The organism is Pseudomonas sp. 05N432 (assembly GCF_056396945.1).
Window position 1 is genome coordinate 395,736 of sequence record NZ_JBFTMM010000001.1, and the last position, 113,008, is coordinate 508,743.

Here is a 113,008-nt window from a genome sequence, read left to right on the forward strand (position 1 = left end):
CCGCTGGGCTGCGCAGCAGCCCCAATGCCATCTATAGCATTCCGCCAGTGAGACCGAATCCGTAGATTTACGACTGCTACGCAGCCGACGGGAGCAAGCTCCCTCGCCACAAAGGAGTCACCGCACTATGAGCCGCGCCCCAGACACATGGATTTTGACTGCCCATTGCCCAAGCGTCCTGGGTACGGTGGATGCGGTGACCCGCTTTCTGTTCGAACAGGGTTGCTACGTCACCGAGCACCACTCTTTCGATGATCGGCTTTCCGGCCGCTTCTTCATTCGCGTGGAGTTCCGTCAGCCCGACGCCTTCGACGAACAGACGTTCCGCACAGGCCTGGCCGAACGGACCGATGCCTTCAGCATGGTGTTCGAACTGACCCCGCCGCACCATCGGCCGAAAGTGGTGATCATGGTCTCCAAGGCTGATCACTGCCTCAACGATTTGCTCTATCGCCAGCGCATCGGCCAACTGGCGATGGATGTGGTCGCGGTGGTGTCCAACCACCCGGACCTCAAGCCGCTGGCCGACTGGCATGGAATTCCCTATTACCACTTCCCGCTCGACCCCAACGACAAGCCCTCGCAAGAGCGGCAGGTCTGGCAGGTGATCGAAGAGTCCGGTGCAGAGCTGGTGGTGCTTGCGCGCTACATGCAAGTGCTGTCGCCAGAGCTGTGCCGCAAGCTCGACGGTAAGGCGATCAACATTCACCACTCGTTGCTGCCCGGTTTCAAAGGCGCCAAGCCGTATCACCAGGCGTACAACAAGGGTGTGAAACTGGTGGGCGCCACGGCGCACTACATCAACAACGACCTCGACGAAGGCCCGATCATTGCCCAAGGCGTGGAAGCGGTGGATCACAGCCATTACCCCGAAGACCTGATTGCCAAGGGTCGGGATATCGAAGGGCTGACGTTGGCCCGGGCGGTGGGTTATCACATTGAACGGCGGGTGTTTTTGAACGCCAATCGCACCGTCGTTCTTTAAATCGTCATCGCGAGCAGGCTCGCTCCCACAGGAGTTTGTTTCAACACTCGGATCTTAGTCACACCAAAGATCCACTGTGGGAGCGAGCCTGCTCGCGATGGCGTCATAACAGGCAATACGAAACACACAGGCAATAAACCCGAGCAATTAACGCGCCGCCGGTTTTTGGCGACGCGACCGCTACATAAAAACAACAGCGAGGTGAAAGCATGTCTGGTAATCGTGGTGTGGTGTATCTCGGCGCTGGCAAGGTCGAAGTACAGAAAATCGACTATCCAAAAATGCAGGACCCGCGCGGCAGGAAGATCGAGCACGGCGTCATCCTGCGCGTGGTATCCACCAATATCTGTGGTTCCGACCAGCACATGGTGCGTGGTCGCACCACGGCCCAAACCGGTCTGGTACTGGGTCACGAGATCACGGGTGAAGTGATCGAGAAGGGCAGCGGTGTCGAGAACCTGCAGATCGGCGACTTGGTGTCGGTACCTTTCAACGTTGCCTGTGGCCGTTGCCGTTCGTGCAAAGAGCAACATACTGGCGTCTGCCTGAGCGTTAACCCGGCGCGTCCGGGTGGTGCCTATGGTTATGTCGACATGGGTGACTGGACCGGTGGCCAAGCCGAATACGCGTTTGTGCCGTATGCCGACTTCAACCTGCTGAAACTGCCGGATCGCGACCGGGCCATGGAAAAAATCCGTGACCTGACCTGCCTCTCCGACATCCTGCCCACCGGTTACCACGGCGCAGTGACTGCCGGCGTTGGCCCTGGCAGCACCGTGTACGTCGCCGGCGCCGGCCCGGTTGGCCTGGCAGCTGCCGCTTCCGCTCGCCTGCTGGGTGCTGCGGTGGTGATCATCGGTGACGTCAACCCGATCCGCCTGGCCCATGCCAAGGCTCAGGGTTTCGAAATCGCCGACCTGTCGACAGACACCCCACTGCACGAACAAATCGCTGCACTGTTGGGCGAACCGGAGGTGGACTGCGCCGTCGATGCCGTAGGCTTCGAAGCTCGCGGTCACGGCCATGCCGGGGTGAAACACGAAGCACCGGCCACCGTACTCAACTCGCTGATGGGCGTGGTTCGGGTTGCCGGCAAAATCGGTATCCCTGGCCTGTACGTGACAGAAGATCCGGGTGCCGTCGACGCCGCCGCGAAAATGGGCAGCCTGAGCATCCGCTTCGGTCTGGGCTGGGCCAAATCCCACAGCTTCCACACCGGCCAGACCCCGGTGATGAAGTACAACCGCCAGTTGATGCAGGCGATCATGTGGGACCGCATCAAGATTGCCGACATCGTGGGTGTCGAGGTTATCAGCCTTGATGACGCACCACGTGGTTACGGCGAATTCGATGCTGGCGTACCGAAGAAGTTTGTGATCGATCCGCACAAGTTGTTTAGTGCGGCGTAAGGCTTAGGGCAAGACGGAAAAAAGGGCGACAGTGATGTCGCCCTTTTTTGCATTCATGACAGCGCATCCCCTGTGGGAGCGAGCCCGCTCGCGATAGCAGTGGGTCAGTCAACGCTCATATGGAATGAGCTATCGCCATCGTCGGAACGCCGCCCGGAGCCGGCTCGCTCCCACAGGTTTTGTGCCTTGATTCAGAGTCCCGCCAACGCCCCTTGATACAAAACCGGCCCCGTCGGTTGTCCGGTCGGCGAACCGCCTTCAGGTTCAAGGCTGACTGCCAGCGCTATCGGTTTACCCAGCAGCGCATGCTGTTTTTCGCTCAATGCGACCCGTCCTTTACCGCCCGCCGGGATCACGCCCAGGGAAATCGGTTTGCCATCCGCTGGAACCGCCCACAACTCGAGGCTGTGTCCGGTGGCGACGGTGGCCAGGGCCAGCGGTTCGACTTGCAGATAGTCGTTGTGAGCCTTGATTCGCAAGGCAGGCTGCGCGCTGGCGCTGAGTAAGGTGGCGCTGTACTGGCTGCTGTCGCGGTTGTAGAGAATGCCCAGCGTCACGGCCACCAGCAGCGAGCAGACGGCCACCGTTATGCGCAACCAGTTCCAGAACGGACGCTTGGCCGGCACGTGCAGTTCTTGCGGCTCGATCCGCGCATTGATGGCTGTCCATACCCGGTCGGGCACGGGCACTTCCACCAAGGGTTCGTTGAGGCTGGTCAGGCTCTCTTGCCACTTGGCCAGTTCAACGCGCAACTCGGCGTCGTCGAGCAGCAGCTGTTCGAAGCGACGGCGCGCGGCGGTGGGCATCAGGCCAATCGCGTAGTCGGCGGCGAGGGCGCGGCGCAAGCGCTGGGTTTGATAGTTCATGATTCAAGGCACCTGCGCAGGCGCTCCATGCCACGGCGAATCCAGGACTTGACCGAGCCCAATGGTGCCGCCAGATGATCGGCCAGTTCAGCGCAGGACAAACCCTGAAAGTAKGCCACGGTGATCGATTGACGCTGCATGCCTTCAAGGGTCTCCAGGCAGCGCTTCAGTGCGCGGGCTTCACGGTCGCTGCTGAGTAGCTCCTGGGCCGAGGGCGCTTCGTCGACCAATGCCTGTTCTTCCCGTTCGCTGAGGCGGCGGTCGCGGTGTTTGCGTAACTGGTCGATGGCCTGGTTGCGGGTGATGTTGATCATCCAGGTCATCGGCGCCGACAAATGCGCCTGGTAGCGCGAGGCGTTGTTCCAGATGCGCACGAAACTTTCCTGCAGCACTTCTTCGGCCAGGTCGCTGCGCCCCATGAAGTGCAGCGCCACACCATGCAGGCGCGGTGCAACGCTGCGGTAGAGCGTCTCGAACGCACGGCGGTCACCCAGTGAACATTGGGCGAGCAGCTGTCTGAGCGGTTCGGCGTCGGCGGTGGAAATGACCGTTCTCCAAGTAATCCCGGTTGGTATGCGCTGTCGGTTGCAGGCTGAGGTTAGTTCACGGCACGTTGTTGTTCCATTCACGGCGACAGCCCTCAAGGCACGCCGGCCCTGATCCCCAGGGCCGGCGTCAGCGCTTAGCTTTTCGGCATCAGCACTTTGTCGATGACTTGAATCACGCCGTTGGATTGGTACACGTCATAGGTCGTGATGTCGGCGGTGGCGCCTTTTTCGTCCTTGAGGGTGATGTTGTGCGGGCCGTTCATCGTCACCCACAGCTTGCCGCCGCTGACGGTGGTGAGTTCGGCTTTACCGCCGCCGGCCTTGATCTGCTGGGCCAGCGCCGCCATGTCGAGTTTGCCGGCGACCACGTGGTAGGTAAGGATGTGGCTCAGCGTGGCTTTGTTGGCAGGTTTGAGCAGGGTATCGACGGTGCCGGCGGGCAGGGCGGCGAACGCCGCGTTGACCGGTGCGAACACGGTGAACGGGCCTTTACCCTTGAGGGTATCGACCAGACCGGCGGCTTTTACCGCGGCGACCAGAGTGGTGTGATCCGCCGAGTTTACGGCGTTATCGATGATGTCCTTGCTTGGCATCATGGCTTGTCCGCCAACCATCACAGGGTCGTGGCTCATGTCTGCCGCATGCACGCTGTTGAGGGGCAAACCGCAGGTCACGACCAGGCTCAGCAGGCTGGCGATCAACGGGGTTTTAATCGTAGTGCGCTTCATGGTGATTGTCCTAGTAGGGGAATCGGCCAGGAATGTCTGTCCGTGCTTGATATACGCAGAGGGTCAGAGATCGGATGCAGCGCAGGAAAAATATTTATCGGCTAGATTTCACGCAAGCCGGTGCGGCGCACAATGGCCGGGAACAATTAATGTCGCGACCAGTTTAACGGCTGGTTTCCACCACCTGATTGCAGGTGGTTTTCAGGGTTCAGGAGTTGGTTTCGATGAAGATTTCACGCGGTTTTGCTTTGGCTTCGCTCATGACGCTGGCGACCAGCCCGGTCTTCGCTGCAGGCTTCAGCCTGAACGATGTGGCCGGTGCCGTGTCCGGTATGCAGGGCAGCGACAAGACGGCTGCCGCCGCACCGACCCCGCAGGCAGCAGGCTTGTTGAGTGCACTGAGTTCGCTGAACGTCACACCGGAGCAGGCGATTGGTGGTACGGGAGCCATGTTGGGGCTGGCGAAGAATCAGTTGGGCGCGGCCGATTATTCCCAGTTGACCAATAAAGTGCCGGGTCTTGATCAGCTATCGGGCAGCAATGCATTGGGCAGCCTGGGTGGCTTGAGCGGTCTGCTCAGTGGTTCGCCGGGTAAGTCGACAGGCCTGGACAGCACCTTGGACAACGTCAAGAACACCAGTGACCTGAACAACGCCTTCACCGCGCTGGGCATGGACAGCGGCATGATCGGCCAGTTTGCCCCGATCCTGCTGCAATACCTCGGTCAGCAGGGCGTTGGCGGTTCGCTACTCAACAGCCTCGGCGGGATCTGGGGCGTCGGCGGCTGATTCAACCCGCTCGGCGCGCAAGGCGTCGATGCGTGACTCCTTCTCGGTCCAGAACTGGATGGCCCGGTTCTGGACGCTCTGGCGAAACGCCTGATCGTTGCAGTGCTAAAAAGGGTGGCGTGACCACGGAACAATGCCTGACCCATTCCGGTCAAACCAGCAGTTTTCCGCCCGCATTCGGGTGGCTTTCAGGGTTCAGGAGTTGGTTTCGATGAAGATTTCACGCGGTTTTGCTTTGGCTTCGCTCATGACCCTGGCGACCAGCCCGGTCTTCGCTGCCGGCTTCAGCCTGAACGATGTGGCGGGTGTAGTGTCCGGCATGCAGGACGGCGATGAGACGGCTGCCGCTGCACCGACCACGCAGGCAACAGGCCTGTTGAGCGCGCTGAGTGTGCTGAACGTGACCCCGGAACAGGCCATCGGAGGCACGAGCGCCATGCTGGGTCTGGCGAAGAACCAGTTGAGCTCGACCGATTATTCGCAGTTGACCAAAGACGCGCCGGGGCTGGGCATGTTGTCGGCTGGCGGTGGCCTGGGCATGCTTGGCGGACTGCTCGGTGGCTCGTCCGGCAAGTCGTCGCCCCTGGACAGCGTTTTGGGCAACCTGGACGGCGTGAAGAACACCAATGACCTGAACAGCGCCTTCAGCGCGCTGGGCATGGACGGCGGCATGATCGGCCAGTTCACCCCGATCCTGCTGCAATTCCTCGGTCAGCAGGGGGTGGGCGGTTCGCTACTCAATAGCCTTGGCGGGATCTGGGGCGCCGACGGCTGATTCAGCCCGCTCGGCGCGCAAGGCGTCGATGCGTGAGTCCTTCTCGGTCCAGAGCTGGTTGACCCAGTTCTGGACGCTCTGGCGAAACGCCGGATCGTTTTCGTAATCACCCTGCCACAACGTCGGATCCAGCTCGCGGGTCTTGATGTCGATGATCACCCTTGGCACTGCACCGCTGATCAGATCCCAGAAACCCGGAATCTTCGCCTGTGGATACACCACGGTCACATCGAGCACCGCATCCAGCTGTTCACCCAGCGCCGCCAATACAAACGCCACGCCGCCGGCCTTGGGCTTGAGCAAGTGCTTGAACGGCGATTGCTGTTCGGTGCGTTTGGCTGGTGTGAAGCGAGTGCCTTCCAGGTAATTGACCACACTTACCGGCTGGCGCTTGAACAACTCGCAGGCGGCTTTGGTGATCTCCAGGTCCTTGCCGTGCAGTTCCGGATACCGGGCGAGAAAAGCTTTGCTGTAGCGCTTCATGAACGGGTAATCCAGCGCCCACCAGGCCAGGCCCAGAAACGGCACCCAGATCAGCTCTTTCTTCAGGAAGAATTTGAAGAACGGCGTGCGCCGGTTGAGGGTCTGGATCAGCGCCGGGATGTCGACCCAGGACCGGTGATTGCTGATCACCAGGTAAGAGGTGTCGACCCGCAGGCCTTCGCCGCCGCGAATGTCCCATTGCGTGGGGATGCACAGGGCGAAAATCAGTTTGTCGATTTCGGCCCAGGTCTCGGCGATCCACATCACCGCCGCGCTGGCATCATCACGAAAGCGCCCCGGCAAGAGCAGTTTCAGCAGGGCAAACAGCATCAACGGGCCGAACAGGACCAGGGTGTTGAGCAACAGCAGCAAGGTGACGAAACAGCCGGTGAGCAGGCGGCGCATAAATAACTCTTGTAAGCGTTTGGGCGCGCAATGATAAGCAGCTTCGGCCTGGAGGCCAAACCGACAGATGACAAATGTTTCACTTCGCGAGCGATAAGCTCGATCAGAATTCAACTGATCAGATAATCATGGTGTTGGTAACGGCCTCATCGCGAGCAGGCTCGCTCCCACATGGGGGTTTTCGGTGTGCATAAGATCTGCGACACACATGAGATTACTTGTAGGAGCGAGCCTGCTCGCGATGCGATTTGGAGAACGAATCCCAGACTGACGGTCTAAAATCCCGCTGTCCCTCTTTCGAAGGAAAACCATTACGTGAAATCCATCCTCGCATTGTTAGCCCTTGTGGCCCTGCCGGTCATGGCAGCTGAGCCGACCCTTTATGGTCGTTACGAATACATCAAGTTGCCGGAAATCGGTGGTCAGGTCCTCAAGGCCAAGATGGACACCGGCGCGCTGACGGCGTCCCTGTCGGCCAAGGACATCGAAACCTTCACCCGCAATGGCGAAGACTGGGTGCGCTTCCGTCTGGGCACCAAGGATGCGAGCAACAAGGTCTTCGAACACAAAGTCTTGCGCATCAGCAAAATCAAAAGCCGCGCTGACGAGGAAGATGACAAGGACACGGCGGACGTCGCCAAGCGTCCGGTCGTCGAACTGGAACTGTGCCTTGGCAGCATCAAGCGCACGGTCGAGGTTAATCTGACCGACCGCAGCAGTTTCAATTATCCGCTGCTGATCGGTGCCAAGGCATTACGTGAGTTTGGTGCGGCGGTGAACCCGGCCAGACGCTTTGTCGCGGATAAGCCTGACTGCTGATTGACGCCGAATCAGCCTTGGGGCACCGTTCGCCCACTTAATTGCCGGGCTTGGATGCCATGCCTCATATCCTGATTGTCGAAGACGAAGCGGCAATTGCCGATACGCTGATTTTTGCCTTGCAGGGCGAAGGCTTCACCACCACGTGGTTGAGCCTCGGCGCGGCGGCGCTCGAGCATCAGCGCATGACACCTGCAGACTTGATCATTCTGGATATCGGGCTTCCGGATATCAGCGGCTTCGAGACCTGTAAACAGTTGCGGCGCTTCAGCGAAGTGCCGGTGATGTTCCTCAGTGCCCGCGACGGCGAGATCGATCGGGTCGTGGGGCTGGAGATCGGCGCCGACGATTATGTAGTCAAGCCATTCAGCCCTCGGGAAGTCGCGGCGCGCGTCCGGGCGATTCTCAAACGCATGGCGCCGCGCGCGGTGAACGAGTCGTCCAGCGCCGTGTTCCAGATCGACACCGACCGCGTGCTGATCAGCTATCGCGGTCAACCCCTGGGCTTGACCCGCCACGAATTCCGTCTGCTGCAGTGTTTACTGGAGCAACCCGAGCGAGTCTTCAGCCGCGAGCAGTTGCTCGATGCGCTGGGAGTCGCCGCCGATGCGGGTTACGAGCGCAGCATCGACAGCCACATCAAAAGCCTGCGCGCCAAGTTGCGTCTGGTGGCTGCCAGTGCGGAGCCGATCCAGACTCACCGTGGCCTCGGTTACAGCTATAGCCCGGGGAATAGCTGATGCCGTTGGGAATCCGGATTTTCCTGGTCTATGTATTGTTCATCGGCCTGACCGGTTACTTCGTGCTCAACACGGTGATGGAAGAAATCCGCCCCGGCGTTCGACAGTCCACCGAAGAAACCCTGGTGGACACCGCCAATCTGATGGCCGAAATCCTGCGTGACGACTTCAAGGCTGGCACCCTCAACCAGAATCGCTGGCCCGAGTTGCTCAAGGCTTACGGCGAGCGGCAGCCGGCGGCGACAATCTGGGGGTTGCCGAAAAATTCGGTCAACCACCGTATCTACGTCACGGATGCCAAAGGCATCGTGGTGCTGGACTCCAGCGGCGTAGCAGTGGGCCAGGACTATTCGCGCTGGAACGATGTGTACCTGACCTTGCGCGGCGAATACGGCGCACGTTCGACCCGCAGTATCGCTGACGATGCCACTTCTTCGGTGATGCACGTTGGCGCGCCGATCCGCGATAACGGGCAGATCATCGGCGTGGTCACCGTGGCCAAGCCCAACAGCTCATTGCAGCCTTACGTCGACCGCACCGAACGTCGATTGCTTTGGTACGGCGCCGGGTTGATCGGCCTCGGCTTGTTGTTCGGTGCGGCGTTGTCCTGGTGGCTGAGTGTCGCATTACGGCAGTTGACCGCTTACGCCCAGGCGGTCAGCGAAGGTCGACGGGCCGAGCTGCCGCACTATCGCGGCGCAGAGCTGGAGCAACTGGCCACGGCGGTGGAGCGCATGCGCACGCAACTGGAAGGCAAGGCTTACGTCGAGCGATACGTGCATACCCTGACCCACGAACTGAAGAGCCCGTTGGCGGCGATTCGCGGTGCCGCCGAGTTGCTGCAAGGCGAGATGCCGGCAACACAACAACAGCGCTTTGTCCGCAATATCGACAGCGAAAGTGCACGGATGCAGCAGTTGATCGAGCGCTTGCTGAACCTGGCGCAGGTCGAGCAGCGCCAAGGGCTGGAAGAGCGTGTACCGGTGACGTTGGCAGCATTGGTCGATGAGTTGCTCAGCGGTCAGCATGCGCGTATCGAGCGCAAGCAGTTGAAGATCGAAAAACAGATTTCAACCGATCTGGATGTGCTGGGCGAGCCGTTCTTGCTGCGTCAGGCGCTGGGCAATCTGCTGGAGAACGCTCTGGATTTCTCCCCGTCCCACGGCGTCTTGAGCTTCACCGCCGAACGGCATGCCGGGCAGGTCGAATTCAAACTGTTCAATCAGGCCGAACCGATTCCGGATTACGCTCTGGGGCGTTTGAGCGAACGCTTCTATTCACTGCCACGCCCGGACAGTGGACGTAAAAGTACCGGCCTTGGGCTTAACTTCGTTGAAGAAGTAGTCAAGTTGCATGGGGGTGAATTGCATGTCGGCAATGTGCCGGGCGGCGTCGAGGTGACGTTGCGTCTGCCCAGATAATCGTTCCCACGCGGAGCGGGAACGATTATTAGCTTCTCCACACACTCTCCACATTCCCCCCATAAAACCCTCACACCCATCTTCCAGACTCTCCCTCATTCGAACAGGGAGAGAACCCATGAACCGCAGCTTGGCCATAAAACTTGGGGCAATTGCCCTTCTGATAGTGCTGTTGATGATCCCGTTGCTGATGATCAGCGGGGTGATTTTTGACCGTCAGCAACTGCGCAACGGTGTCCTTGAGGACATCGCCCGTAGTTCCAGCTACAGCCAGCAATTGAGCGGGCCGCTGATGGTGGTGCCGTATCGCAAGGTGGTCCGGACCTGGAAAACCAACGAAAAAACCAGTGAGCGTTATCAGGAAACGACTCAGGAACGGGGGCGACTGTATTTCCTTCCTGAACGTTTCGAACTCGATGGCCAGGTTCAAACCGAACTGCGCGCCCGTGGCATTTACGAGGCGCGGCTGTTTCACGCGGATAACCGGATCAGCGGGCACTTCTCTATCCCGGAGCACTTGGGCATCAAGGAGGACTTTTCCGACTACCAGTTCGACCAGCCGTTCCTGACCGTGGGCATCAGCGATATTCGTGGCATCGAAAACGCCTTGAAGCTTGAGCTCGATGACCAAAGCCTGGACTTTGTTCCAGGTACGCAAGTGGACTGGCTGGGCGAGGGCGTGCACGCCAGGTTGCCGATGCTGGATGCGAACAAAGCCACAGAGCTGGCCTTCGGTTTTGACCTGCGTCTGCAAGGCACCGGTCAGTTGCAGATCACCCCGGTGGGTAAAACCAGCAAAGTCAGTTTGAAAGCCAACTGGCCGCATCCGAGCTTTATCGGCAACTACCTGCCGGCCCAGCGTGAGATAAGTGCTGAAGGTTTCAGCGCCAATTGGCAGACCTCGTTCTTTTCCACCAATCTGGAAGAGGCACTCAATAGCTGCTTGTCCCATTCCAGCTGTGAAGAGTTCAAAAGCCGCAGTTTCGGCGTCAGCTTCATCGACCCGGTGGATCAGTACCTCAAAAGCGATCGGGCGATCAAATACGCGCTGCTGTTTATCGTGCTGACCTTTGCCGGGTTCTTTCTTTTCGAAGTGCTGAAAAGCCTCGCGGTACACCCGGTTCAATACGCCTTGGTGGGTGTGGCGCTGGCGTTCTTCTATCTGCTGCTGTTGTCGCTCTCCGAGCACATCGGCTTTGCCCTGGCGTATCTGCTGTCGGCCGCTGCCTGCGTGTTGTTGATCGGTTTCTATGTTTGCCATGTGCTGCGCAGTGCACGCCACGGGTTGAGTTTTTCGGCGGGGTTGGCGGCGCTCTACGGTTTGCTTTACGGCTTGTTGAGTGCCGAGGATTACGCGCTGTTGATGGGCTCGCTGCTGTTGTTCGGCTTGCTGGGCGTGTTTATGGTGCTGACCCGTAAACTCGACTGGTACGGGATTGGCCAGGGCAGGATTGCCAAGCCAGAGGTGGTGTATGAGTAGGTCGCTGGGGTTGCGCGAGGATCAGTTGCAGGGTGAATGGCTGGCGGTGCAGATTGCCGGGTTGTTTACGGCGGAGCAGGGTGATGCCCTCATCGGCAAGCCCCGCTCCCTCAGGTCAGCCGGTGCTGCTAAACCTTCGGCACGGTCGCCAGCATCGACGGCCGCTGGCTTACTTCGGCATACCAGGCGCTGAGTTGCGGATTGCTCTTGCGCCATTCCAGGTCCGGGTGACGCAAATCCAGATAACCCAAGGCGCAGGCAACGCTGATGGCCGCGACGTCGAAATGGCTGGTCAGCTCGGCGATGGCGTCGGCTTCCAGCACCGCCAAGGCCCGGCGGATCTTGTCGCGCTGGGCGTCGAGCCATTGGTCCCAGTGTTTCTCCGGGGCGCGCAGGGCGAGTTCATAACGGATCAGCACCGCGGCGTCCATGATCCCGTCGGCCAGCGCGGCCAGGGTCAGGCGCCGCCAGCGCGCCGTGCCTTCACGAGGGATCAGCGGATTACCGACATGTTGCTGATCGAGGTATTCGAGGATCACCCGGCTGTCGTATAACACGTTACCGTCGTCCAGGCGCAGCGCCGGAATCTTGCCCAGCGGGTTGTCCTGGTTCAACGCGGCATCAGGGCTGACCGGGGTCAATTGGCTGTGTTGCAGCGCCACGCGGTCCAGTTGACCGGTTTCATGCAGCAGCACCATCACTTTACGCACGTAAGGCGAAGCAGGGTTGTGGAACAAGGTCATGCTGGGGGCGGACATGGACATTCCTCGGCTGTATTCAGGGATCATGGGGCAGAGGTCTAGCCTAGTAAGTTCCGGCGCGGCTGGCGAGGGTTTAGTGGTGCTGACAAGATCGCCATCGCGAGCAGGCTCGCTCCCACAGGTATATAGGTGCTCTTGTGGGAGCGAGCCTGCTCGCGATGGCGTTGCAACAGGCGCTGAACACCTAGAAGGAATGGCTTTGCTGCCGGCGTTTCCACTGGCTCAAGCGCTGTTGCAGATTCAGCGGGCTGTGAATCTGCTGCGTTCGCGCGCGGTTGAACAGGATCAACACTAACTCAGCGGTGGCCATGGCGTCGGCGCTGGCGTTATGGCGTTCGAAGACTTGCAGCTTGAACCAGTTGATCCAGTCGTCCAGCCCGGCTTCGCGGATGTTCGCCTGTGGGCACAGCAGTGGCGCCATGTCGGCTACATCAAGGAAAGGATGCTGCAAGCGATAACCCAGGCTGTCCTTCAAGGCGCGACCGAGCATGTGCTGGTCGAACGGCGCATGAAACGCCAGCAATGGACTGTCACCGACAAACTCCATGAAATCCAGCAAGGCGTCCCGCGGATCGCTGCCAGCGGCAATTGCGCTGGGCCCCAAACCATGAAGCAACACGCTAGGCCCGAGTTTATGGTCGTTGCGCTGCAAGGTTCGCTCGAACTGCTGACTGAAATCGATCGCGCCGTCTTCGATCACCACGGCTCCGATCGACAGCACCACGTCCTTGTTCAGGTTCAGCCCGGTGGTTTCCAGATCGACGACCACCCAACGTTGCTCGCGCAGGCTGCATTCGCCCAGCGTCGGAGCGCTTGGCAGTTGGTCCAGGCGCTGTTGCTGCGCGGCGGTCAATGTCGGCCCGGCGGGGCGCAGCCATGAAAACAGCTTCATAGCTGATACCGCAGGGTCAGGCTGCTTTGCAGGCGTTGAGCCTGGCGCAGGGACTCACGCAGGATGCGCCGGTCCAGATGATTCAGGCTGTCCGGATCGACCCGATTGGAATAGGGCAAGTTCTCACGGGTCTGTCGCTGATGCTGCTGCATGCGGGTTTGCTGGATGAAGTGATAGGCCTCTTCATAGGCCGCACCGTCCAGCGGGTCGATGACTTCTTTGGCCACCAGTTGACGAAAGCGCTCCAGGGTATTGTTGACCCCGATACCATGGGCCAGCGCCAATAGCCGGGCACCGTCGACAAACGGGGTCAGCCCTTGGACTTTCAGGTCGAGGGTGGCTTTTTCACCGTTCTTTTTCTCCAGCACGAACTCGCGGAAGCGCCCAACCGGCGGGCGTTGGCGCAGGGCGTTCATGGCCAGCATGCGCTGGAACAGCCGATTGTCTGCCACCTGATCGAGAATCGCGCGGCGCAATTGTTCGCAGCCTTGCTCATCGCCCCAGACCACCCGCAGGTCGAAGTAGATACTCGACCCGAGCAAATTCTCCGGCGTTGCTTCGCGGATAAACGCCGCGAATCGCCGCGCCCATTCTGCACGGGACAAACACAGCTGCGGGTTGCCAGCCATGATATTGCCCTTGCACAGGGTAAAGCCGCAGAGCGCCAGGCTCTGATTGATCTGCTGGGCGATCGGCAACAGCTTGCTGCGAATCTCGGCCGCCTGCACCGCATCGCGCGCCTCGAAGAGAATGCCGTTGTCCTGATCGGTGTACAGCGTCTGCTCGCGGCGGCCTTCGCTGCCGAAGCACAGCCAACTGAACGGTATGCCGGGGTCGCCTTTATCGGCCAGCGTCAGCTCGATGACCCGGCACACGGTGTGATCGTTGAGCAAGGTGATGATGTGGGTGATTTGGGTCGAGGATGCGCCATGGGCGAGCATGCGTTCGACCAGTTGGCCGATTTCACCGCGCAGCGCCACCAGGTTTTCCACCCGGGGCGCACTGCGAATGGTGCGTGCCAAATGCACCAGATCGACGCGTTGCAGGGAAAACAGGTCGCGTTCCGAGACCACGCCGCACAACCGTTGGTCTTTCACCAGGCAGACGTGGGCGATGTGCCGTTCGGTCATGGCAATGGCCGCATCGAACGCGCTGTGGTCCGGCGTCAGGAAGAACGGCGCGTGGATCATGTGCCGGTCGATGGGCTGATTGAAGTCACTGGTGCCATCGGCGACCACCTGACGCAAATCGCGCAGGGTGAAAATCCCCAGCGGGGCTTTCTGTTCATTGACCACCACAATGCTGCCGACCTGTTGCTCGTGCATCAGGGTCACGGCTTCACGCAGCGGGGTCGCAGGGCTACAGGTCACGGGATGGCGCATGGCCAATTCGCCGAGGCGGGTATTGAGCGAGTACTGGGTGCCGAGGGTTTCCACGGCTTTTTGCTGGACTTGCTGGTTGACCTGATCCAGCAGGCTGCTGACGCCGCGTAGGGCAAAGTCGCGAAACGTGCTGGAAAGGGCGAACAGCTTGATGAAGGCCTGCTTGTTCAGTTGTAGGCAAAAGGTGTCTTCAGCGGCCAGGTGCTCGGTGCGGGTTGCGCGCTCGCCCAGCAGTGCGGCGAGGGGGAAACACTCACCGGTGGTGATTTCAAAGGTGGTTTCGGTGCCGCCCTTGGCCGTGTGCGGACGTTCGCCGACCACCCGGCCCTGTTTGACGATGTAAAAATGCTCAACCGGTCCGTCCGCAGGCTTGATGATGCTCTCGCCCGGACCGTAGAAGCGCAATTGGCATTGTTCGACCAGATAGGCCAGGTGCGCGTGTTCCATCTGGTTGAACGGCGGGAAACGCTGAAGGAACTGCAAGGTGCCCTGGATGTTCTGCAGCACCGCTGTTTTCCCTGCCTGGGTGAAGGCATCCGCTTTACTCATAACCATTACCGCAGTCTTTTTCGATTTGTTGTTGTCGGAGTCACTGCTATGGTCGGCCCCTGTGCGAAGAGTGCCCATTGGACGTAAGTCTAGGTAACGGTGCAGGAAGCGAAATTTCGGAAATACCCTACGCTATTAATGCGCAAAACCGCTGGTTAGCCTACTTGGAAAACTATTCGGCAAAGCGCACATTTAAGTTCTGCTTAGCGATGTCCGACCATGGTGCTAGGGGATTAATCCGAATATGTAGAGAGATTTATGTCCGACCACGATATTTTGAGCGATGCCGAGCGTGAAGCGTTGAGTGCAGTCATGCACGAACCGGATTTGCCGGCACAACGTGTGCTGATCGTCGACGACGACAAGGACACACGTGAGCTGCTTTCGGAAATTCTTGCGCTTGATGGCATCCGCTGCATGACGGCAGCCAGTGGCGAAAGCGCACTCAAACTGTTGGACTCGAACAAGTCGATCGGGTTGCTCATCACTGATCTGCGAATGCGTCACATCGATGGTCTGGAACTGGTCCGTGAAGTGCGTGAGTCGGAACGGGCGGCGTTGCCGATCATCATCGTTTCCGGTGACGCCAAAGCCCGGGATGTCATTGATGCCATGCACTTGAGCGTGGTGGATTTTCTGCTCAAGCCCATCGACAGCAAAGAGCTGTTGGCGCTGGTCAAGCATCAGTTGGGGATGAACGTGTGAGTCTGTTTCAAATAAAAAAGCCCTGATCTCTCGATCAGGGCTTTTTCATGTCGCTAACGCTTATTCACAGGCCATTGGCAGCCTTGAACTCGCGACGGCGACGGTGCAGGACCGGCTCGGTGTAGCCGTTTGGCTGCTTGGTGCCTTCGATCACCAGTTCGACCGCCGCCTGGAAGGCGATGTTGCTGTCGAAGTTCGGTGCCAGCGGACGGTACAGCGGGTCGTTGGCGTTCTGGCGGTCAACCACCGGGGCCATGCGCTTGAGGGTTTCCAGCACCTGGGCTTCGCTGACGATGCCATGACGCAGCCAGTTGGCGATGTGCTGGCTGGAGATGCGCAACGTTGCACGGTCTTCCATCAGGCCGACGTCGTTGATGTCCGGTACTTTCGAACAGCCCACGCCCTGGTCGATCCAGCGCACCACATAACCGAGGRTGCCCTGGGCGTTGTTGTCCAGTTCATTCTGGATCTGTTCCGCCGTCCAGTTGGGGTTGTTTGCCAGCGGGATGGTCAGGATGTCGTCCAGCGATGCGCGAGCGCGCTTGGCCAGTTCGGCCTGACGGGCGAACACATCAACCTTGTGGTAATGCAGCGCGTGCAGCGCAGCGGCGGTCGGCGAAGGCACCCAGGCGGTGTTGGCGCCGGCCAGCGGGTGAGCGATTTTCTGCTCGAGCATGGCGGCCATGAGGTCGGGCATGGCCCACATGCCTTTACCGATTTGCGCGCGACCTTGCAGGCCAGTGCTCAAACCGATGTCGACGTTCCAGTTTTCGTAGGCGCTGATCCACTTTTCAGCCTTCATGTCAGCCTTGCGCACCATCGCGCCGGCTTCCATGGACGTGTGGATTTCATCACCGGTACGGTCGAGGAAGCCGGTGTTGATGAAGACCACGCGCTCGCTGGCAGCCTTGATACAGGCCTTGAGGTTGACCGTGGTACGCCGCTCTTCGTCCATGATGCCGACTTTGAGGGTATTGCGCGGCAACTCGAGCACGTCTTCGATGCGCCCGAACAGTTCGTTGGTGAACGCCGCTTCTTCCGGACCGTGCATTTTCGGTTTAACGATGTAGACCGAACCGGTACGGCTGTTCTTGCGGGTGGTGTTGCCGTTAAGGCTGTGCAGCGCTGCGAGGTTGGTGACCAGGCCGTCGAGGATACCTTCCGGCACTTCGTTGCCATTCTTGTCGAGGATCGCGTCGATGGTCATCAAGTGGCCCACATTGCGCACGAACAACAGCGAGCGGCCGTGCAGGCTCAGTTCGCTACCGTCCGGGGCGGTGTAGGTGCGGTCGGCGTTCATGGTGCGGGTGAAGGTCTTGCCACCCTTGGCGACTTCTTCCGACAGATCGCCTTTCATCAGGCCGAGCCAGTTGCGGTAGATCACCACTTTGTCATCGGCATCGACGGCGGCCACGGAGTCTTCGCAGTCCATGATGGTGGTCAGTGCGGCTTCCATCAGCAGGTCTTTTACGCCGGCGGCGTCGGTCTGGCCGACCGGTGTGCTGGCGTCGATCTGGATTTCGAAATGCAGGCCGTTGTTTTTCAGCAGGATCGCGGTCGGCGCCGCCGCATCGCCGTGGAAGCCGATCAGCTGTGCGTCGTTGCGCAGGCCGCTGTTGCTGCCACCCTTGAGGCTGACAACCAGTTTGCCGTCAACGATCTTGTAGCCGGTGGAATCAACGTGAGAGCCGGCAGCCAAGGGCGCGGCTTCGTCGAGGAAGGCGCGGGCGAAGGCGATGACCTTGTCGCCGCGAACCTTGTTGTAACCTTTGCCTTTTTCCGCGCCGTCGGCCTCGCTGATGGCATCAGTGCCATACAGCGCGTCGTACAACGAACCCCAGCGGGCGTTCGAAGCGTTGAGGGCGAAGCGGGCGTTCATGACCGGAACCACCAGCTGTGGGCCGGCCATACAGGCGATTTCGTCGTCGACGTTTTGCGTCGTTGCCTGGAAATCGGCCGCTTCTGGCAGCAGATAACCGATGTCTTGCAAGAAGGCTTTGTAGGCCACAGCGTCATGCGCAAGACCAGCACGGGACTGGTGCCAGGCATCGATTTTCGCCTGGAGGTCGTCGCGTTTGGCGAGTAGGGCTTTGTTCTTCGGCGCCAGGTCGTGAATGACCTTGTCGGCACCGGCCCAGAACTTGTCGGCGGTGAGGCCGGAACCGGGAATGGCTTCGTTGTTCACGAAGTCGAACAGGACTTTGGCGACCTGCAGGCCACCGACTTGAACGTGTTCAGTCATTGCTTGCCTCACTCTGCTCAGCTATTTCGCTTTTCAGCTCTTCAATTTGACAATGAAGCCTCTGGCCATTTAAACCACAAACCCCTCTACCAGTACATGCCATTGCTGGCGGCTGGGTGGTTCCAATCAACGGCGTAAAGTCTTGCTGACGGGGCTTTGAGGGTTGCGATGGCGCCTGGGCAGACATCGATCCAACGTTATGTAGTGCGCGCTGCGGCATACTACATGATGAATTGCGGTTGTGAAAATTAGACTAATTACGTCGTTTAGCGACCCGGCCAGGCTGTCCGGTCACGCCGGGGGACAGGATGTTCTCAAAAAACTATTGGATTGTTCCAGATAAATCTAAAAACTTGTACACATAATATTGAATTCACTGCTATGGGGCTTTGATTTTTTTGCTGCCGCGCTGAATTGGGTCCCTTGCCTATACTTGCCTTTCTATAACAAAAGTCATGACAAGAGGGCTGCGCCATGGACCACCTCGTACTCACCGTATTCGCCCCGGACAAGCCCGGCCAGGTCGAGCGCATCGCCCAATGCATTGCCGAGCATGGTGGTAACTGGCTAGAGAGCCGCATGTCACGGATGGCCGGGCAGTTTGCCGGGATCCTTCGGGTGGGCGTGCCAGCCGAGGGTTATGACGAACTGGTCGATGCACTTCAGGCGTTGTCCGCTCAAGGGATTCGGGTGTTGATCGCCGAAAGCGGTATCGAACAATCCTGCACCTGGAAGCCGATTGCCATGGAGCTGGTCGGTAATGACCGACCAGGAATCGTCCGTGACATCACGCGTTTGCTGAGTGAGCAGGGGGTCAACCTTGAACGCTTGGTAACCGACGTACGCCCGGCGCCGATGAGCAGCGAGCCGCTGTTCCACGCCGAAGCGATTCTTGCGGTACCGCTGACCCTTTCCCTCGAGGTGCTGCAGTCGCGGCTGGAGACCTTGGCTGATGATTTGATGGTGGAGTTGGTACTGCGTAGCGAGCCGTAAAGCGGGAGGAAAGGTTATCCAAGTAAAGCGTGCACCTGCCTGTGGATAACCTGTAGAGACTCGACGCCAGCCCACGCCGGCCAAGGCTCTTCAGGAGTTGTTCAAAAAACCAGCAGTTTCAAGGGCTTGTGCACAAACGGCGGGGATCACGCTGTGGATAACCTTGGGAAGGATGCTTGCAGGCCACGTCGGTCGTGGCCTGCAAGGCTTTGTGCGTTTTTTGATCAGCGGCGACGACGCAAACTCATCCAGGCGTCGATGCTGTAAACCGCCAGACCTGCCCAGATAAACATGAAGGCCACCAGCGTGGTGGACGACAGATGCTCGCCGAACAGCAGTACGGCTTGCAGCAGCACCAGCGTTGGCGCCAGGTATTGCAGGAAGCCGAGGGTGGTGTAGGGCAGATGCCGAGCAGCAGCGTTGAAACAGACCAGCGGCACCAGCGTTACCGGGCCGGCAGCGACCAGCCACCACGCTTCGGACGTAGTCCAGAACGCTGCTTGCGCGCTGGTAGCGGTTGGATTGAAGAGCAGCCAGGCAAGGGCAATCGGTACCAGCATCCAGGTTTCCACTACCAGCCCGGGCAATGCTTTGACCGGAGCCTGTTTGCGGATCAATCCGTAGAAGCCGAAGGTCAGCGCCAACACCAGCGACACCCACGGCAGGCTGCCGAGTTGCCAGACTTGCTGCGCGACGCCAACGGCGGCCAGCCCGACGGCGACCCATTGCAGACGTCTCAAGCGTTCGCCAAGGATCAGCATTCCCAGCAGCACGTTCACCAGCGGGTTGATGTAGTAACCGAGACTGGCCTCAAGCATGCGTCCGTTATTCACCGCCCAGACGTAGGTCAGCCAGTTGGCGGCAATCAATGTGCCGCTCAGCGCAAGGACTGCCAGCCGCCGTGGGTTCTCACGCAGTTCACGCCACCAGCCCGGATGCTTCCAGACCATCAGCAGCAAGGCGCCGAACAGCGCTGACCAAAGTACCCGGTGGATGATGATTTCTACGGCAGGTACGTCGGCGATGGCTTTGAAGTAGAGCGGGAATAATCCCCAGATGATGTAGGCACTCAGGCCCAATATGTACCCGCGACGCAGGTTGGCGGCTTGCATGCAGAATCCTTGCTTAGGCAGCTAACAAAGGGGGGATTGTAAGGAGATTTGTCAGCGGATGTCGTATCTGAATTGGTAAGGCATTTGTGAACACCAAATCCAGTGGGAGCGAGCCGGCTCGCTCCCACAAGGGGATAGTGGTGAATCAAAAGAGCTTCAACGGTTCTTCGTTTAGCGCTGCCAGTTGCTCGCGCAATGCCAGCACCTGGTCGCCCCAATAACGTTCGGTGCCAAACCACGGAAAACTATGGGGGAACGCCGGGTCATCCCAACGCCGGGCCAGCCACGCGCTGTAGTGCATCAGGCGCAAGGCACGCAGAGGTTCGATCAACGCCAGTTCACGCGGGTTGAAGTCGTGGAACTCGCTGTAGCCGTCCATCAGTTCCGACAACTGACCGAGACATTCCTGACGATCACCGGCGAGCATCATCCACAGGTCCTGCACCGCCGGCCCCATGCGACAGTCGTCGAGGTCGACGATGTGGAACATCTCGTCACGGCACATCATGTTGCCGGGGTGGCAATCACCGTGTATGCGAATGTTCTGGTGCGGCGTGTCTTTGTAGACTTCTTCCACGCGCTTAAGCAGGTCGCGGGCGACTGACTCGTAGGCTGGCAGCAAACTGCGCGGTATGAAGTTGCCTTCAAGCAAGGTGGTCAGCGAATCATGGCCGAAGTTTTTGACGCCCAGCACTTCGCGGTGTTCGAAGGGGCGGGTGGCGCCTACTGCGTGCAAGCGGCCAAGCAATTGTCCCAAACGGTAGAGCTGATCAAGATTGCCTGGCTCTGGCGCGCGACCGCCGCGGCGCGGGAACAGGGTGAAGCGGAAACCGGCGTGTTCGTGCAGGCTTTCACCGTTGTGAATCAACGGCGCAACGACAGGCACCTCGCACTCGGCGAGTTCGAAGGTGAAGCGGTGCTCTTCGAGAATGGCGGCGTTGGTCCAGCGTTGCGGACGGTAGAACTTGGCAATCAGCGGTTCGCCATCTTCGATGCCAACCTGATAAACACGGTTTTCATAACTGTTGAGCGCAAGGACGCGGGCGTCGCTGAGAAAGCCGATGCTTTCTACGGCGTCGAGCACCAGATCGGGGGTAAGTGTTTCAAACGGGTGAGACATGCTGACTCCTGCGCGCAGCAGGCTGCCGCGTCCGGCCAAACATGGTAGCGCAGACGAGGCGACTTTAGTGGTTGGGCTTGAGATGAGTGCTGATTTTACTGACGCCATCGCGAGCAGGCTCGCTCCCACAGGGTTACGTGTTCACAGATCCAATGTGGGAGCGAGCCTGCTCGCGATGGGGGCCAGGTCAGGCGCCGACGATCCCGCCGTCTTCCCGGGTAATCGCCATCACCGAGGAGCGCGGCTTGCCGTTAGGCAAATGCTCGGGGAAGGTCGACCCGCCGTTTTCCCCCGGATGCTGAATGCCGACAAACAAGGTCTTCTGGTCCGGTGAAAAACTGATGCCGGTCACTTCGCAACCGACCGGGCCGACCATGAAGCGGCGGATTTCACCGGTCGCAGGGTCAGCGCAGAGCATCTGATTATTGCCCATGCCCGCGAAGTCGCCGGCGTTGCTGTAGTCCCCGTCGCTGAGAATCCACAGCCGACCGGCCTTGTCGAAGCCCAAGCCATCCGGGCTGTTGAACATGTTGTGTGGCGTGATGTTCGACGAGCCGGCTTTCGCTGTCCCGGCGTGCACGGTCGGGTTGCCCGCCACCACGAACAGATCCCAGTCGAACGTCAGCGATGCGTGGTCGTCGCGATCGGTGCGCCAGCGCAGGATTTGCCCGTAGACGTTTTTCTCCCGTGGGTTGGGTCCGCCCACTGGTTGCCCGTCTTCGCCACGCTTGGCGTTGTTGGTCAGGGTGCAATAGACCTGGCCATCTTGTGGGCTGACCACGATCCACTCCGGGCGGTCCATACGCGTAGCGCCGACGACGCTGGCGGCCAGGCGCGCGTGAATCAGCACCTCGGCCTGATCGGCAAAACCGCTGCCAGCGTCGATGCCGTTCTTGCCGTGAGTCAGCTCGATCCACTGGCCCTGGCCTTTTGGATGGTCGGGGTTGCTGTCGCCGGCATCGAAACGAGCGACGTACAACGTGCCGTGGTCCAGCAGGTCATGGTTGGCTTTGGGAGTTGCGTGATTGATTTTGTCGCGGCTGACGAATTTGTAGATGAACTCGCCGCGCTCATCGTCGCCCATGTACACCACCGCACGACCGTCGTGGGTCTCGGCCAGGGCCGCGTTTTCGTGTTTGAAACGGCCAAGGGCGGTGCGCTTGATCGGGGTCGATTGCGGGTCGAACGGGTCGATTTCCACTACCCAGCCGTGACGGTTGAGTTCATTGGGGTTTTTTGCCAGGTCAAAACGCGGGTCGTGTTGATGCCAGTTGATCTCTTTGCTGGCGACCGATGCGCCATAGCGCTTTTGTGCGGCGTCGAATTTGTGCTCGGGATTGCTGCTGCCAAAGCAGTCGGTGAAGTTCTCTTCACAGGTCAGATAAGTACCCCAAGGCGTCTTGCCATTGGCGCAGTTCTGAAAAGTCCCGAACACTTTTTTGCCGGTCTTGTCAGCGGCGGTTTTCATCAGCTCATGGCCAGCGGCCGGGCCGCTCAACTGCAGCGGTGCATTGCCGTGGATTCGGCGGTTGTAGCGCGAGCCCTGAACGAATTGCCATTGGCCATTCTTGCGCTGCACTTCGATCACCGACACACCTTCGCAGGCCAGCGCTTTGCGCACTTCTTCGGCCGACTGCGGCATGCCGCCATGGGCGTAGAGGTAGCGATAGTTGGTGTATTCGTTGTTGATCGCCATCAGCGCGCGATTGTCGTCGCCGGGGAAGGCGAACAGGCTCATGCCATCGTTGTTGTCACCGAACTGGACTTCCTGGGCCTGGGCGCTGCCATTACCACTCGGGTCAAAGGCCGGACCGTCCTTGTGCAGCGGCTGGCCCCAACTGATCAGCACCGAGGACTTGTAACCCGGCGGCAGGGTGATGGTGTCGCTGGTGGCGGCGGCAATGCTGTCGAAGCCCAGCAATTTGCTCGAAGCTGCGCTGACACTGGTGGCCAGTGCGCTACGGCTCAGCAGGTTGCCACCGAGGAACATCGCCGCACCGCAAAGGGCGCCGGCGCTGATAAAACCACGACGACTGAGGCCGACGATTTTTTCGAGGTCGGTGGCTTGGTTTTCTTCTAATAGGCTCACATCAGGCTCCCTGCTGGTTTTTGCAGCCACCTTAAGGAGCGTCTATGACACAAATGTTGCAGTTTTGATCGGGGTGAGCATAGACCTGTAGCAGCTGCCGAAGGCTGCGTTCGGTGGCGACGCCGCCGCAAAAACCTGACACCGCGATTTTGAGTCTTTATTTGAGTCGAGAGGATTGTGACTGCTTCGCAGCCGAACGCAGCTTTCGGCAGCTGTTACAGAAAGCGCGCCAGGCTTGGGCTAGAGCGGTGTGCCGAGCAAAACATTGGAGGGCGAGAACTGTACCTGGACGGTTTTTTTGGCGCTCAAATCCAGGGTTTTCAGGTGCTGAGGCTCGGCCAGCGCGCATAGCGTCTGGCCATTGGGCAGGGCGATTCGGACTTCACTGGGGCCATCTTCGGCGTCGAGAATCTCCTCGACAGTGCCCTTCAGACAATTGTGTCCAGGTGTTGCAAGTTGTCCTGTGCCGAGCAAATCGAGCCAGCCGGCCTTGATCAGCGCCACCACCTCAGTGCCCGTTTCCAGTTCCAGGCGCAGGGTGCTGTCGTGGGTTATTTGCGCCTGAATGATCAGTCCCTCAGCCAGTTCCAGGCTGATCAGATCGTTATGGCCGTGAGTGTCGATGGCCGCGACGGTGCCATGCAGTTGATTGCGCGCGCTGGTCCTGAGCATCAGGCGTCCGAGCAAGTCGAGGTCACTGGCGTCTTCGGCAGCTTCCAGCACCTGTGCCTGCAAGGCTTGCAGGCGCTGATAAAGTCGCAGCACCCGTTCACCTTCACTGGACAGTTTTGCGCCACCACCGCCCTTGCCGCCGACGCTGCGTTCCACCAGCGGTTTCTGCGCCAGATTGTTCAACTCATCGATCGCATCCCACGCGGCTTTGTAGCTCAGCCCGGCGCTTTTTGCGGCGCGGGTGATCGAGCCTTGTTCGGCGATGTGTTGCAGCAAGGCGATGCGCTGCGGACGACGGACGATGTGTTGGGACAACAAAGTAGGCAAGGACATGGCAAGGGGCTGCGAGCGGGTAGTGATGGATTTGGACGTTGGCGGCTTGGCGCGTGAGAGTCAAGTCAGCTCCCCGGGTTTTGGCGTGCGCGCCAGGCAATAAACGTCGACCCGCGCTGCACCAGCCCCGATCAACAAGCGTGCCAGGCTTTGCGCGGTGGCGCCGGTGGTCAGCACGTCGTCGACCAACGCCAGGTGGCGGCCCTTGATCTGCGCGTTCGGTGTCAGCGCGAACGCCCTGAGCAAGTTCTGTTTGCGCGCCTTGGCGTCCAGATCCTGTTGCGCGGTGGTGTCCTGGGTACGTAATAGCAGGTTCTCATCGCAACTGATCTGCAGGCTGTCGCTGAGCCAGTGGGCGAGCATCGCGGCCTGGTTGTAACCTCGCTCGCGCAGCCGTTTGCGGGCCAAGGGCACCGGCACTAAAGCGTCAGGTCGTTCAAGGCCTTCATCGAAGTGGTGTTGCAGCGATTGAGCAAGAAGTTCTGCAAGTAAGCGGCCATATGGCCACTTTGCCCCATGCTTGAAGCGGGTGATCAAACTGTCGAGCGGGAAGCTATAGGTCCAGGGCGCGATCACCTGCTCGAAGGCCGGTGGCTCCTTCAAACACTGGCCGCACGTGAGGCCGGCCACGGGCAAAGGCAGGGCGCAGACCTGGCAATGGTCGCCGAGCCAGGGCAGCTCGGTTTCGCAGGGCGTGCAGATKGGTGTGGTGCCATCGGCCGGCTCTGAACAAAGCAAACAAAGTTGTTTATTGTTTAACCAGATGTAGACCGGTCCTACGTATCGTGGTTGACAGCGCATAGCTCTTCCTTAAATATGCCGAACATCCGTGTCGCGTCTGTGGATATTCCGTTCCACAGCCGCTTGCCAAGCATAAACAAGGAAACGCCCATGAGCGCCAGCACCACTGCAAACCTGCGTCATGACTGGTCTTTGGCCGAAGTCAAAGCACTCTTCGTTCAGCCATTCAACGACCTGTTGTTCCAGGCGCAGACGGTGCACCGCGCGCACTTCGACGCCAATCGCGTCCAGGTGTCGACCCTGCTGTCGATCAAAACCGGCGCTTGCCCGGAAGATTGCAAATATTGTCCGCAGTCCGGTCACTACAACACCGGCCTGGAAAAAGAAAAGCTGATGGAAGTGCAGAAGGTTCTTGAAGAGGCTGCTCGCGCCAAGGCTATCGGTTCGACCCGTTTCTGCATGGGCGCCGCCTGGAAGCATCCATCGGCCAAAGACATGCCGTATGTGCTGGAGATGGTCAAGGGCGTGAAGGCCATGGGCCTGGAAACCTGCATGACCCTCGGCCGCCTCGATCAGGATCAGACCGTAGCCCTGGCCGAAGCCGGCCTCGATTACTACAACCACAACCTTGATACCTCGCCGGAGTTCTACGGCAGCATCATCACTACCCGCACCTACAGCGAGCGCCTGCAAACCCTGGCGTATGTTCGTGATTCGGGGATGAAGATCTGCTCGGGCGGTATTCTCGGCATGGGCGAGTCCCTCGACGACCGCGCCAACCTGCTGATCCAGCTGGCCAACCTACCGGAGCACCCGGAGTCGGTGCCGATCAACATGCTGGTGAAAGTTGCCGGTACGCCGCTGGAAAATGCCGACGACATCGACCCGTTCGACTTCATCCGCATGCTCGCCGTCGCCCGTATCCTGATGCCGAAATCCCACGTGCGCCTGTCCGCCGGCCGCGAAGCGATGAACGAGCAGATGCAGGCCCTGGCGTTCTTTGCCGGTGCCAACTCGATTTTCTACGGTGAGAAATTGCTGACCACCGCCAACCCGCAGGCTGACAAGGACATGCAACTGTTCTCGCGCCTCGGCATCCTGCCGGAAGCGCGCGAAGAGCACGCCGATGAAGTGCATCAGGCGGCTATCGAGCAAGCGCTGGTCGAACAGAAAAGCAGCGAGCAGTTCTACAACGCCGCTGTTTGACGTCTCCACTGATCCTTCTGAAGGAATGCAAAACACTGTGGGAGCGAGCCTGCTCGCGATTGAGATGTAACAGCCAGCATCAATGTTGAATGTTATGACCTCATCGTCGGATCGCCGCCCGGAGCCGGCTCGCTCCCACAAGGTAATGCGACATTGCTTCTGAATTCTGACCCCGCGAGGCCTGCATGTCTTTCGATCTCGCCGCACGCCTTGCTGCCCGTCGTGCCGAAAACCTCTATCGCCAGCGTCCCTTGCTGGAGACCCCACAAGGTCCGCAAGTGGTGGTCGACGGCCAGCCATTGCTGGCGTTCTGTAATAACGACTACCTGGGTCTGGCCAATCATCCGCAAGTGATCGAAGCCTGGCGTGACGGCGCCGCCCGCTGGGGTGTCGGTGGCGGTGCTTCGCACCTGGTGATCGGCCATAGCAGTCCGCATCAAGCACTCGAAGAAGCCTTGGCCGACCTGACAGGGCGCCCGCGCGCGTTGCTGTTTACCACCGGCTACATGGCTAACCTGGGCGCGGTCACGGCGTTGGTCGGGCAGGGCGACACGGTGCTTGAAGACCGACTCAATCATGCGTCATTGCTTGATGCCGGGCTGTTGTCGGGGGCGCGCTTCAATCGTTATTTGCACAACGACGCGGTCAGCCTTGCCAAACGTCTGGAGAAGGCCACCGGCAATACGCTGGTGGTGACCGACGGGGTGTTCAGCATGGATGGCGATATTGCCGACCTGCCGGCGCTGGCTCGCGAGGCCAAGGCTAAAGGCGCGTGGCTGATGGTCGATGATGCCCACGGCTTTGGTCCCTTGGGCGCCAATGGCGGCGGGACCGTCGAGCACTTTGGTTTGAGTCTGGAGGATGTGCCGGTATTGGTCGRTACCTTGGGCAAAGCATTCGGCACCGCGGGCGCGTTTGTTGCGGGCAGCGATGACCTGATCGAAAGCCTGATCCAGTTCGCCCGACCGTACATTTACACCACCAGTCAGCCACCGGCCCTGGCGTGCGCGACCCTGAAAAGTCTTGAGTTGCTGCGTAGCGAACATTGGCGACGCGAGCACTTGAACGTGCTGATCCGCCAATTCCGAAAAGGTGCCGAGCAGATGGGTCTGGAGTTGATGGACAGCGCTACGCCGATCCAGCCGATCATGATCGGCGACGCCGGGCGCGCCATGCTTTTTTCGCAGATGCTGCGTCAGCGCGGGCTGATGGTGACCGCGATCCGCCCACCCACCGTGCCGGCCGGCAGTGCACGTTTGCGCGTGACCCTGACAGCGGCGCACAGCGAAGCGCAGGTGCAGCTATTGTTAGAAGGTCTGGCCGATTGTCTTCAGCAACTGGGAGCGGAGCCGAACCATGCGTGATCGTCTGATTCTGTTGCCCGGTTGGGGACTCGGCATTTCGCCGCTGGAGCCTTTGGCAGCGGCCTTGCAGGGGTTGGACGAACACCTGCGCGTCGAGATCGAACCACTGCCGGAACTGGAGTCGAGCGACCTCGATGAATGGCTAGACGAACTGGATTCGACTTTGCCCAAAGATGCCTGGCTCGGTGGCTGGTCGCTCGGCGGGATGCTCGCCTCAGAGCTCGCGGCTCGACGTGGCGAGCGTTGCTGCGGTTTGCTGACGTTGGCGAGTAACCCCTCTTTTGTGGCGCATGCCGAGTGGTCGAGCGCCATGCCGGGTGAGACCTTCGATGCGTTTCTGGCTGGGTGCAGCGCGGACCCTCGCATGACCCTCAAGCGCTTTAGCCTGCTCTGCGCCCAAGGTGCCGAAGACCCGCGCGGGTTGTCGCGCCTGTTGCTGGCGGGTGCGCCGAATACCCCGCAGGCGCAGTTGATGAGCGGGTTGGAAGTGCTCGCTCAACTGGACAATCGGCAAGCCTTGCAGGCTTTTCGAGGTCCGCAATTGCATCTGTTCGCCGGGCTCGACGGGTTGGTTCCTGCCGAAGCCGCCAGTGAGCTACTGGTGTTACTCCCCGATGTTGAAATTGGTCTGATTGAACAGGCCAGTCACGCGTTTCTTCTGGAAGATCCCCACGGTGTGGCGGGGGCTATCCAGGCCTTTTTGCATGAGTCCGGTGATGACTGATTTAGCCCTTCCCAACCTGCCCGGAGGCTTGCCTGACAAGCGTCAGGTCGCGGCATCCTTTTCCCGTGCAGCGGCCAGCTATGACAGTGTTGCCGAATTACAGCGGGCTGTCGGTAGTGAATTGCTGGGGCGTTTGCCGACTGATCGAACGCCCGCTCGCTGGCTGGATCTGGGCTGTGGCACAGGGTATTTCAGCCGTGTGCTGGGTGAGCGATTCAACGCCAGCGAAGGGCTGGCGCTGGATATCGCGCAAGGCATGCTCAAGCACGCACAGCCCTTGGGCGGTGCGACACATTTTATTGCTGGCGATGCTGAGCGCTTGCCGTTGCAGGACGTGAGCTGCGACCTGGTGTTTTCCAGCCTGGCGGTGCAGTGGTGCGCCGATTTCAGGGCGGTGCTGAGCGAGGCCAAGCGGGTTCTGAAACCTGGCGGTGTGTTGGCGTTTGCCAGTCTCTGTGTGGGGACGCTGTATGAATTGCGCGACAGTTGGCGCCAGGTCGATGGCTTGGTGCACGTCAACCGCTTCCGCGAGTTCAGCACGTATCAACAGCTGTGTGCGGCCAGCGGCATGAACGTGATCAGTCTGCAAAGTTGCCCGCACGTACTGCATTACCCGGATGTGCGTAGCCTGACTCACGAACTCAAGGCCTTGGGCGCGCATAATCTTAATCCTGGTCGGCCGGGCGGGCTGACAGGTCGGGCGCGGATCATGGGTTTGATCGACGCCTATGAGCAATTTCGTCAGGCGCAAGGGCTGCCCGCGACTTATCAGGTGGTTTACGCCGTGTTGGAGAAGCCACTATGAGCGCAGCCTATTTCATCACCGGTACCGATACCGATGTCGGCAAGACCACCATCGCCGCTGGCCTGCTGCACGCCGCGCGGCTGGCGGGGTTGAGCACGGCAGCCGGGAAGCCTGTGGCGTCCGGCTGCGAGGTGACACCCAAAGGATTGCGCAATGCCGACGCGTTGGCGCTGTTGGCGCAATGTTCGTTGCCGCTGACCTATGCCGAGGTCAATCCGGTGGCCTTCGAGCCGGCCATCGCACCGCATCTGGCTGCACGTGAGGCGGGGTTCGCGCTGACGGTCCAGTCGTTGCTGGTGCCGATGCGGCACATAGTGGACATGCAGGCCGATTTCACCTTGATCGAAGGCGCGGGTGGCTGGCGGGTGCCATTGGCTGATCAGGACAATCTCTCGGATCTGGCAATGGCGCTGGGGTTGCCGGTGATTCTGGTGGTTGGCGTGCGTCTGGGCTGTATCAATCATGCGTTGCTGACAGCCGAGGCAATTGCCCGGGACGGTTTGCAACTGGCGGGTTGGGTGGCCAACATCATTGACCCCAAGACGTCGCGGCTGGAAGAGAACCTCGCCACGTTGGCAGAACGGCTGCCGGCACCGTGTCTGGGGCGGGTGCCGAAACTCAAACTGGTCACGGCAGAAGCGGTGGCAGAACATCTTCAGCTGGATTTGCTGGACTAGGTTTTGCCTATGACAAGGCACTGTGCCATTAGTGTTTTTGTCGGGCCTTTTGACGGTGTCTCTGGTTCAATGAGCGCTGTTTATCCTTTGCAGGATGGAGTTGCGCCATGGACATTTCGGGAAGCACCGCGTTTTATGCAGGTCTGAGTTCCATTCAGGCTGGGCAGAACCGTGTCGATCAGGCGGCGAGCCAGATCGCCGGCACCACTGTCGATCGTTCAGCCTCCAGCCAGTCCTCCGACGCTCAGATCGACCGCTTGCGCTCGGTCGATCGCAGCCAGCAATCGAATCTGGCCAGTAATATGGTCGATATGTCCCAAGGCAAGATCCAGGCAGAGCTTGGCGTCAAAGTCGCCAAGGCTTCTGACGAAATGCTCGGTACATTGATCGATACTTTCGCTTGATCCCTCGCTGAACCTGTTTACCTGAACACCGCCCCTGGCTCGGTGTTCTGTCGGGCACGTCCTTCTCGTTCAACTAATCTTTCCTACACGGTTTGTTGCTTTGCGCACCGGCTGTGGGCCTTTGCGTGTGCGCTATTCATATGGGTCATGACGAACGGCAAAAGATCGACGCTTGACAAGATTTCGGCGTAAACGTATGTTTCAAACAACTGTTTGACCGTCACAACAATTCATTGCGGTCGTTCATTCCCGGTTACATCAGCAGAGGTTTATCGCTATGCCTGACTACAAGGCCCCCTTGCGTGATATTCGCTTCGTTCGTGACGAACTGCTCGGCTACGAAGCGCACTATCAGAGCCTTCCGGCTTGCCAGGACGCTACCCCGGACATGGTTGACGCCATTCTCGAGGAAGGCGCCAAGTTTTGTGAGCAGGTGCTGGCTCCGCTGAACCGCGTGGGTGACACCGAAGGCTGCACCTGGAGCGAGTCCGGCGTTAAGACCCCGACTGGCTTCAAAGAAGCCTACAAACAATTCGTCGAAGGCGGCTGGCCAAGTCTGGCCCACGACGTAGAGCACGGTGGCCAAGGCCTGCCGGAGTCTCTGGGTCTGGCTGTGAGTGAGATGGTCGGTGAAGCCAACTGGTCGTGGGGCATGTACCCAGGCCTGTCTCATGGCGCGATGAACACCATTTCCGAACACGGTACGCCAGAGCAGCAAGAGGCTTACCTGACCAAACTGGTGTCCGGCGAATGGACCGGCACCATGTGCCTGACCGAACCACATTGCGGCACGGACCTGGGCATGCTGCGCACCAAGGCCGAGCCTCAGGCTGATGGTTCCTACAAGGTTTCCGGTACCAAGATCTTCATCTCGGCCGGTGAACACGACATGGCCGACAACATCGTCCACATCGTTCTGGCTCGCCTGCCGGATGCGCCTGCTGGCACCAAAGGTATTTCGCTGTTCATCGTTCCAAAGTTCCTGCCGAACGCTGACGGCAGCATCGGTGCACGCAACGCCGTGAGCTGTGGGTCCCTGGAACACAAAATGGGCATCCACGGTAACGCCACCTGCGTGATGAACTTCGACGCGGCCACCGGTTTCCTGATCGGCCCGGCAAACAAAGGCCTGAACTGCATGTTCACCTTTATGAACACCGCACGTCTGGGTACGGCCCTGCAAGGTCTGGCTCACGCCGAGATCGGCTTCCAGGGCGGTCTGAAATACGCTCGCGATCGTTTGCAAATGCGCTCCCTGACTGGCCCGAAAGCGCCGGACAAAGCCGCTGACCCAATCATCGTTCACCCTGATGTGCGTCGTATGCTGTTGACCATGAAGGCCTTCGCCGAAGGCAACCGTGCGATGGTTTACTTCACTGCCAAGCAGGTCGACATCGTCAAGTACGGCGTGGATTTCGAGGCGAAGAAGAAAGCCGACGCACTGCTGGCGTTCATGACGCCGATCGCCAAAGCCTTCATGACTGAAGTCGGCTTTGAATCCGCTAACCACGGTGTGCAGATCTACGGCGGCCACGGCTTCATCGCCGAGTGGGGCATGGAGCAGAACGTTCGCGACAGCCGTATTTCGATGCTGTACGAAGGCACCACCGGTATCCAGGCGCTCGACCTGCTGGGCCGTAAAGTGCTGATGACTCAAGGCGAGGCTCTGAAAGGCTTCACCAAGATCGTCCACAAGTTCTGCCAGACCAACGAAGGCAACGAAGCGGTCAAAGAGTTTGTCGAGCCGTTGGCAGCACTGAACAAGGAATGGGGCGAGCTGACCATGAAGGTCGGTATGGCCGCGATGAAAGATCGCGAGGAAGTCGGCGCCGCGTCGGTGGACTACCTGATGTACTCCGGTTACGCCTGCCTGGCCTATTTCTGGGCTGACATGGCGCGCCTGGCTGCCGAGAAACTGGCTGCCGGCACCACCGAAGAGGCGTTCTACACCGCCAAGCTGCAGACCGCGCGCTTCTACTTCCAGCGCATCCTGCCGCGTACCCGCACTCACGTTGCAACCATGCTGTCGGGTGCCAACAACCTGATGGACATGAAAGAAGAAGACTTCGCACTGGGCTACTAAGTCCCGCGGAGTGCTTCAAACAGCCGCTGCTTCTTCGGGAGCAGCGGCTTTTTTCTGCCCGCTGAAAACGGCTGCAAATATTCCCGACTAAAACGCTAAGTAGAACGCTTTTGCTGCCGTTAAAGAGTGTGCGGTGTGATGTACGTCACATTGCATGTGCTTAATTGTCAGGAATGCAGGCACAATGCCATCTATTGATTTGCCGGGCCGGAGCTCTACCCTTGCCGCGTTCTTCCGCTGTACGTCTCAGTCACTTTTTGCCCTCATTACTGTTGTTGCTTGCGGGGCTTGCGGCTGCCTACGTCAAGGACCTCAACGTCTTTTTCACCTCGCTGTTCAACGTGCTGCCAACCCTGGTGCTATTGCTCGGCGGTTCGTACTGCGCGGTTTACCGACGTCAACGTGAACTGTTTCTGATGGTCACGGTGTACATCGCCTACTACCTGCTCGACACCCAAACCGATTACTACCGTGATTACGGCAAGGTGCGTGACGACGCGGCGGTGGTTTTCCATCTCTGCTGTTTGCTGCTGCCTTTGCTGTACGGGCTGTTTGCTGCCTGGCAGGAACGTACCCACCTGTTTCAGGACATGGTCGCGCGTTTCGCGGTGTTGGTGGCATTCGGCAGTGTTGCACTGGGGTTAGAGCAGAGTTACCCACAGGCGTTGTTGATGTGGCTGTCGGAAATACGCTGGCCGGCATTGCATGGTGCCTGGATGAGTTTGATCCAGTTGTCCTATCCGGTGTTCCTCGCGTCCTTTCTGCTGTTGGCGTATCAATACTGGCGCAACCCGCGGCCGTTGCATGCGGCGCAATTGGTGGGTTTGCTCGGACTGTTCTGGATGTTGCCCAAGACCTTCATCCTGCCGTTTACCCTGAACATCATGTGCAGCCAGGTGATGTTGATGATTGCTGCGGCGGTTGCCCACGAAGCCTATCAAATGGCTTTTCGTGATGAGCTGACCGGCCTGCCGGGGCGTCGCGCCTTGAACGAGCGCATGCAGCGTCTGGGCCGCAACTATGTGTTGGCCATGAGCGACGTTGACCATTTCAAGAAATTCAACGACACCCACGGGCACGATGTCGGCGACCAGGTGTTGCGGTTGGTGGCCAGCAAGTTGTCGAAGATCGGCGGCGGTGGCCGGGCGTATCGTTACGGGGGCGAGGAGTTCGCCTTGGTGTTCGCCGCCAAAACGCTCGAAGAGTGCATGCCGCATCTGGAAGTTATCCGTGAGTCGATTGCCACCTACAACATTCAGTTGCGCAATCAGGACAGCCGTCCGCAAGACGATCAGCAAGGTCGGCAACGCCGTGCGGGCTCTGGTGCCTCAAGCGTTTCGGTCACGGTGAGCATCGGTGTCGCCGAGCGACTGGAGCAGCGGACCCCGGAAGAAGTCCTGAAATCCGCAGACCAGGCGCTCTACAGCGCCAAGGGTGCAGGGCGAAACTGCGTGATGGCATTCGGGCAAAGCCGCCGTGGTGCGGTGCGTATGGACGGCGCTGCGGGTTAGTGGTGAACGTACATTCAGCGTCTGGGCTGTGATTGTTCGAGGCCATTCGCGGCGGCAGGTTTGAATGATCTGCTGACGGAGAAACGACCAGCCCGAGTACAAGCCTCTCCCTGCGCGACAGCGCTGCCTCTGAAAGATCGCAGCCTGCGGCAACTCCTACAATACAGATGGGCCTGTAGGAGTTGCCGCAGGCTGCGATCTTTTTTTTCAGTGACCAAAAATTACAAATAGGTCACTAGCTGACCCTATGTATCGTAAAAGTTGTTCGGGTACACTCAAGACCTTGCTGAAATCCGATCCTACGAATCACTTTTCAAGTTCTCACGAGGTTTGCCATGGCTGACTACAAAGCGCCCTTGCGCGATATGCGCTTCGTCCTCAATGAAGTTTTCGAGGTTGCCAAACTGTGGGCTGAACTGCCCGCCCTGGCCGACACCGTCGATGCCGAGACCGTCGAGGCGATCCTTGAGGAGGCCGGCAAAGTCACCAGCAAAAGTATTGCGCCGCTGAGCCGTGCTGCCGACGAAGAAGGTTGTCACTGGAGCAACGGTGCCGTTACCACACCAGCAGGTTTCCCACAGGCATATCAGACTTATGCTGAAGGCGGTTGGGTCGGTGTCGGTGGTGATCCGTCCTACGGTGGCATGGGCATGCCGAAAGCGGTTTCGGCTCAGGTCGAAGAAATGGTCAACTCTGCCAGCCTGTCATTCGGTCTGTACCCGATGCTGACTGCCGGGGCTTGCCTGTCGATCAACGCTCACGCCAGTGAAGAACTTAAAGCCGCTTACCTGCCAAACATGTACGCCGGTGTCTGGGCAGGCTCCATGTGCCTGACCGAGCCGCACGCGGGGACTGACTTGGGGATTATCCGTACCAAGGCCGAACCGCAAGCAGACGGTTCCTACAAGGTCAGCGGAACCAAGATCTTCATCACCGGCGGTGAACATGACCTGACCGAAAACATCATTCACCTGGTGCTGGCCAAACTGCCGGATGCCCCTGCGGGTCCGAAAGGTATTTCGCTGTTCCTGGTTCCGAAGTTCATGGTCAACGCCGACGGCAGTCTCGGCGCGCGTAACCCGGCTAACTGCGGTTCGATCGAACACAAAATGGGCATCCAGGCATCCGCTACCTGCGTGATGAACTTCGACGAAGCCGTGGGTTACCTCGTGGGTGAGCCGAACAAAGGCCTGGCGGCCATGTTCACCATGATGAACTACGAGCGTCTGGGCGTTGGTATCCAGGGCCTGGCCAGTGGCGAGCGCTCTTACCAGAACGCGGTTGAATACGCCCGTGATCGCCTGCAAAGCCGTTCGCCGACCGGGGCGCAGAACAAAGACAAGGTCGCCGACCCGATCATCGTTCACCCGGACGTGCGTCGCATGCTGTTGACCATGAAGGCCTCGAATGAAGGCGGCCGGGCATTCTCGACCTACGTGGCCATGCAGCTGGACACCGCCAAGTTCAGCGAAGACGCGACCACCCGCAAACGCGCTGAAGACCTGGTGGCCTTGCTGACGCCGGTCGCCAAGGCATTCCTCACGGATCTGGGCCTGGAAACCACCGTTCACGGCCAGCAGGTCTTCGGCGGCCACGGCTACATTCGCGAGTGGGGCCAGGAACAACTGGTGCGTGACGTGCGGATCACCCAGATCTACGAAGGTACCAACGGCATTCAGGCGCTGGACCTGGTCGGGCGCAAGATCGTCGGCAGCGGCGGGGCGTACTACAAGTTGTTTGCTGATGAGATTCGCCATTTCACCGCCACCGCGAGCGCTGATCTGGCCGAGTTCACCAAACCATTGAACGACGCTGTCGACACGCTGGACGAGCTGACCGCCTGGTTGTTGGACCGCGTGAAAAATAACCCGAACGAAATCGGCGCAGCCTCGGTCGAGTATCTGCAAGTGTTTGGCTATGTGTCCTACGCCTACATGTGGGCACTGATGGCCAAGGCAGCCTTTGGCAAAGAGGCGCAGGACGACTTCTACGCCAGCAAACTGGGCACTGCACGCTTCTACTTCGCTCGCCTGCTGCCACGGATTCATTCGCTGAGCGCTTCGGTCAAGGCCGGTAGTGAGTCGCTGTTTCTGTTGGATGCGGCGCAATTCTGAGAAGTGTAACGTCATGTAAGCATTTGCTTACGTGACGTGCTGCTGTTTTCCCCCTGTTCCAAAATTGGATCCAGAGCTAATCTACTTCACATGGACGTCGCGCAGGAAGCGCAAAGCAATAACACGGACACGTAGGATTCTGCCAGGACGGCGGAGTGAAATGGATGTCAGGGAAACAGTCTGCAAAGCCCCGCTTCGGCGGGGTTTTCTTTTGCCTGCGATTTGTGTTTTTACCGTTCAGCCTTGAACATCCAGTACCGTCGGGCTCGTCATCCGCCCGGCCGGGCCGTTCATCACGTCTTCCAGCAGGTTGCGCAGCAACTCCAGCGTCGCTTGCTGACGTTGAACGTCGCGACAGACCAATCCAACTTTCAGTGGGACCCGCGGCTCACTCAAGGGTTTCCACAAGAGTGCCTTGTTTCCATGTTCCTGCTGCGAGCGTCCGGGTAGGACAGTGGCCAGTCTGGTGTGGGGCAAACTGTCGAGGATCCCCGCCATGTTGTTCAGTTCCGCCTGTACTTGCGGGCGGCGTCCGAGATTGGCCAGTTGTCCCTGCCAGATCTGCCGGACCTGAAACTCTTCCCCCAGCAACAGCATCGGCAACTCCGCTGCCTGACTCATGGAGACTTTCTTGAATTCACGCAACGGATGATCGGCAGGGATGACCAGGGTCAGTTCGTCTTCATACAGCAAAACGCCATGCAGCCCTGGCTGGCGCGGCGGCAGATAGCTGATACCGATGTCGAGTGAGCCATTGAGCAGTCGACGTTCAATTTCCAGCCCCGTGAGTTCGTAGATCTGTACCACCAGGTGTGGTTGCGCCTTGCGTACACGCTCCAGCATTTTGGGCACCAGGCTGGTGTGAACGGTTTGCAGCACGCCGATGGCCAAGGTGCGTAACGCCTGACCCTTGAAGTTGCCCAAGGCCTCGCACGCACGCTGCAGGCCGTCGAGCAAGGGCAGGGCGTGGTTGTACAAGGTATGCGCGGCCAGGGTAGGCAGCAGGCGTTTACTGCTGCGTTCGAACAGGCCCACGTCGAGGTTTTGTTCCAGTTGGCGGATCTGCTGCGACAGCGCCGGCTGGGAGATCGACAGGCGTTCGGCAGCCCGTCCGACATGGCCTTCTTCATACACCGCGACGAAATAACGCAGTTGCTTAAAATCCATAAGTAATTCTTATCGAAAAAGCTGGAAAATCGAAATGGCTCAGCGCCTGACAGAAGCCTAGTCTAACCGCATTCACAAGGCTTACAGGGCCAGAAAGCGCGATGAATACCGTTTACGTTGATGGTGTTTACATAGGCAAGGCAAAAAATCTCGGACAGGGTTTGATCTGCGATACCGACAAACAGCGGATTGCCAATCGACTCTGGTTGTGGCCTCAAGGCCTGGGCAGCGATGAACACGGCGATCCGCGTTTTCATACTGGCCCCGAACGCGCCCTGCATCATTACCCGTCCGAACACTACGCTTACTGGCGCAAACGTTATCCACAGATCGACTGGAACGCGCCGGCCTTCGGTGAAAACCTTTCAACCCGCGGCCTGACCGAAGAGCAGGTGTGCCTCGGCGATATGTTTCGCTGGGGTGGTGCGTTGTTGCAGATCAGCCAGCCGCGCTCACCGTGTTATCGGTTGAGCCATCGCTGGGGTGTGCCGATCTTGCCGCAACTGGCCCAGGACACGGGACGCTGCGGCTGGTTCTACCGCGTTCTCAAGCCTGGTTTTGTCAGCGCCGATCAGCCGTTCGAGCTGATCCAGCGCAGCTACCCTGGCCTGACTGTGGCCTGGGCGTTGCGCTGTTTTTATCAAGAGCCGCTTGAGCATGCCGGTTTGAAAAAACTCGTCGACTGTCCGGCGCTGTCTTCGCGCTGGCGTGATATTGCACTCAAACGCTTGCGCACCGGGCGCGTCGAGGATTGGTCTTCGCGTCTGCTGGGTTCGCCGCTTGAGGGAATGCGCGCATGAACCTGTTCAGCCTGCGTCGCCAACAGCCGAGCCTGGATGATCTGGTGGTGAAGCATTTTCGGCCCTCCAGGCACGACAACCTTTCCAGCGAGTGCCTGATGCCCAGTGTCGAGCGACCCCAGCAAGTTTTCGTTCGCGGTCAGGGTTCCTGGCTCTGGGACAGTGACGACCGAGCGTATCTGGATTTCACCCAAGGTGGCGCGGCCAACAGCCTCGGCCATAGCCCATCGGTGCTGATCAAAGCCATCTCCGCTCAAGCGCAAACGCTGATCAATCCGGGTTCGGGCCTGCTTAACCGTGGCCAACTCAATCTGGCCGAACGTTTGTGCGCCAGTACCGGCAGCGACAAGGTTTATCTGCTCAACAGTGGCAGTGAAGCTTGCGAAGCGGCGATCAAGCTGGCGCGTAAATGGGGGCAACTGCATCGTGGCGGTGCATCGCGAATCATCACCGCCAGCGGTAGCTGCCATGGTCACGGCTTTGCGGCCATGTCCGCGTCGGATTGTCAGAACAATCGCTTTGAGCCGCAACTTCCGGGTTTCAGCCACGTTCCGTTCAATGATTTACCTGCGTTACATGCGGCGGTAGATGCGCAGACCGTCGCCATCATGCTCGAACCTATTCAGAGTTCAGCCGGTGTCGTTCCGGCGACTGAGCATTACCTCAAAGGTGTCGAGCACCTATGCCGTGAGTTGGGGATTTTGCTGATTCTCGACGAAGTGCAAACCGGGATTGGCCGTTGCGGCAGTCTGCTTGCCGAACAGTTTTACGGCGTGCGCGCCGACATTGTTGTGCTGGGCAAAGGGCTGGGCGGTGGGGTGCCAGTGGCGGCGCTTCTGGCGCGCGGCAAAGCCTGCTGCCTCGAGTCGGGCGAGCTGGATGGCACTCATCACGGCAACGCGTTGATGGCCTCGGCGGCGCTGGCGGTTCTGGACAGCGTGCTGGATCACGGCTTCCTCGAGCACGTTCGCGATAGCGCTCAACACCTGCGCGAAGGCTTGAGTCGATTGGCCAACCGTTACGGGCACGGTGAACTACGTGGCCAAGGGCTGCTCTGGGGCCTGACACTGAGTGACGATTCAGCTGACGCCGTGGTGAACGCCGCGCTGTACGAAGGTTTGCTGTTGAGCGCTCCGAAACCCGATTGCCTGCGGTTTACGCCGGCGCTGACAGTCAGCAAGGCCAATGTCGACGAAATGCTCCTGCGCCTGGCTCGAGCTTTCTCCCGGGTGCGCACGGCCCAACTCCAATGCCGCAAAGGCGTCGCGGTCTGAACAGACCAGCACTTCTCTAATTCCCTAACCGTCTTGCGGTATAACGCGTCGCCCCATGCCTGACTCTTTTGGCATGGGGCGTTTTTTTGTCTCAGCGATTTTCCAAACCCTACTCAGTGCTTGAGTGATTGCCAGAACAATGGCTTTTTGGCGGAGTCGGCGAGGACTGCCGATGCCATCACGCATTGATTTTGCGGATGGCTTGGTTTGTAAATATATACCACTGAGTGGTATGGTGATGGGGAGGGATGTCCATGACGATCAGGCTGTTCAAGACAAGGCGTTTTACCGTCCAGGCAGGCAAAGCCTGGATCGGCGATGACGAGCTCAGGTCAGCGTTCCGCGAGTTGCTTAAAGGGCAGGCAGACAGTCTGGGAGGTGGAGTCTGGAAAAAGCGCTTGAGCGAAAACCGTCACCGTTCGATTGTTTTGGCCAAGGGGGGACGGTACTGGGTTTACCAGTTTCTGTTTGCCAAGAAAGACCAGAGCAACATCAGCCAAACGGAGTTGGCTGCCTTTCGATAGTTGGCCAAAGCCTATGAGAGGTTGAGTGACACACAGGTCCAGCAACTGCTGGATATGAGGGAGTTTGTGGAGGTACATCATGAGTAAGAAGTTCAAGAGTGAAGCCCTTGAGTCGGTTCACGATTCGGCCACTGCATTGTTGTCGATCGGCGCTATCAGCAAGACCACCATGCGCCAGTTCGATGAGACATGCCTGGCACAGGTGCCAGAGGCGATTCCCGCCGAACAGATCAAACAACTGCGCGAGCGTAACAATGTCAGCCAACCGGTGTTCGCCCGCTATTTGAATACCAGTGCTTCTACCGTCAAACAGTGGGAAGCGGGTGACAAGCCCCCCAGCGGGATGGCATTGAAGCTGCTGAGCATCGTGCAGAAGCATGGACTGGAAATACTGGCCTGAGTTGATCGGCAAGTACTGCAAGCCCGGATCGCAGCCCGGTGGCTGCGATCTTTTCAAGACATTCTGTCCCCCGCCTGCAGTCAGGCGTTCTTCTGCTCCATCACCTCGCGATAAAAACGCCATTCCTGCTCCAGCACATGGGCCTGATTATTGGCCTTGCGAAAGCCGTGGCGTTCCTCCGGGTAGTAATGGGCCTGTGCGGGAATGCCCTTGGCCTGCAGGGCCGTGACCATATCGCGGGTCTGTTGTGGCACCACCACAGCGTCGAGTTCGCCTTGAAAGAAGATCACTGGCACGCGGATTTCACTCGCGTGCAGCAGCGGTGTGCGGGCGACGTAGCGCTCGGCATCCTGCTGCGGATCGCCGATCAGCCAGTCCAGATAGTCACCTTCGAATTTGTGGGTGGTGCGGCTCAGGGCAGCCGGGTCGCTGACGCCGTACAAACTGGCGCCCGCGCTGAAGACGTCCCGAAATGCCAGCGCGCAGAGCGTGGTGTAACCGCCGGCACTGCCACCACGAATGAACGCGTGATCGCCGTCGATCAAACCTTTCCCGGCAAGGTAGGCGACCACGGCGCAGGCGTCTTCGACATCCACTTCGCCCCAGCTCAGGTGCAGTGCCTGCCGATAGGCGCGACCGTAACCGCTACTGCCGCGATAGTTAAGGTCGGCAACCGCGAAGCCGCGTTGTGTCCAGTACTGGATTCGCGGATCGAGCATCGGGTAGCACGCCGATGTCGGCCCGCCATGAATAAACACCAGCAGCGGTGGTTTGGCGACATCGGTCATGGCCGGATAAAAGAAACCATGGGCCTCGCCGGCCCCGCTGGGGTAGCGCAGTGTTTGCGGCTGGCTGATATGCTCGGCGGGCTGCGGTGCCACTCCGCCCGCCAGCACCCGGACTTGATGGCTTTTACGGTTGATGGCGATCACCGCGGAAGGGCTGACCGGCGAAGCTGCGATGCAGTAAACAGACTCCTGGTCCAGCGCCAGATTTCGGAAGCGACTGTAATCGCCGGTGAAATCCTCAATGGAATCACCAGAGCGCAGCCCCAGGCGCCCGAAACCCTCCACGGTCCAGTTCGCCAGGTAGTTCTTTTCGCCAAGCGGTAACCAGGTGCAACCGCCAAGTTGCCACGGTGCCGGCGCATGATCGGCGTCACTGCTGGGCAACGGCTGCAAGCCTGATCCGGTTTCGACCCACGGCTGCCAGAATCCTGCGCGATCGGTCAGGCAATACAGGCGGCCGGCATCATCGAAGCGAGGTTGTTGCAAGGACTCTTCAGACGCGTCACCCGCTACGCAGCGCGGCCGGCCGAAAGCGCCGTTGGCATCGCGTTCGGCGACCATCAAGCGTGTCGCGGTCCAGGGTTGATGCGGCCGGCTCCATTCGATCCAGGCCAACCGCCCGGCATCCGGACTCAAGGTCGGCGCTGAGTAGAAGTCTGCGCCTTCGGCCAACAGCTGACGTTTGCCGTCTGCCGGATCAATGGCCACCAGGCGATGCTGATCACCTTGTTCTTCGACGGCGAGTACCTGCCCGCCGGCAAATTGCAGATCGCCGTAACGGCATTCACCCACGGTCAACGCCTGCGGCATTTCACCGGCCAACGATTGCCGATACAACTGCTGATCCGTCTCGTTGACGAAGACCACGCCGTCATCGCTAAGGCAAAACGATCCGCCACCGTATTCATAGACTCGACTGCGCGCGCTGAACCCCGGCGGGGTCAGGCAATGGGCGGTGTTGTCGCGCCAGTGCCAGATTCGGCAAGCGCCATCTTCGGGACGGTACTCATTCCAGAACAAACCTTGAGCGCCAACGGACAAATCAGTGAAATCGACACCGGCCTCTACGGCTTTGAGTGCGCTCAAGGGTTCAGCTTTTAACGATGAGGCGTGAGTTTCGTTCATTGCGAAAGGCCAATTGTTCGATGGTCTGGGTAGCGTGCTCGGCTTCTTCGCGGGCCTTGAGGATCACGCCGTGATGTTCCGACTTGCTGCACACCGGGTCGGCATTGCTCGCGTCACCCGTGAGCATGAAGGCCTGGCAACGGCAGCCGCCGAAGTCCTTTTCTTTCTCGTCACAGGATCGGCACGGCTCGGGCATCCAGTCGTAACCGCGAAAGCGGTTGAAGCCGAACGAGTCGTACCAGATGTGCTGCATGCTGTGATCGCGCACGTTCGGGAATTGCACTGGCATCTGTCGTGCGCCATGGCAAGGCAGGGCGGTGCCGTCCGGAGTCACGGTCAGGAAAATGCTGCCCCAGCCATTCATGCAGGCCTTGGGGCGCTCCTCGTAGTAGTCCGGGGTGACAAAGATCAGCTTGCACGGGTGACCTTCGGCTTCGAGTTTGGCCCGGTATTCGTTGGTGATGCGCTCGGCGCGCACCAGCTGTTCCCTGGTCGGCAGCAAGCCGACGCGGTTGAGCTGGGCCCAGCCGTAGAACTGGCAGGTGGCGAGCTCGACGAAGTCGGCCTCAAGGGCAATGCACAGCTCGATGATGCGGTCGATCTTGTCGATATTGTGCCGATGGGTTACGAAGTTCAGCACCATCGGGTAGCCGTGGGCTTTCACTGCACGGGCCATTTCCAGCTTCTGGGCGAAGGCTTTTTTCGAACCGGCCAACAAGTTATTCACCTGTTCATCGCTGGCCTGGAAACTGATCTGGATGTGATCGAGACCGGCCTTCTTGAAGTCGCTGATTTTCTGCTCGGTGAGACCAATCCCCGAGGTGATCAGGTTGGTGTAGAAGCCCAGTTTTCGAGCCTCGGCGATCAGCTCGGCGAGGTCCTGGCGCACCAGCGGTTCGCCGCCAGAGAAACCCAGCTGCGCCGCGCCCATTTCCCGTGCCTCGCGAAACACCTTGAGCCACTGCTCGGTGCTGAGTTCTTTGCCTTGTTCGGCGAAGTCCAGCGGGTTTGAGCAGTAGGGGCATTGCAGCGGGCAACGGTAGGTCAGCTCGGCGAGTAGCCACAGCGGCAGGCCGATCTCGGGTTTGGGCGGCAATGGCAGCGCCTCTGATTCAGGCAAGCTCGATCCAGTGCTCTGCACGGGCGACCTCCATGAATTGCTCGATGTCGTCACCGAGCTCGGGTACGCCGGGGAACTGGGCGTCCAGTTCGGCAATGATCGCCGCGACGTCACGCTCACCGTCGATCAGGCCACCAATCAGCGCGGCGCTTTCGTTGAGTTTGATCATGCCTTCCGGGTACAGCAGCACATGGCCTTTTTGCGCCGGTTCGTACTGGAAGCGGTAGCCGGGACGCCAGCGCGGGGTCTTGCTGCGGTCGAAACTCATAAGGCGATCCCTTTATGCCAGACCCGTTGCTCGGTCACGCTGTGATAAGGCGGGCGGTTCAGTTCATAAGCCATGCTCATGGCGTCAAGCATGCTCCAAAGGATGTCCAGTTTGAACTGGAGAATTTCCAGCATGCGCTGCTGGCCTTCATACGTGGTGTAGTGCTGCAGGGTGATCGCCAGACCGTGCTCGACATCGCGCCGTGCCTGACCCAGCCGGGTGCGGAAATACTCATAACCGGCCGGATCGATCCACGGGTAATGCTGCGGCCAACTGTCCAGGCGCGATTGGTGGATTTGCGGTGCGAACAGTTCGGTCAGCGAGCTGCTGGCGGCTTCCTGCCAATTGGCCCGGCGGGCGAAGTTGACGTAGGCATCCACCGCGAAACGCACGCCGGGCAACACCAGTTCCTGGGAACGCAGTTGGTCCGGGTCCAGGCCAACGGCTTGGCCGAGGCGCAACCAGGCTTCGATACCACCGTCCTCACCGGGCGCGCCGTCGTGGTCGAGCAGGCGTTGAATCCACTCGCGACGGACTTCACGGTCCGGGCAGTTGGCCAGAATCGCAGCGTCCTTGAGCGGGATATTCACCTGATAGTAGAAACGGTTGGCGACCCAGCCCTGGATCTGCTCGCGGGTCGCCCGGCCTTCGTACATCGCCACGTGATACGGGTGATGGATGTGGTAGTAGGCGCCCTTCGCCCGAAGCGCCTGTTCGAACTCGGCGGGGGAGAGTGGTGTGTCAGTCATTTCGGTTCTCCGGGGGAACAACCGTAGATATGGGGTGTTGTTGCCGACCTCATCGCGAGCAGGCTCGCTCCCACAGTAGACCTGCTGTGCACAGAAAGTCGGGTCCGATTCGGACCCCTGTGGGAGCGAGCCTGCTCGCGAAGGGGCCATTTCTTACAACTCGATACTCATGCCATCGTAGGCCACTTCAACATTGCGTCGAACCAGTTCGGCGCGCTCGGCCGAGTCCTCATCGAGAATCGGGTTGGTGTTGTTGATGTGGATAAGTACTTTGCGCTGCTGTGGCAGTTGTTCCAGCACTTCGAGCATGCCGCCGGGGCCGTTCTGTGCCAGATGACCCATCTCCCGGCCGGTGCGGGTGCCGACGCCACGGCGCTGCATTTCATCGTCGTCCCACAGCGTGCCGTCCACGAGCAAGCAATCGCTGCCCGCCATGATCTCCAGCAATGGCGCATCGACCTTGCCCAACCCTGGCGCATAGAACAACTTGCCGCCCGTTTGCAGGTCTTCGACGATCAACCCGATGTTGTCGCCCGGGTGTGGATCGAAGCGATGCGGCGAGTAGGGCGGTGCGGCGCTACGCAGTGGCAATGGGGTAAAACGCAGGTTCGGGCAGGCCGGGACGCTGAAGCTCTGGTCGAGCTCGATGCGGTTCCAGTTCAACCCGCCATTCCAGTGGGTGAGCATGGTGAACAGCGGGAAGCCGGTGCTGAGGTCTTCATGGACCATGTCGGTGCACCAGACCTGATGCGGGCAGCCTTCGCGCAGGCTCAACAGGCCGGTGGTGTGGTCGATCTGGCTGTCCATCAGGATGATTGCACTGATGCCGGTGTCACGCAGGGCGCGGCCCGGTTGCATCGGGGCGAAGTTCTGGAGCTGCGCGCGAATGTCCGGCGAGGCGTTGCACAGGACCCAGTTCACGCCGTCATCGGAAATCGCGATAGACGACTGGGTACGCGCCTCGGCCCGCAGGCTACCGTCGCGAAAACCTGCGCAGTTCACGCAGTTGCAGTTCCACTGCGGGAAACCACCGCCGGCGGCGGAACCTAGAATCTGGACAAACATGGTTGCTCCATCACTTCAACGCTAAAAATAAAAACGCCCCGGACGGGCCGAGGCGTTGTACCGCATGTTCTACCCAAGGGCAGTATCAACGGCTGGCGAAGTACATGGTGACTTCAAAGCCGATACGCAGGTCGGTGTAAGCAGGTTTGGACCAAGTCATAAAAAACGTTCCTTCAGGCTCGTGAGAAAATTCACTCTATACCTATAGTCCACCTCCTGCAGGAGATGTCCAGAGGCTTGCCAGGCTATGTTACTGAAACGTTTCTGCAAATTGGAGACATCTCTCGAAGAAAGCCCATTACAGCCCAGGTAATGATCGGACTGTCGGTTGCCAGGTGCCATCCGGGCAGGTATCGGTAGCCAAGCATCGGCGGCCACCTGCTGCATGTATCAAGTGCCTTGCTGCGTCGAGCAAAGCTGCGCGATCCAACAACCAAACGGCCTGTTGCAACTGCGACAGGTAATCCGACGAATGGCCGCCCAGTTTGCCCTGCCACAGCAGTTCAAAGGCCTGGGCAAGCGGCATGGCATTGCCGTCGAGTTGTTCGGCCAGGGTCTGGCGTTGATTGATCAAGGACGCTTCATCAAGCGTCGAGATGAGTTCGGGCAGTTGCTTCAGGAAGGCTTCGATGTGTTCGAGAATCTCTTTCACCGACGCGTTCGGTGATTGCACGCCGAACAGCAGCCCGGTTTGTCCGTTGATCTGACGGACACCGCTGAACACCGCGTAGCCCAATTGCAGTTCGACCCGCAGACGTTGATAGAACGGTGTTTGGCAGAGTTGCGCCAGCAGGCGCCATGCGGCTTCGTCAGTCAGTTCCTGAGTGGGCGTCGGACAAAACAGCAGCAGCGCATGCTCGTTGGTGTTGCTCGGTACTTCGCTCCAGAGGTGCTGGCCGGCAATGGAGACGGGCGCGGTCATCTCGCTGACGGGAATGCCAGGCACGCGGCTCAAGGCGCGGGTGATCGCTGTTTGAACGGTCGCCGGTAGACCTGCGGCCAATCCATCCCAGCGAGCAGTGGCCCAGAATTGCTGTAGGGCATCAGCTCCGGCAGGCTGCGATGTCGGCTGCGAATCCTGTCTCAGGCAATGTGCCGGCAACACCTTAAGCAATTGCCGGATCGCGATCAGCGGCGCTGGCGATTCGGTATTGAGCCAGGCATCGGCGACGGGTTTCATCAGACACAGCAGCGCCTGTTCGAGAATCGCCGGCATCGGCTCATGCCGTCCGCTGATTTTCAGCAACCATTGATTGCCCGTTTCGCTGAAGGACAGCTCGACGCCCGCCTGACTGGCGTCATCGCGCAGGCCTTGCAGACTACGGGCCAGTGTCGGTTGAAGATTGGCTGGTGGTGCGGACTCGAGGCGCCAACGCAGGCAAACCGCCGCTTCGCCGCTATCGTCCGCCAGTGCCGGGCTGAACTGCATGGGTGAGCGTTCACGGCGACTGCGCGTGCGATCCTGGGCAAACGTGCGCAAGCCGCGATGAGCGCTGGTTTGTCCACGGATCAAACCGGCTGGTGCTGGCGCTTCGGCCGAACGCAGGAGCGGATTGGAGGGTGGCAGTTGCCAGACGACATTCAAGTTATCCACAGGTGTCGGATTCATCTGCTGCAAGATCGCCTTGAGGGCAATCACACCCGACTCTGAGAGTTCTGGCTCCAACTTCTCGCTATCCAGTCGGGCGAGCGTCAAGGCGTTGCTGGCCTGACGTTTTTGCTGTTGCAACAGGGCATATTCTTCGCGCAGTTCAGACCAATCAGCATGGTCGGCGAAAAAGCTCAGCCAATCGCCGAGCAGTTCGCTGATTATCCCGGTCTGCGTTGCGGCACTGGCCGTCAGGTTGAACTCGACCTGCAGCAGCGCTTGCCCGGCGAAATGGTACAGCGGCGCCGCCTTCAGGCTGTCGATCAATTGGCGATGGCGTAACTCGGCAAACAAACCTCCCGGTTTCGACGCATTCAGCCAGGTGCAGAGAAAATCCAGTGCTTCACGGGATGCGTTCGGCAAGGCTTCGAATGCAAATAGCAGATTGAGTCGGCGTTCGTCAGCCTGTTGATAACTTCTGTTTGCCGTTGTCATCAGCGCGGGTGGGGCGCTTTGCGGTTGCTGCTCACCGACGGCGAAGTCGCTGCTCAAGCGCTCGGCCAGGCTACGCAATTCATCCACAGACTGCGGACCGGCGAGGCTCAGAGTTATTTGACCGGTCTGGTAGAAACGCTGATAGAACGTGCTTAGGGCCTGTTGAAACTCAGGCTGCTGCACTGCGAGGCTGTCGCGATTGCCGGCATGGAAACCGCGCAATGGATGATCTGGCGAAAGCCCGCTGAACAATGCGACCTGTCGTTGCGCTTCAGCATCTTGAGACCAGGCAATGAATTCAGCTTCCAGTACTTCCCGTTCACGCAACTGATCGTCCGGATTCAGACGCGGGTGGGCGAGCATGTCGCACAAACGCTCAAGCCCTCCGGCGAAGGCCTGAGGCGGCAGTTCGAAGAAGAAGTCGGTGGTGCGCTCGCGGGTGCTGGCGTTCAGTTGCCCGCCGTGACGTTGCACGTAGGCCATCAAGCCATCGTCAGCAGGAAAGCGTTCGGTGCCGAGAAAGAACAAGTGTTCAAGAAAGTGCGCCAGCCCAGGCCAGGCCAGCGGCGCATCGTGGCTGCCGGCGGCAACCCGTAAAGCCGCGGCGCAGCGTTTCAAACCGGGCGCATGACGAAGTGAAACCCGCAGGCCGTTGGCCAGGGTTTCGATGTGAGGGATAAGGTGGGTCGGCGCAGGCATGAGCACTTCCGCTACTTAAGAAGTGCTCATGCTAGCGAAAACCTAGGGCCTGCGCTTGTTCAGCTCGCCGTAGAGCTCTGGCCGACGATCGAGAAAGTAGCGATTGGCGTTGCGAGAGTTGAGCATCAACTGCCGATCCAGCGTACCAATGATCAGCGCTTCATCCAGGCCGGCCTGGGCGATGCGACTGCCATTCGGTGCGGCGATGCTGCTTTGACCGCAGTAGTGGATCTCGCCTTCGTGCCCACAGTAATTGGCATACGCCACGTAACATTGGTTCTCGAAGGCCCGCGAACGCACGGTGACATCGGCGATGAAGTCGTAGGGAATCATGTTCGCCGTCGGCACCAGAATCAGCTCGGCGCCGGCCAGCGCCAGGCGCCGGGCGTTTTCCGGAAACTCCAGGTCGTAGCAGATCAAAAAGCCCAGCTTCCAGCCATTGAGCTCCACCAATGGAAACTCATCCGGCCCAACGCTGAACATCGAATGATCGAGTTCGCCGAACAGATGAGTCTTGCGGTAGTTGGCCAGACGCTGGCCCCGGCTATCGATCAACTGCACGGCGTTATAGATCTGCCCGTCCTCGGCGCGCTCCGGGTAGCCATACACAATGGCGATACCGGAGGCCTTGGTGATGCTCGCAATGTACTGCGCTGAAGTACCGTCTTGCGCCTCGGCCAATGCGCCAACTGCTTCGGCACCGATGTTGTAGCCGGTCAGGAACATCTCCGGAAACACCAGCAGATCGGCGCCTTTGGCCTCCGTCGCGAGTTTTTGCAGGCGTTGCAGATTGCCGGCAACGTCGAGCGGTAGCGGCGGGCATTGGTAGAGAGCTACGCGCATTTCGGACTCCTCTTACTCGGGCAGGGCAATCGGGCCGATGTCATGAAACACGTCGCCCGGGCCTGGGTTTTCGACGTGGGTTGTACCGCCGAAGTGATTCATGATGCCCCATACCGCGTTGAGCGAGGTCTGTACCGCGCCTTCGACCCACGCCGGTGTCCACGAGACGTCGTCGCCAGCGATAAAAATCCCACGCTGTTCGGCGGGCATGTCTTGTTGCATGAAGTGTGCGTACATCCGCTGGTTGTAGCGATAGTGGCCGGGCAGGGCGCCTTTGAATGCACCGAGGAAGTGCGGGTCGGCTTCCCAAGACACGGTAATCGGGTCGCCGATGATGCGCGCGGCGATGTCGACTTTCGGATAGATCTTCTTCAGGGCATCCAGTGCCAGCTTCACGCGTTTCTCGATCGGTTGCGGAAGCATTTTCAACGCGTCGCTCATCCACGAATATGACAGGCAAATCACGCCTGGCTTGTCGTCGCCGTTATCGAAGAGGTAGGTGCCGCGAGTCAGACGGTCGGTCAAGGTCATGCTCATCAGGTCGCGACCGGTTTCCGGGTCTTTGTCTTTCCAGAACGGCCGGTCGACCATCACAAAGGTTTTCGACGATTGCATGTACCGGGTGCGGTCCAGGGCCATCCACATTTTTTGCGAGAACAGCGACTCTTCGCACTCGATCTGAGTGGTCAGCAGCCAGCTCTGGCAGGTGGTCAGCACAGCGGCGTATTCGCGGGTGTCACCCCAGTTATCGGTCACGCTGAAACGGCCATCCGCGGCGCGCGCGATGCGTTTGACCCCGGTGCGTGGCGCACCGTTGTGCAGCGAGCTAAGGCTGGTGCCTTCCGGCCAGTGAGCGCAGCGCTCGGGCACATGGCGCCAGATGCCCAGCGGCACCTGTTCCACACCGCCGACTACCAGGTGTTGGTGGTCGTCGCAGTTGGTCATGACGACGCGGAAGATTTCCAGCATCGAGTTCGGGAAGTCCGAGTCCCAGCCGCCGGTGCCGAAACCGACCTGGCCAAACACTTCGCGGTGATGGAACGACAGCTTGGCGAAGGCTTTGGAGGTGGCGACGAAGTCGTAGAAGGTCCGGTCATCCCACAGCGGAACAAGGGTGTTCCACAGTTCTTTGAGGCGTGGCACATCGCGGTCGCGTATCGCTTGCTGGATCTCGCCAAAGCGTGAGCCGTCTTCCAGTGCATCCGCCCAGGCGTCGGCCACTTCCTGGAACAGTGCAGGAAGGTCGGCGAGTTTCTGTGCGTAATGGGTCTGTCCTTCCAGGTCGATGACGGTGCTTCCGGAAGCTGGGGTCAACGGGTTAGGGAAAGGCTTGGTCTCAAGACCGAGCTTGTCGACATAGTGATAGAACGCAGTGGACGACACCGGGAAACGCATGCCGCCCAACTCGGCGATGATCCCTTCAGCGCCTTCGAACGCCTGGGAGCGCAAGCGGCCGCCCATTTTCGACGCTTCGTACACAACCGGCTTGAGGCCCAGTTTCATCAGCTCGTAAGCGGCCACCAGACCTGCGATACCTGCGCCGACAATCGCCACTTCTGCACCGTGGTTGTGCGCAGGAATACTGCCTAAGCCAGCCGGGTGCTCGATCCAGTCGTCAAAGGCGAATGGAAAGTCCGGGCCGAAAATGGTGACTGGTTTTTTACCGTCTGCAGGATGGCGATTGTTCTTGTTCATGGCTGACCTTACTGGCGACTCGCACTCGGTGCTGAGTATAGGAAAAGACTGTCGCCATTCTAGGGAGCGTAGAGCACGTTAATAAGACGCAATGTGTCGTCGTTCTGCATGTTGTTTGTGCAATGTGACGAGCTGATCGATCAAACTGGCTGGCCGCGGTCAATCTTGCTGCTGAGGATGATCGAAGTGGTGGTTTTTTCTACGCCGTCGACGCTACCGATCTGGTCGAGCAACTGGTCGAGCTGTTCCGGTGAATCGGTACGCAGCCAGGCCACGTAATCGAATTCGCCGCTGACCGCACACAACTGCTGGACCTGCGCCATGGCGCTGAGCCGACGCAGTACTTCCTTGCCGGAGCGCGGTTGCACGGTTATCCCGACATAAGCCTGCAAGCCGCCATCGACCACCCGTTGCCCGAGCCGCACGCCGTAGCCGGTAATGACTCGGGATTTTTCCAGCCGCGCCAGGCGTGACGTCACCGTGGTGCGTGCAATCCCCAATTGCCGGGCGAGCATGGCCACGCTTTCACGGGCATTAATCTGCAAGGCCGCGATCAGTTGGCGGTCGATTTCGTCGAGGATGGGAGGGCGGGTATCAGGCAAGGTCATCTCCGGCGGCACATTTCGGTGGGCGAGCATGTTACCGATGGGTGAGCCGTAAAGGGTTGTGCGATGGGGCGGTTTAAACGCGAAACGCGTGCATGGTGCGGGTCATTTGACCAAGGCCCTGACCTCTTGAATCTTTATATTGGGTATCACGCTGTCGGGGATTCTAGAGTTGCCAGAGAGGTTGTAGACCGAGAAGTGCTTGTTCATGACCTTTTTCGACATCAACTTCAATGACGGAAGAATTCGGGTGTGGAAATGTTGATCGAGTTCACACGGGGATATGCGACTGTCAGCTGTTTCATAGAACCGACCGCTGGATTGTTGTAAGTCCACTCCGACCAGGATCACCTTGGTGAAACCGGCATGGTAGGCAAGTTGTAGAGCAAGATAAGCCACGGTGCGGGAGTCAAAAAAGCCATCGCTGAGGTTTTTGCTAAACCCGATGCTCTTTCTTCGGTGGCCAAAAATAGAACGACTGCGTACGAGATCGTTGTTCTTTTTGAAGATCGAATCGACCCAGGATTGTTTAGCTGCCGGCTTTAGCGCGTATAGCTTGCCGTGAGCTCGAATGCTGTTTCGCCGGATGTACTCCTCCCACAAGGCGACTCGCTGGCTAATCTGCATCGCGTGCGAAAATAATTCAGGCTGCTGAGTCGGGAAGCTCATGTCCGTACAAACGTAGAAAAACGGCTGGATCGCGGTGCCCTCGAAAAGTGCGACCGCCCCGTTCATTGTGATCATCGGAACATGAGCGAATTCTTCAATGGGAAAGTCTTTGGCGGAACTGCCGGAGGCAATAATGAAAACAGTTCCTGTTTCGATGTTGTGACACTCATTGAACCCGTTCACATGACTAAGTTTGTTATCGATCATGAAATATTTTTCGCTTGCGTTCATCAGGTGTCCGTTGGTCATGCCAATGGCATCGATTGTTTATTCTTGTCGGTGGTTGGAGTCGATACCGAATTTCAAGATATCTGATAGCGCGTCATTCGTCATGGGGCGTCGATGTGGCCTGATGAGCGCTCGATATCGAATGTGGGTCAGTAAAGGGGCTCGAATACCAAGCCCGACACACTCGTGCGACGTGGATTTTCTATCGATCCGACCGATAACCTGCTACTTGCGCCAAGGCGCGAACTCAAAAATGCACAAGACATTGCGCTGGGTATGCATGGGCTCATGCAAGCGTGAACTGTAGACGTTTTTTTCGCCAAATGCATGGCGTAAATGCCATGGGCTTTGTGTACCGGACTTCTTGTGGGTACAAAAAAGCCGCGCAGTGCGCGGCTTTCGAGTTTGGTGGGCCCACACGGACTTGAACCGTGGACCAAAGGATTATGAGTCCTCTGCTCTAACCAACTGAGCTATAGGCCCTCAGTAGGCCGCGGATTATAGCGATGGTTTCCCGGCTGTGCTATCCGAAAAGTCTGAAACTGCGATACGAAGAAAGGTTGCAGCGAATTCGTCGGCGGGTAGAGGCAGGCTGACGATGTAGCCCTGGATCTGTTCGCAACCCTCTGCAGTCAGGAATTGCTGCTGCGCGTGGGTTTCAACACCTTCGGCAATGATCGTGAATTGCATGCTGCGGCCCAGGGCAATGATTGCGCGGACGATGGCGGCATCGTGTGGGTCGTCCGGCAGTCCGCGGACAAAGGACTGGTCAATTTTCAGGAAATCCAGCGGCAAGCGTTTAAGGTAGCTCAGCGAGGAATAACCGGTGCCGAAGTCGTCGATGGCCAACTGCACGCCCAGGCGTTTGAGCTGATGCAGGACTTCAAGTGCCTCTTCGGCCTGGCTCATGATGAAGTTTTCGGTGATTTCCAGTTGCAGGAAGCCCGGTTTGAGGCGGTTGTCCTTGAGCAATTGTTCGATGCGGACCAGCAGGTTCGGCTGGCGTAGTTGCGCTCCGGCCAGGTTGACTGACAGCGGGCCGAAACTTTCATAGCGCTGGTTCCACTCGTACATCTGCAGGCAGGCCTGTTCCAGTACCCAGTCACCGATTTGCAGGATCATGCCGTTTTCTTCGGCCAGCGGGATGAAGTGCTCGGGCGGCACATCGCCGAAGGCTGGATGCCGCCAGCGGATCAGGGCTTCGGCACCTACCAGGCGCGGATGGGTGAGGCTCACTTTGGGTTGATAGAACAGCGTCAGCTCATTGCGCTCGATAGCGCGGCGCAACTCATGCTCCAGTGCCACGCGTTCGCTGGCCTGTGCGGTCAGGTCGCGGGTATAGCTTTCAACCCGGTTGCGACCTTTGGCTTTGGAGCGGTACATCGCAGCATCGGCGTTTTTGATCAGCGTGGCGACGTCGCTGCCGTCCTTGGGGTAGAGGCTGGTGCCGATGCTGGCACTGATGAAGAACTCGTGCTCGCCAGCCTGGAAGGGCGCTGTGAAGCAGTTCAGCAGCTTGTTGGCAATATGGTCGGCGTCGCTGGCTTGTTGCAGGCCCGGTAGCAGGATGATGAATTCGTCACCGCCCAGCCGCGCCACGGTATCGATGTCCCGAAGTTGCTCTTTGAGCCGCACCGCGATGCCTTTGAGCAGCAGGTCGCCAACCGGATGACCCAGGCTGTCGTTGATGTGCTTGAAGCGATCGAGGTCCAGAAACAGTACGGCGCCCTGACCACCGTTTTCCTGCTGGTGGTTGAGTGCGGTCAGCAGCCGGCTTTCGAACAGCGTCCGGTTCGGCAGGCCCGTCAACGGATCGTGGTGAGCTTGATAGTCGAGTTTGGCCTGGGCGTGCTTGAGGCTGGAGATATCGGCAAATACCGCGACGAAGTGGGTGATGAAGCGGTCTTTATTGCGCACCGCGCTGATGGTCAGCCAACTGGGGTACAGCTCGCCATTCTTGCGGCGGTTGGAAATTTCGCCCTGCCAATGCCCTTCGGCGGTCAGTTGATGCCACATTGCCGCGTAGAAGGCGCTGTCATGCAGGCCTGAGGCGAGCAGCCTTGGGGTATGGCCCAGGGCTTCGGTTTCGCTGTAGCCGGTGATCTCGGTAAACGCGCGGTTGACGGCACTGATGTGCTGTTGGGTGTCGGTGATCAATACGCCTTCTGCGGTGCTCTCGAATACCGTGGCAGCCTGTTGCAGTTTTTCCTGCATCAGATGCCGCTCGGTGATATCCCGGGCGATGGTCAGCATGCAATCGTCATCGCCAATCGGCAGCGGCCGGCTGGACATCTCGCAGAGACGGATCTGCCCATCGTTGCGGCGTATATGGCAACTGAAGTCACGCACGAAGCCGTCGCGTTTCAACAGGTCGAGCATCTGCCTGCGTTCATTCAGGTTGACCCAGATGCCGAGGTCGAAGGTCGAGCGGTCCAGCGACATCGCGCTGTTGAAGCCGGTGATGCGGCTGAAGCCTTCGTTGACCTCGATCAGCAGGCCGTCGCTCACGCGTGACAGCAACAAGCCGTCAGGGGACGCATGGAAGGCTTTGGCAAATTTCTCTTCAGAGGTTTGCAGTTGTTGTTGGGTTTCCTTGAGCTGGCTGATGTCACGCACTACCACGACCAGTGCCGGGGTGGTGTCGAGCTGGAAGGGTTCGGCGGAGATCAGGCCGGTGAACACCTGGCCATTACTGCGACGAAAGGGCATCTCCAGATTGCGAATACTGCCGGCTTGCAAGCGCTGCAAGAGTCCGGGGCCGACACCGGCGATGCCCCAGATGTTCAGTTCGGTGGCGGTCCGTCCGATCACTTCTCCGGCAGAGAGGCCAATTTGCTCTTCGAACGCCTCGTTGACCTCCAGCAGGCAACCGTCGGACAGGCGTGCAATGACCAGAATGTCAGGGCATTGCTGGAATACCGAGGCAAACTTCTGCTCGGAGAGGCGCAAGGCTTCTTCGGTTCTTTTGGCTTCACTGATGTCGATCATCAGCCCGCGCAGTATTGGCTCGTGGCCGTGCTCTATCAGGCTGACGATGTCGCGTACCCAGAGGCAGCGTCCATCGGCAGTGATCACCCGGTAATCGAGGCTGTAATCGCGTCCGGCAAGTACTTCGTGATCGCAAAATGCCTGGGCGCGTGTGAGGTCGGCGGGGTGGATGATGTTGCGCCAGAAACCCGGAATCAGCCAATGGGACAGGGGGTAGCCGAGCAGGCCTTCGGCATGGGGAGATACGTAGCTGTACGTAAAATCGCTGATTCGCGCTTCCCAGGCTATTGCCGAAAGGCTCTCCACCAGGCCGCGGTAATGGTATTCGCTGGTGCGCAGCTCCTGTTCCAGGGCTACCCGACGGGAAATTTCCGAGCTCAAGCGGCGATTGATGCGGATTACCACGGCCAGAACGGTCACCAGCAGCAGTACGCCGGGCAAGCCGTACATCAGCAGGTCGGACCAGATGGTGCGGTGGTCGAGGACATTCCCAACCCAATGCTCCTGGATGGCGCTGATTTCACCGGGGCTCATGTCCGCCAGTACTTTATCCAGAATCCCGACCAGCATTTTGTTGTCTCGCGGTACGCCCATCGCCAATTGGTAGCGATACGGTGTTTCGCCGCTGACATAGAGCCCGTCGAGTTTGAGTTGGCGAAGGCTCCAGACGCTTGAGGCCAGATCGCCGACTACCGCGTCCACCTCGTCGGTGGCCAGTGCCTGCAAGGTCGAGCTGACATTGGGCATAGGGACCAGATTGAGGTCAGGATGGTGGGTGCGCAGCAGTTCATGGGGGGCGTAGTTTTCCACGACGGCGACTTTCAGGCCGTAAAGGTCTTCCAGCTTGTGCGGCTGTGCACCTTTCACATGGGCGAGGATGACGATTGGAAAGTCCAGATAGGGCCGCGTGAACGCGAGGTAACTCTGCCGTTCGGGCGTCGACATGACGCCGGGCAAGAGGTCCAGCTTGCCCTGTTTGGCCTGTTTCAGGACTTCGGTCCAGCTCACAGGCTCAATGGGTGTGACTTTGATTGCCAGGCGATCACGCACGATGTTGATGTAGTCAGCGGCAAGGCCTTGGTATCGGCCTTGTTCATCGCGAAATTCAAACGGTGGCCAGGAAGCGTCGACACCCAGGCGCAGTTCCGGGTGAGCCGCAAGCCAGACACGTTCTTCGTCGGTCAGAGTCAGCGCGCCAGCCGTTGTGGTCCAGGTCATCAGCGATAGCAAAAGCACGGCCGGCAGTCTGGGCATAACGGTCTCGTTATGGCTTGGGAGGGGAATGTTTCGAGTGTAGACGGGCTATGCGGAGGGAGCGAAGCGAAGGGGATTTAATCTATAGAAAGCAAAACCCCCGGCAGGGCCGGGGGTTTTGTGATCACTCGTCGAGGAAGGAGCGCAAATGCTCGCTTCTCGTCGGGTGGCGCAGCTTGCGCAGCGCTTTGGCTTCGATCTGACGAATCCGTTCACGGGTAACGTCGAACTGTTTACCAACCTCCTCGAGGGTGTGGTCGGTATTCATGTCGATACCGAAGCGCATGCGCAGAACCTTGGCTTCACGGGCAGTGAGGCCGGAGAGAACTTCGCGAGTCGCTTCTTTAAGGCTCTCAACGGTAGCAACATCGATTGGCGACTGCATGGTCGAGTCTTCGATGAAGTCACCCAGATGGGAGTCTTCGTCATCACCGATCGGGGTTTCCATGGAGATCGGCTCTTTAGCGATCTTCAATACCTTGCGGATCTTGTCCTCAGGCATTTCCATGCGTTCGCCCAGCTCTTCCGGAGTCGGTTCGCGACCCATTTCCTGCAACATCTGGCGGGAAATGCGGTTGAGCTTGTTGATCGTCTCGATCATGTGCACCGGAATACGGATGGTGCGGGCCTGGTCGGCGATCGAGCGAGTGATCGCCTGACGGATCCACCAGGTAGCATAAGTCGAGAATTTGTAGCCGCGGCGGTATTCGAACTTGTCTACCGCTTTCATCAAACCGATGTTGCCTTCCTGGATCAGATCGAGGAATTGCAGGCCACGGTTGGTGTACTTCTTGGCGATGGAGATCACCAGACGCAAGTTGGCTTCGACCATCTCTTTCTTCGCGCGGCGGGCTTTGGCCTCACCGATCGACATACGACGGTTGATGTCCTTGATCTCGGCAATCTTCAAGCCGGTTTCGGCTTCAAGTGCGGTCAGCTTCTGYTGGCAGCGAACGATGTCGGCTTGCAGGCGACCAATGGCTTCAGCGTATTTGCTTTTGCCCTTGGCCAGTGCTTCGGTCCAGCTTTCGTCAACTTCGTTGCCCGGGAACTGGCGCAGGAAGTCGGCACGCGGCATACGTGCATCACGAACGCAAAGCTGCATGATCGCGCGCTCTTGCTGACGCAGACGATCCAGGGCGCTACGTACACGCTCAACCAGGCCTTCGAATTGCTTCGGAACCAGTTTGATCGGCATGAACAGCTCAGCCAGCGCCAACATCTCGGCAATGGCCTGCTTGTTTTCACGACCGTACTTTTTCAGCGCCTTGCGGGTGATTTCCGCTTGATCGGCCACTGCGCCAAAACGCTGCGCAGCGATGACCGGATCCGGACCGCTTTCGGCTTCTTCTTCGTCGTCACTGGCTTCAGCGTCGTCGTCATCGGTGTCGTCATCCGCTTTCACGGCTTTCGGGTCGACAGGCGGCGGCACTTCTGCAGCAGGTGGCGCAATGCCGTCGTCCGGGTCGATATAACCGCTCAGGACGTCGGACAGGCGGCCACCTTCGGTGGTGACGCGAGTGTATTCGGAGAGAATGTGGTCAACCGTGCCAGGGAAGTGCGCAATTGCGCCCATCACTTCACGGATGCCCTCTTCAATACGTTTGGCGATTTCGATTTCGCCTTCACGTGTGAGGAGCTCTACGGTACCCATTTCGCGCATGTACATGCGCACCGGGTCGGTAGTGCGACCAATGTCGGTCTCAACCGCTGCCAACGCTGCCGCCGCTTCTTCTGCGGCTGCTTCGTCGGTATCGGCGTCGGCCAGCATAAGGGAATCCTTATCTGGCGCAACCTCGAATACGTTGATCCCCATGTCATTGATCATGCGGATGATGTCTTCCACCTGTTCCGGATCTGAAATATCCTCCGGCAGGTGGTCGTTGACCTCCGCGTAAGTCAGGTAACCCTGCTCACGACCAAGGGTGATCAACTCTTTGATACGAGACTGCTGTTGCGCTTTTCCGGACATAACACCCTATCCACTGAAGGTCTTGGCGGGCAAAAAACAAGCCGAGGATTATACCTTAGCTATGACCTCACGCGCCACTTGAGGTCGGGTTTGATGCGGAAACATTCCGTTTTAGTAGGTCGCGCATCTGATTTGCTATTTGATTCGCTTCCTCGGCAGTCAATCCTGGCTGCCGTGCTTTCTTGATGAGGTCGTCGAGAGTCTGCGTGTGCTGACCCGCTGATAACCTAGTAATGGTGTCTAAAAACTGTTGTTCAAGGTTGTCGCCTTCAATTAACCACTCCTTTTCTGCGAGTGCTTTAAGCAGGCGTCCTTGCTCGGTTCCATGCCAGCGGGCCATTAGCTGGATAGAGTTTAGCTTAGGATTTTTTTGCACAGCCTCGATCAGGGCTATTAGCAGTTGCGCATAAGTGTTGCTTTCATTTGCGAAGTGGTCGGCGGTTTCAACTTTGCCGGCCAGTTGCGGGTGATGGATTAGTGTGCGCAACGCAATCAAGGTAGGGGCCTCGACAGCAATCGGGATGCGGGGTGGGCTCCGCTCATCGCGTTTGCCTTTCTTGTCCCAGGGTTTGTTATCCCACTTCTTGCCGCCGCTGCCCGGTTTTTTCGGCGTCCACTCCTGCTGAGGTGCATAGGCCTCTTGCGGTTGGTGGTAGTCGGAATAGTCCGGCATGGCGTCGTAATCGATGCCGGGGTCGTAGGCGGGAGGTGCATCCTGCGGTGCGCTGTGCACCAGCTGACTGACGGCTTCGCTGTTCAGGCCGGTAATTTCGGTCAGGCGCTGGCGCATCAGGGTGCGCAGGTTGGCCCCCGGGACTTTGTCGATCAGCGGCGCGGCGAGGGTGGCCATGTGGGCCTTGCCTTCGAGCGAGCGCGGATCGGATTCCTCAGTCAGTTGCTGAAAGAAATAGTCGGCCAATGGCTGGGCGTGTTGATTGATCCTCGCGCGAAAGGCGTCAGTGCCTTCGGAGCGGATCAGCGTGTCCGGGTCTTCGCCTTCGGGCAGGAACAGGAAGCGCGCACGCCGTCCGTCTTGCAGGCTCGAAAGCGTTGACTCCAGGGCACGCCACGCGGCATTGCGGCCAGCCTGGTCGCCGTCGAAGCAGAACAGCACGTTGGGCACCACGCGAAACAGCCGCTTCAAGTGTTCTTCGCTGGTGGCGGTGCCGAGTGTGGCGACGGCATTGTGCAGGCCCTGTTGGGCCAGGGCAATGACGTCCATGTAGCCTTCGACGACGATGATCTCGTCGAGATTGCGGTTGTTCTTGCGTGCTTCATACAGGCCGTAGAGTTCCTGGCCTTTATGAAATACCGCGGTTTCCGGTGAGTTCAGGTATTTCGGTTTGTCGTCGCCCAGTACTCGGCCGCCAAACGCGATGATGCGCCCGCGGCTGTCGCGAATCGGGAACATCACGCGGTCGCGAAAGCGATCGTAGCGTTTGCCGGTTTCGGCGTTCTCGATCAGCAGGCCGGCGTCGATCATGGCTTTTTGTTGCAGGGTGTCGCTACTCAGATGCTTGAACAGGTTGTCCCAGCCTGGAGGCGCGAAGCCGAGGCCGAAATCGCGGGCGATCTCGCCGGTCAGGCCGCGACCCTTCAAGTAGTCGACAGCTGCTTTTCGCGCCGGATGGCTTTTCAGTGCCTGGCGGTAGAAATCAGCAGCGGCGGTCAGCAGTGGGTAGAGCGGCGAGTCGGTCGGTTGTCGTGGTTTATGCGGGCGACCGCTTTCCTCGCGGGGTATTTCCATGCCGGCGGCTTTGGCCAGTTCTTCGACAGCCTGGGGAAAATCCAGGTTGTCGTGGTCCATGATGAAGCCGAGGGCATTGCCACCAGCGCCGCAGCCAAAGCAGTAATAGAACTGTTTGTCCGGGCTGACGCTGAAGGAGGGGGTTTTTTCTTTGTGAAACGGGCAGCAGGCGGTGTAGTTCTTGCCGGCTTTTTTCATTTGCAAGCGCGAGCTGACCACATCGACGATGTCGGTGCGGTTCAGAAGGTCGTCAATAAAGCTCTGGGGAATTAGCCCGGCCATGGCGTTCTCGTCATCACTGCGCTGAAAATCTAACCCGTGCGAAAGGCGGCCTGATGCTGGTCATTATGCTGAGGCGCGGAGGATGTGCGGCTCGACCAGGTATCGTCTGCGTATTCGCTGTCGGGAAGTGTATCTGCCGAAAATCCGCTGACGTTAGTGCTCATCGGTATTCGACTGTTTGAAAGTGTTGCGCTGAGTCCGTATTGGCCAAAGGGAGGCCTCGGATAGCTCATAAGTGGGCACGCAAAATCGTGCCTTGGGCTGATCGTCGTAAGAGGAATCAGTAAAAGGTTGTGCTCGTCAGTAGCCTTGGAAGGCTCGTCAGAAGAGACGTGCACCGCTGGCAAAAGAGCCAGGTCTGACGTGTGAAGCAGGTTTGTCTCAGTCGCGTCTGCGGCTTTGACGGTGAAGCATCAAGCGATATCCGCAAATGCCATAAGCCCGGCTGAGGGCCGGGCTTGGCAGAAGCTTGCTACGAACGTCTGTGTATTAGTACAGACGAACGGCGCGGCGCTGTTCGCGCTGAACTTTCTTGGCGTGACGCTTAACAGCGGCTGCTGCTTTACGCTTACGCTCAGAAGTCGGCTTCTCGTAAAATTCGCGGCTACGAACTTCAGCCAGAACACCGGCTTTTTCGCAGGAGCGCTTGAAACGACGCAGAGCTACGTCGAAGGGTTCGTTCTCTTTAACTTTGACGGCTGGCATCCAGAGCTACCTTCATTCATTACCGGGGTCAACATCCTCGCGGCAAAAGTGCACTTGAAGACGTCGGTTTTTAAGGGTTGCGGATGTTAACCCCTCATCGCTCGGAATGCAAAGCCTCTGATCGAAAACCGCTGGTCGGGGCATCACGTGGCGACTATTATGCGCGCCTTCGAATTTAGCCTAAACAAGGCGCAAACCCATGCTAGTACTGGGATTAGAAACCTCCTGCGACGAAACCGGCGTCGCACTTTACGACAGTGAAAAAGGCCTGCTGGCCGATGCACTGTTCAGCCAGATCGACCTGCATCGCGCCTATGGTGGCGTGGTGCCGGAGCTGGCTTCGCGTGATCACGTCAAACGTATGCTGCCCTTGATTCGTCAGGTGTTGGCTGAAGCCGACTGTGTGCCGACCGAGATCGATGCCATCGCCTATACCGCGGGGCCTGGCCTGGTCGGAGCCTTGCTGGTGGGGGCTTCCTGCGCTCAGGCGCTGGCGTTTGCCTGGGGCATTCCAGCCTTGGGCGTGCACCACATGGAAGGTCACTTGCTGGCGCCGATGCTGGAGCCGCAACCACCCGAATTTCCGTTCGTCGCTTTGTTGGTGTCCGGTGGTCATACCCAGCTGGTTCGGGTCGATGGCATCGGTCAATACGAGTTGTTGGGCGAGACGCTGGATGATGCTGCCGGTGAGGCGTTCGACAAGACGGCGAAGATGATGGGCCTCAATTACCCTGGTGGTCCGGAAATCGCACGATTGGCCGCGCAAGGCGTCGCCGGACGTTTCGCGTTCCCGCGTCCGATGTGTGATCGGCCAGGTCTGGATTTCAGTTTCAGCGGCTTGAAAACCTTTGCCTTGAACACGTGGCAGCAGTGCGTCAGCGCTGGGGACGACGGCGAGCAAACACGCAGCGACATCTCGCTGGCCTTCCAGCAGGCGGTGGTGGAGACTCTGACCATCAAGTGCAAGCGTGCCCTGAAGCAGGCGGGTCTCAAGCGTCTGGTGATCGCTGGAGGCGTCAGTGCAAACAAGGCTTTGCGTGTGTCCCTGGAGAAAATGCTTGGTGACATGAAGGGCGACGTTTACTACGCACGTCCGGAGTTCTGCACCGATAACGGCGCAATGATCGCTTTTGCCGGATGTCAGCGGTTACAGGCCGGTCAGCAGGAAAGTCTGGCGATCAGCGTGCAGGCGCGTTGGCCGATGGAGCAGTTGTCACCTGTGTAAAGACGGGTGAGTCAGGGGCGTACTCGGCGAAAGTATTTAAAAATGCCGTTCGCGCCCGGCAAACAGGTCGCGTAGATTGCCGCGATGGCGCCAGACGATCAGTGCTGTCAGCGCGCTCATGGGCAGCAATGCTCCCGGCTCCTGCCAGGCCAGCAGTGGCAGGGTCAGGGGCGTGGCGATCAGGGCGGCCAGCGAGCTGGTGCGTGTGAGGTAGAAGGTCAATAGCCATGCGCCGATAGCCAGGAGCGCTGCCGGAGGGTAAAGCCCCAGCAGCATGCCGGCAGCCGTTGCTACACCTTTGCCACCGCGAAAGCGGAAGTACAGCGGATACAGATGGCCGATCACGGCATAGACGCCGACCCAGGCCTGTTGCTGTACCGAGAGGCCCGCAAGCCCTGCAACCAACACGGGTAGCAGGCCTTTGCAGAGGTCACCGAGCAAGGTCAGGACGGCGAGTTTTTTGCCGGCCAGGCGTAACATGTTGGTGGCGCCGGCATTACCCGAGCCACTCATTCGCGGATCGGGGTTACCGGTCAGGCGGCTGAGCAAAATGGCAAAGGACAGAGAGCCAAGCAGGTAGGCGAGGATCGCCAGTAACCAAAACATGCTAACTATTCCGGGCGAGGACGCCCTGATTCTAACGGCGCATTGCGCCCTTGTCGTGCTGCGGAGAAGAGTGCTTGGACAGAGTGTTTATCGAGGGCCTGGAAGTCGACACGGTGATCGGTGCCTACGACTGGGAGCGCGGCATCCGTCAGTGCCTGCGTCTTGATCTGAATTTCGCCTGGGACAATCGCCCGGCAGCGGCGGGTGATGACCTGACCCTGGCGCTCGACTACGCCAGCGTGACAGCACGTATTCAGGCGTTCGCCGAGCAGGCGCAGTACCAGTTGGTTGAAACCTTTGCCGAGCGTCTGGCCGAAGTCTTGATGAGCGAATTCAAGATTACCTGGCTGCGCCTCAAGCTGACCAAGCCGGGGGCTATCCCGGCTGCAACGGGCGTGGGCGTGGAGATCGAGCGCGGATGTCGCTAACTCAGGTATTTCTTGGGCTCGGCAGTAATGTCGAGCGCGAAGCTCATTTGCAGGCGGGGCTGGAAGCGCTTGCCGGTTTTCTGGTGGATATACGCTGTTCGGCGGTGTTCGAAAGTCAGCCGGTGGGGATCAAGAGCGGTCCGTTTTTCAATTTCGTAGTGTCGGCGTTTACCGATCTGCCGTTGACGGAGCTGGACCGTCGGTTGAAGTTTATCGAGGCCGACAACGGTCGTTATGCCCCCGATCGCAAGGGCTTGCCCTTGGATATCGACGTGCTGCTGTATGGCGATCTGGTGGGGAATTTCGACGGATTGATCCTGCCGCGAGCGGAAATCCTGAAAAATGCCTTTGTGCTGTGGCCGTTGTCGCTGATAGCGCCGGACAGGGTGCATCCTGGCGTGGGTAAAAGTTTTGCGACGCTGTGGGCGGAGGCGCAGATTGATCAGGTTCTGGCGCCGGTGGCGTTTGAGTGGCGTGGTGAGCAGTTGACCCCTTCGGATCTGCTGTGACCTGATTGACCTCTTCGCGAGCAAGCTCGCTCCCACAAGAGTCAGCACAAAACCTGTGGGAGCGAGCTTGCTCGCGAAGGCGATCCGATGATGCTCAGGAGGAGGCTGTTTCCTTGTAAGCCTTCAATGCTTTGAGCCGTTCGCGCTTCAAGGCCTCGCCCAGCTCCGGGCCTTTGAATCCCTGCTCCAGCAAAGGCTGAATCGCCACGGTGCGTGCGGCGGTCGCCGCGCCTCGTAAATAATCCGCTTGTGGATAACTTCTCTGTTCAAGGCCCTTCCGGCCCCGGGCGTCCATTTCGCAGGCATTGATGAATTCTTCAAAACGCTGCGGCCGTCGGTAAACATCGAAGCTTTGCAGCAACTCCAGCAATGTCGACGGCTTCAGTTCCAGCGCACGATGGCCGTGGGTGTGGAATTCGCCTACCAGCAACGCCAGTTCCTGGCAGTCGCGCGGGACCTTGAAGCGCTCGTTGACCGCTTTGATCAGCCTCAGGCCCTTGTGCTCGTGAGCGATGTGTCTGGGCCACTGGCTCTCAGGTGTCAGGCCTTTGCCCAGATCATGCAGCAGGCAGGCCCAGCGCACGGTTAGCGGTTGCTTGTGCAGGGCAGCCTGTTCGAGAACGCTCAGGGTGTGCACGCCGCTGTCGATTTCCGGGTGGTGGGCTTCGGGTTGTGGCACACCGAACAGCACGTCAATCTCGGGGATCAAGACTTTCAGGGCGCCGCAATCGCGCAAAACCTGGATGAATACTTGTGGTTGAGCTTCCATCAGGGCGCGGGAAATTTCTTTCCAGCTGCGCTCTGCGGTCAGGGCCTCAAGCTCGCCTGACTCACTGAGCTGGCGCATCAGCTCCAGGGTCTCGGGAGCTACGGTAAAGCCGAGTCCGGCATAACGCGCGGCGAAACGGGCAACGCGCAGAACTCGGAGAGGATCTTCGGCGAACGCGGGGGATACGTGACGAAGCAGCCGTGCTTCAAGATCGCGCTGGCCGTGATACGGATCGGTCAATTGACCGTGATCGTCTTCGGCCATGGCATTGATCGTCAGATCGCGACGAATCAGGTCTTCTTCCAGGGTGACTTCCGGGCTGGCATGGAAGGTGAAGCCGCCGTAGCCGCGTCCACTTTTGCGTTCGGTGCGGGCTAGCGCATATTCCTCGCCGCTTTTGGGGTGAAGGAATACCGGAAAATCGGCGCCTACCGGGCGATAGCCCTTGGCGAGCATTTCTTCGGTGCTGGCGCCCACCACCACCCAGTCGATGTCGGTAACAGGCTTGCCGAGCAGGCGATCACGGACCGCGCCGCCGACTTTATAAATCTGCATAAAAAACCTCCGTTAGCCCGACAGGATAACCCTTGCGTCGAACTTTCGGAGGTCCGGCTGACATCAAAGATGAATGACGGCGAGGTCCATCCGACCGTATTCGCCCTCGCTATGTTCGCCTTTGGGCGGGACGTGATGGGTTTTCATTACCTGGTCGCCTTGCAGGGTTTCCAGGTGAATATCGAAGCCCCAGAGGCGGTGCAGGTGCTTGAGCACTTCCTCGGTGGAGTCCCCGAGTGGTTTACGATCATGTTGCTGATGGCGCAGTGTCAGCGAGCGGTCGCCGCGCCGGTCGATACTGTAGATCTGTATGTTCGGTTCCCGGTTACCCAGGTTGTACTGCGCTGCCAGGGTTTCACGAATGGTCCGATAGCCTTCTTCGTCATGAATGGCTGGCACCAGCAGGTCGTCCTTCTGATCGTCATCAAGAATGCTGAACAGTTTCAGGTCGCGAATCACTTTGGGTGACAGGTACTGCAGGATGAAGCTTTCGTCCTTGAAGCTGCTCATGGCGAACTTGATGCTCGACAGCCAGTCGGTGCCGGCGATTTCAGGGAACCAACGGTAATCCTCTTCAGTGGGCGCTTCGCACATGCGCCGAATGTCGCGGTACATGGAAAAACCCAGGGTGTAGGGGTTGATGCCGTTGTAGTAAGGGCTGTCGAACCCGGGCTGGAAGATTACGCTGGTGTGAGACGCCAGGAACTCCATCATGAAGCCGTCGGTTACCAGGCCCTCGTCGTACAAGTCGTTCATCAGGGTGTAGTGCCAGAACGTCGCCCAGCCCTCGTTCATGACCTGAGTCTGACGCTGCGGATAAAAGTACTGCGCGATCTTGCGCACGATCCGTACGATTTCCCGTTGCCATGGCTCCAGCAGCGGGGCGTGCTTTTCGATGAAGTAGAGGATGTTCTCCTGCGGTTCTGCCGGAAAGCGTGCGTTGTCCTTCTCGTTGTACTTGTCTGCACCTTTTGGAATGGTGCGCCACAGGTCGTTGATCTGCTTTTGCAGGTGTTCTTCACGATCCTTTTGCCGACGTCGCTCTTCTTCCGCGGAAATCGGATAAGGACGTTTGTAGCGGTCGACACCGTAGTTCATCAGGGCATGGCAGGAGTCCAGCAGGTCTTCCACGGCATCAATGCCGTGGCGTTCCTCGCATTGCATGATGTACTGCTTGGCAAACACCAGGTAATCGATGATCGAACTGGCATCGGTCCAGGTGCGGAACAGGTAATTACCCTTGAAAAAGCTGTTGTGGCCGTAGCAGGCGTGGGCCACCACCAGTGCCTGCATGCAGATAGTATTTTCTTCCATCAGGTAGGCGATGCACGGGTCCGAGTTGATCACGATCTCGTAGGCCAGCCCCATCTGGCCGCGACTGTAGGACTTCTCGGTACTGAGGAAGTGTTTGCCATAGGACCAGTGGTGATAGCCCAGCGGCATGCCGACAGAGGCGTAGGCATCCATCATCTGCTCGGCAGTAATCACTTCGATCTGGTTTGGGTAGGTATCGAGCGCGTAACGGGCCGCAAGACGACTGATTTCCCGGTCGTAGGCCTGGATCAGCTCGAACGTCCATTCGGAGCCTGTGGATATGGGTTGGCGCTTCTGCTCTTTGGCGGTCATGTCACTAACCTGCGCTGGAAGAGTTCACGGAAAACCGGATAAATATCCCCGGCCGAGACCAGTTGTTGCTGGGCAAACGTGTCGGAAAAGGCTTCGCTGATACGCTCGTATTCGTACCACAGGGCCTGGTGTTCGCGGGGGGTAATCTCCACATAAGTGTAGTACTGCACGAATGGCATGATCTGGTTGATCAGGATGTCGCGGCAGATCGGCGAGTCATCGTTCCAGTTATCACCATCGGAAGCCTGCGCCGCGTAAATGTTCCAGTCGTTGCTTGGATAACGCTCAGCCATGATCTCCTGCATCAGTTTCAGGGCGCTGGAAACGATGGTGCCGCCGGTTTCGCGAGAGTAGAAGAACTCTTCCTCATCAACCTCCCGGGCGCTGGTGTGGTGGCGGATGAACACCACATCGATTTTCTCGTAGTTACGCTTGAGGAACAGGTACAGCAGGATGAAGAACCGTTTGGCGATGTCCTTGGTGGCCTGGGTCATGGAGCCGGAAACGTCCATCAGGCAGAACATTACCGCCTTGGAGCTGGGGTTGGGCTGCTTGATCAGCAGGTTGTACTTGAGGTCGAAGGTGTCGAGAAACGGCACACGGTTGATGCGCGCACTCAAACGTTCGATTTCTGCCTCGATTTCCTGGATATCGCCGAAGTTGTCTGGTTCTTCCTGTTTAAGTCGCGCCAGTTCCTCTTTCGCTACCCGCAATTTCTCCCGGCTGCTGCCCGATAGCGCGATGCGCCGTGCATGGGCCGAGCGCAGGGTGCGGATGATGTTGATCCGTGAAGGGTTGCCTTCGTTGCTGATACCAGCGCGCACGGTCTTGAAAGTGTCGGTGCCACTCAGATTGCGCTTGACCAGGTTTGGCAGCTCCAGGTCCTCGAACATGAACTCGAGAAATTCTTCCTGGGTGATCTGGAACACAAACTCGTCCATGCCCTCGCCGGAATTGCCGGCCTTGCCGGGGCCTCTGCCACCGCCACCTCCCGGCGGACGAGCAATATGCTCACCGCTGGTGAACTCCTTGTTACCGGGATGCACGATGGTCTGCTTGCCACCGCGACCATGGTGAAGCACTGGCTCGTCGATATCGCGGCCAGGAATGCTGATTTGTTCACCGTGCTCCATATCGGTAATGGAGCGCCGGCTGACGGCCTCTTCGACGGCCTTCTTGATGTGATCACGGTAACGCCGCAGAAACCGCTGACGGTTTACCGTGCTCTTGTTCTTGCCATTGAGACGTCGGTCGATCACATAGCTCATGACTGCTCCTTAGAAGCTGTCTTGAGAAATCGYGAGCAAGTCTGGCGGTAATGGGCGCGGGGCAGGAGGCGCGATCTTGCGCCTCCCGTACCACCTGCGCGTTGCCTGGACTTCGCTGCCGATTTCCAAACACCTTCCTGAAACCTGTGTAACAGAATTTTATTACGCAGGCCCGGGCTAACGACAACCGGTCTGACCGGCAGCGTGTTACTGCGATTTCCTGACCCGCAGGTACCACTCGGAGAGCAGTCGTACCTGTTTGTCGGTGTAGCCGCGCTCGACCATACGTGTAACGAAGTCGTTGTGTTTCTGTTGGTCCTCTTTGCTGGCCTTGGCATTGAAGCTGATGACCGGCAGCAGATCCTCGGTGTTCGAGAACATTTTCTTCTCGATGACCACCCGCAGCTTCTCGTAGCTGAGCCAGGTCGGATTCTTGCCGTTGTTGTTGGCCCGGGCACGCAGGACGAAGTTGACGATTTCGTTGCGGAAATCCTTCGGATTGCTGATGCCCGCCGGTTTTTCGATTTTCTCCAGCTCTTCGTTGAGGGCTACGCGGTTGAGTATCTCGCCGGTTTCCGGATCGCGGTATTCCTGATCCTGAATCCAGAAGTCCGCGTAGAGCACATAGCGGTCGAAGATGTTTTGCCCGTATTCGCTGTAGGACTCCAGGTAGGCGGTCTGGATTTCCTTGCCGATGAACTCGATATAACGCGGCGCCAGGTACTCTTTCAGGAAGCGCAGATAACGCTCGCGGGTTTCCGCCTGGAACTGTTCCTGTTCGATCTGTTGTTCCAGCACATAGAGCAGATGCACCGGGTTGGCGGCGATTTCATGCGGGTCGAAGTTGAAGACTTTCGACAGGATCTTGAAGGCAAACCGGGTCGAAAGACCGTTCATGCCTTCGTCGACACCCGCGTTGTCGCGGTATTCCTGGATCGATTTGGCCTTCGGATCGGTGTCCTTGAGGTTTTCACCGTCATACACGCGCATTTTCGAGTAGATGTTCGAGTTTTCCGGCTCTTTGAGGCGCGAGAGCACCGTGAACTGGGCGAGCATCTTCAGGGTGTCGGGTGCGCAGTGGGCCTTGGCCAGGGAGCTGTTGAACAGCAGCTTGTCGTAGATCTTCACTTCGTCACTGACCCGCAGGCAGTACGGCACTTTGACGATGTAGATCCGGTCGATGAAGGCTTCGTTGTTCTTGTTGTTGCGGAAGGTGTGCCACTCCGATTCGTTGGAGTGCGCCAGCAGGATCCCGGTGAACGGAATCGCGCCCAGGCCTTCGGTACTGTTGTAGTTGCCTTCCTGGGTTGCGGTCAGCAATGGGTGCAGCACCTTGATCGGTGCCTTGAACATTTCGACGAATTCCATCAGGCCCTGGTTCGAGCGGCAAAGTGCACCCGAGTAGCTGTAGGCGTCGGCGTCGTTCTGCGGGAATTCTTCCAGCTTGCGAATATCGACCTTGCCCACCAGCGCCGAGATGTCCTGGTTGTTTTCGTCACCCGGTTCGGTCTTGGCCACGGCGATCTGGTTGAGGATCGACGGGTAGAGCTTGACCACCCGGAACTGGCTGATATCGCCACCGAATTCGGCCAGGCGTTTGGTCGCCCAGGGTGACATGATGGTGTTCAGGTAGCGCCGCGGAATGCCGAAATCCTCTTCGAGGATTGCACCATCTTCGGTGGCGTTGAACAGCCCCAGCGGAGACTCGAACACCGGAGAGCCCTTGATGGCATAGAAGGGCACTTTTTCGATCAGCTGTTTCAGCTTCTCGGCCAGGGATGACTTACCGCCACCGACGGGGCCGAGCAGGTAGAGGATCTGTTTCTTCTCTTCCAGGCCCTGAGCTGCGTGGCGGAAGTAGGAGACGATCTGGTCGATGCATTCTTCCATCCCGTGGAAGTCTTCAAAGGCCGGATACCGACGGATCACCTTGTTGGAGAAGATGCGCGACAGTCTCGAATTGGTCGAGGTGTCCAGCAGTTCCGGTTCGCCGATGGCCAGCAGTAGTCGTTCGGCGGCGGACGCGTAGGCGCTACGGTCCTTTTTGCACAGTTCGAGATACTCCTGCAGAGTGAGCTCTTCCTGCCGCGTGGACTCGAAGCGTTGTTGGAAGTGGCTAAAGATACTCATGACGTCACCTCGCTCGATACGTGGAGCCGACGTCGGATCAATCAGTGGATGCTGGCAAGCAACTGAAAGTGCAGTTGCCTTTTACCCCCCTGAACACCTTCAAAGCTATCAACCCTGAAAGCTACTCCCGATGATCCGTGCGCCGGTGTACCGGCTCTCCCCTGTTTTGGATGGCCTGAGGCTAAGGATAGTTCGGAATCTGCAAGGTAAGGGGGCCAATGCGTAGTTTTGTTATGACTACCGTTCGTCAGCCCACAGCGGGCGTGGGCTGGAGCGTGTGAAAAAAATTATTCGGCAGTGCCTTGCGACGTCTCCGAAGGATAAATCGTACGCCACAGCTCGAATCCGCCGTCCATGCTGTAGACGTCGGAAAAGCCCTGGCTGACCAGATATGCAGCGGCGCCCTGGCTGGAATTACCGTGATAGCAAACCACTACGGTCGGTGCGTCGAGGTCGGCGGCAGTGATGAATGCGTGCAGGGAATGATTATCCAGATGCTTCGATCCGCTGATGTGCAGTGCGGCAAAAGTTGCCGGATCGCGGACATCGACCACCACCGCGCCTTGTTCGCGCAGGGCCTGGGCCTGTTCTGGGGGGATACGTTTGAATTCGCTCATGGCGGGCTCCTGTGGCCTGGCTGAAAGCGCAGCCTAGCGCTTGGCACTGGCCGACAATAGTTCGGGGGTAGTTGAGGTGGCGTGCGGGGCGGCGCGCCCCTGAGCATCGCATTTGCAATGCAGGCGCTCGCCGGTATCGACGTTCATCAAGGTCATCGAGCCACCCCAGACGCAACCGCTGTCCAGGGCGAAGATGCCCGGTTCTTTACATTTACCTTCGAGCGCGGCCCAGTGACCGAAAATGATCTTCTTGCCGCGGGTCTTGCGTTGCTGGTGTGAAAACCAGGGGGCGTAACCCGGTAGCGCGCTGTCGAGACCTTCCTTGCTTTTGAGATCAAGCTTGCCGTCGCTGGTGCAGAAACGCATGCGAGTGAAGTAGTTGGTGATCACGCGCAGGCGGGCTGCACCTTTAAGGTCACCGTCCCACTTAAGCGGTTCGTTGCCATACATGCCATCGAGGTAGGGCGCGATGCGGTTGTCGTCACGCAGTGCTTCTTCGACCTCGGCTGCGCACTTCAAGGCTTTGCGCAGGGACCACTGCGGCGGTATACCGGCATGGACCAACGCAATATCGCGTTGTTCGTCGTAGTGCATGAGCTTTTGCTGGCGCAGCCACTCAAGCAGATCCTCGCGATCCGGGGCTTCGAGGATTTCACGCAGGGTGTCGGCTTTGCGCAAGCGTTCGATGTTGTAGCCGGCAGCCAGCAAGTGCAGGTCATGGTTGCCCAGTACGCACACCAGCGATTCGCGGATGCTATAGAGAAAGCGCAGGGTTTCCAGCGATTGCGGGCCGCGGTTGACCAGGTCGCCGACCAGCCACAGACGATCCGTTGCAGGGTTGAAGGCAACCCGCTTGAGCAGGCATTGCAGGGGCTCAAGGCAGCCTTGCAGGTCGCCGACGGCATACGTCGCCATCAGTGCAGGGCTCCGGGCACCGCCAGGCGGAATGGCGCGATGATAGCGTCGAAGTGTTTACCGTCTTCAGCGAGCATTTGATAAGTCCCCTGCATGTTGCCAACCCGGGTAGTCATCACGGTGCCGCTGCTGTAGGTGTGGCTCTGGCCGACGCCGATCAGCGGTTGCTGACCCACCACGCCTGCGCCGCGAACTTCTTCGACATGGCCGTCGCCATCGGTAATCACCCAGTGCCGGGAGAGCAACCTGGCCGGTAGCAGGCCATTGTTCTGTACGGTAATGGTGTAGGCGAAGGCAAAGCGGTTCTGCTCGGGTTGCGATTGTTCTGCCAGATAGCGGGTGACGACGCTGACGTCGACCTGATAACGAGGATCGGACATGCAAAGGGCCTTAAAAGCAAAGCGGGACGCGGGGCTTAACTGATTGAGGTCAGTCTAGGCCAGGTATCGGGTAGTAAACCAGACATGGGCGCTGGTGTCCTACCCGATAACGCTTCTGGCCTGTCAGATGTCGGCAGGCTGCTCGGCGACTTGTTCGCTGAGCTTGTCAGCCAGGCGGACGAAGGCTGCCAGATCGAGCTGCTCGGGACGCAGGCTGCCATCGACGCCAGCGGCTTCGATTTCGGCGTTGCTCAGCAGGGCCTTGAGGGTGTTGCGCAGGGTTTTGCGGCGCTGGTTGAAGGCTTCGCGAACCACGCGCTCCAGTAAACGATGGTCTTTGGCCGGGTGCGGCAGCACGGCGTGCGGCACCAGGCGGACGATCGCCGAGTCGACTTTCGGTGGTGGGTTGAACGCACCAGGGCCGACGTTGAACAGGTGTTCGACCCGGCAGTGGTACTGAACCATGATTGACAGGCGACCCCAATCRCCACCGCCAGGACCTGCCGCCAGACGCTCGACCACTTCCTTTTGCAGCATGAAGTGCATGTCGCGAATGATGCTTGCGTTGTTCAGCAGGTGGAAAATCAGCGGCGTGGAGATGTTGTACGGCAGGTTGCCGACCACGCGCAGGCTGTTGGGGGCGGCATTCAGGCTGTTGAAGTCGAACTTCAGTGCATCGCCCTGGTGCAGGTTGAAATTGCTCTTGCCGGCGAATTGCTGGTTGAGGATCGGGATCAGGTCTTTGTCCAGCTCAACCACGTCCAGTTGGGCGCCGCTGTTGAGCAGGCCTTCGGTGAGCGCGCCCTGGCCCGGGCCGATTTCCAGCAGACGGTCATCGGGCTTGGCATGAATGGAGCGCAGGATGCGGTCGATAACGCCGGCATCGTGCAGGAAGTTCTGGCCGAAACGCTTGCGCGCCCGGTGTTGGTAATGCTCGGTCATAAACGGGTCTCGGCCATCTGGTAGGCGGTTTCCAGGGCGACTTGCAGGCTGCCGGTGTCGATTTTTCCGCTGCCAGCCAAGTCCAGGGCGGTGCCGTGGTCGACTGAAGTGCGGATGATCGGCAAGCCGAGGGTCACGTTGACTGCCGCGCCGAAGCCTTTGTATTTCAGCACAGGCAGGCCCTGGTCGTGGTACATCGCCAGCACCGCATCGCAGTGCTCCAGATATTTGGGGGTAAACAGAGTGTCGGCGGGCAGGGGACCACGCAGGTCCATGCCTTCAGCGCGCAGACGCTCCAGGGTTGGTTCAATGATGTCGATTTCTTCGTGGCCCAGGTGTCCGCCTTCGCCGGCATGCGGGTTGAGTCCGCAAACGAGGATGCGTGGCTGGGCGATGCCGAATTTTTGTTGCAGGTCGGTGTGCAGAATCCGTGTGACCCGCTCCAGGCGTTCAGGGGTGATTGCATCGGCAATCTCCCGCAACGGCAGGTGCGTGGTAACCAGCGCGACTCGCAAGCCGTGTGTGGCGAGCATCATCACCACTTGAGGAGTGTGGGTCAGGTCTGCGAGGAACTCGGTGTGGCCGGAGAAGACAATGCCCGACTCATTGATCACGCCCTTGTGCACAGGGGCGGTGATCATTCCGGCGAAGTGCCCGTCCAGGCAGCCCTGGCCGGCGCGGGTCAGGGTTTCCAGGACAAAGGCGGCGTTGGCCTTGTCCAGTTGACCGGCGGTAACCGGTGCGCTGAGCGGTGTATCCCAGACATACAGGCTGTTGGCCGGCGCAGGAACGTCCGGCCAATTGTCCGGTGTTACCGGCAGCAAATCGACAACCACGCCCAGCTGCGCGGCCCGCTCAAGGAGCAGGTCGCGGCTGGTAATGGCAATCAGGGGATGTGGCTGGGCTTGCGAGGCGAGTAGCAGGCACAGGTCAGGACCTATGCCGGCTGGCTCGCCGGGTGTCAGCGCAAAACGCTTGGGGTTCACTTCGCTGCCTGGTCGACGCCAGGGAGCTTGATTTCAACGTAGGCTTCGTCACGGATCTGACGCAACCAGGTTTGCAGCTCTTCGTCGTATTTGCGGTTACGCAGTACGGTCATGGCCTGCTGTTCACGGGCCTGGTTGGTGCTGTCGGTGGCGCGGCGGCCAAGGACTTCCAGAACGTGCCAGCCATATTGAGTCTTGAACGGCTTGGACAGCTGACCTTGTTGGGTCTTGGCCATTACTTCGCGGAATTCCGGCACCAGTGCGTTCGGGTCGATCCAGTTGAGGTCGCCACCGTTAAGGGCGGAGCCCGGGTCTTCCGAATAGCTTTTTGCCAGTTCAGCGAAGTCTTCGCCCGCGGAAATGCGATCGTAGAGTTTCTGCGCCAGACGCTTGGTTTCTTCTTCGCTGCGGATTTCGCTTGGCTTGATCAGGATGTGGCGAACGTGTACTTCGTCACGCACCTGATTGCCGCCGCCGCGTTTTTCCAACACTTTGAGGATGATGAAACCGCCTGGTGTACGTGCCGGTTGAGTGATTTCACCCACTGACATCGCGCTCAGCTCGCGGTCGAACGGAGGTGGCAGTTGAGCGGCTTTACGCCAGCCCATGTCGCCGCCTTCCAGTGCGTTGTCGCTTGCCGATTTGGCGATGGCCAGTTGAGAGAAATCAGCACCCTGCTTGAGTTGCTGATAAATCTCCATGGCCTGACGTGCAGCGGTCTGGATCGCTTCCGAATTGGCGCTTTCCGGGGTTGGGATCAGGATGTTGGCCAGGTGCAATTCTTCAGAGAGCTGCACTTTACCGAGGTCGGAGGCGAGGAAGTTTTTCACTTCCTGTTCGGACACCTGAATCCGCTCGGCCACACGGCGCTGACGAACGCGGCTGATGATCATCTCGCGACGGATCTGGTCACGAGCGTCGTCGTAAGACAGGCCGTCGTGAGTCAATGCCGCACGGAACTGATCCACCGTCATGTTGTTGCGCTGGGCAATGGTGCCAACGGCCTGGTTCAGTTCTTCATCGGTAATGCGGATGCCGGAACGCTCGCCGATCTGCAGTTGCAGGTTTTCGACGATCAGGCGTTCGAGCACCTGCTGTTCCAGCACGCTGGTTGGTGGTGTGCCGCCACCGCGCTTGGCGATGGTTTGCTGAACTTCATGAACCCGCTGGTCCAACTGGCTCTGCATGACCACGTCGTTGTCGACGATAGCCACCACTTTGTCGATGGACTGTACCGCGGCGTTAGCCGCGGTACCCAGGAACAGCGCGCCCAGCAGCAGCGGGCGCAGACAATCAGAAAGCTTGGTCTTCACGTTCACGATAACCTTGAATGCCTTTGTCGAGGAAGCTCTCTACCTTGGCGCCAGTAACGCCACCGAGACCTTTCAGAACAATTTGGAGGAAGACGCCATGGTCGCCTTTTTCGTTTTGCGGGGCTTCTTGACTGAACTCGTCATACGACACCCAGTAACGGTTGATCAGGCGCAGTTTCCAGCAGCAGTTGTCGTACTCGAAACCACCGAAGGCTTCCAGGGTGCGGTTGCGGTTGTAGTCGTACTGCCAGCGGCTGATGGCATTCCATTGCGGCACGACAGGCCAGATCACCGAGAAGTCGTGCTGTTTGATCTTGTAGTAATCCTTCACGAAACCAGACGTACCAGGGGTGCCATAGTCACCGCCACCCACAGTCCACTTACCCGTCGTCTGGTCGTAGCGAACCATGTCATTGCGATAGCGGTAACCGGCGTTGATGACCTTGTTCGGGTTGTCTTCAGGCTGGTAGTGGAACATCGCGCTACCCGAGCGAGGTTTACGGCTGTCCGGGTCCCAGTTGTAGTCGGCTGTGGTCCGCCAATCGCGGTTCCAGTGATATTCATATTCCAGGGCGTACGGCGAGACGTTGGAGTGCGCATCGGCACGGGTTGTTGCATCGATACCCGGCAGTTGTACTTTGCGGTCCTTGAAGTACATGGCCTGGCCAACGCTGATGCGTTGACGTTCGAAGCCGTTGTCTTCGATCCAGCGGTTGGTCACGCCCAGCGACAGTTTGTTTTCGTCGCCGACGCGGTCGGAGCCCGAGAAGCGGTTGTCGCGGAACAGCGAGGCGTAGTTGAACGTGTACTCGCCTGTGTCGAATACCGGGATATTGCTCTGGTCTTTCTCGGGAACATAGAGATAGTACAGGCGAGGTTCCAGGGTTTGGCGATAGTTCTTGCCGAACCATTGGGTATTACGGTCGAAGTACAGACCGCTATCGATGCTTGCGATAGGAACCGCACGACTCTGATTCCGGCTGTAGGTGCCGAGGAGGCGATCCTGTTCCGCGGTCTGACCGGCGACCTGGCCTTTACCTGTGCTATCCAGGTCAAGATCGTACTGAGTGTACTGATACTTGAGCGTTGGTTTCAGGAAGCCATAGGTCGCGTTGAGTGGAAGACTGATGCTTGGCGCCACATTGAGGCGATTGCCGTTGGCGCGCGCCACGCCGAAGACGTTTGTATCGAGTCGGTTACTTGCAATACCGTCCTGGTCGTAAAATTGCCCTGTTTGCAGGCTCCGCTCAAACCGCACGGCTTCTGTTTCGTAGGCGAAGTTCAGTCCACCAGGTTTCTGAGGCAGGAAACCATTGAAGGTGATCTGCGGCAGACGATTATAAGGCGTGATGTTCGAAATCGACGCCAGCTGGTAAGCCTGCAGGTTGAGGCGTGCATTGTAAGTGTCGCCACGGTAGGTGACCGAACCTTGCTGGTTCACGTAGTCGGAAACACTTTTGACGCCCAGCTGCCCGGTCTCCAGATCCTGGAAGTAGTACGGATCGCTGATCTTGGTGTAGTCGACCTGGGTGAATATCCGCGAATCCAGTCCGCCCTTGTGCTGCCAGTTGTACATGTAGCGGGTTTTTTCGTAGTCGGACTGTAACTTGCGTTCGGTGTCGTCATCGTTGAGGTACGCGGCGCCGAACTGACCTTCGCTGGACTTGGTCAGGTAGCGGAACTCGCCTTCCATCAACATGCCGCGCTTGCTCATGTAGCGCGGATACAGCGTGGCATCGTAGTTCGGTGCCAGGTTGAAGTAATACGGTGTTTCCAGCATGAAGCCGGTTTTGCTGCTGGTGCTGAAGCTTGGCGGCAGGAAGCCGGACTGGCGACGGTTATCTATCGGGAAATAGATATACGGGGTGTAGAACACCGGAATGTCCTTGACCCGCAGTGTCACGTTGGTCCCGGTACCGAAACCGGTCGCCGGGTTCAAGGTGATGTTGTTGCCCTTGAGCTGCCAGGCGTTGCTGTTCGGTTCGCACGTGGTGTACGTACCATCCTTGAGGCGGATGATCGCGTTTTCCGCACGTTTGGCATACAGCGCGCTGCCGCGGACACGGGATTTGTGCATCACGTATTCGGCGTTGTCGACCTGGGCTTCGCCGGTGTCGAGTTGCACTTCAGCGTGATCGCCGACGATCAGCGCGCCGTTGTCGCGCACGCGCACGTTTCCGTTCAGATCGCCACGGTTTTCGGCTTGATACAGGTTGGCTTCATCGGCCTCGACCTGCATGCTGCCCTGGCGCATGACCACGTCACCGGCGAGGGTCGCCACCTGTTCTTCCTGCTGGTAGCGGGAGGCTTTGGCGCCGATAAAGGTCGGGGCGTCACTTTTATTCGTCGTGTCATTCATGCCAGGACGAATTGGTTCGATATAGGAACCAGAGCAATAAGGACCTGTTTCAGCCAATTGGGCAGCGGTGAGCTTCTCACGCGGGACCCAGTCGAGGTGACTGTAGTCGGCGCTACGCGACTTCAGGGCGCGGCCCTTGGCTTCGGTGACCAGCACAGGCTTGTTGGCGGTTTCGCCACCTGCAGTGCTGCTCTCGGCCGTTGACTCGTTGCCCGAACGGACCGCGCTGCCCTCATGTACAGGGCGCGGTGGTAATTGGGCTGCGTTGGCTTTTGGCGCGCAGTCCCAGGAACCCGAAGCAGAGACTGAGCAGTCATACTGTTCCGCGGCGACCACGAACGAAGTGGCTAGAGGTTGCAGGGCCAGCAAACTGCCGGTAACCAACAACGGAAATTTTTTACGAAACGCGGGGGATTTCAATGCCATCTTATTAGTCCGGGCTTCCTGCGTGCCATCTGCCCGCGGTGTGGGCCGCACGCCTCTCGATGGTCTGAAAAAGATGCTGGATAATAAAGCATGACCCGCTTGACGGCTAGCGCCGTCGGAGACCCTTGTAATGCCTGAACAAGATGTACGCTTGCAACACCTGAAAGTTTGGCTCGATGAGCAATTGGCAACGCTGTTTGCCGAGCAAGGATGGGGCGCCGTACCCCCGGCCACATTGACTGCGGCCAGCAGCGACGCGAGTTTCCGCCGTTACTTCCGTTGGGAAGGCGCCGGCCGCAGCTTTGTCGTGATGGACGCTCCGCCGCCCCAGGAAAACTGTAAACCGTTCGTGGATATCGCCTTTTTACTGGCGAAATCCGGAATTAACGTGCCAAAAATCTACGCACAAGACCTTGAACGCGGTTTTCTTTTGCTCAATGACCTGGGCAACAAGACCTATCTGGACGTGATCGACAGCGAAAATGCCGACGATTTGTTCAAGGATGCCTTGCAAGCGTTGCTGGCTTTTCAGCAGTTGCCGATGGATGCGCCACTGCCCAGCTATGACGTGGCACTGTTGCGCCGCGAGCTGGAACTGTTCCCCGAGTGGTACGTGAAGCGCGAGCTGGGCATCGAGTTTGATTCGGCACAGCAAATGCTCTGGCAACACGTCAGCGACAAGCTGATCGACAGTGCCCTGGCCCAGCCCCAAGTACTGGTGCATCGCGACTACATGCCACGCAACCTGATGCTCAGCGAGCCTAACCCCGGCGTGCTGGATTTCCAGGACGCGGTGTATGGCCCGGTAACTTACGACGTGACGTGCCTGTTCAAGGACGCCTTTCTCAGCTGGCCCGAGGAGCGTGTGCGCGGTTGGCTGGCGGATTACTGGCAACAAGCGGCTGCGCTCGGTATTCCGGTTCAGCCTGATTTAGAAGACTTCCTGCGTGCCAGTGACCTGATGGGTGTACAGCGTCACTTGAAAGTGATCGGCATTTTCGCCCGCATCTGCCACCGCGACGGCAAGCCGCGTTACCTCGGCGATGTGCCGCGCTTCTTTGCTTATATAGAAGCAGTGATTGCTCGTCGTCCTGAGCTGGTGGAACTGGATGTGTTGCTGGCCAGTCTGCGCCAGTCGGTAGGAGTGACTGCATGAAGGCAATGATTCTTGCGGCCGGTAAAGGCGAGCGCATGCGTCCGCTGACCCTGACCACACCCAAGCCGCTGGTGCGCGTTGGCGGGGTGCCGCTGATCGAGTACCACCTGCGAGCGCTGGCGGCGGCAGGTTTCAGCGAGGTGGTGATCAATCACGCCTGGCTGGGACAGCAGATCGAAGATTACCTGGGCGATGGATCGCGTTATGGCCTGAGCATCCAGTACTCGCCGGAAGGTGAGCCGCTGGAGACGGGCGGCGGGATCTTCCGCGCCTTGCCGCTCCTGGGGGATGACGCCTTTGTGGTGGTCAACGGTGATATCTGGACCGATTACGACTTCACGGCATTGCGTCAGCCGATGGCGGGCCTGGCCCATCTGGTACTGGTCGACAACCCGGACCATCACCCGAGCGGCGATTTCAGTCTGGTCGATGGTCAAGTGCGGGACGGCCAGCCAGGTGCGCAAACGCTCACCTACAGTGGCATCGCGGTGCTGCATCCGAAGCTTTTCGCGGCATGCGCGGACGGCGCCTTCAAACTGGCTCCGTTGTTGCGCGACGCCATGGCGCAAGGGCAGGTGAGCGGCGAGCAACTGCGTGGGCACTGGGTCGATGTCGGCACGCATGAGCGTCTGGCGCACGTCGAACACTTGATAGAAGCGAGCTACTGATATGTTGTGGCCAGGGACTCTGATCGGAGCCGGAGCGGGCTTTGCGATAGCCAGCATTCCGGGGGCCATACTCGGTGCATTGTTGGGGCAGGCGCTGGATCGGCGCTTGCAGCTGCAAAGCCTCGGGCAGTTGCGTGAGCGACTCGGCGGTCGGCCGATGTTGCGTAACGATGAATTACTGTTTGTATTGCTGGGACGCCTGGCCAAGAGCGATGGCCGGGTGGTGGATGGTCATATCCACCAGGCGCGTCAGGAAATGCGTTCGCTGGACATGAGCGAATCGGCGCAGAAACGCGCAATCGCGGCGTTCAACCGTGGCAAGTCGGGGCATGATCACTTGCGCAGCTACCTGCGCCGTTTAAGCGCGCAGCCGCATGCCGCCGAAGGTGTGTTGCGCGCCTGTTGGCGGATGGTCTGGGCTGACGGGCGTGCCGGAAGCGCGGAGCGTGAGCTGATTTCGCAGTGGGGCAAGTGGCTGGGCTGGACGCCGGAGCAGGTGCAGGCCCTGGCCAGTGATTACGAGCCGCACAAAAAAACACTGGTAAACAGTGCCGCGGCTTATCAGGAGGCGCTGCGGGTGCTCGGGGTGTCAGCCACCAGTGAGCCGTCGCAAATCAAGCGTGCGTATCGACGTTTGCTCAGTCGTCATCACCCGGACAAGATTGCCGGCAGCGGGGCGACTGCTGCTCAGGTGCGCGAAGCGACTGACAAGACTCGCGAGTTGCACAGCGCCTATACGTTGATTCGCGAGCGACGGAATTTTCGTTAACTGTCGCTGATTCTGTGGCGAGGGGGCATGCCCCCTCGCCACATTGGTTTACGGGGACTTCGGTGTATCCGCCGATCAACTCCCGGTGTTCTGCGGATTCAACCAACCGCGCACACGGCGGAACAATTGCTCCTGTTCGGCAGCACTATTACCCGGCAACGTCTTGAGCGCCAGCTGACTGAACGTCGAGGCCTTCAGGCGTTTGCTGGCCTGCAAACGCTCCAGGGCAGCGCTCTGCACCAGCACCTTGTCCTTGTAGTAGATGTCGAAGGTCGCCAGCTTCAAGGTGGTGGTCAATTCCGCCAGCCCGGGCTTCGCAGTCACGGGTGTCTGTGCGGCAACCATCACGAACTTCTCGATGCGCGATGGCTGTTTTTCACTCAGGTAGCGAGCAGCCCAATAAGCTCCCGTACCGTGACCGAGCAAGACGATGCTGTGAGCATTTTGTTGTTCGGCGAACGCAATGGCTGCGTCGATCCGTGCGTAGATCCGCTCGGCGTCAGCCTTGGCTTGCTCTTCGCTGGTCTCGGCAACCGCGCGATCGGCGATATCTCCTTCACCGCCGGCCACTTGCTCGATGGGCGGGGCGGTGCTGGCGTCTTTGCTGCCAGTCTCGGTTTTGGCCGGCGCGGGTGCGACGTTGACGACACGCGCTTGCGGGGCATTGCTTTGCAGGTCCGGCAGAGTAAGACTCAGGCTACCCCAGTCGGCATCGGGCAGTTTTTGCCGCAAAGGACTGATAGCTTGAGGCCAGTCAGCGGTTTCTCCAGCACCGGGGATGATAATCACCGCACCTTTGGGGGTGCTGGTATTGGCCGGTTTCCACAGCGCGAGAAAACTGTCACTGCCAGCCTGCAACGACTGTTGCTCTTGCGCGGGAACCGTTCGTTCGAGAGCGACGGCTTCTTCCTGGCTACGCTCTGGCAGAGGCTGGCGTTCGGCCGGTTTTACTTCGGCGGGCTTTTCCGCGGCAGCGGATGCCGGGGCGGCAGCCTGAGCTGAAAAGGCACAAGGCAGGATCAGCGACAGGCACAATGCTGGCAGTGCCAAGCGGTAGACAGGGGGCATCGGATATTCCAGGCCAGAAGTAATCCCGGCAGCCTAATGGGTTGGTCAGTATTTGTCAGTGTGTGAGACTTCGGATGATGCGTTTTCGCTGCCTGTTGGTTATCGGCTGTTGCTGGCTTCCCTTGATGGCATGGGCGGCACCGGCATTGCCTGCGCATGGGGCGCCGTTGAGCGTCGAGCAGCGCCAGTGGCTCGCCGAGCACAACGAACTGCGCGTGGGGGTGGTGCTGCAAGCACCTTTTGCACAGTACGACCGGCGCTTGCAGCGGTTGTCCGGAGCCAATATCGAATTGATGCAGTGGGTTGCCCGCTCGCTGAATATCGAGTTCTCGTGGCGCCACTTTCCTGATGTGGCGCAACTGGAAGACGCAGTACGCGAAGGTGAAGTCGACCTCGCGCCGGGTATGACCCAAACCCCCGCCGGCTTGCGTCTATGGCAATTCAGCGACCCGTACATGCGTGTGCCGCAACTGGTGGTCGGCGAACAGAAGGGCGCCGGTGCCATCGAACTGGAAAAACTCGACAGCCATTCGCGGGTTGCTGTGCGCATGCCTGGCGCGATTGCCGATTATCTACGCAACACTTACGGCAATCTCAACTTGCAGGGCGTGCCGACGGAGCGTGAGGCGCTGCAACTGCTGCTGGCTCAACAGGCCCGCTACGCTGTCGTTGATGAAGCCCAACTCAGCCGTTTGTCGATCGAACCCGAATTCTCCGGGTTGGTGGTGGTTGGCGATATTGGCTTGCCGCAATTGCTACGGGTGGCGACCCGCCGCGACTGGCCGGAGTTGGCCGGCATTGTCGAAAGCGCCTTGCGTGCGATTCCCGCCAAGGATCTTGAGCAGTTGCATGCGAGCTGGCTGCAACCCAAATACCCGCGCCTGAGCGAGTCGCCGGGGTTCTGGCAAAACCTTTGCCTGTTGTTGGCTGTGTTGTTCCTCAGCAGCATGGCCGTCGTGCTGTGGCAGCGCCGTCAGCAACATACTCTTGAGCAGCGTTTACTGGCAGCCCGCGAAGACATTGCCCTGCGCGAGGCCAGCGAAGAAGCGTTGCGCCTGACGCAGTTTTCGATTGATCAAAGCACGGTCGGGATCCTCTGGGTCAATTGGGACAGTCATGTGCGTTACGCCAACCGTGCGGCGGAGGCGATGCTCGGTTATGCACCAGGTGGCGTCATTGATCGGCCACTGATCGACTTCGAACCCGGGTTGCACATGGACCGTTGGTTGAGCCTGTGGAGGAGTGCCCGGGCCAGCGAGGACGCGCCGCAAAGTTTCGAAACCAACTGCGTACGCGCCGATGGCAGCATTCTCCCGGCCGACGTTTCGTTGAGTTTTTTGCGGTTTCGCGACAGCGAGTATCTGGTCGTTTACCTCAACGACGTTACCGAGCGCCGTCGGGCGTTGGCTGCCTTGCAGGAAAGCGAAGCACGGTTGCAGGGGATTGCCGCCAACGTGCCGGGCCTGGTCTTTCGCCTGGAACGGGCACCGGTGACCGGGCAGATCGACTTTGCCTACATCAGCGAGGGCAGCGAGAGCCTGGTGGGCTATTCACCGGCAACCTTGAGCCGACGCGACATGGGCCTGCGCAGTCTGGTACATCCGGATGACAAGGCGAGTTATCACCAGACCCAGGATCACGCACTGGACACTGACAGTGACTGGTCATGGCAAGGCCGGATTCTCACCCGCCAGGGTGAGCAGCGCTGGGCCGAGATCAAGGCCATCACGCGCCGGCTCGACGATGGTGCATTCGTGTGGGACGGGATTGTCTGGGACATCAGCGAGAGCAAGCGCATCGAGCTGGAACTGGCTAGCTCCCGCGAGCAACTGCGTGAACTGTCTGCGCACCTGGAAAGCGTGCGGGAAGAGGAAAAGGCCCGGATTGCCCGGGAAGTCCACGATGAGTTGGGTCAGATGCTGACGGTGCTGAAGCTGGAAACCTCGATGTGCGAACTGGCCTACGCCGATCTCGACCCAGGCTTGAGTGACCGTCTCAACAGCATGAAGCGCCTGATCGCCCAACTGTTCCAACTGGTGCGGGACGTGGCCACGGCCTTGCGCCCGCCGATTCTCGATGCCGGGATCGCGTCTGCCATCGAGTGGCAGGCCCGGCGTTTCGAAGCGCGCACACAGATCCCGTGTCTGGTGCAAGTTCCGGATAACCTGCCGACCCTCAGCGACGCCAAGGCTATCGGTCTGTTCCGGATTCTTCAGGAGGCGCTGACCAATGTCATGCGCCATGCGCAGGCGCATACTGTTGAACTGACACTGGTGCTGGAAGGCGACGAGTTGTGCCTGACGGTCAGCGATGATGGCGTAGGTTTTGTCGCCCCCGAAGGCAGGCCAACGTCCTTTGGGGTGGTTGGCATGCGCGAGCGAGTGCTGATCATGGGCGGCCAGTTGTCGCTGGAGAGTGAGCCAGGCGAGGGCACGACCCTGTGCGTGTGTGTGCCGCTGGATTGATGAACGTTAGTCGCCTGCGCCGTGGGTGTACCTTTGTAGTAGCTGCCGCAGGCTGCGTCTTTTACGGCGCTTAACCCATCAATGAGGAGAAAAGCGTGATCCGTGTACTGGTAGCCGAAGACCACACCATCGTCCGTGAAGGCATCAAACAGTTGATCGGCCTTGCCAAGGATTTACTGGTGGTGGGGGAGGCGAGCAATGGCGAGCAACTGCTCGAGACCTTGCGCCACATTCCCTGCGAGGTGGTATTGCTGGATATCTCCATGCCCGGGGTCAACGGGCTGGAGGCGATTCCGCGGATTCGCGCACTGAACAATCCACCGGCGATCCTGGTGCTGTCGATGCATGACGAGGCGCAAATGGCGGCTCGTGCGCTGAAGGTCGGTGCTGCCGGTTATGCCACCAAGGACAGCGATCCGGCGTTGCTGCTGACGGCGATTCGCAAAGTCGCGGCGGGTGGGCGTTACATCGATCCGGAACTGGCGGACCGAATGGTCTTCGAGGTTGGCCTGACGGATTCGCGGCCGCTGCATTCATTGCTCTCGGAGCGCGAGTTTTCGGTGTTCGAGCGCCTGGCCCAGGGTGCCAACGTCAATGAGATCGCCCAGCAACTGGCGTTGAGCAGCAAAACCATCAGCACCCACAAGGCGCGGCTGATGCAGAAACTCAACATCACCTCCCTCGCCGAACTGGTGAAGTACGCGATGGAGCACAAGCTCCTCTGAAGAACACCGCTATACCCTGTGGGAGCGAGCCTGCTCGCGATGAGGGCATGTCATTCAGCATCGATGTCGACTGACCCACCGCTATCGCGAGCAGGCTCGCTCCCACAGAGATCGCGTACGCATATCCATTTACGACATCTCTCAAGACCGTCTTTGCCGACTCTTGCGGCTTGCAGCTAACAGCATGCCGCTGCATATGCCAAAACCCGCCATCCTTGTAGGGGAATCCCTACAGTCAACCTTCCATCCGGCTGAGGCGATTCTCTCCTGCACCCCGATTTGCGCGGTCGGCAGGCTCCACTAGGCTTAGTCCTCAGCAGTCCTACATATAAAGAATACAAAGGTGCAGGTATGAGCGAGGTCGATTCAAGCGCTGGAGCGAATGATGTTCTGGTCAGCTTTCGTGGAGTGCAAAAGAGCTACGACGGCGAGAACCTGATCGTCAAAGACCTCAACCTGGAGATTCGCAAAGGCGAATTCCTCACCTTGCTCGGGCCGTCCGGCTCCGGCAAGACCACCAGTCTGATGATGCTCGCCGGTTTCGAAACACCGACCGCTGGCGAAATCCTGCTGGCCGGACGTGCGATCAACAACGTGCCGCCGCACAAGCGCGACATCGGCATGGTGTTCCAGAACTATGCCTTGTTCCCGCACATGACGGTGGCCGAGAACCTCGCGTTCCCGCTGACCGTCCGTGGCCTGAATAAAAGCGACGTCAGTGACCGGGTCAAGCGCGTGCTGAGCATGGTTCAGCTCGATGCGTTCGCCCAGCGTTATCCGGCGCAGCTTTCCGGTGGTCAGCAACAGCGTGTGGCCTTGGCCCGGGCACTGGTGTTCGAGCCGCAACTGGTGTTGATGGACGAACCATTGGGTGCACTGGATAAACAGCTGCGTGAACACATGCAGATGGAGATCAAACACCTGCACCAGCGCCTCGGCGTGACCGTGGTCTACGTGACCCACGACCAGGGTGAAGCCCTGACCATGTCCGACCGCGTGGCAGTCTTCCATCAAGGCGAAATCCAGCAGATCGCGCCGCCGCGCGAGCTCTATGAAAAGCCGAAAAATACCTTCGTTGCCAACTTCATTGGCGAGAACAACCGTCTCAACGGCCGTTTGCACAGCCACACCGGCGACCGCTGCGTGGTTGAGCTGGGGCGTGGTGAAAAGGTCGAAGCGCTGGCGGTGAATGTCGGCAAGACCGGCGAGCCAGTGACGCTGTCCATTCGTCCGGAGCGCGTGAGCCTCAATGGTTCCAGCGAATCGTGCGTCAACCGCTTCTCGGGAAGGGTGGCGGAATTCATCTATCTGGGCGACCACGTCCGTGTTCGCCTGGAAGTCTGCGGCAAGACCGACTTCTTCGTGAAACAGCCAATCGCCGAGCTCGATCCGGCGCTGGCGGTCGGAGACGTGGTACCGCTTGGCTGGCAGGTCGAACACGTTCGCGCGCTCGACCCACTTCTAGAGGCGAACTGATCGCCCCGGCTTCACCAACACCAACCCGCACGTGGAGAGAACAATAAATGTTGAGATCCCTGAAACTCACAGCACTGGCACTTGGCATGATGGGCGCGGCCCATGCAATGGCCGGCCCCGACCTGACCGTGGTGTCGTTTGGCGGCGCGAACAAGGCGGCGCAGGTCAAGGCCTTCTACGCACCGTGGGAAGCCGCGGGCAACGGCAAGATTGTCGCCGGTGAATACAACGGTGAGATGGCCAAGGTCAAAGCCATGGTCGACACCAAGAGCGTGTCTTGGGATCTGGTAGAGGTTGAATCGCCAGAACTGTCCCGTGGTTGCGACGAAGACATGTTCGAGCCGCTAGACCCGGCATTGTTCGGCAAGTCCGAAGACTACGTGAAGGGCGCCATCCAGCCATGCGGCGTGGGCTTCTTCGTGTGGTCGACCGTGTTGGCCTACAACGCCGACAAACTGGCAAGCGCTCCGACCAGTTGGGTGGATTTCTGGGACACCAAGAAATTCCCGGGCAAACGCGGCCTGCGTAAAGGCGCCAAGTACACCCTGGAATTCGCTTTGATGGCCGATGGCGTTGCGCCGAAAGATGTCTACAAAGTGCTGGCCAGCAAGGACGGTCAGGACCGCGCCTTCAAGAAACTCGATGAGCTCAAGCCAAGCATTCAATGGTGGGAAGCCGGCGCTCAGCCGCCACAGTACCTGGCTTCCGGCGACGTGGTCATGAGCTCGGCCTACAACGGCCGGATCGCTGCCGTACAGAAAGAAAGCAACCTGAAAGTGGTATGGAACGGCGGCATTTACGACTTCGACGCCTGGGCGATTCCAAAAGGCCTGGATAAAACCCGTGCCGCCGCCGCGAAGAAATTCATCGCGTACTCGGTCATGCCGCAACAGCAGAAAACCTACTCGGAAAACATCGCCTACGGCCCGGCCAATATCCAAGCCGTACCGCTGTTGTCCAAAGAGATTCTGAAAGACATGCCGACCACCCCGGAAAACATCGCCAACCAGGTGCAGATCGACGTCAGCTTCTGGGCTGACAACGGTGAGCAACTGGAACAGCGCTTCAACTCGTGGGCTGCGAAGTAACCACAACCCACCAAATGTGGGAGCGAGCCTGCTCGCGATAGCGGTGGGGCAGTCAACATTGATGTTGAATGTAATGCCGCCATCGTCGGAACGCCGCCCGGAGCAGGCTCGTTCCCACAGTGGATGTGTGTATTAAAAGTTCGAGGCGGTTCGCCGCCTCTGTAACGATCAAAGAATTTCGGAGTTCGCCATGGCCATCGCCGTTCCCCTGAACGAGGGCACCAATCGCACCTTGAAGCAGCGCCTTGCGCATGCCGAACGGGTCAACCGCTGGAAAGCCCAGGCCCTGATCGCGCCGTTGGTGCTGTTTCTGTTGTTGGTGTTTCTGGTGCCGATCGTGGCGCTGCTCTACAAAAGTGTCAGTAACCCGGAAGTGGTCGGCGGAATGCCGCGCACCGTGGCTGCCATTGCGACCTGGGATGGCCGAGGCTTGCCGGCGGATCCGGTCTTCAAGGCTGCCAGCGAAGACCTCCTTGAGGCCCGCAAGAATCAAAGCCTGGGCGATCTGTCCAAGCGACTGAATATGGAGTTGGCCGGCTATCGCAGCCTGCTGACCAAAACCGCGCGAGCGCTGCCGTTCAAAACTGAACCGGCCTCCTATAAAGATGCACTCGAAGCGCTGGATGAGCGTTGGGGCGACCCGGCCTACTGGCAAGCGGTACGCCGCAACACCAGCAGCATCACGCCGTATTACTTGCTGGCAGCGGTCGATCACCGGATCGACGACCTCGGCGAAATTGCCCCGGCTACCCCTGATCAGGCGATCTACCTCGAGATTTTTGCCCGGACCTTCTGGATGGGCCTGGTCATTACCGCGATCTGCCTGGTGCTGGCCTATCCGTTGGCGTATCTGCTGGCCAACCTGCCGTCACGTCAAAGCAACCTGCTGATGATTCTGGTGTTGTTGCCGTTCTGGACCTCGATTCTGGTACGGGTGGCGGCGTGGATTGTCTTGTTGCAATCGGGCGGGCTGATCAACAGCGCGTTGATGGCGATGGGCATCATTGATAAGCCGCTGGCACTGGTGTTCAACCGCACCGGGGTTTACATCTCGATGGTGCACATCCTGCTGCCGTTCATGATTCTGCCGATCTACAGCGTGATGAAAGGTATCTCGCCAACCTACATGCGTGCGGCAATTTCCCTGGGTTGCCATCCGTTCGCCAGCTTCTGGCGAGTGTATTTCCCGCAGACTTATGCCGGTGTCGGCGCTGGTTGCCTGTTGGTGTTCATCCTGGCGATTGGTTACTACATCACCCCGGCGCTGCTCGGCAGCCCGAACGATCAGATGGTCAGTTACTTCGTCGCCTTCTACACCAACACCAGCATCAACTGGGGTATGGCGACCGCACTCGGTGGGCTGCTGCTGTTGGCGACCGTCGTGCTCTATCTGATTTACAGCTGGCTGGTAGGCGCAAGCCGCCTGCGCTTGAGCTAAGGGGAGAATCGAAATGCTGAGTCCTTATGTGTCGCCCATCGAACGGGTGTGGTTCTACAGCTTGCGCACACTCTGCGGGCTGATCCTGTTGTTCCTGATTCTGCCGGTGCTGGTGATCATCCCGCTGTCGTTCAACTCGGGGAGTTTTCTGGTCTACCCGCTGCAAGGGTTCTCGTTGCACTGGTACCAGGACTTCTTTGCCTCGGCCGAGTGGATGCGCTCGCTGAAGAACAGCATGATCGTCGCGCCAGCGGCGACGGTACTGGCGATGGTCTTCGGCACGCTGGCGGCGATTGGCCTGACCCGTGGCGACTTCCCTGGCAAGGCGCTGGTGATGGCGCTGGTGATCTCGCCGATGGTAGTGCCGGTAGTGATCATCGGTGTGGCCAGCTACCTGGCTTTCGCTCCGCTGGGATTCGGCAACAGCTTTATCTCGCTGATCGTCGTGCATGCGGTGCTGGGTGTGCCGTTCGTGATCATTACCGTGTCGGCGACGTTGCAAGGCTTTAACCAGAACCTGGTGCGTGCTGCCGCCAGCCTGGGGGCTTCGCCACTGACGGCGTTCCGCCGCGTGACCTTGCCGTTGATCGCGCCGGGGGTGATTTCCGGGGCGCTGTTTGCCTTCGCGACGTCATTCGATGAGGTGGTGGTCACGTTGTTCCTTGCCGGCCCTCAACAGGCGACGTTGCCACGGCAGATGTTCAGCGGTATCCGCGAAAACCTCAGCCCGACCATCGCCGCCGCGGCGACGCTGTTGATCGCCTTCTCGGTGTTCCTGCTGCTGACCCTGGAATGGCTGCGTGGCCGTAGCGAGAAACTGCGTACCGCACAGGTTTAACGCTACGCCTCGACCAACTGTGGGAGCGAGCCTGCTCGCGATAGCGAATTGTCAGTCGACATCAAGAGTGAATGTCAGGCCGTCATCGCGAGCAGGCTCGCTCCCACAGGGTGAATTTCTGTGAGCGTCTGCTCATTCGCTCGCGCAATAACAGACAAACCCCAATCCCCAGCTACTATTGTGCCCAGCTCCCCTATTTATAAGAGGCTGCGCACATGAGTATTTCCTCTTTCAAAATTGCTCACAAACTGCTCACCGGTGCTGGCGCCATTGAGCAGTTGGCCGCCGAGCTGACCCGTCTGGATGTCGACAACCCACTGATTGTCACCGATGCCGCGCTGGTCAAGTCCGGCACGGTGGAGCTGGCGCTGGCGCAACTGGATGGACGTACTTACGAGATTTTCGATCGGGTGTTGCCCGACCCGGAAATCGCCATCGTTGAAGACTGCATGCGCGTCTACCGCGAAGGCGGGCATGACGGCCTGATCGGTCTCGGTGGCGGCAGTGCCATCGACATTGCTAAAAGTGTTGCAGCCTATGCCGGTTACCACGGTGCGCTCGAAGACTTGTTCGGTATCGATCAGGTGCCGCGCAAAGGCCCGCCGCTGATTGCGATTCCGACCACCGCCGGTACCGGTTCGGAAGTCACCAACGTGGCGATACTGTCCGACAAGGTCGCGCAGCTGAAGAAAGGCATCATCAGTGATTATCTGTTGCCGGACGTGGCGCTGGTCAGTCCGCAAATGACCCTGACGTGCCCGCGCAGCGTGACGGCCGCCAGTGGCGTCGATGCGCTGGTGCATGCTGTTGAATCCTACCTGTCGCTCAATGCCTCGCCGATCACTGATGCACTGGCCATTGGCGCCATCAAGCTGATCATCAAGGCACTGCCCAAGGCCTACACCAATCCTTCGAACCTGCAGGCCCGTGAAGACATGGCCACTGCCAGCCTGATGGCCGGCATGGCGTTCGGTAACGCCGGGGTCGGCGCGGTGCACGCCTTGGCGTATCCGCTGGGCGGACGTTTCAACGTGACGCACGGTGTCAGCAACGCCTTGCTGCTTCCGTATGTCATGGCCTGGAATAAGATGGCGTGCATCGAACGCATGCAGGATATCGCCGAGGCGCTTGGGGTGAAAACGGCGCAGTTGAGCGCTGACGAGGCGGCGGATAAAGCGGTCGAGGCCATGGCGCGACTCTGTGCCGCAGTGGAAATTCCCCAAGGCCTGCACAGCCTTGGCATACCGGAAGATGCAATCCCGGCGATGGCTGTGGAGGCCGCGGGAATAGAGCGATTGATGCGCAACAACCCGCGTAAATTGAGCACCGCCGATATCGAGAAGATCTATCGAGCGGCCTACTAGGGCCAGACCCAATCATCGCGGTCACGGTGCGCGCGTCAAAGCATGAGGTATACAATGCGCGCCATCGTGATTCTGCTCAAAAAAGGTGCGTCATGCAGCCCTTCGCTATTGCTCCGTCGATTCTCTCCGCTGATTTCGCCCGTCTGGGCGAGGAAGTAGACAACGTTCTGGCCGCTGGCGCCGACATCGTTCACTTCGATGTCATGGACAACCACTACGTGCCAAACCTGACCATCGGGCCGATGGTTTGCTCGGCACTGCGCAAGTACGGCATCACCGCGCCCATCGACGCGCACCTGATGGTCAGCCCGGTAGACCGCATCATTGGCGACTTCATCGACGCTGGCGCGACCTACATCACCTTCCACCCGGAAGCCACGCTGCATGTCGACCGTTCCCTGCAAATGATCCGCGAAGGCGGTTGCAAGGCGGGCCTGGTGTTCAACCCGGCGACCCCTCTGGACGTGCTCAAGTACGTGATGGACAAGGTCGACATGATCCTGCTGATGAGCGTCAACCCGGGCTTCGGCGGGCAGAAGTTCATTCCCGGCACTCTCGACAAGTTGCGTGAAGCGCGCGCGCTGATCGATGCCTCGGGCCGTGACATTCGTCTGGAAATCGACGGTGGCGTGAACGTGAACAACATCCGCGAAATCGCCGCCGCTGGCGCTGACACCTTCGTCGCCGGTTCGGCCATCTTCAATGCGCCGAACTACCAGGAAGTGATTGAAAAGATGCGCTCCGAACTGGCGCTGGCTCGTCCATGAGTGGTTTTGAGCAGTTGTTCCCGGGGCATCTGCCGCGGCTGGTGATGTTCGATCTGGATGGCACGTTGATCGATTCGGTGCCGGACCTCGCAGTGGCTGTGGATAACATGCTGCTCAAACTCGGGCGTGCTCCGGCCGGTCTCGACGCGGTGCGCGAATGGGTGGGCAACGGTGCGCCGGTGCTGGTCCGTCGTGCACTGGCGGGCAATATCGATCACGCGAGTGTCGATGATGTCGAGGCCGAGCACGCGCTGGAGATCTTCATGGAAGCCTACGCGGACGGCCATGAACTGACGGTGGTCTACCCTGGCGTACGCGATACCTTGAAGTGGCTGCACAAGCAGGGTGTCGAAATGGCGCTGATCACCAACAAGCCGGAGCGCTTCGTCGCGCCGTTGCTCGATCAGATGAAGATCGGCCGCTACTTCCGCTGGATCATTGGTGGTGACACCCTGCCGCAGAAAAAACCTGACCCGGCAGCGCTGTTTTTCGTGATGAAAATGGCCAACATACCGGCCTCGCAATCGTTGTTTGTCGGTGACTCGCGCAGCGACGTGCTGGCGGCCAAGGCTGCGGGTGTGAAGTGCGTAGCCCTGAGTTACGGCTACAATCATGGCCGGCCGATTGCCGAAGAGTCCCCGGCGCTGGTGATTGACGATCTGCGCAAGCTAATTCCCGGTTGCCTGGATCCAGCCGCTGAGATAACGTTGCCCGACGCTATCCAATCCCCTCCTGGAAACTCCATCGTGGTGGTCACTCGCAAACTCTGGATGAAAGTCATCAAGGCCCTGGCCCGCTGGCGTTGGCGCGCCTGACTCGATCCTGGCCGGCTATCCGGCGCGTTTGCACACCTGACTGTTAGACCCTCACGCCACGAGGCACCTCATGATCCGCGAAGAATTCCTGCGTTTGGCCGCTGCCGGCTACAACCGCATCCCGCTTGCCTGCGAAACCCTTGCCGACTTCGACACGCCGCTGTCGATCTACCTGAAACTGGCCGACGAGCCCAACTCCTATCTGCTGGAGTCGGTGCAGGGCGGTGAGAAATGGGGCCGTTACTCGATCATCGGGCTGCCATGCCGCACGGTGCTGCGGGTGCATGATCACCATGTCAGTGTGACGGTCGATGGCGCCGAAGTAGAAAGCCACGAGGTTGAAGACCCGTTGGCCTTCGTCGAAGCCTTCAAGGCGCGCTACAACGTACCGACCATCGCCGGTCTGCCACGCTTCAACGGCGGGTTGGTGGGCTACTTCGGTTATGACTGCGTGCGTTACGTGGAGAAGCGTCTGGGCAAGTGCCCGAACCCGGACCCGCTGGGCGTGCCGGATATTCTGCTGATGGTCTCCGATGCGGTGGTGGTGTTCGACAACCTGGCCGGCAAGATGCACGCCATCGTGCTGGCCGACCCGTCGCAGGACAACGCCTTCGAACAAGGTCAGGCGCGTCTGGAAGAGTTGCTGGAAAAACTCCGTCAGCCAATCACCCCACGCCGCGGCCTGGATTTCAGCAAGCAGCAAGCGGCTGATCCGGTGTTCCGTTCCAGTTTCACCCAGGACGATTACGAGCGGGCGGTGGATACCATCAAGGAGTACATCCTCGCCGGTGACTGCATGCAGGTGGTGCCATCGCAACGGATGTCCATCGACTTCAAGGCCGCGCCGATCGATCTGTACCGTGCGCTGCGCTGCTTCAACCCGACGCCGTATATGTACTTCTTCAACTTTGGCGACTTCCATGTCGTTGGCAGTTCGCCGGAAGTGCTGGTGCGGGTCGAAGACAACCTGATCACCGTGCGCCCGATCGCCGGCACCCGCCCACGCGGTGCCAACGAGGAAGCCGACCGGGCGCTTGAAGAAGACCTGCTGTCGGACGACAAGGAAATTGCCGAGCACCTGATGCTGATCGACCTCGGCCGTAACGACACCGGTCGCGTGTCGGAAATCGGTTCGGTGAAACTCACCGAGAAAATGGTCATCGAGCGTTATTCCAATGTGATGCACATCGTCTCCAACGTCACCGGCCAGCTGAAAGCCGGCCTGACCGCGATGGACGCACTACGGGCGATTCTGCCGGCAGGTACGTTGTCGGGTGCGCCGAAGATTCGCGCGATGGAAATCATCGACGAACTGGAACCGGTCAAACGTGGCGTCTACGGTGGTGCGGTCGGCTACTTTGCCTGGAACGGCAACATGGACACCGCGATTGCAATCCGCACCGCCGTGATCAAGAACGGCGAACTGCATGTGCAGGCCGGTGGTGGCATCGTGGCTGATTCGGTGCCTGCGCTCGAATGGGAAGAAACCCTGAACAAGCGCCGCGCGATGTTCCGTGCCGTGGCCCTGGCCGAGCAAACCCCGTAAGACTGAGCTGTAACGAAGGAGCTTGTTGTGGCGAGGGAGCTTGCTCCCGCTGGCCTGCGTAGCAGGCCCCTTCATGGCGACTGCTTCGCAGCCGAGCGCGAGCAAGCTCGCTCGCCACATCAGAGAGCACCCAAAAAAACGCGGCGCCTGTGAGGGCGCCGCGTTTTTTATGGCTAGCGGTTTAGAAGTCCAGGCTGACACCCACGTTGATGCCTTGTTGGGTGAAGTCGTCGTCCTTGCGAATGTTGTAGCTGGCCCGTAGCGCCAGGTCTGGGGTCAACTTCTGGCTGACGCCCAGGTTCAGGCGATTCAGGTTGGTTTGCGGGGTGTAGCCTTGCAGGGTGAAATGATTGTCGGGCAGGCTGTTGAGGCTCATGGTCAGGTCCTGGGTGTCGTCCTTATATTCGCGTTCGTGGGCGAACTCGCCGAACACCTGAGTCTGCGGGGTGATCTGATACTTGCCCTGCAAACCGACGCCGAGGCGCTTCGAGGTGCGCTTCTGGTCACCGAAGGTCAGCGCCGTGGAGTCGTTGCCGTTCTCCGAGTAACCATCGACTTGCACCTTGGCGTAGTCGGCGCTGATGAATGGCGACAAGTGCCATGGGCTGCTTGCCTGCTGCGCGATGTCGTAACCCAGGCGAGCGGTGACAGCCAACACCGTGCCGTTGGTATCGCCTTTCTCCCCGCGTTCGTTGACGCCCAGGTCAAACTTGCGTTTGAGGCTGTCGTAGTCCAGATGCCCAGCCGTCATTGCCGCGTCAGCCCACCAGCGATTTTGCTGATATTGAGCAAACGCCGTACCCATGTACGTGTTGAGTTTGTACTGCGAGTTGTCGTTGCCCGCTTCCAGCTTCTGACGATAGAAACCGGCAGCCACGCCAACACGCCAGGCCTCGTCGAGACGGTAGCTACCGCCAATGTTCAGGTTGTAGCCGTTGCCATCGGCGCTGGCTGCACTGCGTTGATCGTCAAAATTCAGGTGCTGACCGCCACCGGCGACAATCGCACGCCACTGACCGACGTTTTGCCAGTTTTCCCAGTCGGATTGCCATTGGTTGCGCAGTTCATCCTGATGCGCACGCAGGGTGGCGTGGGCCATTTCCGGTAACAGCGTCAGTTCCCAAGGGGCTGCCAGTATGGAATACGCGTAATCGGCGATCAGGCGTTGCCCGGCTTCGGTCGGGTGTACCGAGTCGTTGTAGATCAGCTTGGTCGGGTCGGGTGTGGCGCTATTGATCCCGTATTTGGCGTTTTCGGTACAGCCGTCACCGCTGAAGCAGGTTGCGGTGAGATTCTGGTCGGTGGCCAGGCCAAATTGCGCCGGATTGGCGAACGTCTCTTTGAGCAGCACCGGAATATTGAGCGGGATGACTTCGGCGTCGACATGCTGCAACTGGCTGACCAGTTCAGTGTTGAACTGGGCGCTGAGTTGGGAAGTAAAGGCCTGGAACGGGCTGCCATTGATCGCCGGTGTCAGACCGATGTCCGGGAGTAACCAGACCATGATGTACCTGGCGCCGGCTTGTTGCAGGGTTTGCACGCTAGTGACCAGTCGATCAGCCGCAGCGCTGGCCTGGTCGAGACTGGTTACCCGGCCCTGGAGGAAATCGTTGCCGCCACCGGAGAGGTAGTAGAGCGCGTTCGGGTCAGCGCGAAAGTTGTTGCTCGGCAGATAACCGGGCCGACTGCGCTCTCCGGTGTCCGAGGTGGTAGTGATCGAGTCGAGGATCTGATCGGTACGGAAGCCCCCCGTGGCCCAGTTGTTGCCATCTGGCAGGCCTTCACTGGCGCGGACCGCCGAGGTCGAAGCGGCCGTCTGGTCAGGTGAAAACCCCAGCTTTCCCCCCAGCAACTGTGTCGAGTTAGCGGCTTTTACCTCGCCGCTACCGTCCATGTAGGTCGGTCCGACACGGTTGGTGAAGCGTAACGTCGAGCCGGCGGGGCCGCCCGGATCGGCGAACTGCCCGGCATCGTTCAGGCTGTCGCCAAAGACAATGAATTTCGTATAGGGGGCGGGGGCCGCAACGGCTTGGGCGCAGGCCATTGCAAGAACACAACTGGCGAGCGGTACAAACTTCGTCTGTTTGATCATGAGCAAGTCCATTTATTTATTGTTGTAGTGACCGGAACGACAGTACCAAAAACTTTCGCGTTTTAGCTATGGCTAAAGGCCGCATCGATTGCTTGCTCTGCGCCATATTGCACCCTCTGCTCAGCTAAGTTACTGTGCGAGAACGTATGAATGAGACCTTCCCCGTGTTGATCGTCAGCAAACTCTTGGATCAAGTCATCAAGGCCCACGCCCGTTGGCGTTGGCGCGCCTGAACTTTCTCTGCCGGCCCGGCCGGACCTGTACCTGTTTGCCTTTTTTACCCGTATGAAATGCCGCTTTTGCCGGTTCCATTCCAGCAACTGACCGAGCGTTGCGAGACTGCGGGTAAATCATTTGAAGGCCGTCTCAAAAGTCAGTGAATTCAAGAGGTTTCAAACCATGTTGCTGATGATCGATAACTACGACTCTTTTACCTACAACGTTGTGCAGTACCTTGGTGAGCTAGGCTCCGAGGTCAAGGTTGTGCGCAACGATGAGCTGACCATCGCCGAAATCGAAGCGCTCAAACCCGAGCGCATCGTCGTGTCCCCTGGCCCATGCACCCCGACCGAGGCCGGCGTGTCCATTGAAGCCATCAAGTATTTTGCCGGCAAACTGCCGATTCTCGGCGTTTGCCTGGGTCATCAATCCATCGGCCAGGCGTTCGGTGGTGATGTAGTGCGCGCCCGCCAGGTTATGCATGGTAAGACTAGCCCGGTATTCCACGAGGACAAGGGCGTGTTCGAAGGTCTTAACCGTCCGCTGACGGTCACCCGCTATCACTCGCTGATAGTAAAGCGTGAGACCTTGCCCGATTGCCTGGAATTGACCGCCTGGACTCAGCTCGAAGACGGCTCGATCGATGAGATCATGGGACTGCGCCACAAGACATTGAACATCGAAGGGGTGCAATTTCACCCCGAGTCTATCCTGACCGAGCAGGGCCACGAGTTGTTCGCCAACTTCCTCAAACAAACCGGCGGCACGCGCTAAGGACTTTCCATGGATATCAAGACTGCCCTGAGCCGTATCGTCGGCCATCTGGACCTGAGCACTGATGAAATGCGCGATGTGATGCGCGAAATCATGACCGGGCAATGCACAGACGCGCAGATTGGCGCGTTCATGATGGCCATGCGGATGAAAAGCGAGAGCATCGACGAGATCGTCGGCGCCGTCTCGGTCATGCGTGAGCTGGCGGACAAGGTCGAGCTGAAAACCCTCGACGGTGTTGTCGATGTAGTCGGCACCGGCGGTGATGGTGCAAACATCTTCAACGTCTCGACGGCTTCTTCTTTTGTGGTGGCGGCGGCGGGCTGCACCGTGGCCAAGCACGGTAACCGAGCGGTATCGGGTAAAAGCGGCAGTGCCGACTTACTGGAGGCGGCCGGGATTTATCTGAACCTGACGCCGGTTCAAGTGGCGCGTTGCATCGACAACGTCGGCATCGGTTTCATGTTCGCCCAATCGCATCATGGTGCGATGAAACACGCTGCTGGCCCGCGCCGCGATCTTGGCCTGCGTACACTGTTCAACATGCTCGGCCCGCTTACGAATCCGGCCGGTGTGAAACATCAGGTGGTGGGCGTGTTCAGTCAGGCGTTGTGTCGCCCGTTAGCCGAAGTCTTGCAGCGCATGGGCAGCAAACATGTACTGGTGGTGCATTCGAAGGATGGCCTGGATGAGTTCAGTCTGGCGGCGCCAACCTTTGTCGCGGAATTGAAGAATGACCAGATCAGCGAGTATTGGGTCGAGCCTGAAGACTTGGGCATGAAGAGCCAGAGCCTGCACGGCCTGGCGGTGGAAAGCCCGGCGGCCTCACTTGAACTGATTCGCGATGCCTTGGGGCGCCGCAAAACCGAGAACGGTCAGAAAGCCGCAGAGATGATTGTGCTCAATGCCGGTGCTGCGTTGTACGCCGCTGATCATGCGGTCAGCCTGAAAGAGGGCGTTGCCCTGGCTCATGACGCGCTGCATACCGGCCTTGCGCGTGAAAAACTTGAAGAATTGGGTGCGTTTACCGCGGTATTCAGAGTGGAGAATGAGGCATGAGTGTACCGACGGTTCTGGAGAAGATCCTTGCCCGCAAAGTCGAGGAAGTGGCTGAGCGCAGCGCTCGCGTAACGCTTGCCGAGCTGGAAGCACTGGCCAGGGTGGCCGATGCTCCGCGTGGTTTTGCCAAGGCGCTGATCGCCCAGGCCAAGCTCAAACACCCGGCGGTGATTGCTGAAATCAAGAAGGCTTCGCCGAGCAAGGGCGTGATTCGCGAGAACTTCGTGCCGGCCGAAATCGCCAGGGACTACGAGAAGGGCGGGGCAACGTGCCTCTCGGTGCTGACCGATGTCGATTTCTTCCAGGGCGCCGACATTTATCTGCAGCAGGCGCGTGCGGCGTGCAAGCTACCGGTGATTCGCAAGGACTTCATGATCGATCCTTATCAGATCGTCGAAGCCCGTGCGCTGGGTGCTGATTGCGTGCTGTTGATCGTATCCGCGCTGGATGACGTGAAAATGGCCGAACTGGCAGCCGTCGCTAAAGGCGTTGGCCTCGACGTGCTGGTCGAAGTCCACGACGGTGATGAGCTGGAGCGGGCCTTGAAGGTTCTCGATACTCCGCTGGTCGGCGTGAACAATCGCAATTTGCACACCTTTGATGTCAGCCTGGAAACCACGCTCGATCTGCTGCCGCGCATCCCGCGCGATCGCCTGGTCATTACTGAAAGTGGCATCCTCAATCGCGCCGATGTCGAGCTGATGGAAATCAGCGAGGTGTATTCGTTCCTGGTCGGTGAAGCATTCATGCGCGCCGAGAACCCGGGCACTGAACTGCAACGCCTGTTTTTTCCAGAGCGTGGCGTGGCGGTCAGCGGTTCTACACTCGACTGAACCTGATTCAATGAAGAAGCCGGCGTTGCCGGCTTTTTTGTATCCACCGCAAAGGATTCGCACTGCCATGACTCACCCCATTGCCTTGACTGTCGAAGACGGTCTGCGTGCCGAGCAGGATTTGTTGGCGACGGTCTGTGCCGGCGGCCAGGATTTTGGTTTGTTGTTCTGGCAGCCGAGCGATCGCGCGCTGGTCATGCCCCGGCGCTTGAGCCGTTTGCCGGGGTTCGAGGCCGCTTGCCAGGCCTCGGCGGCACATGGTTGGCCGGTTCTGTTGCGTGAAACCGGTGGTGAGCCGGTGCCGCAGTCGGCTGCGACGGTCAATATCGCGCTGGTGTATGCACCGCCGCGCAGCGAAGGCGACCACGGTCGGATCGAAACCGCTTATCGGCGTCTGTGCGACCCTATTTGCGCGCTGCTGACGGAGCTCGGCGGCAAGCCTTCATTGGGTGAAGTCGAGGGCGCTTTCTGTGATGGACGTTTTAACGTCAATCTCGATGGCCGCAAAATGGTCGGCACCGCTCAGCGCTGGCGCCAGAGCAAGGGTGGTCAGCGTCCGGTGGGTTTGGTGCATGGTGCGCTGTTGCTGGACGACGAGCGGGAGTCGATGGTTGAGGCGGTGAACCGTTTTAACGAGGCTTGCAGTCTGGAGCAGCGGGTTCGCGCGCAGAGCCATATCGCCCTGCATGAACAATTCGCCGCCCCGGATGCCATCGCGCGGCTGGACACCTTGTATCGGCAAATGCTCGCCGAGGTGATGTCGGCTTAGCGGGTACCGAATACCACCATGGTCTTGCCTTTGACGTTGACCAGATTGCGTTCTTCCAGGTCCTTGAGCACGCGCCCGACCATTTCCCGCGAGCAACCGACGATCCGGCCGATTTCCTGACGGGTAACCTTGATCTGCATGCCGTCCGGGTGCGTCATGGCGTCAGGCTGTTTGCACAGCTCCAGCAAGCAGCGCGCAACCCGCCCGGTGACGTCGAAGAACGCCAGGTCGCCGACCTTGCGTGTGGTATTGCGCAGGCGCTGGGCAATCTGGCCACTGAGCACATAGAGAATGTCCGGGTCTTGCTGGGACAGCTCGCGGAACTTGCAGTAGCTGATCTCGGCCACTTCGCATTCGACTTTGGCGCGAACCCAGGCGCTGCGTTCCTGTTCCTGGCCGGCTTGTTCGAACAGACCCAGCTCGCCGAAGAAGTCCCCGGCATTGAGGTAGGCGATGATCATTTCCCGACCATCGTCGTCCTCGATGAGAATGGTGACCGAGCCCTTGATGATGAAAAACAGCGTATCCGAACGATCGCCAGCGCAAATGATATTGCTCTTGGCCTGATAGCGACGGCGCTGGCAATGCATCAATAACTTGTCGAGGTTCTTGATTTTGGGTGTTGGGGTAATAGCAACCATGGTTGTATCCCGAAAAGACTGCACGGTGTGTTGTGGATTTTTTATGAATCGCTGATGACGGCCGAAAAAAACAGCAGGCTAAGTGCCATGAAATTGGCGCCAGCTTAACAGACACATTCCGTCGTTATTCGATAATTTATCAATGCTGTAAGTGTGTTGCTTGCGCTGATGCCAGTCGCTGTCAACCGAAGGCCCTGTGCTAAGCTGGCGACCCTTTTTTAACAGTGGAGTCTTGGCGATGAAGGCACGCATCCAATGGGCTGGCGAAGCCATGTTCCTCGGTGAGTCCGGTAGCGGTCACGTGGTGGTCATGGACGGTCCGCCTGATGCCGGCGGTCGGAACCTGGGTGTACGTCCGATGGAAATGCTCCTGCTCGGTGTGGGCGGTTGCAGCAATTTCGACGTGGTCAGCATCCTGAAGAAGTCCCGCCAGGCCGTGGAGAGCTGCGAAGCCTTCCTCGAAGCCGAGCGTGCGACTGAAGATCCCAAGGTCTTCACCAAAATTCACATGCACTTCGTGGTCAAGGGCCGGGCGCTGAAAGAAGCCCAGGTCAAACGCGCCATCGAGCTGTCGGCCGAGAAGTATTGCTCAGCGTCGATCATGCTCGGAGCGGCCGGGGTAGCCATCACCCACGACTACGAAATCATCGAACTCGGTTGATTCGACATTCAACTATCATAAATGCAGTGCAGACTCTGGCGATCATTGGCCCAGGTCTGCATAATGCGCCACTTTTTTCAGGGCCGTGATCGGTCAACCGACAGATCACACTCCCGAACAGACAACCAAAATCGCCATCGCGAAGAGGTGTTAACCGTCCTACGCTGGTGCGTCGTTCGCATCTGACGGGCATGCTTGATCACGCGGCCGGGCCGCATACATAGAGAGTTTTTAAACGGTGAAAAGCAAACTCAAGCTCCATGGGTTCAATAACCTGACAAAGACCTTGAGCTTCAACATCTATGACATCTGCTATGCGGAAACTCCGCAAGACCAGCAGGCTTACGTTGAGTACATCAATAAAGAGTACAACGCCAAGCGCCTGACGCAGATCCTCACAGAAGTTGTCGATATCATTGGTGCCAATATCCTGAACATCGCCAGTCAGGACTATGAACCCCAGGGCGCCAGCGTCACGATTCTGATCTCTGAAGAGCCGGTGACCCCGACCGACAGTCAGATTGAAGAGTCGCCGGGCCCGTTGCCCGAAATCATCCTGGCCCACCTCGACAAGAGCCACATCACGGTGCACACCTACCCGGAAATCCATCCGGTGGACGGTATCGCAACGTTCCGTGTGGATATTGATGTGTCGACTTGTGGCGTCATTTCACCGCTTAAGGCGCTCAACTTCCTGATTCACCAGTTCGATTCGGATATCGTGACCGTGGATTACCGCGTGCGCGGCTTCACCCGTGACATCGAAGGCAAGAAGCACTTCATTGATCACGAGATCAACTCGATTCAGAACTACCTCTCCGAAGACACTCGCGACGCGTATCAGATGACCGACGTGAACGTGTACCAGGAAAACCTGTTCCACACCAAAATGCTGCTGAAGAACTTCGAACTGGATAACTACCTGTTCGGCGACGCCACCAGCAACCTGTCCTCTGAGCAGCGTGCTCAGGTGACTGAGCGTGTTAAACACGAAATGCTCGAGATTTTCTACGCACGGAACATGTCGAGCTGATCTTTGAAATAAAGATCGAAGGCAAAAGAAAGGGCGCTGAGATAGCGCCCTTTTTTGTGCCCGAAGATTTTGTGGGTCAGATCCGATAGGTGCTTTTGGTCATGACCTTGGCCATCAGGCTCATACCGAACTTTACCGGCGCCGGGAAGCGGAAGCCGCCAGCGTCCAGCGCGCTTTCGGCGTGCTGTTCTTCATCAATGCGCATCTGCTCAAGAATGGCCCGGGATTTCTCGTCCTCGACGGGCAGTTGCTCAAGGTGCTCGTTCAAGTGTTTGCACACCTGATCTTCAGTCGCCGCAACGAAACCCAGGCTGACTTTGTCGCTGATCAGCCCGGCGACGGCGCCGATACCGAACGACATACCGTAGAACAACGGATTGAGGATGCTGGTGTGGCTGCCCAGTTGGCGGATGCGCTGTTCGCACCAGACCAGATGATCGATCTCTTCTTCGGCTGCGTGTTCCATTGCCTCACGCACTCGCGGCAGCTTGGCAGTCAGGGCCTGGCCCTGGTACAGCGCCTGGGCACAGACTTCACCGGTATGGTTGATGCGCATCAGGCCGGCGACATGCCGGGTGTCTTCGTCGCTCATTTTCGCCTCTGGCTGCACGATGGCCGGCGACGGGCGGCAAGGCTGGCCACTGAAGGGCAGCAACGTGCGCATGGCGGTGTCGGCTTGCAACAGAAGACGGTCAATCGGCGAGTAGTGACGTTGGGTAGTCATGCTGACCTCCGGGAAGAATCTCGGCGGCCAGTTTACCGTAATCGGCCGGGTAAGGTTTGCGCTGGGTCATTGCAGAAGACCACCTGGCATTCGCAGATACTGGCTTTGTGGCGAGGGAGCTTGCTCCCGCTCGGCCGCGAAGCGGTCGTTAAGTCAGTCTGCGAGTTTCATTGGGGAGCAGCAGAAAGACGGGGGGCTGCTGCGCAGCCCAGCGGGAGCAAGCTCCCTCGCCACAACATGCTCAGGAGAAGGATCAGCCCGGCGGCCAGTGCATCTGGCGCTGCCCCAGCACGTGCATATGAATGTGGTAGACGGTCTGGCCGCCCAGTTCATTGCAGTTCATGACCACGCGAAAGCCTTCTTCGCAGCCCAGCTCCAGTGCCAGGCGCTGGGCGGTGAACAGAATGTGCCCGGCCAGCGCCTTGTCGTCCTCGGTGAGGTCGTTGAGCGTACGCACCGGCTTTTTCGGTACTACCAGGAAATGCACGGGTGCCTGAGGGGCGATGTCGTGGAAGGCCAGGACCTGGTCATCCTCGTAAATGATCTTGGCGGGTATTTCTCTGTTGATGATTTTGGTGAACAGAGTATCCACAGCTGTTTCTCCATTGTGTTGGTCCGGGCTGAGTGTACTCACGGAAGATGCCCGAGCCCAGCCTGTTACCTTTACTTTTAGTGATGCTCAGCGCGGACAGTGCGCCTTGTTGACCATGCCTACGATGGTTCGGGTCAGCCAGCGTGAGCCGAAGCGTGGTAAAAGCGCGATCCAGCGATTGCGGCGGCGGGGAATGATGATTGCGCGGTTCTTCTCCAGTGCACGTACCGTGTAGAGGGCCACTTCCTCGGGGCTCATCAGCATTTTGCTGTTGGCCAGTTTGTCAGTGTCCAGTTGCGCGGTGCGGAAAAACGCCGTGCGCGTCGGGCCAGGGCAAAGGACCGAGACCTTGATCGCGCACTTTTTCAGCTCGACCCGCAAGCCTTCGGAAAAGTGCAGTACATACGCCTTGCTGGCGTAATAGGTGCTCATCCAGGGGCCGGGGTAGAAGGCGGCCATTGAGGCGACGTTCAGAATCTGCCCGCCGCCCTGCAAGGCCATGCTGTTGCCAATGGCGTGGCACAGGCGGGTCAGGGCGAGGATATTCACTTCGATCAAGTCTTGTTCGGTCATCCAGTCCTGAGCCAGGAACGGGCCGCTGGTACCGATGCCGGCGCAATTGACCAGCAGGTCGATCTGTCGGTCACCCTCTTCGAGTTCCAGCAGAAAACCGGACAGGCGCAACGGTTCGCCCAGGTCACAGGCGCGGAACAGCACCTCGACGCCAAAGCGCTGGGTCAGTTCGATGGCAATACTTTCCAGCTGATCACGTTGACGGGCCACCAGAATCAGGCTGCGGCCGCGTCGCGCCAGCGCTTCGGCCATGGCCAGGCCGATGCCGCTGGAGGCGCCAGTGATCAGAGCGTAACGGGTCATGCAATTCTCCATCGCAACGGCTCGCGGCCTGTGGACAGAGATGTCACAGGAACCGAGCGCGTTTATTCTTTCTCATAGTCTACAGGGGGCTGGGCTGCTTTCGCCGCATCGTCTGCCTCTGCCGCATCCGCCGGCTCACTGCTTCCATAACTGCTGGTCGAGGTGCTTTCGTATTCTTCGGTCAGGGTGCTGAGGCCACCGGCAAGCGCGCCGACAAAAACCACTGCAATCACCACCAGCCACAGCCCGCAGAGAACTTTGACGGCCGTGCTGTTGGGGGGCTGCGGCGCGCCATAGCGATTCGCCCCGATGTTTCCTGGTAGCACCGCGAGTGCAAATGGAAACAGGCTGCCGATAAAGGGCACCAGGTTCAGAAACCACAACCAGCCGGACCAACCAAGATCGTGCAGGCGTTGCACGCTGATGGTGATGTTTATGTAGAGGTACGCCACGAACGCAACGACACATACAATCGTGCTAAGCACCATTTGATTGCCGCTCAGCAGGCTGAGTCCGAAAACGCCAGCGATAGCGCCCATGATCAGTAGCGCCACCAATGACCACGCGAGATAACGCAGGCGCCCGATTCGGCCCTGTACGCTAAACACCTTGAGTTCCGAAAACTCTGGCAGCGCTTCACCAACGGGCGCGCGAGGAGGGCTATAAGGTGATTCGTTGTCACCGAGCGTGGTTGCCGTGTAAGCGGCGGTCGATGAATCGTGAACGTCGGTCAGATTGAGCTCGATCGACGGTTCGGCTTCGATGCGGGCATCGACGCCGGTTTTCGACAGGGCATTCAGATAAGTTTGAGCGTCTGCGTGGGACAAGTCGCGCTTAAGTGCGACAGGCTTTCCGCTGAACAGGCGTTCGATGGCCGAGACGTCGCTTTTGAACAGCTGGGCGAGATTGAGTTTCGCGGTGGTGATGTCGACGCCCGGAAGCAGGGCTCCGTCGAAGACGATCTTGAAACGGTGTTCGCTCATGCCGGGGCATCCTTGTCGCGAGTCTGGGGTCTGTATTCGGCAGTTTAAGCCAGCCGGAATCGGCTGGCCAAACCTTGTGCGTTAGCGCGGCCAGCGCTTGGGCAGTTGAGCTGCGAATTCCTGTGCCTTGCGGTACTCGGCGTCCAGTCTTGCAATCAGTTGATCGACGCTTGGCAGGTCGTCGATTTCACCCACGCCCTGGCCTGCGGACCAGACGGTTTTCCAGGCTTTGGCTTCATCGCTCAAGGGTTTGAGTTTGGCGCCGAAGTTGACTTCACCCTTGCCTTGCAGTGCGTCTACGTCAAAACCGGCATTTATCAGGCTTTGGCGCATGAAGCTTGCCGGCACCCCGGACACCGCAGGCGTATGGACAATGTCGGCGGCCCTGGAAGTCAGCAGCATCTCTTTATAGGCTTCAGGGGCATGGCTTTCGGTGGTGCCAATAAAGCGAGTGCCGAAGTACGCCAGATCCGCACCGAGCAGTTGTGCAGCGAGAATCTCGTGGCCATGGTTCAGGCAGCCGGCCAGCAGCAGGGTTTTGTCGAAGAACTGACGAATCTCGGCAATCAGCGAGAACGGGCTCCAGGTCCCGGCATGGCCACCGGCGCCTGCCGCTACGGCGATCAAGCCATCGACGCCGGCCTCGGCAGCTTTTTCTGCATGGCGTCGGGTCGTCACGTCGTGGAAAACCAGGCCACCATAACCGTGCACCGCATCGACCAGCTCTTTCACTGCCCCAAGGCTGGTGATCACGATCGGAACCTTGTGTTCAATGCAGATTGCCAGGTCCGCTTCCAGTCGCGGATTGCTGTGGTGAACGATCAGGTTCACCGCATACGGCGCAGGATTTTCCAATAGCGCCAGACCCGCTTCGATTTCCTCCAGCCAGGCTTTGAAGCCGCTGCTTTCACGCTGGTTCAGTGCTGGAAAGCTGCCGACCACACCATTGCGGCAGCAGGCGAGTACCAGCTGTGGATTGGAAATCAGGAACATTGGCGCTGCCACGACAGGCAGGCGCAAACGTTGTTCGAGCAAAGCGGGCAGCGACATTGGAAGTACCCCGATAAGTGGCGACTAATTCAGATTAGAACGGCCGTACGACGACCAGAATTACAATAGCCAGCAATATCAGAACCGGCACTTCATTGAACCAGCGATAAAAGACATGGCTGCGGGTGTTTTCGCCACGGGCAAAACGTTTTACCTGCGCGCCACACATGTGGTGATAGCCGATCAGGATCACCACCAGGGTCAACTTGGCGTGCATCCAGGCACCTTGTCCGAAGTAGGCGCCGGGATTGAGGCTGATCAGCCAGATTCCGAAGGCCAGCGTGGCGATCATCGCCGGGCCCATGATCCCGCGGTACAGTTTGCGCTCCATGATGCTGAAGCGTTCCTTGCTGATGTTGTCTTCACTTTGCGCGTGGTAGACGAACAGGCGCGGCAGGTAAAACAAGCCGGCAAACCAGCAGACCATGCTGACGATATGAAGCGCTTTGAGCCACAGATAAAGCATTTTTGGTTATTCCCAGGTTCACGGTAGCCCGAATAGTAGAGGCTTGAATGGCCGCACGTCACCTTGACGGTTGTCGCAGGGCGGTGCGCGCCCTATTATCGACGGCTTTCCAGTGGGTTCGTTGAGGGCAGGTTTATGGTCAAGGTCGGTATCGTCGGCGGCACGGGTTACACCGGTGTCGAATTGCTGCGTCTGTTGGCGCAACATCCGCAAGCTGAAGTGGTAGTGATCACTTCCCGATCCGAGGCAGGCCTGGCCGTTGCCGACATGTACCCGAACCTGCGAGGCCACTACGACGGCCTGGCGTTCAGCGTTCCGGACATCAAAACACTCGGTGCCTGCGATGTGGTGTTCTTCGCCACTCCGCACGGTGTAGCGCATGCGCTGGCCGGTGAATTACTGGCAGCCGGGACCAAGGTCATCGACCTGTCGGCAGACTTCCGTCTGCAGGACGCGGACGAATGGGCCAAGTGGTATGGTCAGCCACACGGTGCGCCAGAGTTGCTGGAAGAAGCGGTCTACGGTTTGCCGGAAGTCAATCGTGAGCAGATCAGGCAAGCACGCCTGATCGCGGTGCCGGGTTGCTACCCAACCGCTACGCAACTGGGCTTCCTGCCGTTGCTCGAAGCAGGTCTTGCCGATACTTCGCGTCTGATCGCTGACTGCAAGTCGGGTGTCAGCGGTGCAGGTCGTGGTGCAAGCGTCGGTTCGCTGTATTCCGAAACCTCCGAGAGCATGAAAGCCTACGCCGTTAAAGGGCATCGTCACTTGCCGGAGATTCGCCAGGGGCTGCGTCGCGCAGCGGGCAAGGACGTCGGCCTGACTTTTGTGCCGCACCTGACGCCGATGATTCGTGGTATTCACTCCACGCTCTATGCAACCGTGGTCGACCGCTCCATAGACTTGCAGGCGTTGTTTGAGAAGCGCTACGCCAACGAACCGTTCGTCGATGTCATGCCGGCTGGCAGTCATCCGGAAACCCGTAGCGTGCGGGGTGCCAACGTTTGCCGTATTGCAGTTCATCGTCCACAGGACGGCGATCTGGTGGTGGTGCTGTCGGTGATCGACAATTTGGTCAAAGGCGCGTCGGGTCAGGCGGTGCAGAACCTGAACATCCTGTTCGGTCTGGACGAGCGCTTGGGTCTGTCCCATGCAGGCATGCTGCCTTAAGGCTTTATCCTGCTCAGCAAAAAGGCCCGTTTAACGGGCCTTTTTGTATTCCGGGCTAACCATTGTGTTGATTGATATACCGTAACAATAGTTGACCGATTTTCTGGGAGAAGCGGATAATGCGCGTCATCACGCATTATGGCGGTGTAACACCGGGAGATAGTCAGCATGAGCGTCGAATCCTTCACCCCCACGGCTTTGCAATTCACCCACGGTGCCGCGCACAAGGTGAAGAGCCTGGTCGATGAAGAGGGTAATGATCGCTTGAAGCTGCGCGTATTCGTTACGGGCGGCGGTTGTTCAGGGTTTCAGTACGGCTTCACGTTCGATGAAGAAGTAGCCGATGACGACACCATCGTCGAGCGCGAGGGTGTGAGTCTGGTCGTCGATCCGATGAGCTTCCAGTACCTGGCGGGTGCCGAGGTGGATTATCAGGAAGGTCTGGAAGGTTCGCGTTTCGTGATCAAGAACCCGAATGCCACCACAACCTGTGGTTGCGGCTCTTCGTTTTCGATCTGATGGCACCTCACCGCATCACAAAACGCCGCATGGCCTCACGGTTTTGCGGCGTTTTGCTGTCTGGCATTCAGACGGGGTAGATGGCGCCGAGGACGCGTAATCCGCGAGCGCCAGTGACGCTTGGGCGATTGGCCGGGATGCTTTCGAGGCAGCAGTGAGCCAACCAGGCGAAGGCCATGGCTTCGACCCAGTCCGGGTCTACGCCATAGGCTGCAGTGCTGCTGACCTTGGCGTCTGGCAGCAGGCTGGCAAGCCGTGCCATCAGCGTCGCGTTATGGGCGCCGCCACCACAGACCAGAAGTTCTTGCGTATCGGCTTGTGCGGCTTGTAGCGATTCGACGATGGTCAGCGCCGTCAGCTCAAGCAACGTGGCTTGCACGTCTTGCGCAGCAAATGTGGGCAGGCGCGCCAGGTGTTGTGTCAGCCATTGCAGGTTGAACACTTCGCGGCCGGTGCTTTTGGGGCCCTTGGTCAGGAAGAATGGATCGTTCAACAGGGCTTTCAGCAGTACAGGCTCCACGGTGCCGCTTGCTGCCCACTGGCCGTCACGGTCGAAGGTCTCACCGCGCTGCTGGTGAATCCAGGCGTCCAGCAGGACATTGCCCGGGCCGCAGTCAAAGCCCGAGACGGGTTTTCCGGTCTCGATCAGGCTGAGATTGCTGAAGCCGCCAACATTCAAGACTGCACGGTTGCCGCTGCGCTGTTCAAACAAGGCTTCATGGAAAGCTGGAACCAGCGGCGCACCTTGTCCGCCAGCTGCCACATCGCGGCTACGAAAGTCACTGACGACGGTGATTGCGGTCAATTCGGCCAGCAGGGCAGGGTTGCCGATCTGCACGGTAAAACCGCGTGCAGGCTCGTGGCGAATGGTTTGGCCGTGGCTGCCAATCGCTCGGATGTCGTCAGGTTTCAGGTGTTGATCTGAAAGCAAGGTATTGATGCCCTGGGCGGCCAGTTTTACCCAGTTTTGCTGAGCAATGGCGCTGCGGGCTATCTCGTCAGACCCGCTGGCGCACAAGCCAAGCAGCTCGGCGCGCAGGGATTCGGGCATGGGAATGTAGTGCGTGGCGATCAGTTTGATCGCCGGTGCTTGCTCGATCAGCGCAATGTCCAGGCCATCAAGGCTGGTACCGGACATCACACCTATATAGAGCGCCATGGCTTAGCGTTTGCTCGAAGCAAGCAGGGTGGCTTTTTCTTGCGCCATGCGCGCCATCAGCGGCTGGCTTTGTTGCAGGAAGCGTGCGCGCTCGGACTTGGCGATCGGATCGGCCATTGGCAATTTCTGGCCCAGCGGATCGACGTGAACGCCGTTGACCTGGAACTCGTAGTGCAGGTGCGGGCCGGTCGAGAGTCCGGTAGTGCCGATATAGCCAATCACCTGGCCTTGCTTGACGTTGCCGCCAGTCTTGATGCCTTTGGCGAAGCCTTGCATGTGTCCGTACAGCGTGCGGTAGGTGTTGCCGTGCTGAATGATAACGGTATTGCCGTAACCACCGCGGCGACCGGCCAGCAGTACTTTGCCGTCACCGGCAGCCTTGATCGGCGTGCCGCGAGGCGCTGCGTAGTCGACGCCTTTGTGAGCGCGAATTTTGTTCAGAATTGGATGCTTGCGACCCATGGAGAAACGCGAGCTAATACGGGCGAAGTCCACCGGCGTACGAATGAACGCCTTGCGCATGCTGTTGCCTTCGGCCGTGTAATAGCTGCTGTTACCTTGCTTGTTTGTGTAGCGCACGGCGGTGTAAGTCTTGCCGCGGTTGGTGAAACGGGCAGAAAGAATGGGGCCGTTGCCGACCGCTTTACCGTTGACGACTTTCTGTTCGTAGATCACGTCGAACTCGTCACCCTGGCGAATATCCTGGGCGAAGTCGACGTCGTAGCCAAACACGCTGGCCATGTCCATGGTGAGGCTGTGGGACAGGCCGGCACGCGCTGCGGATTGCGAGAGCGAGCTGTTGATCACGCCATGAACATAGGCGGAACGCACGGTTGGCTTGGCGGTGATGCGGTTAAAGGTATAACTCTTGGCGTTTTTGCTCAGGCTGATGCTTTCAACGTCGTTGATCTTGCTGTGCAGATTGGTCAACTGGCCGTCGCGGCCCAGTTCGAACTCGAGTTTCTGGCCGTGTTTAAGCTGGGTGAACTGCTTGGCTTGCTTGTCGCTGGCCAATACGTCGTGCACCAAAGCGGCTGGAAGCCCGACTTTCTCGAACAATGTGGAGAGGGTGTCGCCTTTGGCAACGATCACTTCCCGGTGACCTGGCGTTTTCTTCTCTTCAACCACCGGTGCCGGGACCGGTGCCGCTTTAGCTGTTTCCTTGGTATCGTCGGTGCTGTCTTCGATCTGGGCGAATGGAGATTCGACCGGCTCGTTTGTGGCTTGAACGGCTTCAGCAGCGTCTTGATCTTGTGTCAGTTGTTCTGCAGGACGTTCCAGTTCAAGGCTCAGGGTTGTCTTTTTGGCTTCAACGTCACTGGAAGGGAATACCAGGAGCGCCAGGCTGAGGAGGGCGGCAATGCCACTCGCCGCGAGCAGATGAGTCTTCGGATAAAGCGGCGGCGCTTTAGACGGTTCTGTGGTCATAGGTAATTTGACTTTGGAAAAGATGAATTGGAAAAGATGAATGACATGATGAAGATGAAATAACTGTATAAAATATAACCAAATCATCTCTTAAGCAAGTCGCGAATGCTCTGTTCGCGGATTGGCGTCCGTGCGCCGGGCAAAACTTGTATTTGGTGCGCGATCTTGTATGGTTGGTTCCCTTTGAATCTGAGCCTTGCGGGTCTGTTATGAAGTCGGTTGAAGAGCAGCTAGCGCTGATCAAACGTGGTGCGGAAGAACTGTTGGTCGAGTCCGAGCTGATCGAGAAGCTCAAGCGCGGCCAGCCGCTGCGTATTAAGGCTGGCTTCGATCCGACTGCGCCGGATTTGCACCTGGGGCACACGGTGCTTATTAATAAGTTGCGCCAGTTCCAGGATCTGGGTCACCAGGTGATCTTCCTTATAGGTGACTTCACCGGGATGATCGGTGATCCGAGTGGCAAAAGTGCTACCCGTCCTCCACTGACGCGTGAGCAGGTTCTCGAAAATGCCGAGACCTATAAGACTCAAGTGTTCAAGATTCTTGATCCGGCGAAAACCGAGGTGGCTTTCAACTCCACCTGGATGGATCAGATGGGGCCTGCGGATTTCATTCGTCTGACCTCGCAATACACTGTGGCACGCATGCTTGAGCGCGATGACTTCGACAAGCGCTATTCGACCAATCAGCCAATTGCTATCCACGAGTTCCTGTATCCGCTGGTTCAAGGGTACGACTCGGTTGCGTTGCGCGCGGATGTCGAGTTGGGTGGCACCGATCAGAAGTTCAACCTGCTGATGGGGCGTGAGCTACAGCGCAGTTATGGTCAGGAGGCTCAATGCATTCTGACTATGCCGTTGCTCGAAGGGTTGGATGGTGTGAAGAAGATGTCCAAGTCGTTGGGCAACTACGTCGGTATCCAGGAAGCTCCGGGTGTCATGTATGGCAAGCTGGTTTCGATTCCGGATGTGCTGATGTGGCGCTACTTCGAATTGCTCAGCTTCCGCTCCATGGATGAGATCGATGCGTTGCGTGCAGATGTTGAAGCTGGCGCCAATCCGCGGGATATCAAGATCAAGCTGGCCGAAGAGATTGTTGCACGCTTCCATGGTGAAGAGGCGGCGGCGAACGCTCACCGTGGCGCGGGTAACCGTATGAAGGAGGGTGAGTTGCCGGATGACTTGCCAGAGATCGAGCTGACTGCGACTGAGGATATGCCGATTGCGGCTGTGCTTAATAAAGCAGGGTTGGTGAAGAACTCGGCAGTCGCGCGTGATCTGCTCGGTTCCGGCGGTGTGCGTATAGATGGCGAAGTGGTTGATCGCACCTTTATATATGCACTGGGCGCGACCCATGTTTGCCAGGCCGGAAAGAAGGCATTTGCGCGTATTACGCTTAAATCCGAGTAAGGCTGAAATTAGGGGTTGACGGCGAATTATATCTGTCTATAATTCGCCCCACTTCCGGCGCAGTCGAAACGGAAAACTCCTTGGTAAACAAAGAGTTACGAGGTTTTCGACAGCGGTTACGCTTCAGTTCATCGAAGTCCGAAGGAGTTGAAAGAGCGGTGTTGTTTGGCTCTTTTAACGGTTCGATCCTCTCGGTCGAAAGCGGAGAAAAAGAGGTGTTGACAGCAGCGAGTAACGCTGTAGAATTCGCCTCCCGCTAACGAGAGATCGGAAGCGCAAGTGGTTGAAGTTGCAAAGGAAACTTTGAAAACTTCTGAAAATAACCGCTTGACAGCAAC

General features: G+C 58.9%; 99 protein-coding genes, 1 tRNA gene and 1 pseudogene. 48 read left to right on the plus strand and 53 right to left on the minus strand.

The window, feature by feature from the left end:
• The first annotated feature begins 127 nt into the window (after positions 1 to 127).
• Complete coding sequence (gene purU, locus AC1DHT_RS01855; protein WP_427545888.1) at positions 128 to 985, plus strand: formyltetrahydrofolate deformylase; 858 nt, start codon at positions 128 to 130, stop codon at positions 983 to 985.
• A gap of 209 nt (positions 986 to 1,194) precedes the next feature.
• Positions 1,195 to 2,394, plus strand: a complete 1,200-nt coding sequence (gene fdhA, locus AC1DHT_RS01860) for a formaldehyde dehydrogenase, glutathione-independent (RefSeq protein WP_019580688.1) — start codon at positions 1,195 to 1,197, stop codon at positions 2,392 to 2,394.
• A gap of 191 nt (positions 2,395 to 2,585) precedes the next feature.
• On the opposite strand, the gene AC1DHT_RS01865 is transcribed toward fdhA, so the two are convergent.
• Genes AC1DHT_RS01865 through AC1DHT_RS01875 form a run of 3 tightly spaced genes read right to left on the minus strand, consistent with a single transcriptional unit; the run spans position 2,586 to position 4,536 of the window.
• Positions 2,586 to 3,260 (minus strand): anti-sigma factor, encoded by a 675-nt coding sequence (locus AC1DHT_RS01865; protein ID WP_427545886.1) that lies wholly within the window; start codon positions 3,258 to 3,260, stop codon positions 2,586 to 2,588.
• Positions 3,257 to 3,889, minus strand: coding sequence for a sigma-70 family RNA polymerase sigma factor (locus tag AC1DHT_RS01870; RefSeq protein WP_427545884.1), 633 nt, complete (start codon positions 3,887 to 3,889; stop codon positions 3,257 to 3,259). Before AC1DHT_RS01870 ends, AC1DHT_RS01865 begins: the two co-directional genes overlap by 4 nt.
• A gap of 53 nt (positions 3,890 to 3,942) precedes the next feature.
• Entirely contained in the window at positions 3,943 to 4,536 is a 594-nt protein-coding gene (locus tag AC1DHT_RS01875) for a fasciclin domain-containing protein (protein ID WP_427545882.1), read from the minus strand.
• Between the two features lie 224 nt (positions 4,537 to 4,760).
• Here AC1DHT_RS01875 and AC1DHT_RS01880 point away from each other — a divergent pair, with 224 nt between their 5' ends.
• The gene (locus tag AC1DHT_RS01880) at positions 4,761 to 5,324 is read left to right on the plus strand and encodes a DUF2780 domain-containing protein (protein WP_427545880.1); all 564 of its coding nucleotides are present in this window, start codon (positions 4,761 to 4,763) and stop codon (positions 5,322 to 5,324) included.
• 211 nt (positions 5,325 to 5,535) lie between these two features.
• Positions 5,536 to 6,099 carry a DUF2780 domain-containing protein gene (locus AC1DHT_RS01885; protein ID WP_427545878.1) on the plus strand — a complete coding sequence of 188 codons (564 nt, stop codon included), beginning with the start codon at positions 5,536 to 5,538 and terminating at the stop codon, positions 6,097 to 6,099.
• Here AC1DHT_RS01885 and AC1DHT_RS01890 read toward each other — a convergent pair.
• Positions 6,058 to 6,987, minus strand: a complete 930-nt coding sequence (locus AC1DHT_RS01890) for an acyltransferase (RefSeq protein ID WP_427545876.1) — start codon at positions 6,985 to 6,987, stop codon at positions 6,058 to 6,060. The two genes, AC1DHT_RS01885 and AC1DHT_RS01890, sit on opposite strands and share 42 nt — an antisense overlap.
• Before the next feature lie 315 nt (positions 6,988 to 7,302).
• On the opposite strand from AC1DHT_RS01890, the gene rloA2 reads away from it, so the two are divergent.
• From rloA2 to creD, 4 genes are all read left to right on the plus strand, one after another.
• The gene (gene rloA2, locus AC1DHT_RS01895; protein WP_427532504.1) at positions 7,303 to 7,806 is read left to right on the plus strand and encodes a retropepsin-like aspartic peptidase RloA2; all 504 of its coding nucleotides are present in this window, start codon (positions 7,303 to 7,305) and stop codon (positions 7,804 to 7,806) included.
• 59 nt (positions 7,807 to 7,865) lie between these two features.
• Positions 7,866 to 8,546 carry a two-component system response regulator CreB gene (creB, locus tag AC1DHT_RS01900; protein WP_427545874.1) on the plus strand — a complete coding sequence of 227 codons (681 nt, stop codon included), beginning with the start codon at positions 7,866 to 7,868 and terminating at the stop codon, positions 8,544 to 8,546.
• Positions 8,546 to 9,967, plus strand: a complete 1,422-nt coding sequence (creC, locus tag AC1DHT_RS01905; RefSeq protein ID WP_427545872.1) for a two-component system sensor histidine kinase CreC — start codon at positions 8,546 to 8,548, stop codon at positions 9,965 to 9,967. The genes creB and creC overlap by 1 nt, the downstream gene beginning before the upstream one ends.
• 118 nt (positions 9,968 to 10,085) lie before the next feature.
• Positions 10,086 to 11,447 carry a cell envelope integrity protein CreD gene (creD, locus tag AC1DHT_RS01910; RefSeq protein WP_427545870.1) on the plus strand — a complete coding sequence of 454 codons (1,362 nt, stop codon included), beginning with the start codon at positions 10,086 to 10,088 and terminating at the stop codon, positions 11,445 to 11,447.
• Between the two features lie 128 nt (positions 11,448 to 11,575).
• Here creD and AC1DHT_RS01915 read toward each other — a convergent pair whose 3' ends face one another.
• The 3 genes from AC1DHT_RS01915 to AC1DHT_RS01925 form a co-directional block, all read right to left on the minus strand.
• Complete coding sequence (locus AC1DHT_RS01915) at positions 11,576 to 12,205, minus strand: glutathione S-transferase (protein WP_054594356.1); 630 nt, start codon at positions 12,203 to 12,205, stop codon at positions 11,576 to 11,578.
• A 187-nt stretch (positions 12,206 to 12,392) separates the two neighbouring features.
• Positions 12,393 to 13,100, minus strand: coding sequence for a 3'-5' exonuclease (locus AC1DHT_RS01920; protein WP_427545868.1), 708 nt, complete (start codon positions 13,098 to 13,100; stop codon positions 12,393 to 12,395).
• The gene (locus tag AC1DHT_RS01925) at positions 13,097 to 15,037 is read right to left on the minus strand and encodes a putative nucleotidyltransferase substrate binding domain-containing protein (RefSeq protein ID WP_427545866.1); all 1,941 of its coding nucleotides are present in this window, start codon (positions 15,035 to 15,037) and stop codon (positions 13,097 to 13,099) included. Before AC1DHT_RS01925 ends, AC1DHT_RS01920 begins: the two co-directional genes overlap by 4 nt.
• Before the next feature lie 252 nt (positions 15,038 to 15,289).
• On the opposite strand from AC1DHT_RS01925, the gene AC1DHT_RS01930 reads away from it, so the two are divergent.
• Complete coding sequence (locus AC1DHT_RS01930; protein WP_427545864.1) at positions 15,290 to 15,736, plus strand: response regulator; 447 nt, start codon at positions 15,290 to 15,292, stop codon at positions 15,734 to 15,736.
• Positions 15,737 to 15,800: 64 nt separating this feature from the next.
• Here AC1DHT_RS01930 and AC1DHT_RS01935 read toward each other — a convergent pair whose 3' ends face one another.
• A complete protein-coding gene (locus AC1DHT_RS01935; protein WP_477761221.1) occupies positions 15,801 to 17,978 on the minus strand; it encodes a malate synthase G in 2,178 nt (725 codons plus the stop codon).
• 474 nt (positions 17,979 to 18,452) lie between these two features.
• Between AC1DHT_RS01935 and AC1DHT_RS01940 the strand changes: the two genes are divergently transcribed.
• Positions 18,453 to 18,971 (plus strand): glycine cleavage system transcriptional repressor, encoded by a 519-nt coding sequence (locus tag AC1DHT_RS01940; RefSeq protein ID WP_427545607.1) that lies wholly within the window; start codon positions 18,453 to 18,455, stop codon positions 18,969 to 18,971.
• Positions 18,972 to 19,195: 224 nt separating this feature from the next.
• On the opposite strand, the gene rarD is transcribed toward AC1DHT_RS01940, so the two are convergent.
• The 5 genes from rarD to AC1DHT_RS01965 form a co-directional block, all read right to left on the minus strand.
• Positions 19,196 to 20,083 (minus strand): EamA family transporter RarD, encoded by an 888-nt coding sequence (rarD, locus tag AC1DHT_RS01945; protein WP_427545609.1) that lies wholly within the window; start codon positions 20,081 to 20,083, stop codon positions 19,196 to 19,198.
• Positions 20,084 to 20,228: 145 nt separating this feature from the next.
• Entirely contained in the window at positions 20,229 to 21,203 is a 975-nt protein-coding gene (locus tag AC1DHT_RS01950; protein WP_427532489.1) for a serine/threonine protein kinase, read from the minus strand.
• Between the two features lie 187 nt (positions 21,204 to 21,390).
• Entirely contained in the window at positions 21,391 to 23,292 is a 1,902-nt protein-coding gene (locus AC1DHT_RS01955; RefSeq protein ID WP_427545611.1) for a PhoX family protein, read from the minus strand.
• Positions 23,293 to 23,532: 240 nt separating this feature from the next.
• Positions 23,533 to 24,297 carry a TOBE domain-containing protein gene (locus tag AC1DHT_RS01960; RefSeq protein WP_427545613.1) on the minus strand — a complete coding sequence of 255 codons (765 nt, stop codon included), beginning with the start codon at positions 24,295 to 24,297 and terminating at the stop codon, positions 23,533 to 23,535.
• Positions 24,298 to 24,357: 60 nt separating this feature from the next.
• Positions 24,358 to 25,098 (minus strand): ComF family protein, encoded by a 741-nt coding sequence (locus AC1DHT_RS01965; protein ID WP_427545615.1) that lies wholly within the window; start codon positions 25,096 to 25,098, stop codon positions 24,358 to 24,360.
• 90 nt (positions 25,099 to 25,188) lie between these two features.
• Here AC1DHT_RS01965 and bioB point away from each other — a divergent pair, with 90 nt between their 5' ends.
• From bioB to AC1DHT_RS02010, 9 genes are all read left to right on the plus strand, one after another.
• Positions 25,189 to 26,244 carry a biotin synthase BioB gene (bioB, locus tag AC1DHT_RS01970; RefSeq protein WP_054594348.1) on the plus strand — a complete coding sequence of 352 codons (1,056 nt, stop codon included), beginning with the start codon at positions 25,189 to 25,191 and terminating at the stop codon, positions 26,242 to 26,244.
• Between the two features lie 185 nt (positions 26,245 to 26,429).
• Positions 26,430 to 27,608: an 8-amino-7-oxononanoate synthase gene (gene bioF, locus AC1DHT_RS01975; protein WP_477761222.1), complete on the plus strand. Its 1,179-nt coding sequence runs from the start codon at positions 26,430 to 26,432 to the stop codon at positions 27,606 to 27,608.
• The gene (locus AC1DHT_RS01980) at positions 27,601 to 28,332 is read left to right on the plus strand and encodes an alpha/beta fold hydrolase (protein ID WP_427532479.1); all 732 of its coding nucleotides are present in this window, start codon (positions 27,601 to 27,603) and stop codon (positions 28,330 to 28,332) included. Before bioF ends, AC1DHT_RS01980 begins: the two co-directional genes overlap by 8 nt.
• Positions 28,325 to 29,137 carry a malonyl-ACP O-methyltransferase BioC gene (gene bioC / locus AC1DHT_RS01985; RefSeq protein WP_427545617.1) on the plus strand — a complete coding sequence of 271 codons (813 nt, stop codon included), beginning with the start codon at positions 28,325 to 28,327 and terminating at the stop codon, positions 29,135 to 29,137. Before AC1DHT_RS01980 ends, bioC begins: the two co-directional genes overlap by 8 nt.
• Complete coding sequence (gene bioD, locus AC1DHT_RS01990) at positions 29,134 to 29,814, plus strand: dethiobiotin synthase (protein WP_054594344.1); 681 nt, start codon at positions 29,134 to 29,136, stop codon at positions 29,812 to 29,814. Before bioC ends, bioD begins: the two co-directional genes overlap by 4 nt.
• A 107-nt stretch (positions 29,815 to 29,921) precedes the next feature.
• A complete protein-coding gene (locus AC1DHT_RS01995; RefSeq protein ID WP_054594343.1) occupies positions 29,922 to 30,218 on the plus strand; it encodes a hypothetical protein in 297 nt (98 codons plus the stop codon).
• Between the two features lie 277 nt (positions 30,219 to 30,495).
• Positions 30,496 to 32,301 carry a phenylacyl-CoA dehydrogenase gene (locus tag AC1DHT_RS02000; protein WP_427545619.1) on the plus strand — a complete coding sequence of 602 codons (1,806 nt, stop codon included), beginning with the start codon at positions 30,496 to 30,498 and terminating at the stop codon, positions 32,299 to 32,301.
• A 221-nt stretch (positions 32,302 to 32,522) separates the two neighbouring features.
• Positions 32,523 to 33,812: a GGDEF domain-containing protein gene (locus AC1DHT_RS02005; RefSeq protein WP_427545621.1), complete on the plus strand. Its 1,290-nt coding sequence runs from the start codon at positions 32,523 to 32,525 to the stop codon at positions 33,810 to 33,812.
• A gap of 335 nt (positions 33,813 to 34,147) precedes the next feature.
• Complete coding sequence (locus tag AC1DHT_RS02010) at positions 34,148 to 35,926, plus strand: acyl-CoA dehydrogenase C-terminal domain-containing protein (RefSeq protein ID WP_427545623.1); 1,779 nt, start codon at positions 34,148 to 34,150, stop codon at positions 35,924 to 35,926.
• Between the two features lie 237 nt (positions 35,927 to 36,163).
• On the opposite strand, the gene AC1DHT_RS02015 is transcribed toward AC1DHT_RS02010, so the two are convergent.
• Complete coding sequence (locus AC1DHT_RS02015; protein ID WP_427545625.1) at positions 36,164 to 37,093, minus strand: LysR family transcriptional regulator; 930 nt, start codon at positions 37,091 to 37,093, stop codon at positions 36,164 to 36,166.
• 101 nt (positions 37,094 to 37,194) lie between these two features.
• Here AC1DHT_RS02015 and AC1DHT_RS02020 point away from each other — a divergent pair, with 101 nt between their 5' ends.
• From AC1DHT_RS02020 to AC1DHT_RS02035, 4 genes and pseudogenes are all read left to right on the plus strand, one after another.
• Positions 37,195 to 37,893, plus strand: a complete 699-nt coding sequence (locus AC1DHT_RS02020; protein ID WP_427545627.1) for an MOSC domain-containing protein — start codon at positions 37,195 to 37,197, stop codon at positions 37,891 to 37,893.
• Positions 37,890 to 39,167, plus strand: coding sequence for an aspartate aminotransferase family protein (locus AC1DHT_RS02025; protein WP_427545629.1), 1,278 nt, complete (start codon positions 37,890 to 37,892; stop codon positions 39,165 to 39,167). Before AC1DHT_RS02020 ends, AC1DHT_RS02025 begins: the two co-directional genes overlap by 4 nt.
• A 254-nt stretch (positions 39,168 to 39,421) precedes the next feature.
• A pseudogene (locus AC1DHT_RS02030) lies at positions 39,422 to 39,778 on the plus strand (type II toxin-antitoxin system RelE/ParE family toxin).
• Positions 39,771 to 40,091: a helix-turn-helix domain-containing protein gene (locus AC1DHT_RS02035; protein WP_427545631.1), complete on the plus strand. Its 321-nt coding sequence runs from the start codon at positions 39,771 to 39,773 to the stop codon at positions 40,089 to 40,091. Before AC1DHT_RS02030 ends, AC1DHT_RS02035 begins: the two are co-directional and overlap by 8 nt.
• 80 nt (positions 40,092 to 40,171) lie before the next feature.
• Here the strand turns inward: AC1DHT_RS02035 and AC1DHT_RS02040 are convergent, their stop codons facing one another.
• The 16 genes from AC1DHT_RS02040 to rpsU all read right to left on the minus strand — a co-directional run bounded on the left by AC1DHT_RS02040 (position 40,172) and on the right by rpsU (position 60,976).
• The gene (locus tag AC1DHT_RS02040; RefSeq protein WP_427545633.1) at positions 40,172 to 42,004 is read right to left on the minus strand and encodes a S9 family peptidase; all 1,833 of its coding nucleotides are present in this window, start codon (positions 42,002 to 42,004) and stop codon (positions 40,172 to 40,174) included.
• Positions 41,970 to 43,145 (minus strand): pyrroloquinoline quinone biosynthesis protein PqqE, encoded by a 1,176-nt coding sequence (gene pqqE / locus AC1DHT_RS02045; RefSeq protein ID WP_427545635.1) that lies wholly within the window; start codon positions 43,143 to 43,145, stop codon positions 41,970 to 41,972. The genes AC1DHT_RS02040 and pqqE overlap by 35 nt, the downstream gene beginning before the upstream one ends.
• Positions 43,117 to 43,392, minus strand: coding sequence for a pyrroloquinoline quinone biosynthesis peptide chaperone PqqD (pqqD, locus tag AC1DHT_RS02050; protein WP_427545637.1), 276 nt, complete (start codon positions 43,390 to 43,392; stop codon positions 43,117 to 43,119). Before pqqD ends, pqqE begins: the two co-directional genes overlap by 29 nt.
• Positions 43,389 to 44,141, minus strand: a complete 753-nt coding sequence (gene pqqC / locus AC1DHT_RS02055; RefSeq protein WP_103315901.1) for a pyrroloquinoline-quinone synthase PqqC — start codon at positions 44,139 to 44,141, stop codon at positions 43,389 to 43,391. Before pqqC ends, pqqD begins: the two co-directional genes overlap by 4 nt.
• A gap of 153 nt (positions 44,142 to 44,294) precedes the next feature.
• Entirely contained in the window at positions 44,295 to 45,206 is a 912-nt protein-coding gene (gene pqqB, locus AC1DHT_RS02060; RefSeq protein WP_427545639.1) for a pyrroloquinoline quinone biosynthesis protein PqqB, read from the minus strand.
• Between the two features lie 85 nt (positions 45,207 to 45,291).
• Positions 45,292 to 45,366, minus strand: coding sequence for a pyrroloquinoline quinone precursor peptide PqqA (gene pqqA, locus AC1DHT_RS02065; RefSeq protein ID WP_003194766.1), 75 nt, complete (start codon positions 45,364 to 45,366; stop codon positions 45,292 to 45,294).
• A 138-nt stretch (positions 45,367 to 45,504) separates the two neighbouring features.
• Complete coding sequence (gene pqqF / locus AC1DHT_RS02070) at positions 45,505 to 47,988, minus strand: pyrroloquinoline quinone biosynthesis protein PqqF (RefSeq protein WP_427545641.1); 2,484 nt, start codon at positions 47,986 to 47,988, stop codon at positions 45,505 to 45,507.
• A gap of 42 nt (positions 47,989 to 48,030) precedes the next feature.
• On the minus strand, positions 48,031 to 48,831 hold the full coding sequence (locus tag AC1DHT_RS02075) for a carbon-nitrogen hydrolase family protein (RefSeq protein ID WP_427545643.1): 801 nt from the start codon (positions 48,829 to 48,831) through the stop codon (positions 48,031 to 48,033).
• Between the two features lie 12 nt (positions 48,832 to 48,843).
• On the minus strand, positions 48,844 to 50,526 hold the full coding sequence (locus tag AC1DHT_RS02080) for a flavin monoamine oxidase family protein (RefSeq protein WP_427545645.1): 1,683 nt from the start codon (positions 50,524 to 50,526) through the stop codon (positions 48,844 to 48,846).
• Positions 50,527 to 50,666: 140 nt separating this feature from the next.
• On the minus strand, positions 50,667 to 51,128 hold the full coding sequence (locus tag AC1DHT_RS02085) for an Lrp/AsnC family transcriptional regulator (protein WP_427545647.1): 462 nt from the start codon (positions 51,126 to 51,128) through the stop codon (positions 50,667 to 50,669).
• Positions 51,129 to 51,236: 108 nt separating this feature from the next.
• Entirely contained in the window at positions 51,237 to 52,049 is an 813-nt protein-coding gene (locus AC1DHT_RS02090; protein ID WP_427545649.1) for a lipopolysaccharide biosynthesis protein, read from the minus strand.
• A gap of 385 nt (positions 52,050 to 52,434) precedes the next feature.
• Positions 52,435 to 52,511: transfer RNA gene (locus tag AC1DHT_RS02095), tRNA-Ile, on the minus strand.
• A gap of 15 nt (positions 52,512 to 52,526) precedes the next feature.
• A complete protein-coding gene (locus tag AC1DHT_RS02100; protein ID WP_427545651.1) occupies positions 52,527 to 56,270 on the minus strand; it encodes a bifunctional diguanylate cyclase/phosphodiesterase in 3,744 nt (1,247 codons plus the stop codon).
• Between the two features lie 124 nt (positions 56,271 to 56,394).
• Positions 56,395 to 58,242 (minus strand): RNA polymerase sigma factor RpoD, encoded by a 1,848-nt coding sequence (rpoD, locus tag AC1DHT_RS02105; RefSeq protein ID WP_429538946.1) that lies wholly within the window; start codon positions 58,240 to 58,242, stop codon positions 56,395 to 56,397.
• Between the two features lie 67 nt (positions 58,243 to 58,309).
• Entirely contained in the window at positions 58,310 to 60,271 is a 1,962-nt protein-coding gene (gene dnaG / locus AC1DHT_RS02110; protein WP_427545655.1) for a DNA primase, read from the minus strand.
• Positions 60,272 to 60,760: 489 nt separating this feature from the next.
• Positions 60,761 to 60,976 carry a 30S ribosomal protein S21 gene (rpsU, locus tag AC1DHT_RS02115; protein ID WP_002551877.1) on the minus strand — a complete coding sequence of 72 codons (216 nt, stop codon included), beginning with the start codon at positions 60,974 to 60,976 and terminating at the stop codon, positions 60,761 to 60,763.
• Positions 60,977 to 61,175: 199 nt separating this feature from the next.
• Between rpsU and tsaD the strand changes: the two genes are divergently transcribed.
• A complete protein-coding gene (tsaD, locus tag AC1DHT_RS02120; protein WP_427544849.1) occupies positions 61,176 to 62,201 on the plus strand; it encodes a tRNA (adenosine(37)-N6)-threonylcarbamoyltransferase complex transferase subunit TsaD in 1,026 nt (341 codons plus the stop codon).
• Positions 62,202 to 62,237: 36 nt separating this feature from the next.
• On the opposite strand, the gene plsY is transcribed toward tsaD, so the two are convergent.
• Positions 62,238 to 62,807 (minus strand): glycerol-3-phosphate 1-O-acyltransferase PlsY, encoded by a 570-nt coding sequence (gene plsY, locus AC1DHT_RS02125; protein ID WP_145014434.1) that lies wholly within the window; start codon positions 62,805 to 62,807, stop codon positions 62,238 to 62,240.
• Between the two features lie 74 nt (positions 62,808 to 62,881).
• Here plsY and folB point away from each other — a divergent pair, with 74 nt between their 5' ends.
• Both folB and folK read left to right on the plus strand, forming a co-directional pair.
• Positions 62,882 to 63,235 (plus strand): dihydroneopterin aldolase, encoded by a 354-nt coding sequence (gene folB / locus AC1DHT_RS02130; protein ID WP_123581198.1) that lies wholly within the window; start codon positions 62,882 to 62,884, stop codon positions 63,233 to 63,235.
• Positions 63,226 to 63,744 carry a 2-amino-4-hydroxy-6-hydroxymethyldihydropteridine diphosphokinase gene (folK, locus tag AC1DHT_RS02135; protein WP_427544847.1) on the plus strand — a complete coding sequence of 173 codons (519 nt, stop codon included), beginning with the start codon at positions 63,226 to 63,228 and terminating at the stop codon, positions 63,742 to 63,744. Before folB ends, folK begins: the two co-directional genes overlap by 10 nt.
• Before the next feature lie 94 nt (positions 63,745 to 63,838).
• On the opposite strand, the gene AC1DHT_RS02140 is transcribed toward folK, so the two are convergent.
• The 11 genes from AC1DHT_RS02140 to AC1DHT_RS02190 all read right to left on the minus strand — a co-directional run bounded on the left by AC1DHT_RS02140 (position 63,839) and on the right by AC1DHT_RS02190 (position 78,030).
• Positions 63,839 to 65,068: a multifunctional CCA addition/repair protein gene (locus AC1DHT_RS02140; protein ID WP_427544845.1), complete on the minus strand. Its 1,230-nt coding sequence runs from the start codon at positions 65,066 to 65,068 to the stop codon at positions 63,839 to 63,841.
• Between the two features lie 63 nt (positions 65,069 to 65,131).
• On the minus strand, positions 65,132 to 66,694 hold the full coding sequence (locus AC1DHT_RS02145) for a SpoVR family protein (protein WP_427544843.1): 1,563 nt from the start codon (positions 66,692 to 66,694) through the stop codon (positions 65,132 to 65,134).
• Complete coding sequence (locus AC1DHT_RS02150; RefSeq protein WP_054594316.1) at positions 66,691 to 67,962, minus strand: YeaH/YhbH family protein; 1,272 nt, start codon at positions 67,960 to 67,962, stop codon at positions 66,691 to 66,693. The genes AC1DHT_RS02145 and AC1DHT_RS02150 overlap by 4 nt, the downstream gene beginning before the upstream one ends.
• A 207-nt stretch (positions 67,963 to 68,169) precedes the next feature.
• Positions 68,170 to 70,092 (minus strand): PrkA family serine protein kinase, encoded by a 1,923-nt coding sequence (locus AC1DHT_RS02155; RefSeq protein WP_019693927.1) that lies wholly within the window; start codon positions 70,090 to 70,092, stop codon positions 68,170 to 68,172.
• Between the two features lie 287 nt (positions 70,093 to 70,379).
• The gene (gene glpE / locus AC1DHT_RS02160) at positions 70,380 to 70,709 is read right to left on the minus strand and encodes a thiosulfate sulfurtransferase GlpE (RefSeq protein ID WP_427533037.1); all 330 of its coding nucleotides are present in this window, start codon (positions 70,707 to 70,709) and stop codon (positions 70,380 to 70,382) included.
• 33 nt (positions 70,710 to 70,742) lie between these two features.
• Complete coding sequence (locus AC1DHT_RS02165; RefSeq protein ID WP_427544841.1) at positions 70,743 to 71,624, minus strand: symmetrical bis(5'-nucleosyl)-tetraphosphatase; 882 nt, start codon at positions 71,622 to 71,624, stop codon at positions 70,743 to 70,745.
• The gene (apaG, locus tag AC1DHT_RS02170) at positions 71,624 to 72,004 is read right to left on the minus strand and encodes a Co2+/Mg2+ efflux protein ApaG (RefSeq protein WP_427544839.1); all 381 of its coding nucleotides are present in this window, start codon (positions 72,002 to 72,004) and stop codon (positions 71,624 to 71,626) included. Before apaG ends, AC1DHT_RS02165 begins: the two co-directional genes overlap by 1 nt.
• Before the next feature lie 123 nt (positions 72,005 to 72,127).
• Entirely contained in the window at positions 72,128 to 72,946 is an 819-nt protein-coding gene (gene rsmA, locus AC1DHT_RS02175) for a 16S rRNA (adenine(1518)-N(6)/adenine(1519)-N(6))-dimethyltransferase RsmA (RefSeq protein ID WP_427544837.1), read from the minus strand.
• Positions 72,943 to 73,932: a 4-hydroxythreonine-4-phosphate dehydrogenase PdxA gene (gene pdxA / locus AC1DHT_RS02180; RefSeq protein WP_427544835.1), complete on the minus strand. Its 990-nt coding sequence runs from the start codon at positions 73,930 to 73,932 to the stop codon at positions 72,943 to 72,945. The genes rsmA and pdxA overlap by 4 nt, the downstream gene beginning before the upstream one ends.
• Positions 73,929 to 75,245, minus strand: a complete 1,317-nt coding sequence (gene surA / locus AC1DHT_RS02185) for a peptidylprolyl isomerase SurA (RefSeq protein WP_429538950.1) — start codon at positions 75,243 to 75,245, stop codon at positions 73,929 to 73,931. Before surA ends, pdxA begins: the two co-directional genes overlap by 4 nt.
• Positions 75,226 to 78,030 (minus strand): LPS-assembly protein LptD, encoded by a 2,805-nt coding sequence (locus AC1DHT_RS02190; protein ID WP_427544831.1) that lies wholly within the window; start codon positions 78,028 to 78,030, stop codon positions 75,226 to 75,228. Before AC1DHT_RS02190 ends, surA begins: the two co-directional genes overlap by 20 nt.
• 130 nt (positions 78,031 to 78,160) lie before the next feature.
• Here AC1DHT_RS02190 and AC1DHT_RS02195 point away from each other — a divergent pair, with 130 nt between their 5' ends.
• From AC1DHT_RS02195 to AC1DHT_RS02205, 3 genes are read left to right on the plus strand one after another with little or no spacing between them, the layout of a single operon-like run.
• Positions 78,161 to 79,186: an aminoglycoside phosphotransferase family protein gene (locus AC1DHT_RS02195; RefSeq protein WP_427544829.1), complete on the plus strand. Its 1,026-nt coding sequence runs from the start codon at positions 78,161 to 78,163 to the stop codon at positions 79,184 to 79,186.
• The gene (gene murU, locus AC1DHT_RS02200) at positions 79,183 to 79,854 is read left to right on the plus strand and encodes an N-acetylmuramate alpha-1-phosphate uridylyltransferase MurU (RefSeq protein ID WP_427533029.1); all 672 of its coding nucleotides are present in this window, start codon (positions 79,183 to 79,185) and stop codon (positions 79,852 to 79,854) included. Before AC1DHT_RS02195 ends, murU begins: the two co-directional genes overlap by 4 nt.
• Position 79,855: 1 nt before the next feature.
• Positions 79,856 to 80,623, plus strand: a complete 768-nt coding sequence (locus AC1DHT_RS02205; protein ID WP_427544827.1) for a TerB family tellurite resistance protein — start codon at positions 79,856 to 79,858, stop codon at positions 80,621 to 80,623.
• A gap of 75 nt (positions 80,624 to 80,698) precedes the next feature.
• Here the strand turns inward: AC1DHT_RS02205 and AC1DHT_RS02210 are convergent, their stop codons facing one another.
• Complete coding sequence (locus AC1DHT_RS02210) at positions 80,699 to 81,691, minus strand: alpha/beta hydrolase family protein (protein WP_427544825.1); 993 nt, start codon at positions 81,689 to 81,691, stop codon at positions 80,699 to 80,701.
• 74 nt (positions 81,692 to 81,765) lie between these two features.
• Between AC1DHT_RS02210 and AC1DHT_RS02215 the strand changes: the two genes are divergently transcribed.
• The 10 genes from AC1DHT_RS02215 (at position 81,766) to trpE (ending at position 94,213) form a co-directional block, all read left to right on the plus strand.
• Positions 81,766 to 84,156, plus strand: coding sequence for a PAS domain-containing sensor histidine kinase (locus AC1DHT_RS02215; RefSeq protein ID WP_427544823.1), 2,391 nt, complete (start codon positions 81,766 to 81,768; stop codon positions 84,154 to 84,156).
• A gap of 95 nt (positions 84,157 to 84,251) precedes the next feature.
• Positions 84,252 to 84,881 (plus strand): response regulator, encoded by a 630-nt coding sequence (locus AC1DHT_RS02220; protein WP_054598191.1) that lies wholly within the window; start codon positions 84,252 to 84,254, stop codon positions 84,879 to 84,881.
• Positions 84,882 to 85,232: 351 nt separating this feature from the next.
• Positions 85,233 to 86,357, plus strand: coding sequence for an ABC transporter ATP-binding protein (locus tag AC1DHT_RS02225; protein WP_054594303.1), 1,125 nt, complete (start codon positions 85,233 to 85,235; stop codon positions 86,355 to 86,357).
• A gap of 47 nt (positions 86,358 to 86,404) precedes the next feature.
• A complete protein-coding gene (locus AC1DHT_RS02230; RefSeq protein WP_123581184.1) occupies positions 86,405 to 87,445 on the plus strand; it encodes an ABC transporter substrate-binding protein in 1,041 nt (346 codons plus the stop codon).
• A gap of 190 nt (positions 87,446 to 87,635) precedes the next feature.
• Positions 87,636 to 88,883: an ABC transporter permease gene (locus AC1DHT_RS02235; protein ID WP_054594301.1), complete on the plus strand. Its 1,248-nt coding sequence runs from the start codon at positions 87,636 to 87,638 to the stop codon at positions 88,881 to 88,883.
• Between the two features lie 13 nt (positions 88,884 to 88,896).
• Positions 88,897 to 89,721, plus strand: a complete 825-nt coding sequence (locus tag AC1DHT_RS02240; RefSeq protein ID WP_427533022.1) for an ABC transporter permease — start codon at positions 88,897 to 88,899, stop codon at positions 89,719 to 89,721.
• 215 nt (positions 89,722 to 89,936) lie between these two features.
• Positions 89,937 to 91,085 carry an iron-containing alcohol dehydrogenase gene (locus AC1DHT_RS02245; protein ID WP_427544820.1) on the plus strand — a complete coding sequence of 383 codons (1,149 nt, stop codon included), beginning with the start codon at positions 89,937 to 89,939 and terminating at the stop codon, positions 91,083 to 91,085.
• Positions 91,086 to 91,177: 92 nt separating this feature from the next.
• Positions 91,178 to 91,852 (plus strand): ribulose-phosphate 3-epimerase, encoded by a 675-nt coding sequence (gene rpe, locus AC1DHT_RS02250; RefSeq protein ID WP_019693907.1) that lies wholly within the window; start codon positions 91,178 to 91,180, stop codon positions 91,850 to 91,852.
• Entirely contained in the window at positions 91,849 to 92,667 is an 819-nt protein-coding gene (locus AC1DHT_RS02255) for a phosphoglycolate phosphatase (RefSeq protein WP_427544817.1), read from the plus strand. The genes rpe and AC1DHT_RS02255 overlap by 4 nt, the downstream gene beginning before the upstream one ends.
• 70 nt (positions 92,668 to 92,737) lie before the next feature.
• Positions 92,738 to 94,213, plus strand: coding sequence for an anthranilate synthase component I (gene trpE, locus AC1DHT_RS02260; RefSeq protein WP_427544815.1), 1,476 nt, complete (start codon positions 92,738 to 92,740; stop codon positions 94,211 to 94,213).
• Between the two features lie 181 nt (positions 94,214 to 94,394).
• Here trpE and estP read toward each other — a convergent pair whose 3' ends face one another.
• Positions 94,395 to 96,305, minus strand: a complete 1,911-nt coding sequence (gene estP, locus AC1DHT_RS02265; protein WP_427544813.1) for an esterase EstP — start codon at positions 96,303 to 96,305, stop codon at positions 94,395 to 94,397.
• Positions 96,306 to 96,704: 399 nt separating this feature from the next.
• Between estP and AC1DHT_RS02270 the strand changes: the two genes are divergently transcribed.
• The 4 genes from AC1DHT_RS02270 (at position 96,705) to AC1DHT_RS02285 (ending at position 99,959) form a co-directional block, all read left to right on the plus strand.
• A complete protein-coding gene (locus AC1DHT_RS02270) occupies positions 96,705 to 97,298 on the plus strand; it encodes an aminodeoxychorismate/anthranilate synthase component II (RefSeq protein ID WP_103319668.1) in 594 nt (197 codons plus the stop codon).
• A 9-nt stretch (positions 97,299 to 97,307) separates the two neighbouring features.
• Entirely contained in the window at positions 97,308 to 98,357 is a 1,050-nt protein-coding gene (gene trpD / locus AC1DHT_RS02275) for an anthranilate phosphoribosyltransferase (RefSeq protein ID WP_054594295.1), read from the plus strand.
• Positions 98,354 to 99,190, plus strand: a complete 837-nt coding sequence (gene trpC, locus AC1DHT_RS02280) for an indole-3-glycerol phosphate synthase TrpC (protein ID WP_427544811.1) — start codon at positions 98,354 to 98,356, stop codon at positions 99,188 to 99,190. The genes trpD and trpC overlap by 4 nt, the downstream gene beginning before the upstream one ends.
• 67 nt (positions 99,191 to 99,257) lie before the next feature.
• Positions 99,258 to 99,959, plus strand: a complete 702-nt coding sequence (locus AC1DHT_RS02285) for a lipoate--protein ligase family protein (RefSeq protein WP_427544809.1) — start codon at positions 99,258 to 99,260, stop codon at positions 99,957 to 99,959.
• On the opposite strand, the gene crp is transcribed toward AC1DHT_RS02285, so the two are convergent.
• Positions 99,956 to 100,600 (minus strand): cAMP-activated global transcriptional regulator CRP, encoded by a 645-nt coding sequence (gene crp, locus AC1DHT_RS02290; protein ID WP_054594293.1) that lies wholly within the window; start codon positions 100,598 to 100,600, stop codon positions 99,956 to 99,958. The two genes, AC1DHT_RS02285 and crp, sit on opposite strands and share 4 nt — an antisense overlap.
• Positions 100,601 to 100,838: 238 nt before the next feature.
• On the opposite strand from crp, the gene AC1DHT_RS02295 reads away from it, so the two are divergent.
• Both AC1DHT_RS02295 and speD read left to right on the plus strand, forming a co-directional pair.
• On the plus strand, positions 100,839 to 101,261 hold the full coding sequence (locus AC1DHT_RS02295; protein ID WP_017138086.1) for an OsmC family protein: 423 nt from the start codon (positions 100,839 to 100,841) through the stop codon (positions 101,259 to 101,261).
• A gap of 238 nt (positions 101,262 to 101,499) precedes the next feature.
• Positions 101,500 to 102,294, plus strand: a complete 795-nt coding sequence (gene speD / locus AC1DHT_RS02300) for an adenosylmethionine decarboxylase (protein WP_054594292.1) — start codon at positions 101,500 to 101,502, stop codon at positions 102,292 to 102,294.
• A gap of 76 nt (positions 102,295 to 102,370) precedes the next feature.
• Here speD and coq7 read toward each other — a convergent pair whose 3' ends face one another.
• The 6 genes from coq7 to hemJ form a co-directional block, all read right to left on the minus strand.
• Positions 102,371 to 103,018, minus strand: coding sequence for a 2-polyprenyl-3-methyl-6-methoxy-1,4-benzoquinone monooxygenase (coq7, locus tag AC1DHT_RS02305; RefSeq protein WP_019693897.1), 648 nt, complete (start codon positions 103,016 to 103,018; stop codon positions 102,371 to 102,373).
• 253 nt (positions 103,019 to 103,271) lie between these two features.
• The gene (locus AC1DHT_RS02310; RefSeq protein WP_007906873.1) at positions 103,272 to 103,610 is read right to left on the minus strand and encodes a histidine triad nucleotide-binding protein; all 339 of its coding nucleotides are present in this window, start codon (positions 103,608 to 103,610) and stop codon (positions 103,272 to 103,274) included.
• 87 nt (positions 103,611 to 103,697) lie between these two features.
• Entirely contained in the window at positions 103,698 to 104,486 is a 789-nt protein-coding gene (locus AC1DHT_RS02315) for an SDR family NAD(P)-dependent oxidoreductase (protein ID WP_427544807.1), read from the minus strand.
• A 62-nt stretch (positions 104,487 to 104,548) separates the two neighbouring features.
• Positions 104,549 to 105,469: a DUF805 domain-containing protein gene (locus AC1DHT_RS02320; RefSeq protein WP_427544805.1), complete on the minus strand. Its 921-nt coding sequence runs from the start codon at positions 105,467 to 105,469 to the stop codon at positions 104,549 to 104,551.
• Between the two features lie 81 nt (positions 105,470 to 105,550).
• Positions 105,551 to 106,519 (minus strand): NAD(P)H-dependent flavin oxidoreductase, encoded by a 969-nt coding sequence (locus AC1DHT_RS02325; protein ID WP_427544803.1) that lies wholly within the window; start codon positions 106,517 to 106,519, stop codon positions 105,551 to 105,553.
• Positions 106,520 to 106,553: 34 nt separating this feature from the next.
• Positions 106,554 to 106,985: a protoporphyrinogen oxidase HemJ gene (hemJ, locus tag AC1DHT_RS02330; protein ID WP_427544801.1), complete on the minus strand. Its 432-nt coding sequence runs from the start codon at positions 106,983 to 106,985 to the stop codon at positions 106,554 to 106,556.
• Between the two features lie 135 nt (positions 106,986 to 107,120).
• Between hemJ and argC the strand changes: the two genes are divergently transcribed.
• Positions 107,121 to 108,155, plus strand: a complete 1,035-nt coding sequence (gene argC, locus AC1DHT_RS02335; RefSeq protein ID WP_054594287.1) for an N-acetyl-gamma-glutamyl-phosphate reductase — start codon at positions 107,121 to 107,123, stop codon at positions 108,153 to 108,155.
• Between the two features lie 168 nt (positions 108,156 to 108,323).
• A complete protein-coding gene (erpA, locus tag AC1DHT_RS02340; protein WP_007906865.1) occupies positions 108,324 to 108,674 on the plus strand; it encodes an iron-sulfur cluster insertion protein ErpA in 351 nt (116 codons plus the stop codon).
• 67 nt (positions 108,675 to 108,741) lie between these two features.
• Here erpA and AC1DHT_RS02345 read toward each other — a convergent pair whose 3' ends face one another.
• Together AC1DHT_RS02345 and AC1DHT_RS02350 are read right to left on the minus strand one after the other, a co-directional pair.
• Positions 108,742 to 109,833, minus strand: coding sequence for an anhydro-N-acetylmuramic acid kinase (locus AC1DHT_RS02345; protein ID WP_427544799.1), 1,092 nt, complete (start codon positions 109,831 to 109,833; stop codon positions 108,742 to 108,744).
• Between the two features lie 3 nt (positions 109,834 to 109,836).
• Positions 109,837 to 111,261 carry a peptidoglycan DD-metalloendopeptidase family protein gene (locus AC1DHT_RS02350; protein WP_427544797.1) on the minus strand — a complete coding sequence of 475 codons (1,425 nt, stop codon included), beginning with the start codon at positions 111,259 to 111,261 and terminating at the stop codon, positions 109,837 to 109,839.
• 209 nt (positions 111,262 to 111,470) lie between these two features.
• On the opposite strand from AC1DHT_RS02350, the gene tyrS reads away from it, so the two are divergent.
• Positions 111,471 to 112,670, plus strand: coding sequence for a tyrosine--tRNA ligase (gene tyrS, locus AC1DHT_RS02355; RefSeq protein WP_427544795.1), 1,200 nt, complete (start codon positions 111,471 to 111,473; stop codon positions 112,668 to 112,670).
• Positions 112,671 to 113,008 lie beyond the last annotated feature (338 nt).

Coding starts and splice junctions, on each gene's coding strand:
- creD (WP_427545870.1), top strand. CDS start 10,086: ATGAACCGCAGCTTGGCCATAAAACTTGGGGCAATTGCCCTTCTGATA.
- fdhA (WP_019580688.1), top strand. CDS start 1,195: ATGTCTGGTAATCGTGGTGTGGTGTATCTCGGCGCTGGCAAGGTCGAA.
- AC1DHT_RS02040 (WP_427545633.1), bottom strand. CDS start 42,004: ATGAACGAAACTCACGCCTCATCGTTAAAAGCTGAACCCTTGAGCGCA.
- AC1DHT_RS02080 (WP_427545645.1), bottom strand. CDS start 50,526: ATGAACAAGAACAATCGCCATCCTGCAGACGGTAAAAAACCAGTCACC.
- AC1DHT_RS02165 (WP_427544841.1), bottom strand. CDS start 71,624: ATGGCGACGTATGCCGTCGGCGACCTGCAAGGCTGCCTTGAGCCCCTG.
- hemJ (WP_427544801.1), bottom strand. CDS start 106,985: ATGCTTTATCTGTGGCTCAAAGCGCTTCATATCGTCAGCATGGTCTGC.
- AC1DHT_RS01885 (WP_427545878.1), top strand. CDS start 5,536: ATGAAGATTTCACGCGGTTTTGCTTTGGCTTCGCTCATGACCCTGGCG.
- AC1DHT_RS01930 (WP_427545864.1), top strand. CDS start 15,290: ATGTCCGACCACGATATTTTGAGCGATGCCGAGCGTGAAGCGTTGAGT.
- estP (WP_427544813.1), bottom strand. CDS start 96,305: ATGATCAAACAGACGAAGTTTGTACCGCTCGCCAGTTGTGTTCTTGCA.
- tsaD (WP_427544849.1), top strand. CDS start 61,176: ATGCTAGTACTGGGATTAGAAACCTCCTGCGACGAAACCGGCGTCGCA.
- AC1DHT_RS02320 (WP_427544805.1), bottom strand. CDS start 105,469: ATGAGCGAACACCGTTTCAAGATCGTCTTCGACGGAGCCCTGCTTCCG.
- AC1DHT_RS02000 (WP_427545619.1), top strand. CDS start 30,496: ATGCCTGACTACAAGGCCCCCTTGCGTGATATTCGCTTCGTTCGTGAC.
- erpA (WP_007906865.1), top strand. CDS start 108,324: ATGAGCGTCGAATCCTTCACCCCCACGGCTTTGCAATTCACCCACGGT.
- dnaG (WP_427545655.1), bottom strand. CDS start 60,271: ATGGCCGGGCTAATTCCCCAGAGCTTTATTGACGACCTTCTGAACCGC.
- AC1DHT_RS02025 (WP_427545629.1), top strand. CDS start 37,890: ATGAACCTGTTCAGCCTGCGTCGCCAACAGCCGAGCCTGGATGATCTG.
- bioD (WP_054594344.1), top strand. CDS start 29,134: ATGAGCGCAGCCTATTTCATCACCGGTACCGATACCGATGTCGGCAAG.
- AC1DHT_RS02010 (WP_427545623.1), top strand. CDS start 34,148: ATGGCTGACTACAAAGCGCCCTTGCGCGATATGCGCTTCGTCCTCAAT.
- AC1DHT_RS01940 (WP_427545607.1), top strand. CDS start 18,453: ATGGACCACCTCGTACTCACCGTATTCGCCCCGGACAAGCCCGGCCAG.
- AC1DHT_RS02255 (WP_427544817.1), top strand. CDS start 91,849: ATGAGTGGTTTTGAGCAGTTGTTCCCGGGGCATCTGCCGCGGCTGGTG.
- AC1DHT_RS02230 (WP_123581184.1), top strand. CDS start 86,405: ATGTTGAGATCCCTGAAACTCACAGCACTGGCACTTGGCATGATGGGC.
- AC1DHT_RS02015 (WP_427545625.1), bottom strand. CDS start 37,093: ATGGATTTTAAGCAACTGCGTTATTTCGTCGCGGTGTATGAAGAAGGC.
- AC1DHT_RS02020 (WP_427545627.1), top strand. CDS start 37,195: ATGAATACCGTTTACGTTGATGGTGTTTACATAGGCAAGGCAAAAAAT.
- AC1DHT_RS01875 (WP_427545882.1), bottom strand. CDS start 4,536: ATGAAGCGCACTACGATTAAAACCCCGTTGATCGCCAGCCTGCTGAGC.
- purU (WP_427545888.1), top strand. CDS start 128: ATGAGCCGCGCCCCAGACACATGGATTTTGACTGCCCATTGCCCAAGC.
- crp (WP_054594293.1), bottom strand. CDS start 100,600: ATGGTTGCTATTACCCCAACACCCAAAATCAAGAACCTCGACAAGTTA.
- plsY (WP_145014434.1), bottom strand. CDS start 62,807: ATGTTTTGGTTACTGGCGATCCTCGCCTACCTGCTTGGCTCTCTGTCC.
- creC (WP_427545872.1), top strand. CDS start 8,546: ATGCCGTTGGGAATCCGGATTTTCCTGGTCTATGTATTGTTCATCGGC.
- trpD (WP_054594295.1), top strand. CDS start 97,308: ATGGATATCAAGACTGCCCTGAGCCGTATCGTCGGCCATCTGGACCTG.
- AC1DHT_RS01865 (WP_427545886.1), bottom strand. CDS start 3,260: ATGAACTATCAAACCCAGCGCTTGCGCCGCGCCCTCGCCGCCGACTAC.
- AC1DHT_RS02140 (WP_427544845.1), bottom strand. CDS start 65,068: ATGCAGATTTATAAAGTCGGCGGCGCGGTCCGTGATCGCCTGCTCGGC.
- AC1DHT_RS01920 (WP_427545868.1), bottom strand. CDS start 13,100: ATGAAGCTGTTTTCATGGCTGCGCCCCGCCGGGCCGACATTGACCGCC.
- AC1DHT_RS02240 (WP_427533022.1), top strand. CDS start 88,897: ATGCTGAGTCCTTATGTGTCGCCCATCGAACGGGTGTGGTTCTACAGC.
- rpsU (WP_002551877.1), bottom strand. CDS start 60,976: ATGCCAGCCGTCAAAGTTAAAGAGAACGAACCCTTCGACGTAGCTCTG.
- AC1DHT_RS01950 (WP_427532489.1), bottom strand. CDS start 21,203: ATGTCTCACCCGTTTGAAACACTTACCCCCGATCTGGTGCTCGACGCC.
- tyrS (WP_427544795.1), top strand. CDS start 111,471: ATGAAGTCGGTTGAAGAGCAGCTAGCGCTGATCAAACGTGGTGCGGAA.
- bioB (WP_054594348.1), top strand. CDS start 25,189: ATGAGCGCCAGCACCACTGCAAACCTGCGTCATGACTGGTCTTTGGCC.
- AC1DHT_RS02345 (WP_427544799.1), bottom strand. CDS start 109,833: ATGGCGCTCTATATAGGTGTGATGTCCGGTACCAGCCTTGATGGCCTG.
- AC1DHT_RS02150 (WP_054594316.1), bottom strand. CDS start 67,962: ATGAGCTATGTGATCGACCGACGTCTCAATGGCAAGAACAAGAGCACG.
- AC1DHT_RS01925 (WP_427545866.1), bottom strand. CDS start 15,037: ATGGTTATGAGTAAAGCGGATGCCTTCACCCAGGCAGGGAAAACAGCG.
- AC1DHT_RS01890 (WP_427545876.1), bottom strand. CDS start 6,987: ATGCGCCGCCTGCTCACCGGCTGTTTCGTCACCTTGCTGCTGTTGCTC.
- AC1DHT_RS02315 (WP_427544807.1), bottom strand. CDS start 104,486: ATGACCCGTTACGCTCTGATCACTGGCGCCTCCAGCGGCATCGGCCTG.
- rpe (WP_019693907.1), top strand. CDS start 91,178: ATGCAGCCCTTCGCTATTGCTCCGTCGATTCTCTCCGCTGATTTCGCC.
- AC1DHT_RS01880 (WP_427545880.1), top strand. CDS start 4,761: ATGAAGATTTCACGCGGTTTTGCTTTGGCTTCGCTCATGACGCTGGCG.
- AC1DHT_RS01980 (WP_427532479.1), top strand. CDS start 27,601: ATGCGTGATCGTCTGATTCTGTTGCCCGGTTGGGGACTCGGCATTTCG.
- pqqD (WP_427545637.1), bottom strand. CDS start 43,392: ATGAGTTTCGACCGCAGCAAGACCCCGCGCTGGCGTCCCGGCTACCGC.
- coq7 (WP_019693897.1), bottom strand. CDS start 103,018: ATGACTACCCAACGTCACTACTCGCCGATTGACCGTCTTCTGTTGCAA.
- bioC (WP_427545617.1), top strand. CDS start 28,325: ATGACTGATTTAGCCCTTCCCAACCTGCCCGGAGGCTTGCCTGACAAG.
- AC1DHT_RS02270 (WP_103319668.1), top strand. CDS start 96,705: ATGTTGCTGATGATCGATAACTACGACTCTTTTACCTACAACGTTGTG.
- AC1DHT_RS02225 (WP_054594303.1), top strand. CDS start 85,233: ATGAGCGAGGTCGATTCAAGCGCTGGAGCGAATGATGTTCTGGTCAGC.
- AC1DHT_RS02245 (WP_427544820.1), top strand. CDS start 89,937: ATGAGTATTTCCTCTTTCAAAATTGCTCACAAACTGCTCACCGGTGCT.
- pqqF (WP_427545641.1), bottom strand. CDS start 47,988: ATGCCTGCGCCGACCCACCTTATCCCTCACATCGAAACCCTGGCCAAC.
- AC1DHT_RS01915 (WP_054594356.1), bottom strand. CDS start 12,205: ATGTCCGCCCCCAGCATGACCTTGTTCCACAACCCTGCTTCGCCTTAC.
- AC1DHT_RS02035 (WP_427545631.1), top strand. CDS start 39,771: ATGAGTAAGAAGTTCAAGAGTGAAGCCCTTGAGTCGGTTCACGATTCG.
- AC1DHT_RS02210 (WP_427544825.1), bottom strand. CDS start 81,691: ATGCCCCCTGTCTACCGCTTGGCACTGCCAGCATTGTGCCTGTCGCTG.
- AC1DHT_RS02350 (WP_427544797.1), bottom strand. CDS start 111,261: ATGACCACAGAACCGTCTAAAGCGCCGCCGCTTTATCCGAAGACTCAT.
- murU (WP_427533029.1), top strand. CDS start 79,183: ATGAAGGCAATGATTCTTGCGGCCGGTAAAGGCGAGCGCATGCGTCCG.
- AC1DHT_RS02090 (WP_427545649.1), bottom strand. CDS start 52,049: ATGACCAACGGACACCTGATGAACGCAAGCGAAAAATATTTCATGATC.
- AC1DHT_RS02100 (WP_427545651.1), bottom strand. CDS start 56,270: ATGCCCAGACTGCCGGCCGTGCTTTTGCTATCGCTGATGACCTGGACC.
- AC1DHT_RS02075 (WP_427545643.1), bottom strand. CDS start 48,831: ATGCGCGTAGCTCTCTACCAATGCCCGCCGCTACCGCTCGACGTTGCC.
- argC (WP_054594287.1), top strand. CDS start 107,121: ATGGTCAAGGTCGGTATCGTCGGCGGCACGGGTTACACCGGTGTCGAA.
- creB (WP_427545874.1), top strand. CDS start 7,866: ATGCCTCATATCCTGATTGTCGAAGACGAAGCGGCAATTGCCGATACG.
- AC1DHT_RS02215 (WP_427544823.1), top strand. CDS start 81,766: ATGATGCGTTTTCGCTGCCTGTTGGTTATCGGCTGTTGCTGGCTTCCC.
- AC1DHT_RS02190 (WP_427544831.1), bottom strand. CDS start 78,030: ATGGCATTGAAATCCCCCGCGTTTCGTAAAAAATTTCCGTTGTTGGTT.
- trpE (WP_427544815.1), top strand. CDS start 92,738: ATGATCCGCGAAGAATTCCTGCGTTTGGCCGCTGCCGGCTACAACCGC.
- AC1DHT_RS01960 (WP_427545613.1), bottom strand. CDS start 24,297: ATGTCCTTGCCTACTTTGTTGTCCCAACACATCGTCCGTCGTCCGCAG.
- folK (WP_427544847.1), top strand. CDS start 63,226: ATGTCGCTAACTCAGGTATTTCTTGGGCTCGGCAGTAATGTCGAGCGC.
- AC1DHT_RS02195 (WP_427544829.1), top strand. CDS start 78,161: ATGCCTGAACAAGATGTACGCTTGCAACACCTGAAAGTTTGGCTCGAT.
- pqqB (WP_427545639.1), bottom strand. CDS start 45,206: ATGTTTGTCCAGATTCTAGGTTCCGCCGCCGGCGGTGGTTTCCCGCAG.
- AC1DHT_RS02325 (WP_427544803.1), bottom strand. CDS start 106,519: ATGTCGCTGCCCGCTTTGCTCGAACAACGTTTGCGCCTGCCTGTCGTG.
- AC1DHT_RS02145 (WP_427544843.1), bottom strand. CDS start 66,694: ATGACCGCCAAAGAGCAGAAGCGCCAACCCATATCCACAGGCTCCGAA.
- trpC (WP_427544811.1), top strand. CDS start 98,354: ATGAGTGTACCGACGGTTCTGGAGAAGATCCTTGCCCGCAAAGTCGAG.
- AC1DHT_RS02155 (WP_019693927.1), bottom strand. CDS start 70,092: ATGAGTATCTTTAGCCACTTCCAACAACGCTTCGAGTCCACGCGGCAG.
- glpE (WP_427533037.1), bottom strand. CDS start 70,709: ATGAGCGAATTCAAACGTATCCCCCCAGAACAGGCCCAGGCCCTGCGC.
- pqqC (WP_103315901.1), bottom strand. CDS start 44,141: ATGACTGACACACCACTCTCCCCCGCCGAGTTCGAACAGGCGCTTCGG.
- AC1DHT_RS02235 (WP_054594301.1), top strand. CDS start 87,636: ATGGCCATCGCCGTTCCCCTGAACGAGGGCACCAATCGCACCTTGAAG.
- AC1DHT_RS02285 (WP_427544809.1), top strand. CDS start 99,258: ATGACTCACCCCATTGCCTTGACTGTCGAAGACGGTCTGCGTGCCGAG.
- AC1DHT_RS02205 (WP_427544827.1), top strand. CDS start 79,856: ATGTTGTGGCCAGGGACTCTGATCGGAGCCGGAGCGGGCTTTGCGATA.
- apaG (WP_427544839.1), bottom strand. CDS start 72,004: ATGTCCGATCCTCGTTATCAGGTCGACGTCAGCGTCGTCACCCGCTAT.
- AC1DHT_RS01995 (WP_054594343.1), top strand. CDS start 29,922: ATGGACATTTCGGGAAGCACCGCGTTTTATGCAGGTCTGAGTTCCATT.
- rarD (WP_427545609.1), bottom strand. CDS start 20,083: ATGCAAGCCGCCAACCTGCGTCGCGGGTACATATTGGGCCTGAGTGCC.
- AC1DHT_RS02295 (WP_017138086.1), top strand. CDS start 100,839: ATGAAGGCACGCATCCAATGGGCTGGCGAAGCCATGTTCCTCGGTGAG.